Source organism: Streptomyces sp. NPDC048639, assembly GCF_043199075.1.
Taxonomy (GTDB): domain Bacteria; phylum Actinomycetota; class Actinomycetes; order Streptomycetales; family Streptomycetaceae; genus Streptomyces.
In genome coordinates this window covers 571433-682473 of record NZ_JBICVP010000001.1, presented here as the reverse complement: position 1 = coordinate 682473, position 111041 = coordinate 571433, and the positions used below count along the sequence as shown (strand labels likewise).

The following is a 111041-nucleotide window of genomic DNA, read 5'->3' as shown; positions in this document are numbered from 1 at the left end:
TTCACGCTCCGGGTCTTCGCCGAGAAGGAGGGCCTGGACTACCCCCTGCTGTCGGACTTCTGGCCGCACGGCGACGCCTCGCGGGCGTACGGCGTGTTCGACGAGGAGAAGGGCTGCGCCGTGCGCGGCACCTTCATCATCGACAAGGAGGGTGTCGTGCGCTGGACGATCGTGAACGGTCTGCCCGACGCCCGCGACCTGAACGAGTACATCAAGGCCCTGGACAACCTGTAACCAGGGAAGGAAGAGCTGCCCCGCCCCGCGGCCGCGACCCGCAGAACCACCTCAAGCCGGTCGAAAGGCTGTGGTCAGGGGAACCGCTCACTAGGATCAGTTCGTTGATCCGATGCCAACGCACGACGGGGGCACGCAGTGCTCCTCGATCTCAATGGGAGGACTCGTGGGAGTCAGCCTCAGCAAGGGCGGCAACGTCTCGCTGACCAAGGAAGCCCCCAACCTGACCGCGGTGATCGTCGGTCTGGGCTGGGATGCCCGTACCACCACCGGCACCGATTTCGACCTCGACGCCAGCGCCCTGCTGGCGAACGCCGAGGGCAAGGTCGGGAACGACCAGAACTTCATCTTCTTCAACAACCTCAAGAGCCCCGACGGCTCCGTCGAGCACACCGGCGACAACATCACCGGTGAGGGCGAGGGCGATGACGAGCAGATCAAGGTGAATCTGTCCGCCGTCCCGGCGGACATCGAGAAGATCGTGTTCCCGGTGTCGATCTACGACGCCGAGACCCGACAGCAGAGCTTCGGCCAGGTCCGCAACGCGTTCATCCGCGTGGTGAACCAGGCCGACAGCAAGGAGCTGGCCCGCTACGACCTGAGCGAGGACGCCTCGACCGAGACCGCCATGGTCTTCGGTGAGCTGTACCGGCACGGCGCGGAGTGGAAGTTCCGCGCGATCGGCCAGGGCTATGCCTCGGGCCTGCGCGGCATCGCGCAGGACTTCGGCGTCAACGTCTGATCTGCAGCAGGGCACAGGCCCGGCCGCCGTACCCCCGCAGGCGCGAGGGTGCGGCGGCCGGGCATCAGAGCACTCAGGGGAGGATGCGGAATCATGGGCGTCACGCTCGCCAAGGGGGGCAATGTCTCCCTGTCCAAGGCGGCGCCGAACCTCACGCAGGTGATGGTCGGCCTCGGCTGGGATGCACGCTCGACCACGGGCGCACCGTTCGACCTCGACGCCAGCGCACTGCTGTGCCAGTCGGGGCATGTGCTCGGTGACGAGTACTTCGTCTTCTACAACAACCTCAAGAGCCCGGACGGCTCGGTCGAGCACACCGGCGACAATCTCACCGGTGAGGGCGAGGGCGACGACGAGTCGATTCTGCTCGACCTCTCCAAGGTGCCCGCCCAGGTCGACAAGATCGTCTTTCCGGTGTCGATCCACGACGCGGATGCCCGCGGACAGACCTTCGGCCAGGTCAGCAACGCCTTCATTCGCGTGGTGAACCAGGCCGACGGCGAGGAGCTGGCGCGCTACGACCTCAGTGAGGACGCGTCCGGCGAGACGGCGATGATCTTCGGCGAGGTGTACCGGTACAGCGGCGAATGGAAGTTCCGGGCGGTGGGCCAGGGGTACGCGTCAGGGCTGCGCGGCATCGCTCTAGACTTCGGGGTCAACGTTTCGTAAAGTCCGCGCACTGCGCGCGGGGGACCCCGCTAACACGATTGGGTAGCCAGTGCTTCTGAAAACCTTTGGCTGGTCGTTCGCCATCACGGCGATCGGTCTTGCCGCGGCCGCGTGGGGCTGGGGGTGGGAGGCGTTCGGGATCGTCCTGATCCTCTCCATCCTCGAGATCTCGCTGTCCTTCGACAACGCGGTCGTCAACGCCGGCGTGCTGAAGAAGCTGAACGCCTTCTGGCAGAGGATCTTCCTCACCATCGGCATCCTCATCGCCGTCTTCGGTATGCGCCTGGTCTTCCCGATCGTGATCGTCGCGATCAGTGCCAAGGTCGGCCCCATCGAAGCCGTCAATCTGGCGATCGACAAGCCGGAAACCTACGAGGCGCTGGTCACCGACGCTCACCCGGCCATTGCCGCCTTCGGCGGCATGTTCCTGCTGATGATCTTCCTCGACTTCATCTTCGAGGACCGGGACATCAAGTGGCTGACCTGGATCGAGAAGCCGCTCGCGCGGCTCGGCCAGGTCCCCATGCTGTCGGTCTGCATCGCCCTGATCGCGCTGCTGCTCTCGGCGATGTACTTCGCCCCCGAGGCCCACGTGAGCACCGGCCACGCCGACAAGGCGGCCACGGTCCTGCTCTCCGGCGTCGCGGGTCTGATCACCTACCTCCTCGTGGGCGGACTCTCCGGCCACTTCGAGAACCGGCTCGAGGAACAGGAGGAGGCCGAGGAAGCGGCCGAGGAGGAAGCCAAGAAGACGGGCAAGGAGCCCACCCTGGTCGGCCTCGCGGGCCGGGCAGCGTTCTTCATGTTCCTCTACCTCGAGGTGCTGGACGCGTCGTTCTCCTTCGACGGCGTCATCGGCGCCTTCGCGATCACCAACCACATCTTCTGGATGGCGCTTGGCCTCGGCATCGGCGCCATGTACGTCCGGTCGCTCACGGTCTACCTGGTCCGGCAGGGCACCCTCGACGACTACGTCTACCTGGAGCACGGCGCTCACTACGCCATCGGCGCGCTCGCCGTCCTCCTCCTCGTCACGATCAAGTTCCAGGTCAACGAGATCGTCACCGGTCTCATCGGTGTGGCACTGATCGCCTGGTCCTTCTGGGACTCGGTGCGCCGCAACCGCGCCCTCGCGGACGAGGGCGGCCCGTCCGAGGAGAAGTCCGAGGTCTCCTCGGGAGTCTGACCGCAGCGGGAGTGTGACCGCGGCGGGAATGAGGAACGCTCTCTGATGCGGGGCGGCTACGAGGCACTGGGCCTGGTGGCCGCCCCGATCGGTTGGGAGGCCGGCCCGGCACGACGTCGCCCGGGCGGGCCGGTCGAGGGGGCGGACGGACGGGCGCGTGCCGTCCGGGATCGTCGATGAGTGGGGGTAGGAAGTGTCGTTCTGGAGCAACTGGCGGTTCGGCGGCGGGAACGGCTTCGACAGCGGCAGCGCGTCCTCGTACGCGATCGAGCTGACGAAGCGACGACAGGTCGTCTCGCTGACCAAGCAGGGCGCGGCCACCGGCAATCTGCGGGTCAATCTGTCGTGGCGGATGCGGACATCGGACATCGGCGGATCGAGGCGGGGCGGCAGTCTGCTGCGCCATCCGCTCAAGCTCTTCAAGCCCGAGATCGTGCAGGCACAGGGGCCCGCCGTGGTGCAGATCGACCTGGACCTCGCCTGCCTCTACGAGCTCAAGGACGGCACGAAGGGCGTCGTCCAGCCGCTCGGCAGCTTCTTCGGCGACATCAATTCACCGCCGTATGTGAAGCTCAGCGGCGACGACCGGTTCGGGTCGGGGTCCGGCGAGACGATCTACATCAACATGGACCACAGGGACGACATCAAGCGTCTGCTGGTCTTCGTGTACATCTACGACGGCACGCCCGCCTTCGACCGCACGCACGCCGTCGTCACGCTCTACCCCAGCAACGGCCCGCGGATCGAGATCGGGCTCGACGAGCGCGCGCCGCAGGCTCGCTCCTGCGCCGTCGTGCTGATCGAGAACAACAAGGGCGAACTGACCGTGCGGCGCGAGGTGAAGTACGTCTACGGCTTCCAGGCCGAGCTGGACCGGCTCTACGGCTGGGGGCTCCAGTGGGGCCGCGGCTACAAGAGCAAGGTCTGAGCCGGCCGGGGGAGCCCGAACCGGTTGCGGAGCCCGAACCGGTTGCTGAGCCCGAGCCGCAGCCCCGCTCCGCCCCGCCCCGAGCTGCCCGGAGCCGGAGCCGCCGCCCGCGTCGAGGGCCGGGGGCCTCAGCGGTACTGCTGGAACTGCGGCCCCTGAGGCGGCAGTGTGAAGGCCGGCGCCGGATGCTGCGGGTATCCGTACGCGGGCTGCTGCGGATAGCCGTAGGCGGGCTGCGGCTGCCGCGGGGCCGGTGGCGGCAGCGGGTATCCGTAGCCGGGCTGAACGGGTTCCGTGACGGGCGCCGGTTCCGGCTCTCCCTGCGGCTGGGGTTGCGGCTGTGCCTGGGGTGCGTCGTGCGACTGCGGTTGCGCCTGGGGCGGCTGTTCATGGTCCGCGGAGGCCGAGGCAGGGTCGTTCTCGTCCACGGAGATGCCGAACTCCGTGGCGAGGCCGACGAGTCCCGTCTCGTAGCCCTGCCCCAGTGCGCGGAACTTCCAGGCGTCCCCGCGCCGGTACAACTCACCGCAGATCAGCGCCGACTCATCGCCCGTCTCCGGCCGTACGTCGAACGTCGCGATCGGTTCCGTGCCGGCTGCGGCCGCCGCGTCGTACAGCAGCACCCGCAGGTCCCGCACCCGTCCGAAGGGGCCGCCGTCCGCCGAGGCGGCGAGTACCACGCGGTGCACCGAGGGCTCCAGCCGGGAGAGATCGGCCTCGACGGTGTCCGTCAGACCCTCCGCCAGCTGCTTCTTGGCGAGGTGCCGGACGAGGCCCGAGGGGTGCTGCGGCTGGTTGTAGAAGACGAAGTCCGCGTCGGAGCGCACACGGCCGTGGGATCCCAGCAGCAGGGCGGAGGCGTCCACATCGGGCACGTCCCGGCCCGGTGTCCAGCGCAGCACGGCTCGTACGGCCGTCGCCTCGAGCGGGATGTTGGACCCCTTCAGCATCGCGTGCGTCATGGCCGCAATCCTGCCCTCCCGGTGGTGGTCACGACAACGTGGGGTGACGGCTCCGGGAGGTGTGCGGTGGAGCGGTGGGATGACGGGGCGGACTCAAGGCGCACACAGGGTGCCCCTTGGGCAGGGCAACTCCCGCGATGCATGCGGGTAACGTGTTTTTCACGAGCTTGGGGAACTTTTGACCCCTCGCTGCACGTACGATAACCGGCCGGATCACGTCATGGTCGGTCTGCTGTACGGGGAGATGTATGCGTCATTTCGGGCACGTTCCGCCCGAGGTCCGCGAGGGCCTGTTCCATCGGCAACCGGTGGAATTCACCGCGGACTCGCCTTCCCGCACCCTCGCCGTCGCCCTCGGTGCGACGCTCTACAGCCCCGCCACACGGCCCCGGCTCTGCGACGACGTGCTCAAGCAGGCGTCCCGCGGTGTGGTGTCGATGGTGCTGTGCTTGGAGGACTCCATCGACGACACCGAGGTGACGGAGGCAGAGGAGAACCTCGTCCGTCAGTTCGTCGACCTCGACGCTCATGGCCGGGATCTGCCCCTGCTGTTCATACGGGTCCGTGAGCCGGAGCAGATCTCCGACCTCGCGGCCCGCCTCGGCCCCGCCGTCCGGCACCTGTCCGGATTCGTGCTCCCGAAGTTCACCGAGGAGCGCGGCGTGCCCTTCCTCGAAGCACTGGCCGCTGCCGAATCCGCCTGCGGGCACCGTCTCTACGCGATGCCCGTCCTCGAATCGCCCGAGCTGCTGCACCTGGAGAGCCGCGTCGAGACGCTCGGCGGCATCCGGCGGACCGTCGACAAGTACCGCGACCGCGTCCTCGCGCTCCGGCTCGGCGTCACCGACTTCTGCTCGGCGTACGGGCTCCGCCGCGCCCCGGACATGACCGCGTACGACGTCCGTATCGTCGCCTCCGTCATCGCCGATGTCGTCAACACCCTGGGGCGCGCCGACGGCACCGGCTTCACCGTGACCGGCCCGGTGTGGGAGTACTTCCGCGTCCAGGAGCGGATGTTCAAGCCCCAGTTGCGGCGCAGCCCCTTCACCGGCCGCGCCGAGGAACTGCGCACCGCGCTCATCGAGCACGACATGGACGGGCTGCTGCGCGAGGTCGAGCTCGACCGGGCCAACGGACTGCAGGGCAAGACCTGCATCCACCCCTCGCACGTCACGCCCGTGCATGTGCTGTCGGTGGTCAGCCACGAGGAGTTCACGGACGCGGTGGACATCCTCAGGCCGGAGCGGGACGGTGGCGGAGTGATGCGTTCCGCGTACACCAACAAGATGAACGAGGTGAAGCCGCACCGCGCGTGGGCCGAGCGCACCATGCTGCGTGCGGAGGTCTTCGGTGTGGCTCGCGAGGACGTGAGCTTCGTCGAACTGCTGGCCGCCGGACTGACGTGAGCACGAACCAAGAGCAGGACGATGTGACCGGAACGGGAGATGGGCGCGGTATGGAGTGGTCGGGGCAGTGGGTCGCGGACCGGTTGGGCGTCGGGCTGGAGGGCGACGCGGAACTGACCGGGCTGCTCGGGCTGGCACTTCGGCGCAACACCAAGCGCGCCCACCTGCTCGTCTCGAACGTCCTCGGCAAGCACGTACCGCAGCGGCCGGAGACGGTGTACGGCGCCGGGCTCCGGCTCGGCGAGCGCGTGCGCGAGCTGCTCGGCGACACCGAGGCGGCACGCGCGGTGGTCGTCGGTTACGCGGAGACAGCCACGGGCCTCGGCCACAGCGTCGCCGACGGGCTGGCCCTCGCCCCGTATCTGCACTCCACCCGGCGGCCCGTGCACGGCGTCGAACCCGCGGGCGGATTCGAGGAGTCCCACAGTCACGCCACATCGCATCTGCTGCTGCCCGAGGACCCGGCGCTCCTGACGGGCGACGGGCCGCTGGTGCTGGTCGACGACGAGTTCTCCACCGGCAACACCGTCCTGAACACCATCGCCGCGCTGCACGCCCGCTACCCGCGCGAGCGGTACGTGATCGTGGCGCTCGTCGACATGCGCGCGGCCGCCGACCGGGACCGCCTGGAGGCTTTGGCGGCCCAACTCGGCGCGCGCGTCGACCTGGTGGCGCTGGCCGCGGGCACGGTGCGGCTCCCGGACGACGTGCTGGCCCGCGGGCAGGCGCTCGTCGAGGAGCACGAACGGGACGCCGGGCGCGCCGCGCCCCTACGCACCCACGCCGAACGCGTCGACCTCGCCTGGCCCGCAGGGGTGCCGGACGGCGGACGGCACGGCTTCACGCCGGAGCACCGCGCCCGTCTGGAGGCGGCCCTGCCCGGGATGGCCGCGCGTATCCGGGCCGCACTGCGGGTCGCGGGACTCCCGGAAGGCGCCGAGGGCACGGAGGGTGTGGAGGGCGTGGAGGGCGCTGACGGGCTGGGCCCCGACTCGCCGACGCCTCGCGTACTCGTCCTCGGCTGCGAGGAGTTGATGTACGCGCCACTGCGCCTCGCCGCCGCGCTGGAGGGCACCGTGGGCGCGGAGGTGCGGTTCTCGACCACCACGCGGTCGCCGGTCCTGGCCGTCGACGACCCCGGATACGCCATCCGCACCCGACTGTCGTTCCCCGCGCACGACGACCCGGCGGACGGCCCGGGCGACCGCTTCGCGTACAACGTCGCGGGCGCGGGCTTCGACGCGGTCGTCGCCGTCGTCGACTCAGCCGCCGACACCCCCGAACTGCACGCAACGGGCGGGTTGTTGGAGCGCCTGGCTGCGCACACCGACTGCCTGCTGCTCGCGGTCGTCCCCAGCTACGCACCCGAGGCTGCGGCAGTACCGCGGAGTGCCGCCGCTGCGCGGGACACCGCCGCACAGCGGGATATCGCAGCGCTGCCGAGTACCGCCGCGGCGCGGGATGCCGCCGCGACGCCCGGGGCATCCGCCCGGCCGGGACCGTCCGCCCGGCCCGAACCGCTCCGCGGCCCGGCCTTCTCCTCCTACGCCCCCGGCGACGTGGGCTGGCTGCTGCAGGACTTCTCCGCCGTACGGCTCGAAGCGCCGACCGAGGAGCGCGAGGAGGCCATTCAGCGCGGCGGGGCGCACTACGCGGAGTCGCTGCCGGTCGAGTATCAGCCCAGCGCCGAGTACCAGGACCTGTTCCGCGCCGCGCTCGACGCGTCCGCGACCCGGATCGCCCGCGCCGTCGGCACGGTCACCGACACGGTGCTGGCCGAAGTCCCGCTCCGGAGCGGCCGGAGCGGCTCCGGCTCGACCCCCGTCCTGGTGTCGCTGGCCCGCGCCGGGACGCCCGTCGGCGTCCTGATGCGGCGCTGGGCCCGGCACGCGCACGGCCTGGACCTCCCGCACTACGCCGTCTCGATCGTCCGCGGGCGCGGCATCGACACCGCCGCGCTGCGCTGGCTGGCCGACCACCACGATCCGGCCGATGTCGTCTTCGTCGACGGCTGGACCGGCAAGGGCGCCATCACCCGCGAACTCGCCGACGCCCTGGCCGGCTTCCCCGGCTTCCACCCGGAGATCGCCGTCCTGGCCGACCCCGGCGGTTGCGTGCGCACGTACGGCACACGCGAGGACTTCCTCATCCCCTCCGCATGCCTCAACTCCACGGTCTCCGGGCTGATTTCACGTACGGTGCTGCGCTCCGACCTCGTCGGGCCCGGCCAGTTCCACGGCGCGAAGTTCTACCGCGAGCTGGCCGGCTCCGACGTCTCGAGCCTCTTCGTCGACACCGTCGCAGCGCGCTTCGACGAGGTCGCCGACGAGGTCGCGGTGGACGTCAAGGCCCTGCTGGCGGCGGACCGTTCGCCCACCTGGGAGGGGTGGGAGGCCGTCGAGCGGATCAGCGAGGAGTACGGCATCCACGACGTCAACCTCGTCAAGCCCGGCGTCGGCGAGACGACACGCGTCCTGTTGCGCCGGGTGCCCTGGCGGATTCTCGCGCGGCGCGGAGCGGGAGCGGACCTCGACCACATCACCCTGCTCGCCGAGCAGCGCGGCGTACCCGTCGAGGAGGTCGACGACCTGCCCTACACCTGCGTCGGCCTCATCCATCCGCGCTACACCCGCGGTGCAACCGGCGCCGACGGCAAGGCGGTGACGACCTGATGAGCCCCCTCACCGCCCCCGCGGGCAGCGGCAGCGGCCGGTCCACCGGCCCCGTCCTCGTCGCCAGCGACCTCGACCGCACCCTGATCTACTCGGCCGCCGCCCTGGCCCTGGACATGCCGGACGCGCAGGCGCCGCGGCTGCTGTGCGTGGAGGTCTACGAGCGCAAGCCGCTGTCGTACATGACCGAGACCGCTGCGGTGCTCCTCGACCGGCTCGCGCGCGAGACCGTGTTCGTCCCCACCACGACCCGCACCCGCGAGCAGTACGGCCGCATCAACCTCCCCGGCCCCGCCGCGCGCTACGCGATCTGCGCGAACGGCGGCCACATCCTCGTCGACGGCGTGGCCGACCCCGACTGGCACGCGCAGGTCCTGGCCTCGCTGGAGGCGGGCTGCGCGCCGCTCGCCGAGGTCCGCGAGCACCTGGTGCGTACGGCGGACCCCGCCTGGCTGCTGAAGGAGCGCGTCGCCGAGGACCTCTTCGCGTACCTCGTCGTGGACCGGGCCCTCCTCCCCAACAGCTGGGTCAAGGACCTCGCGGCCTGGGCGGAGGAGCGCGGCTGGACGGTCTCGCTCCAGGGCCGCAAGATCTACGCGGTTCCGGGGCCGCTCACCAAGAGCGCTGCGGTCGCCGAGGTCGCCCGCCGCTCCGGCGCCCGGGAGATCCTCACGGCCGGCGACTCGCTGCTCGACGCGGACCTGCTGCTGGCGGGCGACCGCGGATGGCGGCCGGGCCACGGAGAATTGGCCGAAACCGGCTGGACAGCGCCGCGTATCACGGCAGTTGACCGGCGCGGAGTCGCGGCGGGAGAGGAGATTCTGCGAGCTGTGCTGCTTGCGGCCGTCGGTTGAGCAAGGATGGCGGTATGCCTACTCCTTCCTCCGATCACCGGACCGACGGCTCGCAGAACATCAAGGGTGTCCCGGTCACGCCCGACCTCTACGCGTACGTCCTGGCGCACAACCCGCCGCTCGACCCGGTGCAGCGGGAACTCATCGAGACCACGCAGACGAAGCTCGGCGACGCCGCGATCATGCAAGTCGCCCAGGAGCAGGCGCCGTTGCTGGCGTTCCTCGTCCGGCTGACGCGAGCACGGCACGTCGTCGAGGTCGGCACCTTCACCGGCCTGTCCGCACTGGCCATGGCGCAGGCCCTGCCGGAGGACGGCACGCTGGTCGCCTGCGACAAGTCGGAGGAGTGGACGGTGTACGGGCGCGAGGCCTGGGCCAAGGCGGGCGTCGCGGACCGGGTCGACCTGCGCATCGGCGACGCGCTGGAGACGCTGAACGCCATGCCGGAGGAGCCGCACATCGACGTGGCATTCCTGGACGCCGACAAGGAGAGCTATGTCGCGTACTGGGAGGCGCTGGTGCCGCGCATGCGCGAGGGCGGGGTGATCGCGGTGGACAACGTCTTCCTGCAGGGGCGTGTGCAGGACCCGTCGGCGTCCGGGCAGGCGGCGGCGATGCGGGCGTTCAATGACCATGTGTCGGCGGACAAGCGCATGGAAGCGGTGATGCTGACGGTGGCGGACGGCCTGACTTTGGCGCGCAAGCGCTGAGGCCGGTGCGGTGGCGGGGCCGCGAAGCGCGCGGCCCGGCCTCCGACGGCGTGGCTGCGCGGCAGGCAAACGCCGGGTCGCCCGAGCCTCCCGGGACCACAGGCCTCCGGTTGGTGCGGCGCCCGGCCTCCGGGGAGCCCGGCCTTTCGGGCGGCACGGCGCCAGGCCCTCCGGTATGGCTCAGCCGCAGCAGCCGCCCCCGCAGCACCCGCCGCCTCCGCCTCCGCCCCCGCCATTGCTGGGCGCGGAGGCGGCCGCACTGCCGCCGACGGCGACGGTGGACAGCAGCTTGACGGTGTCGTCGTGGCCGTCCGGGCACGACGCGGGCGCCGAGGACTCGGCCATCGGGCGGCTCAGCTCGAAGGTGGTCCCACAGGACCGGCAGCGGTACTCGTAACGGGGCATGGCGACAGATTAACCGTGCGCAGCCGCCGGTGGCGTCGCACCGTCCTCCGACCGTCTCCCCCCCCGCCCCGGCGTCAGGATTCGGTCTTCCCGCCCCTGCCCCCGGCACCCGGCCCCACCGTGTCAGGGATGTCCGCCGGCTGGTGCTCCGGCGGAGGGTGCTGCGCCTGGATGGCCAGCCGCCGCCCCCGCGCGCGCAGCGCCGCCTGCTCCTCGTACGCGAGCAGGCCGGGGTGGCGGGCGCGCCAGTACGGGTTGTCGTGCGGCAGATGACCGCTCACCCGCCCGTACATCCCGAAGGTCATCAGGAGCAGCCCGAAGACAAAGCTGAACAGGACGTTCTGGATCCGGAACGCCAGGACGTTGACGTCGGTCTCCAGCAGCGCGAGATTGACGAATCCGCTCAGCAGGAAGGCCGCGCCCAGCCACATGTTGAGCGACGACGCGACGTTGCCGCCGATGAGCATCCCGCCGAACAGCACGAACCCGACGACGATCGAGAGCACGCTCAGGGCGCCGTTGGTGTTCAGCCCGGCCACCGTGTCGCCGCCGGTGTCGAAGAACCCGATCCGGTCGATCAGCCCGAGGATCCCGAAGGCGACGAGAACGAGACCCATGAGCCCCGCCCCGATGCGGTAGACGGTGCTGAGCCGGTGATCGACGGGCAGATGCTCATCGAGCCGGGCGCGCCGGGCGAGCCGCTCGGGAAACCGGCCACCGGGACCACGGCCCGTCCCGCCCTGGCGACCGCCCGTCGAACGGCCGCCGCCAGGGAGCGCCCTTCCGGTGTGGCTGGAGGCCATGAACCCAGGATCTGCCGGGACGCCGAAGGGCGCCAGAGGGAACCGGAGCCGTCTACGTACCGGTCCGTCGCGTACGCCCCTGAGTGAGCCCGGTCACGCACCTCACCTGGGACTGGCACATGGCAGAAGCGCGATGGAAGCATCCCTCGTCATGATCGAGAAGACGGCAGGAGCGTCACCGGATATGGCCTCGTACGTACGGTTCCAGAGCCCGGTCCGTCACCCACGGGGACACTTCCCCGGCGTGTTCGCCCTCGTCAACAACCTCGCGCGGGACGGCAAGCTGACCCCCGAACAGGAGCACTTCCGGCGAACCAACAACGACTGGTACAACGCTGCTTACACGAACCCCTCGACCGTGGACCCGACGGTCTACGACCACGACCGGAACCCCGGAGCTGTGTCGTGGTTCAAGTCCTCGTCCCGTGCCCTGATCCGCAGGGTGGACGGCTATCTGGAGATCCTTGCCACGCACGGTGTCGACTTCCGGCGGGTTGAGTCGTCCGACCCCGGGCGGATCGTCTACGAGGGCGCCGACCAGGTGGTCGTCGTACCTCACGACGGCGATCAGTGGCCGGAGAGGTGACACGGCAACTGCCCGACCCTGGAAGCACGCGACCATTCGCCGCCTGAACCACGCCTCGGACGGCCGTCGGCTGCGCACCTGACGTACGCACCCGGTCACCGTTGGCCGGATGCGCAACGGCAGACGAGCCGCAGGTCAGGCGCTGCCCGCGCCCCGCTCCTCGCGGATCTCGCCGACGACCTTGGCGACCGTCTGCCGGACGCCTTCCGTCTCGGTCAGGAAGTGCCAGTAGTCGGGGTGGCGCCCCTCCAGACCGGCGACGGCCCGGTTGAGCCGCAGCACGGCCTCGTCCAGAGGCCTCGCGTGCCGGGGGTCCGGCGTGCTGCGCCCGGCCATCGCGAGGCGCTGGGCGTCGCGGATCGCGAACCGGGTCCGCTCGATCTCCTTCGACGGGTCGAAGGAGACCTCGTCGAGCCGGCGCAGCCGCTCACCGGCGGCGGAGACGGCCTCGTCGGTCGCGTTCAGCAGCGCCCGGACCGTACTCAGCAGCGCGGTCGCGTCGGGCCAGCGCTGCTCATCGCGCGCCTTCTGCGCCTCCTTGAGCTTCTGCTCGCCCTCGGCAACGGACTGGGCGGTCTGCTCCGGCACATGCTGGAGGTCCTGCCAGCAGGCCACGGCGTACCGGCGGCGCAGCTCGCTGAGGATGGGCTCGACGCCGTCCGCCCGTGTGGTGAGGGCCTGGGCGCGGGTGCGGAGGGAGACGAGCCGGCGGTCGATCTCGGTGGCGCGCTCGGGCAGGCGCTCGGCCTCGCTGCGAACGGTCTCGGCCTCGCGCAGCACCTGGTCGGCGCGGCGGAGGGTCTCCTGCACACCGTGCCGGCCGGCGCCCTGGTTGAGCATGGTCAGCTCGGGGGAGAGGGCGGCGAGGCGGGCGGCGAGGTCGTCGGCGCGCAGGCCCTTGCCCCGTACGGCATCCAGCGCGTTCGTCGCCGCGAGCAGCGCCTGCCGGGCCCGCTCGACGGCGGGTGCGAGCCGCGCGAGCTGGGTTTCGGCCTGGTCGAGCAGCGGGCCGAGGCTCTCGCCGAAGCGGTCGAGGTCGCGCTTGACCCGCTCCAGCTCGTCCTTGGCCCGGGTCAGGTCGCTCCGTGCCCGTGCCGCGGCGGAGGCCTCGAGGTCGTCACGGTCCAGGTCGTGGGCGTCGACGGCGCTGATGTAGTCGTGACTGGCCTGGTCGATGCGCTGCCCGAGAGCCTGGAAGTCCTCGGCGGTCTTGCGGGCCCTGGGCGAATTGTCGACAGCCGTGATCGTCTCGATGGAGATCCGCAGATCGCGCTGTGCGGTGTCGAGCTCGTAGAACGCCGCGGCGGCCGCGTCCTTGGCGGCCTGCGCGTCCGCCCGGTGGTTCTCCCCGCGGCCCCACCAGCGGCGGGTGCCCCCGCCGGCGAACGATGCGGGCACGGCGACCCCGAGCAGCACCAGCGGCAGGCCCATGAGCACGAGAAGATCCCGCCCACCGCCCCGGCCCCCGGGCCCGGCCCCCGGACCGGTCCGTCGACGGCGGCGTGCCGACCGCGTATACGGCTCCGCGTCTTTCGCCGTCACATCCCTCTCCCGTGCCCTGTTCGCCATGTCCGCATCCGCCCGGAACACCCGGTGTCATTCTCCCACCAGGTAGTGACGAACACACGGGCCGGTCAGTTGCCGGTTCCCCGTACCTGTACGACACGAATGCGTTTGCGGCCGGGGTGCGCGTGCCATGTAGTCTGTCAGCTCATCCCCGGGCGCATAGCTCAGCGGTAGAGCGCTGCTCTTACAAAGCAGATGTCGGCGGTTCAAATCCGTCTGTGCCCACCCATCCCATGGTGTGACGAAGGCCCAGGTCATCCGGTGCGTGTCCGGACGCCTGGGCCTTTGCGGTTTCCGTGCTGGAGAAGCCGTCGCCGGGGGTGTCGTGCCTTCACATGCCAGAAGGCCTGCGCTCGACTGCGCGCACCGAGCATGGTCACGCCGGTGTGGTCGTGGACGACCCCGATCAGGCGGCCAACTGCCGGGGGACTAGCTGCTGATGGGCCATGAGACGTGTCCGGTCTCGGTCGGCATCGGCTGGGGCTCCAGCGACGGCTGCTGATCTACCCGGCCTGGGGTCGCACGGTCGAGCAGCCGGTGCTCGCTGAAGTCACCGCGGGCCGCGAACGGTTGTGAGCGAGGGCCACCCGAGCCGACTCATCCTGGGCACAGCCCGACAGGAATCACGCCCGCTCCACGGTGTGTGCGTCGATGGCAGACGGAGTGGCAGCCAGGGCAGTACGTGGTTGCTGCTGGATGCCCGCCCGCGTGCCAACTGGTGGAGAGACTTGCGGGCGCCGTGCTTGCAAGGATCCCGGGAGGGTCGGGTCACGACGTCCGTGCCGGTCCGGGCCGCCTTCCGTGGACCGGCACACGCGGGTCGATCGATCTGTCAGTGGCCGTGGCCGTGGTCGCCGCTGCCGCTGCCGTGGCCACCGCCGTGGCCACCGCCGTGGCCGCCGTCGCCGTGATCGCCGTGGCCGTGGTCGTCGGGGGCGACGATCGTCCACGGGCGCATCAGGTCGTCGTCTTCGTGTTCGAGAATGTGGCAGTGGTGGACGTACGTCGCCGGGAACTCGGTGCCGCTGCCCGGAATCGATGCGATCATGCCCGTCGGCGGGCTGAATTCCTTGCTGATGATTCTGGTCACCGTCTCCGGATAGGACTTGAACGTGTCCTTGCCGGATCGCGCTTCGTCCGGGTCCGGCGGAATCGGCGGGCCGGTGAGAGGACGCACCACTTCCGGAAGATCCGAATGCCCGCGTGGTCTCATACCCCTCGTCGGCAATCTCCGCCTGAAGGAGGATCCTGGAATCCTCCCCAGAGGACATACTGCACGCTGTATGGCACGGATGTGGAAAGCGGCCGTCGACCTCCTGGCCGGCGGTTTCTTACCTGTTCTTTCAGCGATCAACCGGGGGAGAGGCCATGCGGGGGCGAGGGGTATCCGCTGGGGGCGAGGTTGTTGTGCCCGACCGGGCGGGTTTGGCGACGGTTTCCGCCTATGGCGTCGCGTGTTTGGTGCATCTTCTGATGGCGGGGCTGTTGACCGGTGGTTTGCTCCTGGTCGTTCTCGGCCTGAAGACGGTCGTGCAGCCACTGATCGGACTGTTGATGCTCGGATTCGCCGTCCCCATGCGCCCCCGTTTCGGCAAGCTCGACCCTGATCTGCCCACGCTGCGACGGATGGATGCGCCGGCCCTCTACGCGCTGTTGGATGACATAGCGGCCACGGCCGGCGTGCGGCGCCTCGATGCGGTGCAGGTCAGCGCGGACTTTGCCGTACGGGTCTCCACCTATGGCATCCGGCGCAGGCGGCGGATGGAGCTCGGCCTCCCCCTCTGGCTGACCTTGGCACCGCAGCAGCGGGTCGCCGCTGTTGCGCATGAATTCGGGCATTTCGTATCTCGCGATATCCGACGCGGGGCGCTGGTCGGTATCGCGCTCGGTTCACTGGCTGGTGGAGCGAAACTGATGGAACAGCGGCCCGACACGTCGGAGTCGGCTGTCCCTGCCCCCCTGCTCTTGCGGCACGCGGACCAGATGGCAGAATATTTGTATCGCTTCAACGCCCGTGGGAAGTTGGCGAATTGGGCGCTGGGGATTCCAGGACTGGTGGTGAGGGGCGCGGCCCGGCTGCTGGTTCGGCTCACGCTGCCGGGGGCGCGGCGCGCGGAGTTCCAGGCGGATGCCGTGGCCGCCCGAATAGCTTCCACCCAGGCCGCTGTCTCCGCCCTGCGTGACCGGCACCTAGCCGATGTCGTCAACGTCGAGGTGAACCGAATGGCGATTGCTGCGCATACGTTCAGCCGGACTCGCGCCGGGCAGAGCACGTACCCGGACTTCTGGGCAAAGGTTGCCGCACACGTGGCAGCATTGCCCGACAGCGAGCGGGAGAGGCTCCACGGTGTCGACCTCAGCAATGTGACGACGACAGACTCCGACCCCTTGGGCAGCCCGGCCAAGGATTCCGGCCTCCCATCCAGCAGCCTGCGTGTGGCCCGTCTGTCCCTCGGGGCGGCACAGCCTGCTGCTGTCACGCTCGACGCGGCCGGGGCGGATGCCATCGAGTACGAACTCCGCGAATCGAAGAGCCGGCTGGCCCGCCAGGTCGTTCAAGACTGCGTCCGCACCTGAACCCGGAATCCTGGAATTCCGTGGAACCACGACCGCGACACGATCTACCAGTGAGCCTTCCGGCAGCGGCGCGGGACTCCCACCTCCGACACCAAGAGCGGGCGACCCCGACGGCAACGGATGACATCCGATTCCACAGCTGAGCCAGACGCTTGCGGCCCCATCTTCCGAGCGGAGGTGGGGGTTCGTCCGTTGACATCACTGGTCGGCATCAACGCCGCGTCGAGTCCCTCAGCGAGTATCACCGCTCGGACGAATCGAGGAGTTCCCCATGCCTGCGCAACCATGAGGTTTTGGAATGCGTCCTCGTGATGGGGAGAAGCTTCACGAGGGAGGATCGAGAATGGACGGGACATTTCTGCAGATGGCGCTGCTTGCATGCGTGGCTGTGACGTTGGGCACCGCGACGTGGAAAGCGGTGAAGGGTATGTCCCATCGGTCGGCTTGGCGTGTGAGCGCTGCGCTGCTGTGGGCGGGGGCGCTCAGTTTTGTCGTCAACATCGCCTCGGGATCAAGCGTGGACGACAATGGTGTTCTCCATGAGCAGTTCGCGCTCGTGCCTGTCGGATGGGCTCTTCTTCTCGTCGGCACCGTGAGTGCACTCATTACGGGCTGGAGGGGCCTCCCTCATCGTTCGTAGATGGTGAGGCTGTTTCCGTGTGGATCAACCGGCTGATGCGTTACGCATTCAGACCGAAAGGCTCCGTGCACTGTGTGGTGTTGCGCGCACGGGGACATGGAGCGACGGTGGCGGTGTTCTCGCTGTCGTCCTCGAGCTGTCACGGCTGTGCGTGAGGGGATTGCTCTGCGAACAATCCCCCCGATGATCCTTGTGCCGCTTGCCGTGGAGGCGGTGCCGGGAGCGCGAGAGTCGGCGGTGGAGAACCGGCTACGCAACGCCCACGCTCCACCGGCCGCGATCGCCTCCGGGAGCCCGGTGAGCCTTCGCGGTCGTGGTGCTGCTCGTCCGACGGCCGCCTGCCGCCGCCCGGCGGCAGGCGGCAGCGGAGACGGCAGCGGAGACGCAGGCGCTGAGAGCGCCGCGGTGTGTGCCGCACGGCCCGTATCACCTCTTCTCTTCCACGAGGATCTCTCCTGGGTGCTTGCCGGGGAGGATGCGCAACACGGCAAGGAACGGATGGGAAGCTTTGGATCGTGGAGGAAACGACCCGTTATCGATGCTCAAGTGCACACTGCCTCAAGCGAATTGATGAGGCATCGCCGTGACGCAGTGGTGGGGTCGTATGGGTGTTGTGCATGCGCGAGTTCCCTGAGTTGCCCAGTGTCGTTCCCAGTGACTTGCGGGACACTTCTCCTCGGGGGCTTGGTGTCGGCTTGCTCCGGCGCGCGCTGACGCGCCCCCGAGCGCGCCCTGTCCGGCCCGCGAAAGGGAGTTCACTCTCACTGGCATGGGGGCGAATACGAACCGTGGTCGTGGTGGGCTCGCATGTCAGCGCTGTGGTTGCCGAAACGGGACCGTGGGCGAGCGTGGGCGTATCAAGCTCATTGCCCTTCTCTGCGAGCGTTGTTGGAACATCACATCCAATGAACTCGCCCTCCAGGAAGGCGCTACGGATTCGCCCGGCTACGACGCGGAGGGAAACGCACTCGTTGCGGGTGAGCCCCCGCGATGTCCCGCGTGCAGGACGCCGATTGTGCCCTGCCCGACGAATTACGACCGGTGGGTCCATCTGGCCACGAAAGATCTGCCGGCGGAGAGGGTTCCGCGCCGCTTTCGGTGGCGGCTGGTGGACGTACAGGGACATGGCCGTGTCGCCGTGCGGATCCGTGGAGTCGAGCCGTTCCCCACTGCTTTCGTGCGGCCTGCTCATCGGGCGGTCTGCCTCGGCCCCGACGCCGAGCCGGACGTCGCGCGGGAGAGCCGTCTCGATCAGATGTAGGCGGCCTCGGAGCCGGTGGGTCCCGGTACGCGCGGTGGTCCGGAGCGCTGCCACGCAGACGTGGTGCCGTTCTCCGTCCCCAGCAGCGGTGCAGAACCGCCCATCTGACATGGGGTCGGTGCGTCGAGGCGGAACCGCGACGCCGCGGTTGCACCCACAGCGGCTCCCCGCGGAGGGCGGCGTACGAAGCGGACTCCGGCCGCCGGCGCGCATGGAGCGGTCGCCGTCCCGTGCCGCCGAGGCATGACCACGGCCAACTGCCCGGGAATCCGGTCGAGTTGATGCCGTGAGAGATTTCACTGTTTCGGAACATGGGCAGGAGATTTTTCGGCTGAGCTGTACACAAAGCGCGGAATATTTCGCTCCACGAGGCGGCTCCTCATTCGCCCGCACAAGATCGACGCCGTTGAACATTTCACCTCTCTGCGGAGATTGTCTTGTTCATGCTCAAACACCTCTCTTGCGTTCTGGCGATCCGTGGGGCGCTGCCAGCATGTGGCTGCAGGTGATCGCCTCATGACCAGACGTGATCACCCCGTGAGCGGATGAAGAGCCGCCCCCTTCCGCGGGGCCCTCCGCGGAAGCCGATGAACCCAATGAGAGGGGTCGAACCATGTCTCGTCCCGACCGCCGTCAGTTCTTGCGCGGAGGCGCACTCGCCCTGGTGGGAGCCGCGCTGGCCGCGCCCGCCGCCGTTGCCGCGTCCCGTGCCACCGGTTCCCGCGCATCGCACGCCGCGCACAACGCCCACACCGCCCACGAAGGCAAGGCGGCGGCTGAGGTGCCCGAGCCGTTCGACGAGGTCTACCTCGGCCGCCACATAGAGGGCTGGCCGTCCGCGGAAGGACCGGGCGGCGGCGGGGACCACGGAGGCCATGGAGGCCACGGCGGACACGAGGGCATGGCCTTCGCTGTCCGCGTCGACAACGACGACCTCCACGTGATGCAGAACGCCGACAGCACCTGGATAAGCGTCGTCAACCACTACGAGACGCACGCCTCGCCCCGATCCGTCGCCCGCGCGGCCGTACGGGAGCTGAACGGCTCGGACCTCGTCGTGATGGTCGGCACCGGCTGACCTCTTCCGACGCCGCACCCGTCCCCGTCCCCGTCACATCCCCGATCACGACCGAGCTCGCAGAGGAACCCTCCACATGGCAGACCGGAAGAACCAGGCGGATCTCACCGCCACCGAGAAGCGGAACTTCGTCGACGCGATACTCGAACTCAAGCGTGCAGGCCGCTATGACGAGTTCATCACCACGCACAACGCCTTCATCACCGGTGACACCGACAACGGCGAGCGGACCGGCCACCGTTCGCCCTCGTTCCTCCCCTGGCACCGCCGCTTCCTCCTGCAGTTCGAGGAGGCGCTGCAGTCCGTCGACTCGTCCGTCATGCTGCCCTACTGGGACTGGACGACCGACCGCTCGCCGAGCAGCTCGCTCTGGGCGGACTCCTTCCTCGGCGGTGACGGCCGGAGCGGCGACGGGCGCGTCACCTCCGGCCCGTTCGCCTTCGGCGGCGGCAACTGGCCGATGAACATACGCGTCGACGGCCGGACCTACCTGCGCCGTGCGCTCGGCGTGGGCGTACGCGATCTGCCCACCCGCGCGCAGGTGGACGCCGTTCTGGCCATGCCCGTCTACGACGCCGCCCCCTGGAACAGCGGATCCGACAGTTTCCGCAACTCCGTCGAGGGCTGGCGCGGCCCGAACCTGCACAACCGTGTGCACGTCTGGGTCGGCGGCCAGATGACGTCCGGGGCTTCGCCCAACGACCCGGTCTTCTGGCTCCACCACTGCTTCATCGACAAGCTGTGGGCCGACTGGCAGAGCCTTCACCCCGACTCCGGCTATGTGCCGACCAGTCCCGTCCGCAACGTCGTCAGCCTGCGCGACACCATGAAGCCGTGGAACGACGTGACGCCCGAGGACATGCTCGACCACACGCGGTTCTACACCTACGGCTGAGCCGCACCGGCATCGACGGCTGAGCCCTCTGCCGCCAGCCCGGGGCCGCGCGGTTCTCGACCGGCCGCGCCGCCCCGGGCCCGCGCTCCGTCCGTCCCCGCCTACCGTTCCCCGTCCTTGCCCTCGCCCCGACGCCGCCCGGGCCTGCCGGGCTCCCCGGGCGTGAGGCGTACCACAACCTCCGCGAGCTGGACGCACACCGCCTCGATCCGCTCCCGCGTCTCGTTCCGCTCGGTGACCATGGCCGAGAGCACCAGCGCGGTCAGCGCCGCCGAGCCGTTGAGCGCCTGCAGCGTGAACATCTGGGCGAAGAGGTCGTGGCCGTCGAAAGGGCCCGAGCCCGAGCCGGCCGCGAAGATCGCGAGCACCGAGACGATCAGCACGCACGGCGCGGCCCCGGGGAGCTGGAAGCGGTAGGCGGCCCAGATCAGGAACGGGAAGATGACGAACAGCATGTTGAGGGTGCTGTTCAGCGACCCGAGCGCGACCAGCGCCGTGCAGGCCAGCAGCGCCACCGCCTCCGCCCATCGCCACGCGGGAACCGCCAGCACTCGCCGGAGCGGCCAGGCCGTGCGCAGGACGAGCAGCATGGGGACGACGACGAGGACGCCCATCGCGTCGCCCGTCCACCACACCGACCACGCGGGCCAGAACTCGCCAGCGTCCAGGGCCCCGGAGAGCACGAGCGCACCGGTGCCGATGGTCGAACTGACCAGCATCGCCAGCAGCGCGCCGAGGAACACCAGCGCCAGCGCGTCCCGCAGCCGGTCCAGCTCGGTACGGAAGTCCGCGCGGCGCAGCAGGGCGTAAGCGATCAGCGGCGCGACGGTGTTGCCCAGCACGATCGCGAAGACCCAGCCGGACGGGCCGAGCGGCACGTTGACCAGGAAGGCGCCGAGTGCGATCCCCGGCCATACGCGCAGACCGAAGAGGAGAAGGCAGGCGACGGCGATGCCGGTGGGCGGCCAGAGCGGGGTGATCTGCCCGCGGACGAGCTCCTGTTCCAGCCCGAGCTTGCCCGACACGTAGTACGCGCCTGTGACGGCGAGGTTCAGCAGTACGCCGTTCACATGTCGCCGGAGTCGCGGGTCGCGTGCCGCAGGCAGTGCCACGGCAATATCAGAACCCTCCGTGCCGTCCGAGGCGGGCAGGACACACGGGTGCGTGCCCGCGCGGATCGTTCGGCCCGCTGCGAGCCCCTCGTACGAGAGGCGTTTCCGAGGAGGCTCCGCCCCTCAGCCCAGTGCGCGGTCCAGGTTGAACGCCGCGCTGATCAGCGAGAGATGCGTGAAGGCCTGCGGGAAGTTGCCGTGCTGCTCGCCCGTACGGCCGATCTCCTCCGCGTACAGGCCGAGGTGGTTGGCGTACGTCAGCATCTTCTCGAACGCGAGACGTGCCTCGGCGGTGCGCCCGGCGCGGGTCAGGGCCTCGACGTACCAGAAGGAGCAGATCGAGAACGTGCCCTCCTCGCCGCGGAGGCCGTCCGGGCTGGCCTGCGGGTCGTAGCGGTAGACCAGGGAGTCCGAGACCAGGTCCTCGCCGAGGGCGTCCAGGGTGGACAGCCACTTGGGGTCGGTGGGGGAGATGAACTTCGCCAGCGGCATCATCAGCACGGAGGCGTCCAGCACGTCGTCGTCCTCGTGCTGCACGAATGCCTGCCGCTTCTCCGACCATCCCGCGCTCATGATCCGGCGGTAGATCGTGTCGCGTGTGCGGGACCAGCGCTGCAGATCGGCGGGCAGGCCGCGGTGGTTGGCCATCCGGATCGCCCGCTCGATGGCGACCCAGCACATCAGTCGTGAGTAGAGGAAGTTCTTCCGGCCGCCGCGGGTCTCCCAGACGCCCTCGTCGGGCTGGTCCCAGTGCGCGCAGACCCACTCGACCAGATCGCAGACGGTGTCCCAGTGGTCGCTGGAGAGCGGCTGGCCCCACTTGTCGTAGAGGTAGAGGGAGTCGATGAGGGCGCCGTAGATGTCGAGCTGGAGCTGGTCGACGGCGTTGTTGCCGACGCGTACGGGGGCGGAGTGCAGATAGCCCTCCAGGTGCGGCAGTTCGCGCTCGGGCAGGTCGTGGCGTCCGTCGATGCCGTACATGATCTGCAGCGGTCCGTCGGAGGGGTTGTTGCGCAGGCCGACCCGGTCGGACAGGAAGCGCATGAAGGACTTGGCCTCGTCGGTGAATCCGAGCCGCAGCAGCGCGTAGACGCAGAAGGCGGCGTCGCGGATCCAGACGTAGCGGTAGTCCCAGTTGCGCTCGCCGCCTATCTGTTCGGGCAGGCTGGTGGTCGGGGCGGCGACGATGGCGCCAGTGGGGGCGTAGGTGAGCAGCTTCAGGGTGAGCGCGGAGCGGTGGACCATCTCGCGCCAGCGCCCGCGGTACTTCGACGCCGCCAGCCAGCCGCGCCAGTACCGTACGGTCGCGTCGAAGAGCCGCTCCGCCTCGCGCTCGGGGCAGGTGCGCAGATCGGCCTCCCCGCCCACGTGGTCCAGGGCGAACACCGCGACCTCGCCCTCGCGCAGCTTGAACGGCGACCACACGTCCGTGCCGTCGATCTCCAGCGGTGCGGTGGATGTCAGCGCGAGGGAGAGCCCGTCCGACTCGAAGACGGCGACGCCCTGTTCGGTGATGCGGACGGTGTGGGGCTGCTCGCCGTAGTGGAAGCGCGGCGCCACCCGGGCGCGGAAGGGCAGGGAGCCGCGGACGCAGAGCACACGCCGGATGAGCCGGTGCCGGTCGGTCTCGCGGGAGTCCTCGGCGTCGACGATCGGCATGAAGTCCTGGATCTCGCCGACCCCGTCCTCGGCGAAGAAGCGGGTGATCAGCACATTGGTGTCGGGGAAGTAGAACTGCTTCGTCCGGGCCGGTACGTCCGCGGCCAGCTCGAAGGAGCCGCCGCGGTCGGCGTCCAGGATCGACGCGAAGATGCTGGGTGCGTCGAACCGGGGGCAGCAGTACCAGTCGATCGTCCCGTTCGTGCCGACCAGCGCCGCCGTGCGCAGGTCTCCGATCAGCCCGTGCTCGGCGATGGGCAGGTAGCGGGGGCTGCCCGTGCGGTACGCCTCGTTGGACACGGTGGTCACATCGGCCTCCCTGCGTCGGCGCGCGCCGCCCGGGCGGGACGGCGCCACAAAGCCGTCATTTCAGCGTAAGGCGGGTCGGCCGGGCGCCGCCCGGGGAGGCCGGAGCGGGGCCGCCGGCGGCGAGGAGGCGCCGTCAGTACCGGGTGATCGCGGGGGGGCCCGAGCGCGTGCCGATGGCGATGTGCGGCCGGTCCGCGGGGTCGGCCCAGGTCAGGATCGCCTCCATCGCCCGCGCGGGCACGGACACGCAGCCGGCCGTGGCGCCCCGGCCGTGCACGTGCAGAAAGATCCCCGCGCCCCGGCCCTTGACCGGGCGGGCGTAGTTGAAGCCGATGACGAGCGCCCGGGCGTACTGGACGCCGTACGAGGCCAGGTGCTCGGCCTCCTTCGCGGCGCAGTCGGGCGGCAGCGGCTCCACCCACCGGTTGTACGCGGTGGAGCGGGTGTCCTGGCACCACCAGGACCGGTCGGTGATCACCCGGTACGGGACGGAGGTGCCGGCCGGGGCCGTGCGCGTACCGAAGGCGAACGGCAGGTCGTAGAGCCCGGTGGGGGTGGTCGACGTGCCCTGTTCGCGGGTCCTGCCCTCGGTCAGGCCACCAGCCCCGAACCGTGCGGGGGCGGACCCTGCCCGCCGCCACGCCCCGTCCCGCTTCTCCCACCAGGTCAGGGTGCCGGTGGTGGAGGACGGGGCGGGGGCCTCGGCCGTGATGAGCTGCGTGCCGCCGCCGGTGTCCGCCAGGCGTTCGGGCAGCGGTGCGTCGCCGTCGGCCGCGAGGAGCAGGGGCAGGGCGGCGGCCGCGGCCAGCAGCCGGAGGAGTCGGGAAGTGCGTGCCATGCCCGATGCGGTGCCCCGGTCGGCGGGCGCGCCAAAAGCGCGTGGGGGACGGTTCATTCCTGCGGGGCAGGGCCGCTACTCCGGGCCGCGCAGCCTGAGGACGGTGATGATCGGCGTACGGGTCTCCGTCCAGAGGATCTCGACGGTGAGATCGGGCGGTACGGGGGTGTAGAGCGTGGTGCCGTCGGGTGTGCTCCGCCGCCCGCCCGGCGCCTCGTCGGTGGGCGGGCCGAGCCTGCCGAGCGCCGGTGCGAGGGCGGCCTGGAGGTTCGGCGGCAGGCGCCCGGAGAGCACGGGGGAGTCGTCGCCGGGCAGGACCAGGACCAGGTTCCTGGGGCGGGTGCGGGGTCCGGTGTAGCCGACGACGACGGCGTCACGCGTCTCGTTGTGCCGCAGCTTCAGCCAGTCGCGGCGGCCGCCGCGGTAGGGGTGGTCGAGCCGCTTCATCACCAGGCCCTCGACCCCGACCTCGCGCAGCGACTCGTACCAGGCGGTGGCCGTCTCCGGGTCGGTGGTCACGGGGACGGGCTGGAGCGGCGGCCCCAGCGGGGCAAGCAGCTCGACGAGGGCTTCGCGGCGCTCCTCGTACGGGTGCCCGCGCAGGTCCGCGGAGCCGGAACCGAGCAGGTCGAACGCCGCGTAGGAGGCGGGGAGTTCACGGGCGAGGGCGGCGGCGCGGGTACGTCCGGCCATGGCGCGCGTCTGGACGGCGGCGAAGTCGGTCCGCCCGCCCGTCCAGATGACGACCTCGCCGTCGAGGACCGTGCCGGGCGGCAGGGCCCGCGCGGCCCGCGCGAGGTCGGGGAAGGAGTCGGTGACGATGCGGCCGGAGCGGGCCTGGAGCTGCACGCCCCGCTCGGTGCGGAAGACGACGAGGCGGTGACCGTCGAACTTCGGCTCGTACGCGTACCGGCCGCGGGCCAGCACATCGACCGAGCGGGCCAGGGCGACCCGCAGCGGAGGCCGGGGCGAGGGGCTCACCCGGCCGCACCGGGCAGGGGGTGGGCGTGCCCGGGCTCGACGAGCGGCGCGAAGAGGTCACCGTGCTCCTCCAGGCGCGGCAGGATGTCCCCGGCCTCGAACACCAGGTCCTCGGGCCGGGCGCACGCCTCGACCTCGTCCCAGGTCACCGGGGCGGAGACCGTGGGGGTCGGGCGGGCCCGCAGCGTGTAGGGGGCGGCGGTCGTCTTGGCGGCCGTGTTCTGGCTCCAGTCGACGAAGACCTTGCCGGGGCGCAGATGGCGGGCCATGCGGTGGATGGCGAGGTTCCGCAGCTCGCGCTCCGCTTCCAGGGCGAGCGCCTTCGCATAGGCGGTGACCTGCTCGGACGGTACGGGCTCCAGCGCGGCCAGGATGTGCAGTCCCTTGGCGCCGCTGGACTTGGCGAAGACCTCCAGCCCGTCCGCGGCCAGCCGGTCGCGCAGCCAGCCGGCGACCGTGCAGCACTCCACGATCGTCGCGGGCGCCCCGGGGTCGAGGTCGAAGACGAGCCGGTCGGCCGTGCCGGGTGTGTCCGCCGTCCACTGCGGGGTGTGGAACTCGGTGACCAGATTCGCCGCCCACACCAGCGTCGGCAGGTCCTGGACCAGGACGTGCCGGCCGGTCTCACCGGCCCCCGAGCGCGGTACGACGGCCGTCCTCACCCAGTCGGGGGTCCCGAGGGGGAGGTTTTTCGCGAAGAAGTGCTGGCCCTCCGAGCCGTCCGGATAGCGCAGGAAGGACAGCGGGCGATCGCGGAGGTGAGGGAGGAAGGCGCCGGCGACGGTGGCGTAGTAGTGCAGGACCTCGGCCTTGGTGAAGCCGTTGGGATAGAGCACCTTGTCGAGATTGCTCAGGGCCAGTCGCCGCCCCTCCACCTCCGTCATCTGCGACATACCATGAGAATCCCACGAAAGGGATGAATCGTGCGATCGATCTGGAAAGGGTCCATCTCCTTCGGCCTGGTCAACATCCCGATCAAGGTGTTCGGGGCCACGGAGAGCCACTCGGTCTCCTTCCGGCAGGTGCACGCGGCCGACGGCGGGCGCATCCGCTACCGGAAGGTGTGCGAGCTGGAAGACGTCGAGGTGTCGAACGAGGACATCACGAAGGCGTTCGAGGCACCCGACGGCACCACCGTGCCGCTCAGCGACCAGGACCTCGACTCGCTGCCGCTGCCGACGGCCAAGACCATCGACATCCTGGCGTTCGTCCCGGCCGACACGATCGACCCGCTCCAGCTCGACCGCTCCTACTACCTCGCGCCCGACGGCGCCGGGGCGGCCAAGCCGTACGTCCTGCTGCGCGAGGCGCTGAACCGCAGCGAGAAGGTGGCCGTCGCCAAGCTCGCGCTCCGCGGGCGCGAGACCCTCGGCATGGTGCGGGTCGTGGGCGAAACCCTTGCCATGCACACCATGCTGTGGCCCGACGAGATCCGGCAGCCCGAGGGCATCGCGCCCGACGCGAAGGTGACGGTCCGGGACGCCGAACTCGACCTCGCCGACACTCTGATGGACACCCTGGGGGAGATCGACCTCGACGAGCTGCACGACGAGTACCGGGAGGCCGTGGAGGCCCTGGTCGCGGCGAAGCTGGAGGGCACCGAGCCCGCGCCGGTCGGTGAGGAGCGCGAACGCGGCGGCAAGGTGATCGACCTGATGGCCGCCCTGGAGAGCAGCGTCAAGGCTGCCCAGGAGGGGCGGGGCGAGGGTGAGAAGGCGCCCGCGAAGAAGGCCGCGTCGAAGAAGACCGCTGCGAGAAAGAGCACCGCGCAGTCCGGAGCGAAGAAGACAGCGGCCAAGAAGACCGCGGCGAAGAAGACTTCCGCGCAGTCCTCCGCCAAGGAGCCTTCGGGCAAGAAGAGCACGTCGACGGCGAAGAAGACCACCGCGAAGACCGCCGCGAAGAAGACCGCGGCGAAGAAGACGGCGGCGAAGAAGCGCGCCTCGGCCTGAGGCGCAACGGACGGCCGGCAGTCGGGCGGTCCGGGCGCTGAGTGCCGGGCGGATCCCCGAGCCGGAGGGAGCGGTTGTGGCCGCTGTGCACGCCACGCACGAACTGCGCGCCGAACACCGCGCGGCCGCCCCCGGCCAGTCCGGTCGGCTCGGCGGCCTCGGCCCGGTGAAGACCTGGCACATGGTCCGCGGCTCCGGGACGACGGCCATGTGCGGGCGCGCCCTCGATCCGGTGGCCGCGTCCCGTCCGGAAGAGGACTGGGGCAGGACGCGCGAGATCTGCTGTCACACCTGCGGCGCGCTCTATCTGCGCGAAGTGCCCTGACGCAGCGGCCCGTACGCGGCCGCGCAGCCGCGTACACGACCGTGCCTCGTACCGGCCCGCCGGCCCGCCGGAGCAGCAGCGGCGTCAGGCGCCGGGCTGCTCCCTCGCCACCGGCCGCCGCAGCGCGTACGCCGCGCCCGCGCCCGCCGCGAAGAGGGCGAGCACCGATACCGCCGTACCGAGCCAGGTCGCGCCGAGCCACTGTCCGCCGAAGTAGCCGAGGCCGACGCTGTATCCGGCCCAGGCGAGACCCGCCAGCGCGGACCACGGCAGGAACTCGGCGGCCCTGCGGTGCATCGCGCCCGCACCGAGGCTGACCACGGAACGTCCGGCAGGGGCGAAGCGGGCGATGAGGACGAGCATGCCGCCGCCGCGCATGAGGGCCGCGCCGAGCCGGGCCTGAGCGCGCGTCAGCCTGCGCGAGCGGGCGATGGCGCGGTCGAGCCGGTCGCCGCCGCGCCAGGCAAGCCGGTACGCGACGAGGTCACCGAGGCAGGAGGCCGTCGCGGCGCACAGCACCAGGGCCAGGATGTCGGGGACTTCGGCGTTCGTACCGACGGCGTCCGCGGCGCGGGTCCCGGCGGCTGCGGTCGCCGCGGCGATGACCAGGACACCGCTCGGCAGGACGGGAAGGAACACGTCCAGCAGGACGGAGCCGGCGACGACGACGTAGATCCAGGGGGTGACGGCAAGAGCCCCCAGGTTGTCGAACTCCAGACTCTCCAGCACCCGTTTCTCCCTGTCCCGTTCCCCCGCCGCGACGTCGCAGGGAAGCGGCAGGGGCGGCACCAACTGCCATACAGCGTACGCCTGTGTGAGCCGGGAAAATTTGGTGGGGTCCGTGATGTTGTTCGCATCACTCTCCCGCTCACGCATTCGCGGCAGTGCGGGGAGGGCGAGCGGGGTTCAGGATGCGGTTGCCCCGCCTCCGTTGGCGGGGGCGGAAATCGCGAGCGGCTCCGGGCGGCAGGCGCCTTCGTCCGCACGGGGAGGCCCGCTCTCCGGCGACGGTACGGGCCGGGGCGGCGTGCCGTGGGCGAGGGGAGCCGCCGTCGCACGCAGCGCGGCCCGCGCCACCGCGTCCGCGTCCGTCAGCGTCACCGAGTTGACGCCCGGCCGCGCGCCCGCCGCCGTCACCCAGTGCACGCCCTCGGTCGGTACCCCGACCGCGAACCGCCGCGGGTGGGCCCGCCCTTCGGCGTCGATGAGCCGGTACGGGCTGCGCGTCACGTCCAGCCCGCCCGTCTCGTAGCCGCCGGCGAGATGGGGGCGGCAGCCTCCGGTGCCGAGCAGCCGGGTCAGCAGCGGATCGGTGGTGCGGCGCAGGTCGGGCTCGGGCAGCCGGGCCTCGATCAGCGTCGTCACGCTCACCTCGGACCCGGGGACGGCAGGGGAGTGGGCGGTGAACCCGTGGCCGCCGCCGGGCGTACCGGGGCGGACATCGAGCCGGGGCCCGAGCACGTCGAGGACGCCGGCCTCGATCAGCGCGGCCATCTCCTCGATGCGGCGGCGCGGCGGGCCGATGGAGAGGAAGGCGTTGAGCGGGGTGTACCAGCGGTCGAGGTGGTCCCGGCGCGAGGTGCCGGAGAGCCCCGAGTGGTCGACGATCTGGCGCAGTTCGTTGCGCAGGTCGCGGAGGACGTCCAGGGCGGCCTTGACCGGCCCGGCGATGTTCCCGAGCCGGGCGTGCTCGGCGTCCTGCCGCAGATGTGCGACGAGCCACCGGCGGAAGTCCCCGGGGCCTGCGAAGTCCCGGTCGCCGTACGGCCGCGCGATCTCCACCCACGACCAGCGCTCGCCGGGGGCGACGGAGAATGCGTCCAGCACCGCGGCCTCTTCGGCGCTTCCGTGGCGGGTCGCGAGGAAGCGCTCACGAAAGCCGGTCTCCGTCATGGGCGTGGCGAGGCGGCGCGTGGCGAGCAGTGCCTCGTAGTGGACCGTCTCGACCTCCTTCGCGACGAGTGGCCACACCTCGGTGAGGAAGTCGGGGAAGTCCCCCGCGTCCGCGCGGGCGCGGAAGCCGGCGATGACCGCCGGGGTCAGCAGCAGGGGGACGTGGCGGCCCAGCGCGCCCTTCTCGTTGTCGCCGCGCGCGTGGTACGGGACGCCGCGGCGCGATCCGGCGTACAGCCGCGGCTCCCGGCCCGAGGCGCGGTAGTGCAGCAGGCCGTCCGGGCCGCCGGTGAACCGGCCGCCGCGGCCCGTCGTCAACAGGGCGAGATGGTCGAAGAAGTTGAGGCCGAGACCGCGCAGCAGCACCGGCTCCCCGGGGGCGATACGGGCCAGGTCGAGGTCCGCGGGGTTCGCGGGCGGGCAGTGCCGCAGGCCGTGCGCGGCGGCGTACGCGGAGAAGCGTTCCTCCTCCGCATTCGGCAGGACCGGCAGATGCCCCTGGGCGAGGACGACCGCCGCGAGCCCGGCCAGTTCGGTGCCGTCGTCCAGGGCCAGGAGCTGCTCTCCCACGGCGGTCTCCGTCAGCCGTACGGCGCGTGCCGTGTGGACCCGCACCCTCACCTGCTCGGGAGCGGCGCGCACCACGCGCCCGAAGACCCACTCCAGATAGCGGCCGTAGAAGGCGCGGGTCGGGTAGTCGTCCGGGCCCGGGCAGTCCGCGATGCGTAGCGCGGTCGCCCACTCGTACAGGCTGGGCCCCGGTCGTACGGGGCCCTCGCACGCCACGCTGGCGTCGGTGAAGAGGGTCACTTGCGAGGCGACCGTGTTCATCAGCAGTTCGCGGGACTGCCCGGTGTGCCACACGCGGCCCGCGCCGGGCGGGGCGGGGTCGACCACGTGGACGGTCAGCCGGGCGCCGTCGGGCAGGAGTTCAGGGGCCGAGGCGCAGACGCGCTCCAGCACGCTCGTGCCCCGGGGGCCGGCGCCGACGATGGCTATGGCGTGGTGCTCTCCGGCCAAGGCGGCTTCTCCCGGGGGCAGTGGTGCACGAGCGACGCACCATCATGCCGTTCGCTGCACCGGAGTCGAACCCCGGACCGGAACCATCCGCTCCGTTGTGCTGGGGATCACGTCCCGTCGGTCCGGTGTGCGGCTTACGCCCCCTCGGGCGGCGTCTCCGCGGCACCCCCCGCCACGGGGTGGGTGATGTCGCTGTCGTACGCCGTCTCCAGACGTGCCGCGCCCTCATCGCCCCGCTCGGCCCGGTCCAGGCGCAGCCGGGCCGTGCGCCCGTGCAGGGTCAGCGTCATCAGGTGGTTGCCGAACCACGGCCCGCCGGCCTTCCCCCAGCTGATCCGCGGAGGCTGCACCCGGCCCCCGCGCCCTATACGCGCATGCCGCGCCAGCCAGGAGCCCAGGCGGCGCCCCGCCCGGCTCCAGCCGAAGCGGAAGCCGACCTTGATGGAGGCGGGGACGCTGTTGTGCACGGGCGAGCAGGTGAGTTGGAGCACCCGCGACCCGGGCCGCTCGGCACCCTCCGGCCAGAACGGCTCGGCGACGTAGGCGTGGTGCACATCACCGGACAGCACGCACACGGTCGCCGGCGGCCGCGGTCCCGTACCCGCCTCCGTGACCAGGTCCGTCAGGGCCTCGAAGGACTGCGGGAAGGCCGCCCAGTGCTCCAAGTCGCCCATGCGCCGCATGCGTTCGCCGATCCGCGCCCAGCGCGGCCCGCGCTCGCCGCCGCACAGCGCCGCGTTCCAGCGCTCCGCGTCGTCGATGGCGGGCGGCAGCAGCCACGGCAGCGAGGTGCCGATCAACAGGTGGTCGTACGCGCCGGGGCCGCCGTCCGGCACCTGCTCGCGCAGCCATTCCCACCAGCGTTCGTGGACCATCGACCGCCGGTCCTCCGGCAGCACACGGGCGGCCCGGGAGTCGACCATGAGCAGCCGTACGCGGCCCACGTCGCGGCGGTAGGACCAGCGGGTGAAGGCGGGGTCGGCGTCGGCCCGCGTCGCGAACTCCCGCAGCAGTTCGGTCCCGTCGCCCGCCTTCCGCACCTGAGCGAAGAGCGGGTCGGTCATCAGCTCGGCGGGGGAGAGGTTCCCCAGGTGCTGGTACACCCAGTACGACATCAGTCCCGCGGTCACCCGCTCCTGCCACCACTCCGTGGCCCGCATGTCCTCCCGCCAGGCCTCGCTGGTGTTCCAGTCGTCGATGACGTCGTGGTCGTCGAAGATCATGCAACTGGGGACGTTGGAGAGCAGCCAGCGGACATCGGGGTCGAGCCAGGACTCGTAGTAGAGCCGGGTGTATTCCTCGTAGTCCGCGACCTGGTCGCCGGGCGGGGTGCGCAGATCGCGGCGCGAGGCGAGCCAGCGGCGCATCGCGTCCGAGGTCTCGTCCGCGTACACCTGGTCGCCCAGCAGCAGCAGGATGTCCGGCCGCTCGCCGCCCGGGTCGGCGGCGAGGCGGGTGGCGAGGGTGTCGAGAGCGTCCGGGCCGACGGGGTCGTGGGCGGGGGTGCCGCCGTGGAAGCGGGAGGAGCCGTGGGGCGGTGCGGCCCAGCGGCAGGAGCCGAAGGCGACCCTCAGGGTTTCCGCGTCCGGCGCGTGCTCCCCGCGGTGGTCGGGGAGGGTGCGGATCGCGCTGGGCGGATACCGGTCCTCGCGCGGGGGCCAGACCTGCTTGCCGTCGAGGAGCACGCTGTACGGCACCGTGCTGCCGGTCGGCAGCCCGACGAGGGTGACGAGCGCGTAGTGGTGCCCGGCGATCTGCCACGTGTGTGCGGTGCCGCGGCCCCCGGTGCCGTCGCAGACGACCTCGACCACGCAGGGCCGGCCCGTCTCGACCCATACGGTCGCGCTGTCCTCGTCCACATAGCGAACGAGCGGTCCCAGGACCAGTCCGGCCATCGGTCTCCGCCCTCCCTCCGTCGTCCCGTACGGTACGGAACGCCGGAGGGTCACGGCGAGTTTCCGCCGCAGGTTCTTGAGGCGTTCACCGCGTACGCCGTGGATTTCCGGGGGTTTCCGCGCATCTCCGCAGTGCCGGCGCTTTCCCCGGCACTGCGGAGGGTCACGGCGGTACGACCGGACGTGGCCGTTGGCGGCTCCGCGCGGTCAGCAGCCGTTCAGGATGGAGCTGAGCGCCGACTTCTCCGCGGAGTCGAGGGTGAGGTCGTAGTGGTGCTTCACCTGGACCCACATGCGGGCGTACATGCAGCGGTAGCCGGTCTCCGAGGGCAGCCACTCGGCCGGATCCTGGTCGCCCTTGGACTGGTTGACGTTGTCGGTGACGGCGATGAGCTGGGCTCGGGTGAGGTCGTTGGCGAAGCCCTGGCGCTGGGCGGTCGTCCAGCCGCTGGCGCCGGAGCGCCAGGCCTCGGCCAGCGGGACGACGTGGTCGATGTCGACGTCGGCGGCGGCGCTCCAGGTGGCCCCGTCGTACGGCGAGAACCAGCTGCCGCTGACGGCGGCGCAGCTGGAGTCCTGCTCGACGCCGGAACCGTCGCGCTTGAGGACGACCTCGCGGGTGTTGCAGGCGCCGCTCTGCGTGATCCAGTGCGGGAACTTGTCGCGGCTGTATCCGTCGGAGGAGCCTTCGGCGCTGACGGTCAACTCGCTCAGGTAGGTGCGGGCGGTAGCCGCACTGGGCGGGGTGGGGGGTGCGGCCTGAGCGGTGGGGCCGCTCAGGAAGGCGGTACAGGCCAGGGCGGTGAGGCCGGCGAGTACGCCTATTCGACGCGCGTAGACACGGATCATGGGAACGAACTCCCTCTGGGTGAAGGGGTGCTGGCCGCTGGGGGCGCGGCCATCGTTGCGGCGCCGGGTTGCGGTGGGGTGGGCGCCAGGTAACAGCGTGACGACATGCACACGTCATATACAAGACTCCGGTCGCGAGATGTACCCGGCCGGAGCAGCGCAACGGGTGTGCCCCGGCCTGTTCTGACGGGTCGTCGGCTCCGGGGGCGGCGCGCCGTATCGTGAGCCCGTGCACGCTGCCGCCCACGCCGTGACCGCCCCGCAGATCGCCGCCGCCACCCTGCTGCCGGTCGGCGCCACGCTCTGGGCCCTGCTCGCCGTCCTGCTCGTCGCAGCGGCCGGAGTCGCCGCCCTCGCGCACCTCGCCGACCGCGAAGGCGGGCGCTACCCGCGGGCGATCGCCGTCGCCGGGCTCCGGGCGGCCGTCCAACTGGCCGCCGTCTCCTACCTCATCGGCTGGGTCGTGCGCGCAGTCCCGCTGCTGCTGGGTTTCCTCGCCCTGATGTTCGCCGTGGCGGTACGCACGTCCGGCCGGCGCATCACGGCCGACCGCACGTGGTGGTGGACCGCGGTCCCCATCGGCGCCGGCGTGCTGCCGGTCGTGGCCGCGCTGCTGCTGACCGGTCTCGTGCCGCTCAAGGGCATCGCGCTCGTCCCCGTCACCGGCATCCTCATCGGCGGCGCCCTGACGGCGACCGTGCTCGCGGGCCGGCGGTCGCTGGACGAGCTGCGCCTGCGGCACGGGGAGGTCGAGGCCGCCCTCGCCCTCGGGCTGCCCGACCGCGACGCCCGTCTGGAGATCGCCCGGCCCGCCGCCTCCGAGGCACTGATCCCCGGTCTCGACCAGACCAGGACGGTGGGCCTGGTCACACTGCCCGGGGCGTTCGTCGGGATGCTGCTCGGCGGGGCGTCGCCGGTCCAGGCGGGCGCGGTGCAGCTCTTCGTGCTGGTCGCGCTGATGGCCGTACAGGCGGTGGCGACGGCGCTCACCCTGGAGCTGGTGGCCCGGGAGAGGCTGCACCGTGACGGCGCGGGCCGGGGCGCGGAGGCGGGCGCGGGCTGACGGCGGAGGGCGCGCGCCGGCCCTGGTGGGCGGAGCCGGGGAGGGCGTGCAGGGGGCGTGCCGGTGAGCGGGCGGGAGCGGGCCCGTGACAGGGGCCGGGGGCGACCCCGTACGCTGGGCCGAGCAGAAGGGGAGTAGCTCTTCGCCGGACCGTCGACATACTGCTCGGCCTCATGGGCCGGGCCGGCGCCCGGAGCGGACGGATCACCGTCCGCCAGCGAGACCTTCGGCCGCAGTGTCCGTGACGCTGCCGTGCCGAAGCGACTCCGGATCCGCTGCTTCCAGGTCTCTCGGTACGGCCGGCCCCTACCGATCGAGGAAACCCCGCGTGATCAGTCTCAGCATTACCGCCCTCGTCTTCGGCGTCGTCCTCCTCGCCGAACTCCCCGACAAGACCGCCCTCGCCGGGCTGATGCTCGGCACCCGCTACCGCGCCTCGTACGTCTTCGCGGGCGTCGCGGCCGCATTCGCCGTGCACGTCACGCTCGCCGTCGCCGCGGGAAGTGTGCTCACCCTGCTGCCGCACCGGCTGGTGCAGGCGGTGGTGGGCGTGCTGTTCCTGGCGGGCGCGGCGATCCTCCTGTTCAGGAAGGAGGAGGACGAGGAGAGTGTCCGGGCGCCCGAGGACCAGAGCTTCTGGAAGGTCTCGGGCGCCGGTTTCATGCTGATCCTGGTGGCCGAGTTCGGCGATCTGACCCAGATCATGACCGCCAACCTCGCCGCCCGCTACGACGATCCGCTCTCGGTCGCGATCGGCGCCGTGCTGGCGCTGTGGGCGGTGGCCGGTCTCGGCATCCTGGGCGGCCGCACCCTGATGAAGCATGTGCCGCTGCGTCTGATCACCAGGATCGCGGCGGCGGTGATGGTGGTGCTGGCGGGCTTCAGCCTGTACGAGGCCGTGGCGCCCTGACCACCGGCCGGGCGGCCCGGACCTTACGGGTGTCCGGGCCTTATGAGGGCCCGGGCCCTACGGGTGTCCGGGCCTTCGGCCTGCGCCGGTGTCCGACGTCAGCGGCCCTGACCCTGCGGGGCCGCGGTCCCGATGCGTAGCCGCAGGGTGCCGTCCTCCAGCGCCTCGACCCGTACGGATTCCAATGTCCCTACGTGCACGTCCGGGCCCAGCGAGGCCGCCCGCGGGCCCACGCCCACGACCCGCATCCCGGCCGCCCGGCCCGCCTCGATGCCCGCGCGGGAGTCCTCGAAGACCACGCAGTCGCCCGGTTCGTGGCCCAGTTCGGCGGCGCCCTTGAGGAAGCCCTCGGGGTCGGGCTTGCTCGCGCCCACCTGCTCCGCCGTCACCCGTACCGCGGGCAGTGGCAGCCCGGCGGCGCTCATACGGGCCAGGGCGAGGGCTTCGTCGGCCGAGGTGACCAGGGCGTGCGGGCGTCCGGCGAGGGCGGCCATCAGGGCGGGGGCGCCCGGGATCGGCACGATGCCGTCGGTATCGGCGGTCTCCTCCGCGAGCATCCGCCGGTTGTCGGCGAGGTTCAGTGCCGCCGGGCGGTCCGGGAGGAGCAGCGCCATGGTGGCGTGCGCCTGGCGGCCGTGGACATGGGGGAGCACCTGCTCCGCGTCGAGTCCCTGCTCCGCGGACCAGCGCCGCCAGCAGCGCTCCACGACGGCGTCGGAGTTGAGGAGCGTGCCGTCCATGTCGAGCAGGACGGCGCGGGTGGTGAGGGTGCAGGTGGCCGTCATCGGCGGGGGCTCCTGGGCTCCTGGCTGGGGGGACGCGGAGGCCAAGGCGGCCCCGCCCGCAGGTCAGGGAATACGGGCGGAGCCACTTTGTTTCTCAAACATACAAAACCGTGGCCGCTCTGCCAACCCCCTGTCCACCGCCTATTCCGGCACGCACCCCCCTACGGCCGTCGACGAGCTCCCGTCCTCGGTCGTCGATCCCGGTTCGCCCCATCGGTCGGCAACCCGCGCTCGCCGCCCCACAGACCGTCGTCGGCGCCCGTTCGCCGGCCGTCGCAAGCGCCCTCACAACCGGCCGTCGCCGAGCCCGCCCCACCCGCCGCCGACCCGGGCCCCGCCCCGCTCGGCAGGCCGCCCGCGCCGAAACGCCCCAGGATGGAAGCTGCGCACCGCACCCAGCCCGTACCGCTGTGCCACGCCCGCCGACGGGGACCGCCCCCACGACGGGCTTCGACGCACCGCCGTGCGCAGCCGCCCGAGGAGGTGCTCATGGCCCAGGACGCGAACGCACCCACCGGCACCGGCCCCGGAGCCCCGCTCCCCGCCCCCGGCGAAGGCCAGTCCAGGCGCACCGTTCTCGTCGCGATCGGTGCGCTGCTGCTGGGACTGCTGCTCGCGGCCCTCGACCAGACCATCGTCTCCACCGCCCTGCCGACGATCGTCAGCGACCTCGGTGGGCTCAACCACATCTCGTGGGTGGTCACGGCCTATCTGCTCGCCTCCACCGCCGGAACGCCCCTGTGGGGCAAGCTCGGCGACCAGTACGGCCGCAAGCGGCTCTACCAGGGCGCCATCGTGATCTTCCTCGTCGGCTCCGCCCTCTGCGGTCTCGCGCAGAGCATGGCCGAACTGATCGCCTTCCGCGCCCTCCAGGGGCTCGGCGGCGGCGGGCTCATCGTGCTGTCGATGGCCATCGTGGGGGACATCGTGCCGCCGCGGGAACGCGGCCGCTACCAGGGCCTGTTCGGTACGGTCTTCGGGACGAGCAGTGTCCTCGGCCCGCTGCTGGGCGGTCTGTTCACCCAGCATCTGAGCTGGCGCTGGGTCTTCTACATCAACGTGCCCATCGGCATCGTCGCCCTGCTCGTCATCGCCTCCGTCCTGCACATCCCGGTCCGCCGCACCCGGCACACCATCGACTACGCCGGCACCTTCCTCGTCGCCTCCGCGGCCACCTGCCTGGTCCTGATGGCCTCACTCGGCGGCTCCACCTGGGCGTGGGGATCCTGGCAGATCATCGGCCTCGGGGCGCTCGGCGTCGTCCTGATCGCCGCTCTGGTCGCGGTCGAGCGCCGGGCCGTCGAACCCGTCCTCCCGCTCGGCCTGTTCCGTATCCGGACCTTCACGCTGTGCGCGGTGATCAGCTTCGTCATCGGCTTCGCGATGTTCGGGGCGCTGACGTATCTGCCGACGTTCCTCCAGGTCGTCCGGGGTGTGTCGCCAACACTCTCCGGCATCCACATGCTGCCGCTGGTCGCCGGTCTGCTGGTCGCCTCCACCGGTTCCGGCCAGCTCGTCAGCCGGACCGGCCGCTGGAAGATCTTCCCCGTCGTGGGCACCGCCGTCACCACCGTCGGCCTGCTGCTCCTCCACCAGCTCGACATGTCGAGCAGCACCGCCCTGACAAGCCTGTACTTCGCGGTGTTCGGCTTCGGCCTGGGCCTGGTGATGCAGGTCCTCATCCTGGCCGCGCAGAACTCCGTCCGCTACGAGGACCTGGGCGTCGCCACCGCCGGAGCCACCTTCTTCCGCTCCATCGGCGCCGCCTTCGGCGTCGCCATCTTCGGCACGATCTTCACCGGCCGGCTCGGCGAGAAACTCACCTCCGGGCTCGCGGGGCGGCCGCTCCCGTCCGGCCTGAGCCTGCACGACCTCGAGACCGACGCGCGTACCCTCCTCCGGCTGCCCGCCGCCCTCCGCGCCGACGCGCTTGCCGCCTACGCGTCGGCCATCACCGATGTCTTCCTCTACGCGGCGCCGGTCGTCGCCGTGGCCTTCGTCCTGGCCTGCTTCTTCAAGGAGGACCGGCTGCGGGGATCGGTCACCTCGCCCGAGGCCAGCGAGACCCTCGCCAGCAACCCCGTCGAGCGCTCCTCGCGCGACGAGGTGTGCCGCGCCCTGTCCGCCCTCGGCAGCCGCGAGGGCCGTCGCGAGGTCTACGTCAGGATCGGCCGCCGCGCCGGATGCGAGGAGCTGACCCCCGCCGCGAGCTGGCTGATGCTGCGCATCAGACGGGACGGCTCCGCCGACCCCGCCCTGCTCGCCGACCGTACGACCGTCCCGTTCGATGTCATCTCCGCCGCCGCCCGTCAGATCGAGGAACGCGGCCTGGCGGTACGGGACGGGCTGCCGCTGGTTCTCACCGACGACGGCCGGGGCGTCGCGGGCCGGCTCGCGCAGGCCCGCGAGGACTCTCTCGCCGAACTGCTCGGCGACTGGTGGGGACCGGACCGCCCCCGCGATCTCATCGACCTGGTCCACGAGTTGAACGCGGAGCTGTGCGGCTCGGACGAGGAGCGCCCGCACGAGCCCGACCCGCGGCGCCGCTCCGGCCCGTACCGCCCGGACCACTACTGAACGTCACCGCTTCGCTCCGGGTCCGCCCCACAGGTCGGAGAGAAGGTGCGTTTGCGGCCCGAAGACGGGGCAACGCGCTGTGAGGACAGCCTCGGCACGAGGGAACCTCTGCGGAAGGGACACCATGTCCACAGGCGTCCTCATCACCTTGGCCATCCTGGCCGTGACGGCGGTCGCCATCGTGGCGCTCGTACTCGCCCCGCCGGTGCTGCAGAGCAGCGGTTCAGGGCTGCGGCGCCGGTTCGGTCCCGAGTACGACCGGGCCGTTGAACAGCGCGACGGCGACACGAAGGCGGCTCACAAGGAGCTCAGCGAGCGAGTGCGGAGGTACGGCACCCTGTCGATGCGACCGCTCCCCGAAGACGAGCGCGTGCAGTACGTGGCCCAGTGGGCCGGCGTCCAGGAGCAGTTCGTGGACTCGCCCGCGGCCGCCGTGGCCGAGGCCGACCGGCTGCTCGGCCGGCTCGTCCGTGACCGCGGCTTCCCCGCCGACGCCTACGACGAGCAGGTCGACGCGCTGTCCGTGCACCATGCCGAACACCTCGGCGGCTACCGCCGCCTGCACGCGGTCGCGAGCCGCACCGGCGACGGGAAGGCGGACACCGAGGAGATGCGCGAGGCCCTCGTCGGCGCCCGCGATCTCTTCGAGGCGCTGATCATCGCCCACCCGAAGGAGGGGCACGAACGGCTGCGCACGCGCCGTGCACGGCGGATGCAGCGCCGGCGCGACGGTGGCGGGACGGCCGTTCCCGGGCCGCGTGAGAAGGATGAGCCGAAGTCCGGCCGTCGCTTCCACCTGCCCTGGACGGGACCGACCAGGAGTGCGTGATGAAACAGTTCAACGAACGCAAGATGCGGCTCACAGAGCGCGCGGCACCGCCGGCCCGGGGCCTCTCCGCCGGAGCCGGATCCCCCAGCGGAGGATCCCGCGGCGGCGCATCCCCCCGTGGCGGGTCCCGCAACGGCGGTTCGCCTGACCGCGGTTCCGTGAAGGGCGCAGCCGCCGAGGCGGGCGGCGGCGCCGTCGCCAAGGAGCCGGTCGCGCGTACGGGTCCGGCTGCGCGTACGGGTACGGCTGCGCGTACGGGTCCGGCCGCGGCGCCCGCGAAGCCGTCCGCCGTGCCGCCGCCCCCTCCGCCGCCCGTGCCGCCCAGCGCGGGTGCCATGCCGGAGGCTCCGGTGGTCGGGCGGCGTAAGGCCGACGGGTCGCCGCGGACCGACGACCGCCACCGGTCCTCCGCGTCCTCGATGCACAGCCTGACCAACGGATCCGGTATGTGCATCGGTTCGGGCACGTCACCCGGGCCCGGGCGCGTGACCGGTCGCGGCGGTGCGGGCGTACGGCCGGTCCTGCCGCGCGCCGAGAGCGACGACCTGTCCCTGCGGCTGCAGCACGCGGTCATCGGATTCGTGGACGACCCGCGGGTCTCCGTGGAGGAGGCCGACGCCATCCTGGAGGAGGCCGCGGCCCAGTTCGCCGCGGCGCTCGCCGAACGCCGCCGAATATTGCGTAACGCCTGGCACGGCCCGGCCGATCCCTCGGCGGCACAGAGCGGGATGCCCGCGGAGGCGGGCACGTCCGGCAGCAACGGCACAACCCCGTCGAACGACAACAGCGACGGCAACGCCTCCGGGCACATCGGTACCGAGGAGCTGCGCACCGCGCTCCGCGACTACCGCGACCTGGTCCAGCGGCTGCTGAAGGTCTGACAGTCCCCGCGAGTCTGACAGTCCCCGCGAGGAGGACGCCTCTCGTACCGAAGTACTGCCCCCGTACAGGGAGGTGCCCCCGGACCGCCGGCCCGGGGGCACCTCCCTGTACGCGTGCGGACCGCCGCCGTTGACGTGCGGCCGACCGTTCAGCTCTGCTTCGGCGCCGCCTGCTGCACGACCTCGAACGACCACAGCGTGGAGCCCGACGCCGCGGGCTTGCGCTGCTCGCCGCCCTCGCCGCTTCCGCCGCCGCCCTGGTGAGCCGCCTTCATCGGGCCCTCCATCCACGCCTGGAAGTCCTCCTCGCTCCGCCAGCGCGTGTAGACGAGGTAGGAGTCCGTGCCCTCGACCGGGCGCAGCAGCTCGAACCACTCGAAGCCGTCCGAGTTCTCCACCGCCCCGGCGCGCGCCGCGAAGCGCTTCTCCAGCACCTCGCGCTGCTCTGCCGGCACCTGCAGGACATTGATCTTGACGATGCTCATGGGGCCATCCTGCCCCATCCTTTTGCGCGGTTTCTCGCCGCCCGGCACCACCGGTCAAGGCGCGGATCTCCGTCCCTCAGCCTTTATGTTCGAGCCGATACCCGGCGGCGGTCATGTGACGGGAGGGCGTCCTGAGTCTGTAATGAAGGTTCGTCAGGAGGCCACCGGGAAGCGGAGGGGAACAGCAGGGCGTGGCGAACGCACAGAGGCGCGGGTTGTCGGCGGCAGAGGTACCGGGGTCGCCCCCCTCGCGTATGCGCATGGCACTGGGTGTGCTCTGGCTCGTCGCGGGGCTGCTCGCGGTGCGCCAGACGGCGGCCGTACTCCGGCTCCCACCGGAGGAGCGGCTCACCGACCTGGAGACCTGGATAGGGCCCGAGGGCGTCCTGCGCGTGCCCGGACCGCTGTACGAGAACGGCGCGTTCACCGGTACGCCCTTCGCCGGACTCGTCCTCAAGCCACTCACCCGGTCGGCTGAACAATCCCTCGGCGTCTTCTGGACGTTCGGCACGCTGCTTCTCGTCGTGGCGCTCGGCTTCGTCGCGGCCCGCATCCTGCCCCGGCCGGTCTCGCGGCGTACGGCACTGTCCGCCGCGCCCGTCGCGATCAGCCTCATGGTGGTCTCGCTGCCGGTCCGCAACACCTTCACCCTCGGCCAGACCAGCATCCTGCCCGTCCTGCTCGTCCTCCTGGCCCTCCTCCCGCGGGCGTCCGAGCACAGTTCCGGGATCCTCGCCGGAGTGGCCGCGGCGCTGGAGCCGACGGTGCTGCTGTTCGCCCCGCTGCTGTGGATGACCGGGCGGCGCAGGGCCGCGGGTACGGCTGTGGGCACCTTCGCCGTGTCCTCCGCGCTCGCGTGGGCGGTCCTGCCCGGCGACTCCGCCACCTACTGGGTGAACCATGTCGCCGGTGCGGGTCTCGGCCGCCCCGCCGACAGCCTCCACAACCAGTCCCTGCACGGCCTGCTGCTGCGCCTCGGCCTCAACGGCGTGCCCGAACTCGTCCTCTTCGCCGTGCTCGCGGGCGTCGTCGGCGTCATCGGCCTGCGCCGCGCCGCCCACTACGCCCACGACGGCCAACTGCTGCTGGCCGCCGCCATGACGGGCTGCGTCGCCGTCGCGGTGGCGCCCACGGCGTGGATGCACCAGCAGCTGTGGATCCTGCTCGCCGTCGTCGGCCGCGTGGGCCGCCGCCAGGCCGACCGGATCGTGTGGCCCGTCCTGGTCGTCATGGTGATGACGCTGACCGCGGCGGCCGTCGTCCCCACCACCAAGGGCATCCATCTCATCGGCCAGAACGCGCCGTTGCTCGTCGCGATCGCCGCGGCCTGCGCCGTACCGTTCCTGGACCGCGGCTCGCCGTACTGGCGCCGCCCCGTGCCCACCGAGTACGCGGAGCCGGAGGCCGGCCGGTGGCGCTGGACCCCGGTCCTGCGCTTTCTGCGCCGACCGCTCGACCGCCCGAACCTGCTGCTCGAACTGCTGCTGATCCGGGCCGGCTACTGGTGCTACTCCTACATCCGCGGCTCCGCCCCCGAAACCCGCGATGTGGCCGAACACCACGCCCACCAGATCATCGACCTCGAGACCGCGCTGCACATCGACATCGAGCTGCGGTTCAACCGCCTGGTCGCGGGCTCGTGGATCGAGGGCGGCATGAACTACTACTACACAACGTTCCACTTCCTGGTGCCGCTGAGCCTGCTGGGCTGGATGTACTTGCGCCGCCCCGTCGCGTACCGGCGGGCCAGAAGCGCCCTGGCCATCGCCACCGTCATCGCGCTGTTCGGCTTCTGGCTCTATCCGCTCGCCCCGCCGCGCCTGATGCCCGCCCTCGGCTACATCGACACGGCCAACGGTCCCCAGGACCTCGCCAAACCCGAGTTCGGCCCGCTCACCGAGTTGGCGAACCAGTACGCGGCCATACCGTCCCTGCACATCGGATGGTCGCTGTGGTGCGCCGTGGTGATCGTGCTGCTCGCCCCGAAGCTGTGGATGAAGCTCCTGGGCGCGATGTACCCGGTCCTCACCACGACGGTGATCGTCGGCACCGCGAACCATTATCTGCTCGATGCGGTGGGCGGCGCGGTGGTCCTGACCTGCGGCTTCGGCCTGCAGTACGTGTTGGTGGGCCGTTCGAGGGAGCCGGAGGGGGCGTCGGCGAAGGCGCGGGAACCGGCCGCCGCGGCCGGTGAACTCTCCACGGTCGCGGGTGCCGTCCGCGGACACGGGACAGCGGAGATCAGTCGGGACTGAACTCCGCCGCCCCGTCGGATCGCCGCGGCTTTCAGCATCCGCCGTATCGCGCCGGGCCGCCACCGGAGCAGGTCATGTACCGGTCGGGGTCCCGGCCTCTGCCTCTGCCCCGGCCCCGGTCCGGCACTCGAACCACACGGTCTTCCCGCCGTCGCCCGCCGGGTCCACGCCCCAGTCGTCCACGACCGCGGCGAGCAGCGCGAGCCCCCGGCCGCCCTCGTCCAGGGCCGCCGCGTCCCTGACGCACGGCTTCTCCGGCGACCCGTCCGACACCTCCACGCGGACGCCGCGGGGACACCGCAGCACGACCACGCCGCAGCGCCGGTCCGGCACATGCCGTACGACATTGGCGAGCAACTCGGTCACGGCCAGCTCGGCCGCGTCCCGCAGCTCCTCCATCTCCCAGAGGTGGAGGTAGGTGCGAACGATGCGGCGTACGTGGCGGGCGGAGTGCTCACCGACGGTGAAGCGCATGCAGTACTGCCGGTGCGGATCGGTGTCCGGCAGGAGGAGGTCGGTTGTCCATTTCACGCCACCAGCGTGGACGGCGGCGACTACGCTCGGCTACTGGCTGAACACAACCGGCCGAGTTGGCGAGTTGGCGAGTTGAGCGCGTCGCGCATGCGCACCGAGCGTGGAGGCACGGGACCGTGGTGAACATCCGAGACCTGGACCCGGGCGCGTCCCCGCTGGATTACTTCGGTGCCGAGCTGCGGCGCCTCCGCGAGTCGGCCGGTCTCAGCCAGCAGCAGCTCGGCGAGATCGTCTTCTGTACGGGGTCGCTGATCGGCCAGATCGAGACAGCGCGCAAGATCCCGACACCCGAGTTCACGCAGCGGGTCGACGCCGCGCTGAACACGGACGGTGCGCTGTCGCGGCTGCTGAAGCTGGTGCTGCGGAGCCAACTGCCGTCGTGGTTCCAGCCGTATGCGGAGCTGGAGGCGAAAGCTACCCACATCTACACGTTCCAGGCGCAGTTGGTCCACGGCCTGTTGCAGACCGAGGACTACGCACGAGCGGTGCTTGGTGTCCTGGATCAGGACCGCCTTGACGAGCGGGTGGCAGCCCGGCTGGCACGGCAGCGGATCCTGGACCGGGACAACCCGCCCCTGTTCTGGGTGGTCCTGAGCGAGGCCGTGCTGTACCAGGAAATCGGTGGCAGCGAGGTCATGCGAAACCAACTGGCGCGCCTGTTGGCGTTCCGTGAGCGTGAGTGGGTCCAGATTCAGGTGCTGCCGTTCGCGGCTGGAACCCATGCCGGGCTGCTCGGTTCGTTTACGCTCCTCCGCTTCGACGACGACCCTGACGTCGTGTACGACGAGGACTACGGGACCGGTCAGATGGCAGCGGATTCGCACGAAGTCAGACACCGTGCGCTCCGTTACGATCACCTGCAGGCCGCCGCCATGTCCGTAGACGAGTCGGCGGAGTTGATCGCCCGTGTGATGGAGGAGCGTTATGGGGAGCAACCCTGACCTGACCAGAGCGCAGTGGCGTAAGTCCAGCTACAGCGGTGACACCGGGGGCGAGTGCGTTGAGTGCGCCACCCTCGGAGGCACCTGGTGGCGCAAGTCCAGCTACAGCGGTCATGATGGCGGAGAATGCGTCGAGGTGGCCGCCGTTCCCCACGCCGTAGCGATCCGCGATTCTAAGGACCCCGACGGGCCCGCCCTCACCTTCACCCCCGCTGCCTTCGCCGCGTTCGTCGACGCGGCCGCGAACGGCCGCTTCTCAGCGGCTGGTTGAACGATTCCGCGCTCGGTGGGCGACGGGTGCGAGGCGTCTGCGGCGGCGAGGCGCGCCTCCGCCGCCCGGAGCGCGGGGGGTGGCTAGCCGGAGCGGCCGACACCGTCAGCTGTAGGTGACTCGTGCTCGCCAACGAGGCCGACGTCGCCTACAACCAGGACTACGACCTCGGCCATGTGACGGCCAACGCACAGTCGCTTAGGGACCGTTCGCTCCGCTACGCTCGGTTGCAAGCCGCCGCACTCTCCGTTGAGGATTCGGCGGATCTGATCGCCCGTGTGATGGAGGACCGCTATGGGGAGCAACCCTGACCTGACCGGTGCGCAATGGCGCAAGTCCAGCTACAGCGAAGAAGTCGGCGACTGCGTCGAGATCGCCGCCCTTCCCCGCGCCGTAGCGATCCGCGATTCTAAGGACCCCGACGGGCCCGCCCTCACGTTCACCCCTGCTGCCTTCACCGCGTTCGTCGGCGCGGCCGCCAACGACCGCTTCTCAGCGGCAGGTTGAACGATTCCGCGCTCGGCGGGCGACGGGGGCGAGGCGTTGGGGCGCGAGGCGCCCCCGCCGCCCGGAGCGCGGGGGGTGGCTTGTCGGACCGGCCGACACCGGTCAGTTGTAGGTGACTCGTAGTTCCTTGATGCCGTTCAGCCACGCGGACCGCAGGCGCCGCGGGTCGCCGGTCAGCCGGATGTCCGGCAGGGTGTCCGCGATCGCGTTGAAGATGAGGTTGATCTCCAGCGTGGCCAGGCTCTTGCCGAGGCAGAAGTGCGGGCCGCCGCCGCCGAAGCCGAGGTGCGGGTTGGGGTCGCGGGTGATGTCGAAGACCTCGGGCCGGTCGAAGACGTCGGGGTCGTTGTTGGCCGAGGCGTAGAAGATGCCGACCCGGTCGCCCGCCTTGATCCGCGCGCCGCCCAGTTCGGTGTCCTCGGTGGCGGTGCGCTGGAAGGAGACGACGGGCGTGGCCCAGCGGACGATCTCCTCGGCGGCGGTCGCGGGGCGTTCGCGCTTGAACAGCTCCCACTGATCGGGGTGGGTGAGGAACGCGTGCATGCCGTGGCTGATGGCGTTGCGCGTGGTCTCGTTGCCCGCGACGGCGAGGAGCAGCACGAAGAAGCCGAACTCGTCGGACCCCAGGTTGCCTTGGTCCTCGGCCGCGACGAGCGCGCTGACGATGTCCTGCGCGGGGCACTCCTTGCGGGCGGCGGCGAGGTTCATCGCGTACGAGATCAGCTCCATGGCCGACTCGGCGCCGATCTCCTCGGTGATGGCCAGTTCCGGGTCGTCGTAGGCCACCATCTTGTTGGTCCAGTCGAAGATCTTGGTGCGGTCCTCCTGCGGCACCCCGATGAGCTCCGCGATGGCTTGGAGCGGGAGTTCGCAGGCGATGTCGGTGACGAAGTCGCCGGTGCCCTCGGATCTGGCGGTGTCGACGATCCGGGTCGCGCGGTCGCGCAGGGCGATCTCCAGGGCCCGTATCGAGCGCGGGGTGAAGCCGCGCTGCACGATCTGGCGGACCCGGGTGTGCTCGGGCGGGTCCATGTTGAGCATGATCAGTTTCTGGACATCGATCTGCTCGCGCTGGATGTGCTCGTTGAAGCGGATGATCGCGGTGTTGGTGCGGGAGGAGAAGATCTCGGGGTTGGTGGATACGGTCTTGACGTCCGCGTGGCGCGTCACGACCCAGTAGCCGTCGTCCTCGAAGCCGGCCACGTTGTGCGGCTGGGCGTTCCACCACACGGGCGCTGTCCGGCGCAGTTCGGCGAGTTCCGGGAGCGGAAGTCGCTGCTGGTAGACGTCGGGGTCGGTGAAGTCGAAGCCTTCGGGGAGCGCTGGACAGGAGGACATTCGGCGACTCCAGGATCCGGTACGTCAAGTTCTGACGACCCATCAGAATGTGTCCGCAAGGTAATAACGAGTTCTACAACTGGCAAGAGACGGTGCGTCATTCGTTGCCCTTGATGCACCACGTGTGGCGTGCACACCCCTTGCGTACCCGGGGTAGCACTCATAAGACTGCTGGCAACTAGAACGCGTACTAGTTGTGTCTGCCTGCCCGCAGGCGCCGGGACGCCCTGCGGACGCGAGGAGAGGACGAGTCATGGCCGCGGAACCCGTCATCGTCGAAGCGGTACGCACCCCCATCGGCAAGCGCGGAGGCGCGCTCGCCAATCTCCATCCGGCCTATCTGCTGGGGGAGACGTACAGGGAACTCCTCGCGCGCACCGGCATCAAGCCGGACTGCGTCGAGCAGATCGTCGGCGGCACCGTCACCCACGCCGGTGAGCAGTCCATGAACCCCGCGCGCAACGCCTGGCTCGCGTGCGGCCTCCCGTACGAGACGCCCGCGACGACCGTCGACTGCCAGTGCGGCTCCTCGCAGCAGGCCAACCACATGGTGGCCAACATGATCGCGTCCGGTGTCATCGACGTCGGCATCGGCTGCGGGGTGGAGGCGATGACGCGCGTGCCGCTCGGCAGCGGCTCCAAGCACGGGCCGGGGAAGCCCTTCCCGGACGAGTGGAACGTCGACCTGCCCAACCAGTTCGAGGCGGCCGAGCGGATCGCACGCCACCGCGGCCTGTCCCGCGAACGCGTCGACTCCCTCGGACTCCTCTCCCAGGAACGGGCCGCCCGCGCCTGGGCCGAGGAGCGCTTCAAACGCGAGACGTACGCCGTGCAGGTACCCACGACCGAGGCGGAGCAGGCGGCCGGGCAGGGCATGTGGCGCCTCGTCCACCAGGACGAGGGACTGCGCGACACCAGCATGGAGGCGCTGGGACGGCTGAAGCCGATCATGCCGACGGCGGTCCACACCGCGGGCAACTCCTCGCAGATCTCTGACGGGGCCGCGGCCGTGATGTGGGCGTCCAAACGGATGGCGCGAGCGCTGAAGCTCAAGCCGCGCGCCCGTATCGTCGCGCAAGCGCTCGTCGGCGCCGACCCGCACTTCCATCTCGACGGGCCCATCGACGCGACACGGGCCGTGCTCGGCAAGGCGGGGATGACACTCGCGGACATCGATCTCGTCGAGATCAACGAGGCGTTCGCGTCGGTCGTGCTGTCCTGGGCGCAGGTCTTCGACCAGGACCTGGAGAAGGTCAATGTGAACGGCGGCGCCATCGCGCTCGGCCACCCCGTGGGCGCGACCGGCGCCCGGCTCATCACCTCGGCGCTGCACGAACTGGAGCGGGCGGACAAGGAGTTCGCGCTCATCACCATGTGCGCGGGCGGTGCGCTGGCGACGGGGACGATCATTCAGCGGCTCGGCTAGAACCACTCCGCGGTCCAGGCGGTCGGGGAGCGGTGTCCGGCGCGTGCAGATCTCCGTGGGGGACGACTCGCGGCTCCAGAACGCCGGCACCCAGCATTGCGTGCCAGGCGGCGGAAGCGTCTACCCGGCTTACGGGAGTTGCAGCGCGAGCGATGCCTACGTGTGGACGTTCCGCTCCACAGGGGACGACACGTTCAAGCCGGTCAACCGGGCCAGTGAGAAGTGCCTGGCCGCGTCCTACAACAACGACTACGCGGCCGGGCTCGAACCCTGCAGCGGAATCGACGGGACCGGCTATGTGCACTGGCGCGTCGGAAAGACCACGGCGGCAGGCGAGACCCTGAAGAACACCGAGACCGGGCACTGCCTGCTGCTGGACACCCCTGCCTACGGCGGAAGCGAGCAGGTGATGGTGACCACCTGCGACAGCGATCAGCCTCGGCAACTGTGGAAAGGCAGTGGGAGTTCCTAGGGCGACTCGGGTGTTGCGGCCGGGCGAGGTTCGGGCGTCCCGGCCGGGGACGTCCCGGGTGTTGCGGACGGATGCGGTGGTGCCGCGAACGCCACCGGCGCGTCGAACGCGGCCCGCCGGGTCGCGCGCCGCAGCGCCTTGAGCACCGCGGACCCCAGGGCGAGCGTGGCGACCGCAGTCAGCACGGCACGCCCCAGATCCCAGCCGAGCGAGGTCGCCACGCAGTAGGCGGCGAAGCGGACGAGATTCTCCTGCACCGGGTCGCCGGGGACGAAGGAGATGCCCGAGGACATGCCGCTGATGTACGGCCAGCCCTGGAGGTTCATGACGGTGCCGTACAGAAAGGAGACGGCAGCCCCGTACGCCGCCAGCAGGACGAGTTCACCGCGCCCGCGCAGCCACCGGGCTCCGGCGCCCTTCGCCCGGGTGCCCCCGGTCCCGGGGAGCAGCCCGGCCCCCATCGCCACCCAGCCCATCGCGAGCATCTGGAAGGGCATCCACGGCCCGACCCCGCCGGTCAGCAGGGCCGAGGCGAACATGGTCACCGCTCCGAGCGCGAACCCGAAGCCGGGGCCGAGGACCCGCCCGCTGAGCACCATGAGGAAGAACATCGGCTCCAGGCCCGCGGTTCCCGCTCCCAGCGGGCGCAACGCCGCCCCGGCCGCGGCCAGTACGCCCAGCATGGCGACGGCCTTGGAATCGAGACCGCCGCCGTTCTCCGTGTCGCCGAGCGTCGCGACGACCACGGCGACGAGCAGCGGGAGCAGCGCCGCGAACAGCCAGGGCGCGTCCTGCGCATGGGCGAGCCCGGAGGAGGAGTCGGCGAGCAACGGCCAGCCGAACGCGACGACACCGACCGCCGAGACGAGGCACAGGGCGGCAGCGGCCCGCGGTCCGAGAGCGACCGGACGGGCGGCCTTCGCGGTGGTACGAGAGCCGGTGCGGCGGCCGTCGCCATGCGGGGGCCCGAAACCGCGCACCGTCATGACGCGGCCTCCAGGGCCGCCCGTACCTCGCCGACCGTCAACCAGCGCTGCGGGCTGAGGATCTTCGTCACCTGCGGGGCGAACGCGGGGGAGGAGAGCACGACATCGGCCGTCGGGCCGTCGGCGACCACGTCCCCGTCGGCCAGGATCACCACGCGGTGGGCGAGTTCGGCCGCCAGCTCCACGTCGTGCGTCGCCAGAACGATCGCGTGGCCGTCCGCGGCGAGCCCGCGCAGGATCTCCACCAGCCGGGCCTTCGCCGCGTAGTCCAGCCCGCGCGTGGGCTCGTCGAGAAGGATCAGGGGCGGGCGGGCGGTGAGCACGATCGCCAGGGCGAGAGCCAGGCGCTGCCCCTCGGACAGGTCGCGCGGGTGCGTCGAGTCCGGTACGCCGGGAAGGAGTTCGGCCACCAGCGCGCGGCAGGTGCCGGGTTCGGCCCTCGCGTCGTGGTCGGCCGTCGCGCACTCGGCGGCGACCGTGTCCGCGTAGAGGAGGTCCCGCGGCTCCTGCGGCACCAGGGCGACGCGGCGGATGAGATCGCTCGGGCTGCTGCGGTACGGCGACAGCCCTCCGACGCGTACGGAACCGGCCGCCGGGGCGTGCAGACCGGCCAGCGCGCCGAGCAGTGTCGACTTGCCCGCTCCGTTGCGGCCCATGAGCGCCACCGTCTCGCCGCTCCGCACCGTGAGGTCGGCCCGGCGCAACGCCTCGATCCTGCCCCGCCGTACGGACAGCCCGGAGGCTTCGGCGGCGGGCTCGCCCCGGTCCTCACGCCTCGTGCCGGTGTCCGTGGTGGTGTCGCTCAACCGCCCGGCGGCGGGAGGGGTCCGGTCGGCCAGCCGCTCGCGCAGCGCCGTCGCCTTGCGCCGCGCGTCGCGCACCGACAGCGGCAGCGGCGACCAGCCCGCGAGGCGGCCGAGAGACACGACCGGTGGATGGACGGGGGAGACGGCCATGACATCGGCCGGTGTGCCGGAGACCGGCGGTTCGCCGGGCGCGGGCAGCAGCACGACCTGGTCCGCGTACTGCACGACGCGCTCCAGCCGGTGCTCGGCCAGCAGCACGGTCGTGCCGAGATCGTGCACGAGGCGCTGGAGCACGGCGAGGACCTCCTCGGCGGCGCCCGGGTCGAGCGCGGAAGTCGGCTCGTCCAGGACGAGGACCCGCGGGTGCGGGGTGAGGACGGAGCCGATCGCCACCCGCTGCTGCTGGCCGCCGGAGAGCGAGGCGATGGGGCGGTCCCGCAGATCGGCCAGGCCCAGCAGGTCGAGCGTCTCCTCGACACGGCGGCGCATCACGTCGGGGGCCAGCCCCAAGGACTCCATGCCGTAGGCGAGTTCGTCCTCGACGGTGTCGGTGACGAAGTGCGCGAGCGGGTCCTGCCCCACCATGCCCACGACATCGGCGAGTTCGCGCGGCTTGTGCGTACGGGTGTCCCGGCCGGCGACGGTGACGCGGCCGTGCAGCGTGCCACCGGTGAAGTGCGGGACGAGGCCGTTGACGGTGTTCAGCAGAGTCGACTTGCCGACTCCGGACGGGCCGACGAGCAGGCACAGTTCCCCTTCGGGGACGGTGAGGTCGACGCCGTGGACCGCAGGGCCGGGCGCGCCGTCGTGAACGACGGACACCTGCTCGAACCGGATCATGAGGTCTCGCCTTCCTCCGTGCGGCCCTGGTCCGCCGTACGGCCTTGAGGTGCTGTGCGGCCCTGAGGCGCGGTGGTGCGGGCCTGAGGTGCTGTGCGGCCCTGAGGCGCGGTGGTGCGGGCCTGAGGTGCTGTGCGGCCCTGAGGCGCGGTGGTACGCGCCTGAGGTGCTGTGCGGCGCTGATTTCCCGGGCCGCTCCGGGGCGTCGTCCCCTCCCGGTGCCCGTCGCGCGCACGCTCCGGTCGCGGAGGCGCCGGGGCGGCGAACGCCGGGAGCAGCCCCAGAAGGATTCCCGCCGCGGGCCACAGCGGCAGGACGGGGGCCGCGAGCGGGACGACGGACGGGTGGAGGGCGGCCGGGTCCGCGGAGCCGTACCGGATCAGCACGGCCGCAACGGCCGCTCCCGACGCGGACACCAGCCATGCGCGTACGTCCCAGCGGTCCGGCCGGTAGCGGGTGCGGACCGCGCGGCGGCCGCCGAGATGCAGCCCGGCCAGGGCCGCGGCGAGTCCGGCCAGCAGCACGGGCAGGCCGAAGACGGCCCCCTGCGCGGCCAGCAGACCGTAGGTTCCGGCGCACACCCCGAGCAGACCGCCCAGCGTGAGCACGGTCGTGGTGTGGCGGACCGCGGGCGGGACGCGGGCCGTTCGGCCGTAGCCGCGGGCGTCCATCGTGGCGGCCAGCGCGACCGACCGCTCCAATGCGCCCTCCAGCACCGGCAGTCCGATCTGCAGCAGCGCCTTGATCCCCTTGTCGGGACGGCCGCGCAGACGGCGGGCGGCGCGCAGCCGTACGACGTCGGAGACGAGGTTCGGGGCGAAGGTCATGGCGACGACGACGGCCACCCCCGCCTCGTACAGCGCGCCCGGAAGGGACTTGAGGAGGCGGGCCGGATTGGCGAGGGCGTTCGCGGCGCCGAGGCAGGCCAGCAGAGTGGCGAGCTTCAGGCCGTCGTACAGAGCGAAGACGACGCCCTCGATGGTGACCCGGCCGCCGATCCGCACCCCCTGCGCCCAGTCGGGGAGCGGAACTTCGGGGAGCGTGAAGAGCGTGGTGGTGCCGGGAATCGGCGAGCCGAGGAACACGGAGAACGCGATGCGGATCGCGATCACCAGCAGACCGAGCTTGAGGAACGCGGAGTAACTGCGCGCCCAGGGAGCGTCGGTGCGCCGGACGGAGACGACGTACCCGGCGACGGCGAGGAGCAGGCCGAGCAGCAGCGGGTTGGTGGTCCGCGACGCCGCAGTCGCCATCCCCAGCGCCCACAGCCACCACGCCCCCGCGTGCAGCGCGTTGCCGCGCGAGGCGACAGCGGGCGTGCGCGTACGCGGGGGTGGCTGCGGACGCGAGGGCCTGCGCACGCGCAGGGGCCGGGCGGGGACGGGCCGGGCGCTCATCGGCGGCGGCGCGCCTGCCACAGGGCCGCGGCGCCCAGGACGACGACGGCCGCGATGCCGGCGATCAGACCCATGGACGGCCCACTGTCCTTGTCGGCCCGGTCGTTGGCGGTGGTCTGCCGCCCCTCGGCATCGTCCGGGTTCCCGTCGCCGTCCGCCGGCCCTCCGCCGTTGCCGGAGACCTGCTCGGCGCAGCCCTTCTCCGGGTAGCCCGATATCGCGCAGAGGATGGCCGCCGAGTCGTACCGCAGCGGCTTCGCCACGGCGGCGAGCGCCTCCGCGGCCGAGGCGTCATCGGCGACGCGTGCACACTCCGTACGGCGCCGGGGCGGGGTCTCGCCGCTGGGCGCGTGGGTCGCCGCACCGAAGTCGAGGACGAACGCGACCCGCTTGGCGCCGGACTCGGCGGGCGTGTCCGAACAGATCGCCTCGAACTCGGCCCGGCCGCGCGGCTTCTCGCCGTCCCCGGAGTTCTCGCTCACGGAGAAGCGGAAGCCGAGGACGTCGCCGTCGTCCGGCCGCAGGGTGGCCGGGCCCTGCGTGGCGTACGTCCACCGCACACCGTCCCGCTCCCAGAACGACCAGTAGCGGTAGCCGGCCCCCGCCTCCGCGGTCCCGGCCCCGAGCGTGACGAGCGCCATCGAGGCCACGGCCGTGATGGCTGCGGTGACGAGGCGGACCGCCGCGCGCCGTGCGGCGCGCGGCGGCCGTGCGGCCTCCCCGGTCCTCGTGGTCACGTCTTCTTGCGGTTGCTGAAGAGGAAGCCGATGCCGATGCCTGCGACCAGACCGACGCCGACGATCCACCAGACGTTGAAGCCGCCTTCGTCGGATTCGCTCGCCTGCTCCCCGGACGCGCCCTTCGCCGGCTGGGTGCCCTCCGGCTTCGGGCCGGTCGCGTTGAGCTGCTGGACCAGGTCCTTGCCGCCGAAATCGCGCGGGTCGGCGCCCGTCGCGTGCGCGGCGAGGACGAGCGAGCCCAGGGCCGCCGGGCTGTCCTTGGCCCAGGCCGCGGAGTTCTTCTCCAGCCACCGCAGCGGGACCTCGGCCGCGTCCTTGTGGCCGCCGGCGGCCAGCGCGAGGGCGGCATCGGCCGTGTTGGCGTAGTCGGGCGCGGGCTTGTCGGCACCCGGGGCGAGCGCGGACAGGTGGCCGTCCTTCTTCAGAGCGGACGCGAGATACGCGCCCGCGCCGCCCGCCGCCTCGTCCGGCTCCCGCGCGTCCTTGGAGTCCGTCTCGGCACAGTCCAGGGCCGTGACGTCCTCGTTGTCGTCCTTGCCGAGCGGCTCCAGGGCCAGGCCCTTGCCGAGTCCGGCCAGGGCGGCGGCGGCCGAGGCATCGGCGTTGGCGGCCAGCCTGCCCTTCTTGTCCGGCTGGTAGGCGAACGCCCCGCTCTCGGCGCCCTTGGTGTCGCAGCCGAGCTGGAAGGCCAGCAGCGCGTCGTACGCCGACTTCCCCTTCCCGGACTTCACGCCCTCCGGCTTCTCGCCGGTGGCGACGAGCGCGCCGATCACGACGGAGGTGGAGTTGGCATCGCTCGGGCCGCCGGGGGCGTAGCCCCAGCCGCCGTCCTCGTTCTGCTTCGACTTCAGCCAGTCCACGGCCTTGCCGACCTCGGCACTGCGGCCGCCGAGCGCGGCCAGGGCCTGCACGGCGACGGCGGTGGCGTTGCTGTCGACAGGCGTCTTCGCGTCGCACTTCGCGGCCGCGTCCGCCCGGTACGGGGCGAAACCGCCCGAGGAGCACTGCTGACCGGCCAGCCAGTCGACGGCCTTACGTGCCGGGGTGACACCGACGGTGTCCTGTGCGAGAAGGGCGACGGACTGCCGCCACACCCCGTCGTACGCCGGGTCCTTGGTGCCGTACAGAGCGGACGGCAGCTTCGCCTGCGGCGAGGGCTTCGCCGACGGGTCGTCGGCGAGCGCGGCCGGTGCCGCCGCCAGGCAGAGCGCGGCGGAGGCGGCGGCGACGGCCACGCCCCTGTGGGCGGCTCCCGGCATGCCCCGGCGGGCGGTGCTGCGGGCTCTGGTGGGCCGGGCGGCCGGGCTGCGGCGTATCTTCACGGGCGGTGCCTTTCGGTGGGCGGGCGCGGGCAGCGGATCCGCTGCGCACCGCGGGGCGTGCGAGAAGTCGCACGCGGCGGGGCACCGGGCTCCGGCTCCGTATTCCTCGACAGTGCCGGTCACCGGCCGTCTCGCGGAATGCGGAACGTACGGCGACGTGAGCCGTTCACATCCGGCAGGGCGTTCCGACTCACCGCCGTCACGGGCGGCTCACGGTTGCGGGTCAGTGCCGGATTTGCGCCGGCTTTCCCCTGTGGGATGCGATATCGACGCCCATACTCTACCGGCCGTCCGCAACCCCCTCGCGGGCGGTCACCCGAGGTCAGGGGACCGTTCCGCCCGAATCCGCCCGTATCGCTCGTGCACCGGACGGCCGCGGTCCGGTGCTGCGCCCGCCCGCGCCACCCGGCGTCACACCGCCTGGTAGGTCACCGGATCGCTGCCGGGCACGGGCTCCGCGTGGCCCTCCTTCACCAGGCGGCGGAGATGCGCCGCCGCCTCGGAGACGGCGATGTTGCGGGACCCGAAGGGGATCTGCTCCCAGGGGCGGTTCCACTCCATCCGCTCGGTGATCTCCCACAGGGTGAGCGCCCGTTCGGTGAGCAGGGCGCGAAGGTGGGTGAGCCGGCTCTCGTGGTGCGCCAGCAACTCCCGTACGCGGGCGGACGCGTCGGTGAACGCGTGCTGGTGGGCGGGCAGCACCTCGGCCGGGGCGAGGCGGCCGATGCGCATCAGGGAGTCGAGGTAGTCGCCCAGGGGGTCGCCCCGGTCGGCGACGGGGAGCGGGCTGGTGCCGGAGTCGTCGTCCGGGTCCTCGTAGAGACCGATGTGCGGGGTGATCTCGGGCAGCAGGTGATCACCCGAGAACAGACGGCCGTTGCCGGACCGGTCGGCCGCAGGATGGGCCTCCTCCAGATGCAGGCACACATGACCCGGGGTGTGACCGGGCGTCCAGATGGCGCGCAGCCGGCGGCCCGGCAGATCGAGCAACTCGCCCGGGACGATGTCCCGGTCGGGCACTGCGGCCCGGTTGCTCGGCAGCGCCCGCGCCTTCCCGGAGGCGCGCGCCTTGCGCAGCGGCGCCAGATGCTCCTCGGGCGCACCGGCGGAGGCGAGCCGGGCGGTCATGTAGTCCAGCCAGGCGGCGGGCTCGGCGGCGCGTGTGCTCCGTACGACCTCGATGTCCGCGGCGTGCATGGCGATCCACGCACCGGACGCCTCGCGCACCTTCGCCGACAGCCCGTGGTGGTCGGGGTGGTGGTGCGTGACGAGTACGCCGTGCAGCTCCTCGACCGCCGTGCCGCACGCGGCGAGGCCCGCGACGAGCGTGTCCCAGGAGTCCGGGTCGTCCCAGCCGGTGTCGATCAGGACGGGGCCGCGATCGGTGTCGAGGAGATGGACGAGGGTGTGGCCCAGGGGGTTGTCCGGAATGGGAACCGCGATGCTCCGTACTCCGCCGCCGTGGTCCGTGACTCCGGGTGTCGCCTGCGCCATGAAGGCCCCTCTCGCACCGCACGGCGCGGCCCGCACGTGCGGGGATCACTATAACTAGAACTGGTTCCAAGTCTGGTGCCCGGGATGAACCTCCGGGGAAACCGCTTTGAGCTGGGTCGGAGGGGACTTGGGCGGGTCGTTGTTGGTTGTCGTCGGTCGTCTCTGGCCGCTGCCGGACGGCCTGCAGGCGGCCCCGGTGCCGCCGAAGCCGAGCGCGAAGCCGCCCCCTCGCCGTGACCGCCTGGTTGTCGTTGCGAGGCGGGATCGTGATTTCGATCGGTCCCCGGAACACCCGCCCTGCATCCGGTCAATCGCCTCGGCTCGCAGTTGTTCGGTACGACAACGGAGACCCGCACGGCTGGTCATCGTCCAGGCGCGAGAACACGGCCACGTCGTGCAGCCCGTCATCCTCCGGCGCCGCCCGGCGGAGTGTGCCTTCCCGCAGGAAACCGGCCTTCTCCGCCACTCTCACCGACCCTGTGTTGTCGGTGTTCGCGGTGAGTTGGATCCGCTGCATCCCGCCTCCGGACAGCGCCCACCCCGTCAGTGCCGCCAACGCCTCGGTCGCATACCCCTTGGAGCGATAGCCGCTGCTCACGCCATACCCGACCTCGGCGGAACGGGCCTCCCAATCGGCCCGGAACAAACCGATCGCGCCGACCGGAACCCCCAACACCTTGTCCTGCATCATCAGGTGAATCCCGTTGCCGCTCTGCCGGAACTCGTCCAGCCCTTCACCCAGCCACCTCGGCAGGTCCTCCGTGTCCGCGGGCGATCCCGGCGGCAGCGCCGTCCGTTCCTCGTTCTCCAGCAGCGCGCGCACATGCACGATGTCATCCGCCCCGAAGGCCCGGAGGATCAGGCGATCAGCCGATATCTCGACCAGGGGAAAGCCACTCATGGCCGAGGAGCCTATTCCAGGGTGTAGGCGGCTTGGTCCGGTCCTCGCAAGGGGTAAGCGGCCGACAACGGCCAGCGGTACGCCTTGGCCCCGCCTGGCTTGGTCAACTCGCGAGACGTCGGCGAACCCGCTTCCGCGCGGCCCGCCTCGGGCTAGAGTCGCGCCATGTCGGCGACCGATTGGCTGGGTGGCATAGGCGGCGTCCTAGGAGCCCTCGGCGGCCCGGCGGGGCTCTACGTCTACCGGTTGGAGCGCAGGGAGAGATCCCAGCGGGAGCTCAAGGACGAACTGCTCAAACTCCGTGACCACGCACTGAAGTTGCGCCGCATCGGCAGCGAGGCCGCCGACGAGTACCGCGACTCGGCCTGGTGGACGGCCTCCGGCGGACAGGAGGCCCGGAACGGCATCAAGGAGCTGCGGCCTTACGTCGCCCTCAAGTGCCCCCAGCTCGAAGCGCCGCTCATCGATGTGTACTCCGGCTACGACCAGGCGTCGGCCGCCCTCTTCGCGCCGGAGGCCTCCGAGGGGGAGCGCCGGACGGTGATGGCCCGGCAGGCGCGCAGGGCCGACCAGTTGGGCGAGTCGGCGAATGACCTGTACGTCAGGATCCATGACCTGACCAACTGACGGGGGTCACCGCTGATCGGCCGGCGCGCCCTCCTGTACGCGACGAACCACCGGGTGGTGTTGTGCGTCCCGCTCGCGGACCCGCGCCTGCGCGGACAGCCCGTCCGGGGCGCCGTGTTGGGGACGACGCCAAGCCCCACGAGTTGCACCATGACCGCGCTGCGCAACGCCAACGCCGCCTGCGGACGCCCGCAGCGAGAAGGGCATCCGTCGGGTGGCGACGCCCGCACCCGTCGGTGTTCGATCAGGCGGAACGGCCGGGCTGGTCGGCGGCGGTGTGGATCTCCTTCGGGCCGTAGCAGGCGGCGGCCTCCTCGGCGATCAAGGCCCAGTAGCGGTCGCCGAAAGACCAATGCCACCACTCCGTGGGGTGGTTCACGAAGCCCGCAGCCGTAAGTGCAGCACCCAGCAGCTTCCGGTTGGCGCGGGACCCCTCGCTGATGTTGGTGGCGTGGGTGTAGCAGGCGCCCTCGCTCTCCTCCGGGTCCGCGTTCATCCGCGTGCCCAGGTCCAGCTCGCGCCCTCCGGCGTCGGCCAGGGTGAGGTCGACGGCCGCACCGGCGCTGTGCGGAGCGATCTCGGGCGGTGAGACGTACCGGCTTGCGGCCGAGTGGATCTGCTCATCGGACCATTCGGTGTGGCCGGCTCGCAGTCGGCTCGCGTACTCCTCGAAGTACTCCCGCTGCAGTGACGGCGGCCGATACCCCTCGACGAAGAGCAGTCGCAGGCCCTCCGGAAGCATGGCCTGGGCCTTGAGCAGCCGCTCCAGCACACCCTGCCGCAGGTGCGCGAAGGCATCCGCCCGGTCCGCTTGCGCGTATCCACCAGCAGTGAGCGGGTGCGGCGGACGTCCGCGAGGGGTTCTCCGCACTCCGCGACGGGTATGGCCGCGACCTTGGGGTCCGACATCAGAACGATCTCGCTCATGAGGCGATCCTTCCGCAGAGTCCGACCCGAGTGGACCTCCCCGGTCGGAGCGCTGGAGAAGCGGTCCGCGCCGGCCCGACCGCGCCGGGCGGTACGGCGCGGGTGTGGGACGCGAGGGGAATCCGCTGGTCGGCAACTGCTCCGTTTCCGCCGTGGACTCCCGTAACTAGAACTGGTTCCACTGGTCGCCGGGGGCGACCGCCGACCGTACGGCCGATGCGCTCGGCCGCGGCGCGGCCGTCGTGACCTTCCGTCAATTGATGGGGAGAAAACCCTAGGAAGTGGTCATTGAAGACGAAAGGTGCGTAGCGCATAATCCCCACGTGTCAGGGGCTGGTTCGGCCTCCGGCATCGTGACCCGGCTTCGGAGACCGTGCACCGTGCAACCGCCCGGCCCAACGCCTTGACCAGGAAGAGGAGCTGACGAGGTGCTGAGCAGTGGTAGGTGCAAGGCCAGGGTGAGGGCTTCTGTCGCGGGGGCGCTGGTCGTTGCCGGTTTCGCCGTCGCCGCGTGCGGCAGTGACGGGAATCAGGCCGGTGCGAACGGCAAGGTCACGGTCGACTACGAGGACAACACGATCAAGCCGGAGGACCGGCAGGCCGTATCGGCGGTCCGGGAGTCCGGTGTGCTCGAGCAGGTCGCCGACTGGGTGAACGAGTCGGTCGCCCTACCGCACGACTTGACCGTGAAGGTGACCAGCAAGGTCCCGCCGGGTGTCACGGATGCGGTCACTGAGCCCGACGGCAGGACGATCTTCGTGCCCCCGGCGTTCCTGACCCAGATCCAAGGTGTTTTCGGCAAGGTGGTCAAGACCGTCAAGCGTCCCGCCGTGTTCCCCGAGGACAAGTACAACACCAACGATCTGACTGCTCTGTCCTTCCAGTTCGTCTTCGGTCATGAGATGGGCCATGCGCTGCAACGTCAGCTGCTGCTGGCGAACCTCGGGCTCGAGGAGGACGCCGCCGACGGATTCGCGTCGTTCTACACCGTCAACGAGGTCGGGCCGGAGCCGTCGCTGGCCGCGGCGATCCTCTTCGACGAGTTCGCCCGCGAGGAGGGCAAGCTGACGCTGGAGGGGTTCTCCAGCGATCATCCCGTCACTCAGCAGCGGGTCTTCAACTTCCTCTGCTACCTCGACGGGAGCGACCCGAAGAAGTATGAGAGCTCCCTGGTCGGAACGGGCTATCTGCCGAAGACCCGCGCACCGCTCTGCCCGCAGGCGTGGGCGATGCTTGACTACGGCTGGTGGACCCAGCTCCAGTCGCACTTCACCGAGGGTTTCAAGGACGAGGGCGACGAGGCGCAGAAGAACTCCCGTGACCACCTGAACGCGGAGACGAAGAAGTTCGAGAAGAAAATCGCAGAGCTCCGCACGGCGCAGTGAGCGTTCCACGCTGATGTCACGGCGGCACCCGTGCCGCCGTGACATCGGCGTGCGAATCTCCACTTGACGATGGGAGCTCCGGACCGGACCGGACCTGCCGCTGCTCTTGCAGCCGACCGCGGTGAGCCTGTCCGCGGTGTAAATCCCTGCTCGGGGCCGTTTCCGTTCCCGCCGTGGACTCCTGGAACTAGAACTGGTATCAGTTCTGAAACGGCGTCAGGAAGCCCCGATCCGCAGGAGGCATGGGCGATGACCGACCTCATCGAGCACGGACAGCTCCACATCGGCGGGGAGTTGGTCGATCCGCTGGGCACGGACACCATCGAGGTGGTCTCCCCGCACACCGAGCAGGTCATCGGGCGCGTGCCGCACGCCTCCGCCGCCGATGTGAACCGGGCCGTCGAGGCCGCCCGTGCGGCGTTCGACCACGGGCCCTGGCCGCGGGCGAGCCTGGAGGAGCGGATCGAGGTCGTCACCCGCATCAAGGACGCCATCGCCGTACGCCACGAGGAGATCGCCCGCGTCATCAGTACGCAGAACGGCTCCCCCTACTCCTGGAGCGTCCTGGCCCAGGCACTCGGCGCGATGATGGTGTGGGACGCGGCCATCGCCGTGGCCCGGGGCGTCGCCTTCGAGGAGCCGCGGCAGGGCGTCCTCGGGCCGATCCTCGTACGGCGCGAGCCGGTCGGTGTCGTCGCCGCCGTCGTGCCCTGGAACGTGCCGCAGTTCGTGGCCGCCGCCAAGCTCGGGCCCGCCCTGCTCGCCGGCTGCTCGGTGATCCTCAAGCCGTCGCCCGAGACCCCGCTCGACGCCTATCTGCTCGCCGAGATCGCCGCTGAAGCGGGCCTGCCCCAGGGCGTGTTGAGCGTTCTTCCGGCCGACCGTGAGGTCAGCGAGTACCTGGTCGGTCACCCCGGCGTCGACAAGGTGTCCTTCACCGGATCCGTCGCCGCCGGCAAGCGCGTCATGGAGGTCGCCTCCCGCAACCTGACCCGGGTGACCCTCGAACTCGGCGGCAAGTCCGCCGCCGTCATCCTCCCCGACGCCGACCTGGATGCCGCGGTCGCCGGGATCGTCCCCAACGCCTGGATGAACAACGGCCAGGCGTGCGTCGCCCAGACCCGTATCCTCGCGCCGCGCAGCCACTACGACGAGATCGCCGAGCGGTTCGCGGCGGCGGCCGGCGCGCTGACGGTCGGGGATCCCCTCGACGTGGCGACGCAGGTCGGGCCGCTCGTGGCGCAGCGCCAGCAGCAGCGGTCGCTCGACTACATCCGGCTCGGACAGGAGGAGGGCGCCAAGGTGCTGTCGGGCGGCGGCCGTCCGGCGGGGCTGGAGCGCGGCTGGTACGTCGAGCCGACGCTGTTCGGCGGCGTCTCCAACTCCATGCGCATCGCCCGCGAGGAGATCTTCGGTCCCGTCATCTGCCTGCTGCCGTACGAGGACGAGGCAGAGGCCGTACGGATAGCCGACGACTCCGACTACGGCCTCTCCGGCAGTGTCTGGACCTCCGACGTGGAGCACGGCATCGACATCGCGCGGCAGGTGCGCACGGGCACGTACTCCGTCAACACCTTCAGCCTGGACATGCTGGGCCCCTTCGGCGGCTACAAGAACTCCGGTCTGGGGCGGGAGTTCGGCCCGGAGGGCTTCGCCGAGTACCTGGAGCACAAGATGATCCATCTGCCGGCCGGTCATGGAGAGGCGGGCTGATGGGGGACCGCTGGCACGTCGAAGTGGACCGCTCGGTCTGCATCGGCTCGGGGCTGTGTGTCAGCAGCGCGCCCGGCGGCTTCCGGCTCGACACCGCCCGCCAGTCGCACCCGGCGCGGGCGGACACGGACGCGTCGGAGTCGCTGCTCGCGGCGGCCGAGGGCTGTCCGGTCGAGGCGATCGCTCTCCGTCTCGCGGACTCGGGGGAGCCGGTCTTCCCGCCGGACGAGGGCTGACGCGACGCCCTGACGGGAGCCGGTGGACGAGGCGCCGGTGGACGAGGCGCCGGCTCGGTACGAACGCGGCTCCCGCCGGTGGCGGGAGCCGCGCGGCGTCAGGTCTCTGTCCTGCGCCTGTTCGTACACCCGGCTTCGCTGCGGCCGATGCCCTGGTGCATCACGGCGAGGACCATGTCGAGGTCGTCGCCCTGGTGCGGGTCGTCGGCCATGCGGTTGCGGCCGCGGGCTCCGCAGCCCGTGCACCGGTGGACGATCATGTAGCCCTTGGCGGAGTGGTGCTCCACGGCGACCGGGCGCATCAGCGCGCGGCAGCCGTTGGCACGGTCTCCGGGCGAGGTGTCCACGTGCAGTGAGTGCAGACAGTGCGGGCAGTGGTTGCGGTAGCTCCCATTGACCAGGGCCGCGACTGCCCTGCCGCAGTTCTCGCAGGTGAAGCCGGTGTTTTCGGTTGTCCTGCTGATGGTGCTGCTCCTCGGCGAGTCGAAGGGGTCTTCAACTCGGAGGCGCAGGGTTCCGTTCGTTCTCCCCCTGCCGCGGGGGCAGGGTTCGCAGGCTCGGCCGGGGAGTGACGCGGTTCACCGCCGCTCTTCGGAGCAAGCGATTACTTCCGGCTCCAGCTTCACCAGGAGGCGCTGTGGTCCCCCTGGATCCGGACCTCGACCGGGTTTGTCGTGTTGTCCCGGCCACTGTCACGCGGGGCATCGCCACGTGCCGCCGGTAGGTGTCGGTCCGGCCTCACTGCCGTGGGCGTCGTCCCCCGTCAGGCAGCACCAGCAGCGGCATGCTTGATCGTGATCACGCCACCTCCTGATTCTTCCGTCGCTCGGCGTTCTTCGGTCGCTCGGCGGCTCCTCGGAACGGGCCGCTGAGAGCGATTTCCACCCTAGGTGCGGCGCGGGGAGAATCCGACCGGTTTTTGGGCGTCCGCGCGCCCCCGGGCGGATGTGCATTCCTCACGGTTCCGACGTGACAGACGTGACTGTTCCCCTCCCCGGCCGCATGGAAATCTCATGCCGTCACCGGCCGAGGGGAGTGGGATGAACCAGGGGTACGCCGTCTTCTGCGACGCCGACCGCACCTTCTACGACGCCCCTCACCGGCTGCAGTCCGCCACCGGCGGCACCGGCCGCGGGGCGCCCTACGAGGTGGCGCAGCGAGAGGCTCCCCGGGGATGGCAGCGGCACCGCTCCGGTGACTGGCTGGCCTTCCGGCCGCAGAGGAGCGAACTCCCCGCGCAGGGCTGGAAGATCCACGTCTCGGCCTGCCTGGACAACGCCGAGAAGGTGCTCGCCGCCGTATGGGACTACTGCGTACCGCGGTCGATCGCCTTCAAGTTCATGCCGAGCCGCTATCTGCTCCACACCCGCAACGCCAAGTACGCGGACCGCGCCGCCAGCGGGAAGTTCATCACCGTCTACCCGAGCGACGACACGCAGTGCCGCGTCATCGCCGAGGAGCTGGACGCGCTGCTGGCCGGTGAGCCCGGCCCGTACATCCTCAGCGATCTGCGCTGGAACGACGGTCCGGTGTACCTGCGGTACGGCAGCTTCACCGAGCGGAACGCCTACGAGAACGGCGAGTTGAAGCCGGCCGTCGAGAACGCCGAAGGCGTCCTCGTGCCCGACCGCCGCGAACCGGTCTTCCACATCCCGGAGTGGGTCACCCCGCCGGACTTCCTGGCCCCGCACCTCGCTGCCCGCGCCGCCACCACGACGAGTGGCATCCCGTACGCGATCGAGCGGGCGCTGCACTTCTCCAACGGCGGTGGCGTCTACGAGGGGCGCGACACCAGGACCGGCGAGAAGGTCGTCCTCAAGGAGGGCCGCCCGCACGCCGGACTGGCCGCGGACGGCGCCGACGCCGTGACCCGGCTGGAGCGCGAGAAGACCGCCCTCGAACAGCTCTCGGGGCTCGGCTGCACGCCCGAGGTGCGCGACTGGTTCACTCTCGGCGACCACAGCTTCCTGGTGCTGGAGCACATCGAGGGCCGGCCCCTCAACAGCTTCTTCGCCCGGCGCCATCCGCTGATCGAGTCGGACCCGGGGCCGGACCGGCTCGCCGAGTACACCGACTGGGCGCTGCGCATCCACCGGCTCGTCGAGGAGGCCGTCGAAGCGATCCACGGCCGCGGTGTGGTCTTCAACGACCTGCATCTGTTCAACATCATGGTCTCCGAGGACGAATCCTCCGTCGTCCTGCTGGACTTCGAGGCCGCGGCGCAGGCCGCGGAGGGCCGGCGCCAGGTCATCGCCAACCCCGGCTTCGTGGCCCCGGCCGACCGCCGCGGGTTCGATGTCGACCGGTACGCGCTCGCCTGTCTGCGCATCGCCCTCTTTCTGCCGCTCACCAGCCTGTTCGCCGTCGACCGTACGAAGGCGGCGCATCTGGCCGACATCGCGGCCGAGCAGTTCCCGGTGCCGCGCGCGTTCCTCGACGCGGCGGTCGCGGAGATCATCCGCGAGGTCTCGCCACCGAAGACTCCGGTGGAGGGGGCCGAAGAGGCGGGCGCCGTACGGGCTTTACAGGGGGAGGCCGTACGGGCGGGGGCCCCGCGGGCGGATGCCGCACGGGCGGAGGACGGGCCGAGGGAAGGCCAGGCGGAAGGCCAGGGGGAAGAAGGACGGGCGGGGGGCGGACGCTATCTGCCCGTACACCCCGCCGACTGGCCGCGCAGCCGCGACTCCATGGTCGAGGCGATCCTCGCCTCCGCGACCCCGGAGCGGGAGGACCGGTTCTTCCCCGGCGACATCGCCCAGTTCGCCACACCCGGCGGCGGCGCCTCCTTCGGCTACGGAACCGCGGGCATCCTCCACGCCCTCGCCGAGACCGGGGGGACGACCTGCCCCGAGGCCGAGGAATGGCTGCTCCGCGCGACCAAGGACCCCGCTTCCGGCACTCCGCTGGGCTTCTACGACGGCCTCTCCGGCATCGCCTGGACGCTGGACCGGCTCGGCCACACCCAGCGGGCCCACGAACTCGCCACGGCCGTCGCCTCCCAGGACTGGGACGGCATGGCCACCGACCTGCACAGCGGCCTGTCAGGCATCGCGCTGGCTCTCGACGCCCTGGCCGAATCCACGGGGGACGAGGCCCTGCGCGTACGGGCACGGGAGTGCGCCCGGCTCGTCGCCGGGAAAGCAGCCGGGAAGGCACAGGGAGACGGCGTGACGGCGCCCGGCGGTGGCAGCACACGCCCCCGCGCCGGGCTGCTCCACGGCGCGAGCGGCGAAGCGCTCCTCCACCTCCGCCTGTTCGAGCGCACCGGGGACGAGGAACTGCTCGACCTCGCCGCCGACGCCCTCCGCCGCGACCTGGCCCGCTGCGTGCAGAGCGCGGGCGGCACCCTCCAGGTCGACGAGGGGTGGCGCACCATGCCGTACCTGGGCGCGGGCAGCGTCGGCATCGGGATGGTGCTCGACGACTACCTGGCCCACCGTGCGGACGCGGACTTCGAGACCGCGCGGCACGAGATCGTACGGGCCGCTCAAGCCACCTTCTACGCGCAGCCCGGCCTGTTCCGGGGTGCCGCGGGCATGGTCCTGCACCTGAGCCGTACGACCACGGGCGGCCCCGGCACGCAGCCCGGTGACGTCCGGCGCCAGATCGACTGCCTCTCCTGGGGCGCCGTCCCCTACCGAGGCCGACTCGCCTTCCCCGGCGAGCAGATGATGCGGCTGTCGATGGATCTCAGCACCGGCACGGCCGGCTGCCTGCTCGCTCTGGGCAGCGCACTGCACGACCGGGCCGTGGCGCTGCCGTTCCTCCCGCCGCCCACCACCGCCGCTCCGGCGGTCCCATAAGCCGGTCCCCTCCCGGGGGCCGAATCAAGCACCACCTTCGTATCGACGAAAGGACACGAATATGTCGCTCCTCGACCTTCAGACCCTGGAGACCCCCGAGCTCGACGGTGACGTTGCCACGGGCGGCGGTCACGGCGGTGGCGGCAGCCGCGCGAGCCTGCTGCTCTGCGGTGACAGCAGCCTGAGCATCACCACCTGTAACTGACCCGGGCGTGCGCGGGGCGGGCTGCGCCCGCGCACGTCAACCGGTCGTGCGGTCCCGGGCGGTGCCTTCGCCCGGGACCGCAGTCGCTCCTGCGCCCGCTCGTACGAACGGCGCGCCGGGAGCGGCTCGTTACGGCTCCCGCCCCCCGGCTCACCGGACCTCGGCTCACCGGCCCCGGACGTGAGGACTGCACCGCGTATGCCGCGCATGGCGCGAACGACACCGCCGGCCCGGCAGCACCAGAGGCCGGGAACGGCGACGGACCCGGCGCCGGGCACGGACACCGACCCGGCACCGGGTACGGACACCGACCCGGCACCGGACAAGGGCGCCGACGCCGACGCCGCACCGACCAGGGGCGCCCACCCGGCACCGGGCACCGCATCAGGCCCGGCGCCGTCCGGCGATGCCGTCCGGCTTCCCGTCCGGCTGATCCGCCACAACCTGGCCCACGCCGTGGCCATCTGCCTGCTCACCACCGCCTCGGCCGCGGCCACCGTGGCGCTTCCCGCGACGCTCGGGCACACCCTCGACCTCGTCCTCGGCGGCCGGGAGGCAGGTTTCTGGATCGCTCTGTGCGCGGCCCTGATCGCGGCCGACGTGGTGTGCGACGCGTTCACCGCGCTGCTCACCGGAACCACCAACGCCCGCGCCGCCGCGTGGCTGCGCGGCCGTGCACTCTCCCACCTGCTGGCCGTCGGGCCGGGCGGAGCCGCCCGGTTCACGCCCGGTGATCTGGTCACGCGGATGACCGGAAACGCCACGGAGGCCGGTACGGGCCCCGCGACGGCCGCTGCCGGGCTGGCGGCCCTGCTGGCGCCCCTGGGCGGTCTGGTCGCACTCGCTCTGACCGATGTACGGCTGGCCGCGGTGTTCCTCGCGGGAGTCCCCGTCCTGGTCGTCCTGCTACGGGCGTTCGCGCGCAGCTCCTCCGACAGTGTCGGCCACTACCAGCGGGTGCAGGGCGACATCGCCGCCCGTCTCGTGGAGGCCCTGGGCGGCGCCCGCACCATCGCCGCCGCCGGAACCGAGCGGCGGGAGCGGGACCGTATCCTCGCGCCGCTGCCCGAACTGGGCGTCCAGGGGCGGAGGATGTGGCAGGTCTACGGCCGCGCGGTCGTCCAGGGGGCGATTCTCGTGCCGCTGCTGCAGACCGCGGTCTTCGCCGGGGGCGGCATCCTGCTCGCCGGCGGGGACATCACGGTCGGAGGGCTGCTGGCGGCCACCCGTTACGCCGGACTGGCCGCCGGGCTCGGCGGCGTCACAGGACCGCTCAACGCCCTGGTCCGCAGTCGCGCCGCGGCCCGCCGTACGGCCGAACTCCTGGCCGTACCCGCCGTGTCCCACGGCCACCGCCCCCTGCCCCCCGAGGGCACGGGACGGCTCGAACTGCGCGGCGTCACGGTCCTGAAGGGCGGAACGGCCGTGCTCCGCGGGGTCGACCTGGTCGTGCCCGGCGGCTCGACGACAGCGGTCGTCGGCCGCTCCGGGGCGGGCAAGTCCGTCCTGGCCGCGCTCGCCGGACGGCTGGCCGACCCCGACGAGGGCGAGGTGCTGCTCGACGGGGTGCCGCTCCCCGACGCGGACCCGGACACCCTGCGCAGGGAAGTCGGCTACGCCTTCGAACGCCCCGCCCTCTTCGGCCGTACGGTCGCCGACACCCTCGCCTACGGACCGTACGAGCCCACGCCCGCGGAGATCCGCGCCGCGGCACGCGCCGCCGGTGCCGACGCCTTCATCCGCCGCCTTCCGGACGGCTACGCCACGCCTCTGGAGCGGGCCCCGCTGTCCGGGGGAGAGCTCCAACGCCTCGGTCTGGCCCGGGCGTTCGCGCACGCCGGGCGCCTCCTCGTCCTGGACGACGCGACATCGAGCCTCGACAGCGTCACGGAGCTGGAGGTGGGACGGGCCCTGGCCCGTGAGGTGCGCCCCGGCACCCGGCTCGTCGTCGCGCATCGCGCGTCCTCGGCGGCCCGCGCCGATCTCGTCGCCTGGCTGGAGGAGGGGCGTATCCGGGCCGTCGCGCCCCACGAGACGCTGTGGGAACTGGCCGACTACCGGCGGGTGTTCGCCGCCGATGACACCGGCCCCGGGGCGGCGGCCGACGAGCCGGCGCGCGGGGAGGGAGCGTGACAGCCATGGTTGCGGACGGCGAACCCGGGCGCGCACGGGGCCCGTTGAGGCGGAACACCCCGCGCGCGCGGCGCTTCCTCGCGCGGCGCAAGCACGTACTGGCGCGGCTGGCCGCCTGGTCGCTGCTGGAGTCGGCGTCGGCGTTCCTCGGCGGGTACAGCGCCGCGAAGGCGCTCGACGACGGATTCCTCGCGGGCCGTACGGGGGCGGGGCTGGGGTGGCTCGCCCTGGGCGCGGTGGTGATCGTGGCGGGCGGGGCCGCGACCCGAGGGGTGTTCGGCGGGCTGGCCGACCTGGTGGAGCCCCTGCGCGACGGGCTTGTCCGCGGGGTCGTCTCGGGCGCTCTGCAGACCGCGGTCGCGGGCCCGGCCAGGAGCGGCGACAGTGCGTCCGTCTCCCGCCTCACCCACCAGACGGAGACCGTACGGGACAGCTTCGCCGGACTGGTCCTGGTGGCCCGGTCGTTCGTCTTCACCGCCGCCGGTGCGCTGCTCGGCCTGGCCACCCTGGCATCCGGGCTGCTGCTCGTCGTCGTGCCGCCGCTGCTGCTGGGACTCGCGCTCTTCACCGCCACGCTGGTGCCGATGGCGGCGCGCCAGCGGGACTTCCTGCGCGCCGACGAGGCCCTCGCCGAACGCTTCGGCACGGTGGCCGGCGGCCTGCGGGACGTGGTGGCGTGCGGCGCGGGGGAGCGTACGGCGAGCGAGGCCGGCGCGCTGATCGCCGCCCAGACACAAGCCGCCCGGTCCCTCGCCCGATGGGCGGCCGCTCGTTCCCTGGCGCTGGGGATCGCGGGCCAACTCCCCGTCGTCCTGCTGCTGATCGCCACACCGTGGCTCCTCCGGGAGGGGCTCACGGCAGGGGCGCTGCTCGGCGCCCTCACGTATCTGACCCAGGCGCTCCTGCCCGCCCTGCACTCCCTGATGCAGGCGCTCGGTGCCGCGGGTACCCGGCTGCTGGTGGTCCTGGACCACCTCACGTCGGGGTTCGGCGAGCGGGAGGGGGAGCGGCTACGGGAGAGAGGTCTTGCCGATGCCGATGCCGACGGCGACGGCGACGGCGACGCCGGTGCCCGTGCCGGTGCCGGTGCCGACGTGGCGACTCTCGGCCGGCCGGTCCCGGTCGGCCGCCCCCGGGCCGGACTCCGCCCCGAAGCGTCCGATACCCACGCCGAATTGACCGACCGGGCCCCCGAACCGACCGGTGTGCGCGTCGAATTGACCGGAGTCACCTTCGCCTACGGGCCGGGCGCACGCCCCGTCCTGGAGGACCTCGACCTCGTGGCCGCGCCCGGCGAACACCTCGTCGTCGTCGGCCCCAGCGGTATCGGCAAGTCCACCCTCACCGCCCTCGTCGCCGGACTGCTCACCCCGGACCGGGGCGAGATACGGGTGAACGGCGAGCGCGTGGACGGCGCAGGCGACCCCGCCCTGCGGCGGGTGCTGATCCCGCAGCAGGCCTACGTCTTCACCGGCACCCTCCGCGACAACCTCCTCTACCTGTGTCCGGGCCCGCCTCCGCCCGCGGTCGTAGAGGCCTCGGTGGAGGCGGTCGGCCTCGGCCCCCTGGCCGCCCGGCTGGGCGGTCTCGGAGCCGAGGTGGACCCCGGGGCCCTGTCGCAGGGGGAGCGGCAGCTGGTCGCGCTGGCCCGCGCCCATCTCTCGCCCGCGCCGCTGGTGATGCTGGACGAGGCGACCTGCCACCTCGACCCGGAGGCCGAGGCGCGGGCCGAACTCGCCTTCGCCGCACGGCCGGGCACGCTCCTCGTGGTCGCCCACCGGATCAGCTCGGCCCGGCGCGCGGACCGGGTGCTGGTGCTCGACGGCACCCGGGCGGCCCTGGGCACCCACGACCAACTCCTGGAATCCTCCCCCCTCTACGGCGACCTGGTGGGCCGCTGGGAGGCCCGCGTCCCGTAAGAGGCGGCGTCGTACGCCGGTTGCGGGTGTGGCAGGTGGCTCGCGCTTCGACGGGCCGCGGTGGCCCGCCCGGCGGGGCCGGCGGGCCACCGCCCGGGCCATCCCTAGAGCCAGCCCGCGGAGCGGGAGATCCGTATCGCGTCCACCCGGTTGCGGGCGCCGGTCTTACGCGTGATGGCGGACATGTAGTTGCGCACGGTCCCCTGCGACAGATGCAGCCCGCGCGCGATCTCGCCGACCGTCGCCCCCTCGGCTGCCAGTTCCAGAACCTTCAACTCCCTTGGAGTCAGCGGCATTTCGACGGCCCGCAGGAAGCCGAAGGCCAGCGACTCGTCCACGAAGCGCCGCCCCCCGGCGACCTCCCGGATGCCCTGGAGTAATCGCTGCGGCCCGGCGTCCTTGTTGACGTAGCCCAGTGCCCGGGCGTCGAACGCCCGCCGCAGCAGTCCCGGCCTGGCCGGGGAGGCCAGGACCAGCAGTGCGGTCCCCCTGTGTGCCACCGTGTGCGCGAACTCCCTTGCGTTCGCCAGCGTCGTCGAGCCTGGGCAGTCGACGTCCACCACACAGACGTCCGGCTGCAGCGACCGCGCCTGACGCGGTGCCGTGTCCCAGGAGGCCTGCACCACTTCGAGGTCGGGCTCTCTGCCCAGCAATGCCCCCAGCGCGGATCTCAGCAGGCTCGTGTCGTGCACAAGTAGTACCCGGATCACGTTCGGTTCCCCTCCCACCCCAAACAGCGCCGCGCGCACAACCCGCGCGTACGCCGTCAATTCATACGAGCGTGCCCATATGTCGGACAAGGGAATCCGTTGAAAGGTGGACATGGGGGCGCACGCTGACCGGGCGTGCGACCGGCGTGTGCGCTCGGGTTCGCGCCCCCAATGCGCGGTTGTGCATCCGAGCGCCCCCATCGGAACGCGTCGATATGAGGGCTGCCTGCTCAGCGGGTACGCCGACCGAGTGCCGTGCCCCGCGGGCCCGTTGGTGGACGGCGGCCCCCCTTGCCCGGCCGGGACGTTCCGCGGACCTGGGTGAACCGCAGTCCCGGCCTCGCTACCGTGGTGCCGTGGCCGCCGTGAGGTCGATCAGCCGGCAGACCGTCTCGATGTCGATCTTGACCTGCGCGATGGAGGCCCGCCCGGAGAGCCAGGTGATGAGCGCCGAGTGCCAGGTGTGCTCGATGACCCGGACCGCGGAGAGCTGTTCGGGCGTCGGCTGCCCCTCCAGCCCCATCGCGTCCAGGATGATCGCCGTGGTCAGCCGGGAGACCGTGTCCACCTCGGGGCTCACCGAGCGGTCGGCGAACGTCAGCGCGCGGACCATCGCGTCCGCGAGGTGCGGTTCGCGCTGCATCGCGCGGAAGGCGCGCATCAGCGTCTGGGCCACCCGCGCCGAGGGCTCCGCTTCCGTCGGCGGGCGCTTGCGCAGCGTCTCGTGCAGGTGCCCGAGCTGGTCCTGCATCGTGGCCACCAGCAGATGCACCTTGGAGGGGAAGTAGCGGTAGAGCGTGCCGAGGGCGACGCTGGAGAGCTCGGCGACCTCGCGCATCTGCACGGCGTCGAAACCGCCGCGGCTGGCGAGCTGCGCACTGGCGTGCAGGATCCGACGGCGGCGGGCCTCCTGGCGTTCTGTCAGGGGCGGGGAGGACGGCTTGGGTTCCGTGGTCATTTGTCCCATTCCGTGACTTCCGTATGGTTCGTCGTCGGTTGCGGTCGGCGGGTTCCGGGCGCACAGCATGGCAGGGGGTGCGCCGTGGCGCGAATCACCTGCTCCGGCCCTTCCGGGGCTGCTACCTGCGGGTAGATTCGAAGCTCCTCGGGCGATCAAGTCTGAAACTTGTTCTACATTAACGCGAGCGGTTACGCTCCGGCGGAACTGGCAGTGAGAAGGGGGCCGAGAGTGACCGCTGAGGCCGTACGGGACAGCGCGCCTCGCTCCCCGGCCGGGGTGGAGCCGGGTCCGGCCGACCGCCCGCTGCGCATCGCCCTGCTGACGTACAAGGGGAACCCGTTCTGCGGCGGGCAGGGCGTCTACGTCCGCCACCTCTCCCGTGAACTCGCCCGGCTCGGCCACTCGGTGCAGGTCGTAGGAGCGCAGCCCTACCCGGTCCTGGACGGCGGCGTCGGCCTCACCGAGCTTCCCAGCCTCGACCTCTACCGCCAGCCCGATCCCTTCCGCACGCCGAGGCCCGGCGAGTACCGCGACTGGATCGACGCCCTCGAGGTGGCCACGATGTGGACGGGCGGCTTCCCCGAGCCACTGACCTTCAGCCTCCGCGCCCGCCGCCATCTGGCCGCCCACCGCGACCGGTTCGACGTCGTCCACGACAACCAGACCCTCGGCTACGGGCTGCTGGGCCTGGAGCGGCTCGGGTTCCCCCTGGTCACCACCATCCACCACCCCATCACCGTAGACCGGCAGTTGGACCTCGACGCGGCGCCCGGCTGGAGGCGCCGCGCCTCCGTACGCCGCTGGTACGGCTTCACGCGGATGCAGAAGCGCGTGGCCCGCCGCCTGCCGTCGGTGCTCACCGTCTCCGGCTCCTCCCGCCAGGAGATCGTCGAGCACCTGGGAGTGCGCCAGGACCGGGTCCACGTGGTCCATATCGGCGCCGACACCGATCTGTTCTCGCCGGATCCGTCCGTCGCCCGGATCCCCGGCCGCATCGTCACCACCTCCTCCGCGGACGTGCCGCTGAAGGGCCTGATCCATCTCATCGAAGCGCTGGCCAAGGTGCGGACGGAGAACCCGGAAGCCCACCTCGTCGTCGTCGGCAAGCGCGCCGACGGCGGACCCGTCGCCGCCGCGATCGAGCGCTACGGCCTCGCCGGCGCCGTCGAGTTCGTCAAGGGCATCAGCGACGCGGAACTGGTCGACCTGGTGCGCAGCGCCGAGATCGCCTGCGTCCCCTCGCTCTACGAAGGCTTCTCGCTGCCCGCTGCCGAGTCCATGGCCACCGGCACCCCGCTGGTCGCCACCACCGGCGGTGCCATCCCCGAAGTCGCGGGCCCGGACGGCGAGAGCTGTCTGGCCGTACCGCCCGGGGACGCCGGAGCGCTGGCGGCCGCGCTGGGCCGGCTGCTGAACGACGAGCCGCTGCGGCGGCGGCTCGGAGCCGCGGGCCGGGAACGCGTCCTCGCCCGCTTCACCTGGCGGCAGGCCGCCATCGGGACGGCCGAGCGCTACCGCGAAGCCATCGCGGCGCGAGCCGCCCGCACCCCCGTCCCGTAGCCACCGCACGCCCTCTCCCATCAGCCGCCAGAGAAAGCAGAAGGCATTGCTGACCGTAGACTTCACCCGCTTCCCGCTCGCCGCGGGCGACCGAGTGCTCGATCTGGGGTGCGGCGCGGGCCGTCACGCCTTCGAGTGCTACCGGCGCGGAGCACGGGTCGTCGCGCTCGACCGCAACGCCGAGGAGATCCGCGAGGTCGCGAAATGGTTCGCGGCGATGGAGGAGGCCGGTGAGGCCCCGGCCGGTGCAACGGCCACGGCCATGGAGGGCGACGCGCTGGCCCTGCCCTTCCCGGACGACAGCTTCGACGTCGTGATCATCTCCGAAGTCATGGAGCACATACACGACGACAAGGGCGTGCTCGCGGAGATGGTGCGCGTCCTCAAGCCCGGCGGACGGATCGCGGTGACCGTGCCGCGCTACGGGCCGGAGAAGGTCTGCTGGGCGCTCTCGGACGCCTACCACGAGGTCGAGGGCGGCCACATCCGCATCTACCGCGCCGACGAACTGCTGCGGAAGATGCGCGAGTCGGGCCTGCGCCCGTACGGCACGCACCACGCCCACGCCCTGCACTCGCCGTACTGGTGGCTCAAGTGCGCCTTCGGCGTGGACAACGACCAGGCGCTGCCGGTGAAGGCGTACCACCAGCTCCTGGTCTGGGACATCATGAAGAAGCCGCTCGCCACCCGGCTCGCCGAGCGCGCGCTCAACCCGCTGATCGGCAAGAGCTTCGTGGCCTACGCGACCAAGCCGCACGCCCCCTCGCTCGGCGAGGAGTTCACCGAGGCCGCGGCGGCCGCCCAGTGACCTCACCGGGGCGCACGGAGCGGCTGGTCCTGCCCGGGGTACTCACCGCGCAGCAGGCGGCCCAGACGGTCGCGGGCATCCGCGCGGGGCAGCGCGAGGACGGCGCCATACCGTGGTTCCGCGGGCACCACCTCGACCCGTGGGACCACATCGAGGCGGCGATGGCGCTGGACGCGGCCGGGGAGCACGGGCGCGCCGAGGCCGCCTACCGGTGGCTGGCCCGCCACCAGAACCCGGACGGCTCCTGGTACGCCGCCTACGCCGACGGGGCCGCCGACCGGCCCACCGACCGCGGCCGGGAGACCAACTTCGTCGCCTACATCGCCGTCGGCGTCTGGCACCACTACCTCTCCACCGGCGACGACGCCTTCCTCGACAGCATCTGGCCCACCGTCCGCGCCGCCGTGGAGTTCGTACTCGAACTGCAGCAGCCCGGCGGGCAGATCGGCTGGAAGCGCGAGGACGACGGCACGCCCGTCACCGACGCGCTGCTCACCGGCTGCTCCTCCGTCCACCAGGCGCTGCGCTGCGCTCTGGCCGTCGCCGAGCACCTCGAGGAGCCCCAGCCCGACTGGGAGCTGGCGGCCGGCTGGCTGGGTCATGCGATACGCCGCCACCCCGAGCGGTTCCTCGACAAGGACCGCTACTCGATGGACTGGTACTACCCGGTGCTCGGCGGAGCCGTCACGGGCGCGCAGGCCAAGGAGCGCATCGAGGCCCACTGGGACCGCTTCGTCGTCCCCGGCCTCGGCGTGCGCTGCGTCTCCGACCGGCCCTGGGTGACGGGCGGCGAAAGCGCCGAACTCGCCCTCGCGCTCTGGGCGATGGGCGAGTCGGACCATGCGGTGGACATCCTCCGCTGGATCCAGCACCTGCGCGCCGAGAACGGCATGTACTGGACCGGCTACGTCTTCGAGGACGACGCCGTGTGGCCGGAGGAGCTCACCACCTGGACGGCGGGGTCGCTGCTCCTGGCGGTGGCCGCACTCGGTGGGGACGAGGCGACCACGGCGGTGTTCGGTGCCGAGCTGCTGCCGTCGGGACTGGACCCGGACTGCTGCTGAGCGGGGCACACTGCTTTGGCGACGTTCTTCGAGCGGTGCTGAGAGATCGTCGTCGGGCGGGCCGACTGTGCCCGACGGCGGGAATGGGCACGGGGACGGGAACGGGGACTGGGCGCGCGGGCCGGCGCCGGCGGCCGGCAGGCGTCCGTACGCGGCGGGCGGTCGCCTGCGCCGTCAGACGCGGCGGAAGCGACCGGCCAGCGCGTGACCGATGAGCAGGTACACCACGGCGGGCAGACCGTAGTTGAGCACGGTCCGCACCCAGTCGGTGTCCATGGTGAACAGGTCGTGCGACCAGCCGGCCAGCCAGCCGGCGGTATCCGCCACGAAGCTCACCAGGTCGTTGGACCGGTTGGCGTCGAGCAGGGACATGAGGATCCACAGGCCGAGTATCACGGCGGCTACATCCGCGACGACCACGACGATCCTGGCAGCGGTATTTCCTGAAGTGCGTCTGGACATACTCCCCGCCTTGCCGCAACCGGAGCCCGGAAACCCGCTTGCCTTTCGATCACGCGTGCATAAGGTGCCGTCATGACACTTTTGGGACATGACCGCTATGGTGCGGAAGTCACCGTTCAGACGGGCCTGTTGAGGGATGCCATCCGCGGCGCCGACCTGTCGGCGACCGTCCCGACCTGCCCCGACTGGACGCTCGGCGACCTGGCGCGCCATGTCGGAGGCGCCCACCGCTGGGCGGGGACGATCGTACGGACGCGGGCGGCGGAGGACATTCCGGAGGAGCAGGTTCCGGGCTATGCGGGGCCGGACAGCGACGATCCGTCCGCACTGGACGCCTGGCTCGCCGAAGGCGCCGACCTGCTGGCCTCCGCGCTGAGGGAGGCCGGGCCGGACACCGCCGTGTGGACCTGGGCGCCGGAGCGTACGGCGGGCTTCTGGGCGCGGCGCATGACGCACGAGACGGTCGTCCACCGGGCGGACGCGGAGCTGACGGTGGGCCGCCCGTTCAGCGTGGCGCCGGACGTCGCGGCCGACACCATCGACGAGTGGCTGGAGATCCTGAGCAGCCTCCGCGCGACAGGCGAGGACCCCACGCTCGCCGAACTCCGCGGTGCCGGCCGCAGCATCCACCTGCATGCCACGGACGCCCCACCCGAGCTGAACGCCGAGTGGCTCATCGAGTTCGGCGCCGAGGACTTCACCTGGCGGCGCGCGCACGCCAAGGCGACGGTTGCGCTCCGCGGGCCACTCGCCGACGTACTGCAGGTGTTCTACCGGCGGCTGCCCGCGGACAGTGACCGCGTCGAGGTGCTCGGGGAAGCGGAGTTGCTGCGTTTCTGGCTGGAGCGGGCGAACTGGGACTGACGAATGCCGCGACGCATTCCTGAAGCTCCGTATGCGTGAGTTCCTGTATTCGTGAGCCGCTGCACTTCGTAGCTCCCGCATTCGCTGCGTCTGTTCGACTACGGCAAGCCCTTTGTGGCGAAGGCTCCGTCGGCGAGCGAGTCGATCGATGTGTCGAAGGTGGAAGGCCCGTACGCGAACTGAGAGCAGAAGGCTCGCGAGCCGGGCACGCGCCCCTGGTCCCTACGAATCCGCACTGCTGAATGGGGTTGTTTCCAGGGGGCGCTGCATCACGTGGTCGGTTCGACCGGGCCGCGAGGAGTTTTGCGCAGACGCTCGGCCGGGGTACCCGGTCGAGCGTCTGCGTGGGCGCTCCGCCCCTCCGTCGTACAGGCCCTCTTGGAGGGGGTGCCCCCTTGGCCGGTCGGTCAGCCATCGAGCGAGATCGCGTTCTTGGCTCGTTCAATCGACTCTTCGGACGCCATACCGCCAGGGTTCTCTGTGGCAAGCGCTTGGTTGAGTTCGACGAACGGGCGCAGACGTTCCTCGTATCGCGGAAGCGCGGCTCGGTGGTCGCCTTCCGCCCTGTCGAGTTCATCGGCCAGCACGTAGGCACCCACCAGGGCCAGGCTGGTGCCCTGCCCGGACAGCGGTGATGGGCAGTAGCCCGCGTCACCGATCAGCACTGCCCTGCCATGCGACCAGCGATCCATGTGGATCTGAGCCATCGCGTCGAAGTAGAAGTCGGAAGCCGTCCACATGGCCTTCAGCAGTCTCGGGGTGTCCCCGCCCAGATGCGACATCCGCTCGGTAAGGAGCGACTTCTGCCGCTCGGTGTCGCGATGGTCGTAGTCGATAGGTTCCGACGTGAAGCCGAGCATGGCCCTGATCTCGGTGTTGTCGCGCGCTGGGTAGATGCAGTAGCTGGCGGTGTCGTCCTGGAGCCACACCTGCCAGTTGTCGAGGCCCAAGAAGTTGTGCGTGCTGAAGACGGCCAGGTGAGGGCCGAGATGGCGGATGAATTGACGCTCCGTGCTGAAGGCCAGTTGCCGCACCGTCGAGTGGAGGCCGTCCGCCCCGACCACGAGGTCGAAAGTCCGGCGCCGACCACGCTCGAAGCTGACGCTGATGCCGTGCGGGTCCTGATCGAGGGTGGTCAGTGAGTCATTGAAGAGGTATTCGACGTCTTCCCGCGTTTGCCGGTACAGCAGTTGCGTGAGGTCCTCCCGCAACAGCTCGATGTCTTCACTGTCGAGTCGGCCGCTGCTGAACGTCATCTCGGTGGAGCGCCAGAGCTCGTTGCCGTCGCCGTCGTGCATCGACATTCCGCGCAGTTGCGTGCGTGCGCGCTGCGCCTCGGTCAAGAGGCCCATCCGTTCCAGGACGTCGAGTGCCGCGCCGCGGACGTCGATCGCGTGGCCGCCCGGACGTATGCCGGGAGCGCGTTCGACGACGGTCGGCTCGTAGCCTCGACGCCGCAGCCAGTAGGCGGCGGTAAGTCCGGCGACGCTCGCACCGGAAATGAGCACGGTCTTCACGAAATTCCCTTCGTACGGTGTACGCGCTTGAATGTACGCCGTACGCCCAGGTGTGCCAAGTGCCCATTCATTGCCCCTGTGCTAGGGCAGATGAGCGCTTCCCTGACGTCTTCCCTGCTAGTGTCTGTACTAGTACAGGAAGAAGGAGGAGACGGGTGGCCGCAGATCTCATCCCGCCCTACTTGCGGGTCGCCGCCGATATCCGGCGACGCATCACCGGCGGCGAACTCGCTCCCGGCGACCGGGTTCCCTCGACACGTCGGATCGCGAGGGAATGGAATGTCGCACTGGCCACCGCCACGAAAGCGCTCACCGTTCTGAGCCAGGAGGGGCTGGTGCAGGCAAAACCGCGCATGGGAACTGTCGTGGCAACTCCTCGGCGCCGCCCCACTCCGGCTCACTCCCGCACCGCCCCTGCTCCGGAGCGTGAGCTGACTCGTGAACGCATCGTGCATACCGCCGTGGAGATCGCCGATGCTGAAGGACTGACCGCTGTATCCATGCGAAGCGTCGCGGCACGGCTGAAGGCCGCCACCATGTCGCCCTACCGCCATGTGAACAGCAAGGACGACCTCGTGATCCTCATGGCTGACGCTGTTCTCGGTGAGCTCTGCCTTCCCGCTGATGCACCTGCCCACTGGAGGACCCGGCTGGAGTTGGGCGCCCGCTCACTCTGGGAACTGCACCGCGCACATCCTTGGCTGGCGCAGATCGGCCCGCTCACCCGCCCGTTGATACTGCCCAACCTGATGACCTACTCCGAATGGACACTGAAGGCCCTTGATGGTCACGGCCTCGACCCGACGACCATGCTCAATCTGAATGTGCTCCTCTACAGCCACGTGCAGGGCATTGCGGTCCAGCTGGAACGAGAAGCCCAAGCCGCAAGCATCACGGGCCTGTCGGAAGAGCAGTGGCTGGATGCCCAGGCTCCCGCCCTTGCGGCGATCACCGTGTCCGGCGACTACCCGACCTTCACCCATGTCATCGAGGCCCTCGCAGAGTCCGGCTACGACCTGGACCTCAATGAGCTGTTCGAGATCGGCCTCGGCTCAATGCTCGACAGCGTGGCCGCGCTCATCGAGGGACGCCCGGACGGCCGCGTCCGGACCTAGTCGTTCAGCTCCGCCAGTGTCCGCAGCGTCAGCGGGTCGGGGGCCGTCACCAGCAGATCCGTGACGGGGCCACTGCGCCACAACTCCAGTCGCTCCGCGATGCGTTCCCGCGGACCGACGAGGGAGATCTCGTCCGCGAACGCGTCCGGCACCGCCTCGATCGCCTCCGCTCGCCGGCCCTCCAGGAAGAGCTCCTGAATGCGGCGGGCCTCCTCCTCGAACCCCATACGCGCCATCAGGTCCGCGTGGAAGTTGCGGGCGGCATGGCCCATGCCGCCGATGTAGAAGCCCAGCATCGCCTTGACGGGCAGCAGGCCTTCGGCCACGTCGTCGCACACCTGCGCCCGGGCCATCGGTGCGACCACGAACCCCTCGCGCGCCTCTGTCAGGGACGCCTCGTACACATCCGTCCGCATCGGGGACCAGTACAGCGGAAGCCAGCCGTCGGCGATGCGGGCGGTCTGGGCGATGTTCTTCGGGCCCTCCGCGCCGAGCAGGACCGGCAGGCCGGACCGGAGCGGATGGGTGATGGGCTTGAGCGGTTTGCCCAGGCCTGTGGCGTCGGGGCCGGCGTACGGGTGGGAGTGGAAGCGGCCGTCCAGCTCCACCGGGCCCTCACGGCGCAGGACTTGCCGGATCACCTCGACGTACTCGCGGGTCGCGGTCAGCGGGCTCTTCGGGAACGGCCGTCCGTACCAGCCCTCGACCACCTGCGGCCCGGACAGGCCGAGGCCCAGCATCATCCGTCCGCCGGAGAGGTGGTCGAGTGTCAGCGCGTGCATGGCCGTGGCGGTCGGGGTGCGGGCGGCCATCTGCGCCACCGCGGTGCCCAGCCGGATACGGGAGGTGCGGGCGGCGATCCACGTCAGGGGGGTGAACGCGTCCGACCCCCAGGCCTCGGCCGTCCAGACCGAGGCGTAGCCGAGCCGCTCGGCCTCGACGGCGAGTTCGACGTGGGTGGGGTCGGGGCCGCGTCCCCAGTAGCCGAGCGCGAGGCCGAGTCGCATGCCGTACCTCCCGGAGCCGGGTTCGCCGTCACGTTATTGACGACTCGTCAGAAAGCGTGGGTCCACCGGGACTGTACGGGGCGGGCCGGGGCAAGGCAACGGCCCCCCGCCACGAGGGCGGGGGGCCGGTGTGCGTGCCGGTTGACAGGCCGGTCAGCCGCGCTGGATTCCCGTGGTGTCCTGCAGGACACCACGACGACCGTCCTGGGTCTGGGCGACGAGCGCCTGCCCACGCTGGTCGACCGCCAGGTACCAGGTGCCGGGCGCCAGTTCGGCGATCGCCGTCGGCGAGCCGTCCTCCGCGTAGAGCGGGCGGGTCACGGGCACGGCGAACCAGAACGGTGCGAACTCACCGCCGGGCTGGGGCGCCCCGGGACCCGGCTGCTGCACGGCCTGCTGCGGCCCGCCGTACGGCTGCTGGCCGCCCGGCTGACCCGGCTGACCGGGCTGGCCCGGCTGCGCGCCGTACGGGGACGGGGCGCCGTGCTGGGCCGGGTAGCCGTACCCCGGGGCCTGGCCCGCACCGTACGGGGAGGGGGCCTGCGGGCCGGGCGTTCCCATCAGCGGGGCCTTGAGCGCCGGAAGCGTCTGGCTGAGCACGGCACCCGCCGCGAGCGCGAGCGCGGCGATGAAGCCGAGGATCTGGCCGATGCCCTTGTCGAGGTCGAGTCCCCCGATGAGCGTCCACAGTGCCGACCAGGCCGCGAACACGGCCAGCGCCGTGCCCCACTGGTCCAGGCCCAGACCGGCCAACTTCCGCCCCGCGGGCTGGAATCGCGAGGCCACGATGAGTCCCGCCGCGATCAGACCGGCCAGGAAGATCGAGGGCAGCACGGGAAAGAGCTTGTCGTCCCAGCCGTTGGGAACATCCCCGCAGTAATCGCCTTCACAGGAGTAGAAATCGAGGAACGAGGCGATGAAGAGCAACACCGCTGCTCCGATCACCACGCCGTCGCCTCGAGTGAGGGAGCGGATATTCACGTCATGTCCTTATTCGGTCTCGTCACGAGCTGTCGCTTCGCCGGACGCGCGGGGCGTGGCGCGGGGGTGGCCCCCATCGTACGGATGAATCTAGCGCCCGGTTCCCGGGGGTGTCCTGCCGGTTACCGTGCTGCCGGGTCGTCCCGAGTCATGACGGGAGATCACCACTGATCATGAGAGATCATGGTTTGAGATGGTCCCCGATGCCATCGGCTATGCCCTGCGCCGCATGCCGGCGCCATGTCGCGCTCGTCAGCCGGTCGGCATCCCGCGCGTCGCGCATGTTGCCGCACTCGATGAACACCTTGGGGACCTTCGAGAGGTTGAGCCCGCCCAGGTCGGAGCGCACGTCCAGGCCCTTGTCGCCGATGTAGTTGGACGGGGCGCTGCCCGTCCTTCGTGTGAACGCGCCGGCGATCCGCTCGCCCAGGTCGCGCGAGGGCCCGACGATCGCCCGGGTGTCCGCGTCCCCGTCCTTCACCTTCGCGGGAAGAATGACGTGGAAGCCGCGGTTCCCGGTCGCGGAGCCGTCGGCGTGGATCGAGACGGCGGCGTCCGCCTCGGCCTCGTTCCCGATCCGGGCGCGCTCGTCGACACAGGGGCCGAACGCCCGGGAGCCGTCCTGCGTGAGCTTCACCGTCGCGCCCTGCGCTTCAAGGACCTTGACGATCCGGCGTGCGACGTCGAGCGTGAAGGACGCCTCGGAGTAGCCGTCGTTGGTGGCGGTGCCGGTGGTGTCGCACTCCTTGCGGCCCGTACCGATGTCCACGCTCTTGTTGATCTCGCGGGCGTGCTTGCGGTTGCCCGGGTTGTGGCCCGGGTCGATCACGACGACCTTCCCCGCGAGCGGCCCGCGGCCGTCGCGGCCGGAGGACGGCGATCCGCCCCCGGCGTCGCCGTCCGGCCCGCTGCCCGCCGAGGACCCGGACTCCGCGGGCGACGGCTTGGCGTCGTTCTCCGGCGGTCCGGACGCCCCCGAGCCGCAGGAGAGGGCGAGCGAAGCCAGAGCGAGGAGCGCGGCGCCGCCGAGGGCACCGCGCCGGGCGGGGAGTGAGCCGTTCGACACGTTCGCGATGCTAGTGGCCCCGCTCAGATGCCCGGAGCCGTACGCCGCAGGACGTGCAGCGAACGGGTCGACGAGACCTCGGTGAACGCGCCGGACTCCAGGGCGCGGCGGTAGATCCGGTACGGCGCCTGGCCGCCGTCTGCGGGGTCCGCGAAGACGTCGTGAATGACGAGGAGACCCTCGTCAGCGACATGCGGGGCCCAGCCCTCGTAGTCGGCGGTGGCGTGCTCGTCGGTATGGCCCCCGTCGATGAAGACCAGGCCGAGCGGCGTGCCCCAGAGCGCGGCGGCCCGCGGGGAGCGGCCGACGACGGCGACCACATGCTCCTCGAGGCCCGCCTTGTGGAGCGTGCGGCGGAAGACGGGGAGGGTGTCCATGCGGCCCACCTCGGCGTCGACGACGGTCGGGTCGTGGTACTCCCAGCCGGGCTGCTGCTCCTCGGAGCCGCGGTGATGGTCGACGGTGACGGCGACGATCCCGGCCTCGCGAGCGGCGTCGGCGAGAAGGATGGTGGAACGGCCGCAGTACGTACCGACCTCGAGGAGCGGGAGCCCGAGGCGGGCTGCGTCGGTCGCGGCGGTGTAGAGGGCGAGACCCTCGTCGACCGGCATGAAGCCCTTGGCCGACGCGAAGGCGGCCATCGTCTCCGGCTTGGGGCCCGGTGCCATGCGCTCTCTCCCGTTTCCGTTCCGGCGATGTCCCGGCGGTCTACCGGTGGTGTTCCGTTGCGCGGCGCGCAGCCCCCGACGCCCCGCAGCCGCCCATGCTGCCTCATGGGGGCGGGCGCGGGGTTCTCGGGGGTGCGGATCTTGGCGGGTGGCGGGTGGCGGGTGGCAGGTGGCTGGTGACGGGTCGGGCTCGCTGCGGGCCGGCGGGCCGGCGGGCCGGCGGAGCGGCGGGGTGTGGGGCGGCTTGCTGCCTGCAGTGGACCGCCGGGCGAGGGCCGGTCGTACGGCGGACGGGCCGGGTGGGAGTGGTCGCGTGGCGGACGCGGCCGGGCGGGAGCCGGTCGTACGGCAGACGCACCGAGCCGGTGTCGGTCGTACGGCGGACCGGCTCCGGCTCCGTCACCGAGCCGCCGTCGATGGCGGACCGCCTCTTCAGAGCCAGTCGTTGCGGCGGGCGGCCCGGGCCGCCTCCCCATGGTCGCGGGTGCCCGTCTTGCCGGTCGCGGAGGAGAGGTGGCGGCGGACGGTGTCCTCGGAGAGGTGCAGCGTTGCCGCGATGCCGGCGGCGCTCGCGCCGTCCGACGCGGCGGCGAGAACCTCGCGCTCGCGCGCCGTCAGCGGGTTCGCGCCCGCGCCGAGCGCGGCCGCCGCCAGGACCGGGTCGATGACCGATTCGCCCGCCAGCACACGGCGGATGGCCTCGGCCAGCTCCTCGACGGGGCCGTCCTTCAGCAGGAAGCCCGCGGCTCCGGCCTCTTCCGCGCGCTGCAGATAGCCGGGGCGGGCGAACGTCGTGAGGATGAGGACGCGGCAGCCGGGTACCTCGTCGCGCAGATCGGCGGCCGCCTCCAGACCGTTGCGGCCGGGGAGTCCGATGTCCAGCAGTGCGACATCGGGGCTGGTGGTCAGCGCGGCGGACACGATCTCGTCACCGCGTCCCACCTGGGCCACGACCTCGATGTCCCGTTCCATGCCCAGCAGATGGGCCAGCGCGCCGCGCGTCATGCCCGGGTCCTCGGCCAGCAGGACTCTGATCATGGTGCGCTCCCTGGCGTCTCCGGCCGGTCCCGGGTCTGTTCCGTCCGTTGCCCTACGGATCCGCCGGTTTGTCCGATCCTACGCCGAGGTGGCCGCTCGTGATCATCCGTGTCACCCGTCCGCCGCACGGGTCACCCGGGCACGCCAGGACCTGTCGAGTCCGTCGGGGTCCGCAGGTCCGCACTTAGGGGCCCGTGCGGGTGGTGCGGGTAGGGGGGTGTGCGTCGGGGGATGTGTCACGGCCGTGCGCCCCTCATGCAGATCTGACGTACCGTCAGCACCCTTCCCTCGGGGCGAGGCGTGCGTTATACATGGGAGCCATCGGCTAGAACGCGTTCTACGTCGAGAGCGTGGGAGTGTTTCCCGCCGACCGGATACGACCCCGGTGCGACCGACGGTGCGGACGGCTGCGCCGGGGTCTCCCGTTCCGCAGCGGGCCCGCTCACCGTCGTCCGCGCCCCACCACCGGCTTCACCGTCCCGACCGGCCACACCGTCTCCAGCGGCTCCATCGGACCTCCGCGGGCCGCGTACCCCTCCCGATACCACCGTGGCGAAGGAGCAGCACCGAGCATGCCCATCGACGTCGGAAAAGCCCTCTCGGCCGAGCCCCGCAGAACTGAGCTCGCCTGGAACCACAAGGACGTTCTGCTCTACCACCTCGGCATCGGAGCGGGCTCGTCCCCGGACCGGGTCACCCCGGCGACCGACCCCGACGAGCTGCGCTACACCCTGGAGAGCCGGCTACAGGTGCTGCCCAGCTTCGCCACCGTCGCCGGCGGCGCCCTCGCCGCTGCCGGCGGGCTCTCCTCACCCGGCATCGACGTCGACCTGGCCGCCGTTCTCCACGGCGGCCAGCACATCGAACTGCACCGGCCCCTCCCGGTGACGGGCAAGGCCGTCCAGTTCTCCCGGATCGCGGCCGTGTACGACAAGGGGAAGGCCGCCGTCCTCGTGCTCCGCTCCGAGGCCGAGGACGACGACGGGCCTCTGTGGACCAGCGACACTCGCATCTTCGTACGGGGCGAGGGCGGCTTCGGCGGTGAGCGCGGCCCCTCCGAACGCCTCGAAGTCCCCGCGCGTGAACCGGACTTCATCGTCGAGCGCCCCCTCCGCGAGGACCAGGCCCTGCTCTACCGGCTCTCCGGCGACTGGAATCCGCTGCACGCCGACCCCGACTTCGCCAAGCGCGCGGGCTTCGACCGGCCGATCCTGCACGGGCTGTGCAGCTACGGCATCACGCTCAAGGCCGTCGTCGACACAGCGCTCGGCGGTGATGTCACGCGCGTCCGCTCGTACGCCACGCGCTTCGCAGGAGTCGTCTTCCCGGGCGAGACCCTGCGGATCCGGATGTGGCGGGGGGAGGGGAGCGTCCAGGTCGAGGTCACCGCGACCGAGCGGGAGGACGCGCCGGTCCTCGGCGACACCGTCGTCCATCACGCCTGACGCTCCCCTCCTCACGCCTGGTGCCTGACGCCTGACGCTCACGCCTCACGCCGTTCGCCCGGTACGTCCGACGCCGATGCGGCCGCCCAACCCGCCCGCGGCGCCGCGCGGTTCGCGAGAGCGCACCCCTCCGTAGCCGCGCCGCCTGTGAACCGGTCAAAGCCGACCCGAGAACCGCCTGCCGGAACCGAAGCAGGCACCCGACCGACCGCAACCCGCACACACCTCAGCACCGACCGCCGGAACCGAACAGCCCGGAAGGGAGCACCCCCATGCGCGCAGCCGTGCTGCACGAGACAGGGCAGGACAAGCTCGATGTCCTCGACGACGTCGAGGCCGTCGGCTTCGGCCCGGGAAAGGTGAAGCTGCGGATCCGGGCCACCGGCCTGTGCCACTCCGACATCTCCGCGATGAACGGTGTGCTGCCGCAGCCCGCCCCCTTCGTCCCCGGCCACGAAGGCGCGGGCGATGTGATCGACGTCGGTGACGGAGTCACCGGCATCAGCCCGGGGGACCGCGTGCTGGTGTGCTGGCTGCCGGCCTGCGGAAGCTGCCCGTCCTGCAAGCGTGGTCAGAGCCATTTGTGCCTCACCGGGTTCCTGGGCGCCGGAACCCCCAACTTCAAGCGGCCGGGCGGCGATGTCTTCGGCTTCGCCGGGACCGGCACCTTCGCGGAGGAGGTCGTGATCGGGGCGGTGTCCGCCGTACCGATCCCGGACGACGTGCCGTACGACATCGCCGCCCTCATCGGCTGCGGTGTCACCACCGGGCTCGGCGCGGTCCTCAACACGGCGAAGGTGGAGGCCGGTTCGTCGGTCGCTGTCATCGGCTGCGGCGGCGTGGGCATCAGCGCCATCCAGGGCGCACGGGCGTCGGGCGCCGCGCAGATCGTCGCCGTCGACCCGGTCGAGGGACGGCGGGAGGCAGCGGTCCGCTTCGGCGCGTCCGAGGCCGTGGCGCCGGAAGCCCTCGAGGACGCCAAGGCGCGGATCACCTCGGGCGAGGGCTTCGACTACGTCTTCGAGGTCGTCGGCAAGTCGGCCACGGCCCGCACGGCGTACGAGACGACCCGGCGCGGCGGCACGCTGTGCGTCGTCGGCGCCGGTGCCATGGACGACTTCCTCCAATTCAACATGTTCGAGCTGTTCTTCGACGAGAAGCGGGTGCTGCCCTCGCTCTACGGCGGCGGTGACGTCCTCAGGTCGTACGAGCGGGCCATCGCTCTCTGGCGGGCGGGCCGCATCGACCTCGAAGGGCTCATCACGCATCGCGTCCGGCTGGCCGAGATCAACGACGCGCTCGACCAGATGCGGACGGGCGAAGCGCTGCGTACCTGCATCGAGATCTGACGGGAGCTGCGATGAGTCTGGACGGGAAGACCGCCGTCGTCACCGGCGCCGGGCGCGGGCTCGGCCGGGCCGAGGCGCTCGAACTCGCCCGCCTCGGTGCCCGGGTGGTGGTCAACGACTTCGGGCAGCCGGGCCGGGACGGCTCGGGCGAGGCGTCGACCGGCCCGGCCGAGCGGGTCGTCGAGGAGATCAGGGCCCTGGGCGGGCAGGCCGTCGCCCACACCGGTGATGTGGCCGACTTCGACCAGGCGCGGGGTCTGATCGATCTCGCGATCGGCACGTACGGCTCGCTCGACGTCCTCGTCAACAACGCGGGCATCCTGCGGGACCGCATGATCTTCTCGATGACCGAGGTCGAGTGGGACTCGGTCATCCGGGTGCACCTCAAGGGGCACTTCAACACCACGCACTTCGCGGCCGTCCACTGGCGCGAGCGGTCGAAGGCGGCGGGCGGGCCGGTCTACGGGCGGATCGTGAACACCTCGTCCGAGGCATTCCTCGCCGGATCGCCGGGGCAGCCCAACTACGCGGCTGCCAAGGGCGGGATCGTCGGCCTGACGACGTCGACGGCGCTCGCGCTCGCCAAGTACGGGGTGACGGCCAACGCCATCTGCCCGCGCGCCAGGACCCGTATGACGGAGGACGTCTTCGCGGGCGTACCGGCGGCACCGGCGGCGGCATCCCCGGGCGTGGCCGTGGACGGGACGCGGGACGGGGCCGGGGACGGCGGGCCCGAGGGAATCGACCCGCTCGCGCCCGAGCACGTCTCACCGCTCGTCGGCTATCTCGCCTCACTCGCGGCCGCGCCGGTCAACGGGCAGGTGTTCGTCGTCCACGGCGGCATGGTGGCGCTGCTCGAACGGCCCAGAGTGGCCGCCCGGTTCGACACGGCCAAGGATGTCTTCAGCCATGACGAACTCGACGAGCTGCTCACCCCGTACTTCGCCGGGCGTCCGCGGAGCGAGACCTTCGCGGCCGCGGAGGTGCTGGGGCTGAGGAAGGGCCGCTGAAGCAGGGCAACGCGAGGACCGCTCACGCCGGTTGGAGAACGGAGCCTGGGCGCCGGGCCGGAGCGCGGGAGGCCTCACCTCCCGCGCCCATGGACGGGAGGTGACTCCTCCCGCGCCTTCGGAAAACGGGGGGTGTCAGCTCCCGCGCCTTCGGACGGGGGGTGTCAGCTCCCGCGCCTTCGGACGGGGGGTGTCAGCTCCCCGCGCCCTCGGAGGACGGGCGGCGGTGCCGGCCGTGCGCCGGGGACTGGTTCTCCTCGGACGCGGCCTGGCCCCGGTGCTTTCCGTGTCCGGCAGAGACCTGAGCGGCGGCGGCCTCGTGCGGATGTGGCTGATTCATGTCGGTCCGTGTTTCGGACATAGAGGAGAGTCACCCCGTGGGATCGCGTCGTGCCGAGCGCTCGGGGCCGTCCGCAGCGAGCGTCGTCAAGACGGCCAAACGGCCCTCCGCACACGACTGATGAGCAGGCGTCAGTTATCTCGCCGGATACCGACGCGCCCACGGGAGAGCTGCGCGGCCCCCGCCCGAGTTTAACCAGTCGGATGATCGTGAAGCTACCGGGTTCTGGCCATGGGGGCCTGCTGGAGGGGAACGGGGCGCAGCGCCGCGGCCGCTCGCGGCTCGGGCTCCGAGGGCGCCCGCCCGGCGAGATCCGCTTCACCCGCCGGGCCGGCCGTCAGCGCCGCTCTGGCCGGGCCCGCCCCATCGGCCGGTGCCATGGTCCGCGCCACCCCGCACGGCATCTGCGGCGTGGAGCAGGGCAGCCGCAGCTCGCCCCGCACCGTCCACAGCCCCACGCCCGCCAGCCACCCCATGGGCGCCGGGAGTTGGTGCAGCCGCCTGCCCGCCGGCCGCCAGATGCCCACCCGGCTGCCCGCAGGCCCGTCGATGCGCAGCGCCACCGCGCAGTTCTCCGGCATCAGCACCTGTCCCGGCTGTACGGCGAAAGGGGTCACCGCCGCGTCCGCGAGCCGCAGCACCTCGGGGAAGCGCAGCGGATGGCGGCTCCCCAGCACGCCCCAGCCCAGCCGGTCGTGCCCGGCCGCGTCGGACCGCACGAGCAGCAGCCCGCTGTCCGGATCCGCCAGCAGCACACGGTCGTTGCTGTCCTCGGTGATCTGCAGCAGTGGGCTGGTCTCCCCGCCCCGCGCCAGATCCACGGCGACGGCCTTCACCGGTCCGCCCTCGGCCAACTCCTGGTCCAGTGCCAGCAGTCGGCCCGCGCGGTCCAGCCAGGCGCCGCCCGAGCAGCGGCCCGGCAGCTCGGCGACCCGCTCGGGACCGGCCGGGCCGCCGTGCACGCGCCACACGGCCGTGGACCGCTCGCCGGGCGCGAGGGCGTAGACGTCCGCGCCGCCGGGCGGGGGCGGAAGCAGGGTGAGTTGGTCGCACATGACGCTGCCGAGCGGCAGCTCGCCCGTGCTGGGGCCCGACGGGTAGAGCAGCGCCATGTCGTGGCGGTCGGCGACCCGGCGGCGGATCAGCACCCGCCCGTCGGCCAGCGGCAGCAGCTCGCTCTCCACCTCCTCGGGCTGGTCGAGCGGCAGCGGCACCGCGTACGGCTCCGGGCCGCCCAGGGTCCAGCGCTCCGGGTACCAGCTCCCCGGCTGCACGCCGCTCACCAGCCGTGCCGCGTAACCGCCGTCCGCGGCGATCGCCATCGGCGCCGGCCGCAGGCGTACGGCCCCGCTGTCCGTGATGCTCTCCAGGACACAAGCAGTCATCGCTTGGTCACCTCCAGCGATGACGGTAGTTTTCGTACGCGCTACCGACCGGTGCAAGTTGTCCAGGCTTCACACATACGGGTGTTGCCGGACAGGTTCGGCCCGGCAGCGCACGGGAGTTGTGCTGCGGCGGCCCGCGCCCGCCCCGCGGCGGGGGTCCGGCCTGCTCCCTGCGCCGTTCGCTCGGCGGCAGGTGCGAGGTAACCTCTCACCCGTGCCCGCACTGTCTGAAGTCATCGCCGCGCTCGACGCCCTCTGGCCTCCCGAGCGGGCGGAGGAGTGGGACGCCGTCGGCACCGTCTGCGGTGATCCGGACGCCGCCGTGCAGCGCGTGCTTTTCGCCGTCGACCCCGTGCAGGAGATCGCCGACGAGGCCGTGAAACTCGGTGCGGACCTGCTCATCACCCACCATCCGCTCTATCTGCGCGGTACGACGACGGTCGCGGCCTCCACCTTCAAGGGCCGCGTGGTGCACACCCTCATCAAGAACGATGTCGCGCTGCACGTCGCCCACACCAACGCCGACCGCGCCGACCCCGGCGTCTCCGACGCCCTCGCCGGCGCCCTCGGCCTGCGGATCACCGGCCCCCTCGTGCCGGACCCGTCCGACCCGGCAGGCCGCCGGGGCCTCGGCCGGGTCTGCGAACTCGACGAGCCCATGACGCTGCGGGACTTCGCCGGGCTGGCCGCGGCCCGGCTCCCCGCCACCGCGCAGGGCATCCGCGCCGCCGGGGACCCCGGCGTCACGGTCTCCCGGGTCGCGGTGTGCGGCGGCTCCGGGGACAGCCTCTTCGACCAGGTCCGGGCCGCCGGCGTCGACGCGTACGTCACCGCCGACCTGCGCCACCACCCCGTGTCCGAGGCCCGGCAGCAGAGCCCGCTGGGCCTTGTGGACGCCGCGCACTGGGCCACCGAGTGGCCCTGGGTCGAGCAGGCGGCCGCACAGCTCGACGAGATCTCCGACCGGCACGGCTGGAATCTGCGCACGCACATCTCCCGTACGGTCACCGACCCCTGGAGCGCCCACGCGGCGTCCCACCCCACCGCCACCCCAGGAGCCCCGAACTGAACGCCGCGCCCGCCGACCAGATCCGCCTGCTCGATGTCCAGGCGCTCGACCTCCGTCTGTCGCAGCTCGCGCACAAGCGCGTGAGCCTGCCGGAGCACGCCGAGATCGACACCCTGAACGCCGACCTCGCCCAGCTGCGCGACCTGCTGGTCGCCGCCCAGACCGAGGAGAGCGACACCGCCCGCGAGCAGACCAAGGCGGAACAGGACGTGGAGCAGGTGCGCCAGCGCGCCGCCCGCGACCAGCAGCGGCTGGACTCCGGGGCCGTCAGCTCCCCGAAGGACCTGGAGAACCTCCAGCACGAGATCGCCTCGCTCGCCAAGCGCCAGGGCGACCTGGAGGACGTCGTCCTGGAGGTCATGGAGCGCCGCGAGTCCGCCCAGGAGCGCGTCACCGAGCTGACCGGACGCGTCGGGTCCTTCGAGGCCAAGTCCGCCGACGCCAAGGCCCGGCGGGACGCCGCCCAGGAGGAGTTCGACGCCGAGACCGCGTCGGTGGCCAAGGAGCGCGAGGTCACCGCCGGGGCCGTCCCCGCCGACCTGCTGAAGCTCTACGAGAAGCTGCGCCAGCAGCAGGGCGGTGTCGGCGCCGCGCGGCTGTTCCAGCGCCGCTGCGAGGGCTGTCGCCAGGAGCTGGCCATCACCGAGCTGAACGACATGCGGGCCGCTGCCCCGGACACGGTCGTGCGCTGCGAGAACTGCCGCCGCATCCTGGTCCGTACGCCGGAATCCGGTCTGTAGTCCCGATGAGTGCGGGGAGCAGGCGGGACCGGCGCTTCATCGTCGAGGCGGACGGCGGATCCCGGGGCAACCCGGGGCCCGCCGGCTACGGGGCGGTCGTCCTCGACGCCGCATCGGGCGAACCGATCGCCGAGGCCGCCGAGTACATCGGCACCGCGACCAACAACGTCGCCGAGTACCGAGGGCTGATCGCGGGGCTGCGCGCCGCCCACGCCCTCGACCCGGAGGCCGAGATCCAGGTCCGGATGGACTCCAAGCTCGTCGTCGAGCAGATGTCGGGCCGCTGGAAGATCAAGCACCCGGACATGCGCCCGCTGGCCGCCGAGGCGAAGACGGTCCACCCGGCCGAGCGGGTCTCGTACGAGTGGATCCCGCGGGCGAAGAACAAGCACGCCGACCGGCTGGCCAACGAGGCCATGGACGCGGGCAAGCGCGGCGAGCAGTGGGAGCCCTCGCGCTCCACCGCCGCGCTCGACGCGGGTGCGGGCGGCACCGCCGCGGCGGCGCGCGCGGACGCCGCCGACCAGGAGGACGACCCACTCGCCGAGCCTCCGCAGGCCTCGCCGGTCGGCTGGGCCGCGCCCGCCGACCTGGGCAGGCCCACGACGTTCGTCCTGCTCCGGCACGGCGAGACCGCCCTCACCCCCCAGAAGCGCTTCTCCGGCAGCGGCGGCACGGACCCCGAGCTGTCGGACGCGGGCCGGCGCCAGGCCGAACAGGCCGCCGCCGTCCTCGCCGCGCGCGGCACGATCGAGGCGGTCGTCAGCTCTCCGCTGCGCCGCTGCCGTGAGACGGCGGAGGTGGTCGCCCGCAGACTCGGTCTGGACGTCCGTACCGACGACGGGCTGCGGGAGACGGACTTCGGGGACTGGGAGGGGCTGACCTTCGCGGAGGTCCAGGAGCGTCACCCGCGCGATCTCGACGCCTGGCTCGCCTCCGCCAAGGCCGCGCCCACGGGCGGCGGCGAGAGCTTCGCGCAGGTCTCCCGCCGCGTCGCGCTCTCCCGCGACAAACTGCTCGCGCGCTACGCGGGCCGTACGGTCCTGCTCGTCACGCATGTCACGCCGGTGAAGACGCTCGTACGGCTCGCGCTCGGCGCACCTCCGGAGTCGCTGTTCCGGATGGAGCTGTCGGCGGCGTCGCTGTCGGCGGTGGCGTACTACGGGGACGGCAACGCGTCGGTGCGGCTGCTCAACGACACGAGCCATCTGCGCTGACCGACCGGTCCGCGCCGCCTGCGTCCGTCCGCGGTGACGCAGGCGGTCCGGCACCCGCCGCGTGAACGGCCCAGGGGCCGGAGGACGGGGGCGTTCGGGCGGTCCCGGTGCGCCCACCGGCAGTTGCCTCGCACCGGCGGACCGCTGCTTCGGGGCTCGTCGCCTGTACGCGCTGCTTCGGGGCTCGTCGCCTGTACGTTGCCGGCACGCCCGGCTCAGCGCGCGGGCGTTTCGGCCGGTGCTGCCGGTGCTGCCGGTGATGCCGGTGCCGCAGCCGGGCCGCGCAGGGCCGCGGCGGCGCGGGACAGTTCCTCGACGCGTGCCCAGTCCCGGTCCCGCAGGGCGTCCGGAGGTACCATCCAACTCCCGCCGACGCAGCCGACGTTCGGCAGTGCCAGATACGAAGCCGCCGTATCCGCGCCGATTCCGCCCGTCGGGCAGAACCGGGCCCGGGGGAGTGGCGAGGCCAGCGACTTCAGGTACGCGGTCCCTCCGGCTGCCTCGGCGGGGAAGAACTTCATCTCGCTCACCCCGCGTTCGAGCAGGGCCACGACCTCCGAGGCGGTCGAGACGCCGGGCAGAAAGGGCAGCCCCGACTCCCGCGTCGCGCCGAGGAGTCGGTCCGTCCAGCCGGGGCTGACCAGGAAGCGGGCCCCGGCGGAGGCGGCTGCCGCCACGTCCTCAGGCGAGAGCACGGTGCCCGCGCCGACCACCGCGTCCGGCACACCGTCGGCGATGGCCCGGATCGCATCGTGCGCGGCGGGGGTCCGCAGGGTGACCTCGATCGCGGGCAGGCCCCCGGCCACGAGCGCGCGGGCGAGCGGCACCGCGTCGGCCGCGTCGTCCAGGACCACGACGGGGATGACGGGGGCGAGGCCGAGCACGGAAGTCATGCGCGCCATCCTGCCCTGCGCTCAACGCGCCGTGCAACGAGCATTGCGCAGGGTGCAACGGGCGAGGGTGTGGGTCTGCGAAGGTGCCACGGTGGGTGCAGGCCCGACGCCTGGGCCCGCGCTGCCTGTACTCGTGACGGTGGCCCCCGTACTCGTGACAGTCGCCCGCACTCGTGACCGTGGCCGTCGCTCACGCCCCGGAAGGCGGCAGGTCCGGCGTACGGAACACGCGGCGATAGGCGGTGGGTGAAACGCCGAGTGCGGATCTCATGTGTTTTCGCAGAGAACTACTGGTGCCGAAACCGGCCGCGTCGGCGACGTCATCGATGGAAAGGCCGCTGGTTTCCAAGAGGTGCCGGGCGCGCTCGATGCGCTGGTGAAGCAGCCATTCCGTCGGACTGACCCCTGTCTCTGCGCGGAAGCGGCGGGTGAACGTGCGTACGCTCATGGATGCTTGCTGAGCCAGTTCCCGCAATGTCAGTGGCTGATCGAGGTGATGCAGGGCCCATGCGCGAGCGGGCAGCGTGGACGTGAGTTGAGGCTCCGGTACGGGGCGCTTGATGAATTGCGCCTGGCCGCCGTCCCGGTGAGGAGGTACGACCGCCCCGCGCGCAACCGCATTCGCGATCGATGCTCCGTGATCTCTGCGCAGGAGGTGAAGGCAGAGGTCTATGCCGGCCGCTTTGCCCGCAGAAGTCAGAACGTCCCCGTCGTCCGTATAGAGGACGTCCGGTTGGACGTCCACCTTGGGGAAGAGCTGTTGGAAGTGGTCGATTTGGCTCCAGTGGGTCGTGGCCGGCCGGCCGTCGAGCAGCCCGGCGGCCGCCAGCAGATAGGCCCCCGTGCAGATGGAGACCATGCGCGTCCTTTTGTCGACGTGCTCGAACGCGGCGGCCAGGGGCGGAGTGAGTCTCCCCTCCGTGTACGCCGATCCCAGTTCCTCCGTGGCGGGCACGATGACGGTGTCTGCGGTCGCCAGTGCTTGTGGTCCGTGCTGGACGAGGATCGGGTGGTCCGAGTCCGTCCGTACCGCGCCCGGTTCCACGGTGCACGTGATGACCTCGTAGAGCGGCTCCCGGTCGGAGTCGCGAGCAGCCCCCAGAAGGCAGTTGGGGATGGCGAGCTCGAAGAGGATCACTCCCGGCAGCGCCAGTACGGCGACTCGGTGCTTGTCCTTCCCCTGTGAGGGCTCCGGTGGGCCGCTCCGAAGGTTCGTCGTCTGCGACATGGCCCGATCTTCCCACATAGTGTCTCCCGGGCCACTATGCAGCGATTTCTGCGGCTGTGAGGCTTCGTCCATGCCTCAACTCTCAGCCGCAGTCAATGAGATGGAGCGAGTCGCGCTTCCTGAGCCATTGGCGCAACCGCGACTCTTTCTGAAGAGTCCCGGAATGAGGCCCTACAATCGCCTGGCCGTACTCGTGATCGCCGTGAATGCCGCGATGGGGATTGCGTTCTGGGGTGACATGCGGGGCTCTCCGTCGGCGCTGTCGCTCGCTGCGACGATCAACTTCACACTTGCTGTCCTGATGCGGCAGCAGCACGTCGTGAATTTTGCATTCCGGCTCGCTGTGCGCATCCCTCACGGGTGGCCCATAAGAATAAGATGGGCGCTGGCCAAGGTCTATCAGATCGGGGGCCTGCACGTCGGGGCAGCGGTCTCCGGGGCGTGTTGGCATTTTCTGCTGACGGCATGCCTCACCGATCGAGCCATGCACGGAAATGTCGACACTCCGCTGTTGTCGGTGGCCTACTCGCTGACCGTCCTCCTGTTTTCGATCATCGCCACCGCCGCACCTCGCTTCCGCAAGAGATTTCATGACGCCTTCGAAGGGTTTCACCGATTCGGAGGCTGGGGGGCGGCAGTACTTTTCTGGCTTCAGGGGTTGATTCCTGCATACCGCTCATCGGGCCGGCACGGCACGTATCTCTCACTGCTGGACCACCCCTCGCTCTGGCTCCTTGCTCTCACTACCGTGAGCAGCTCGCTGCCGTGGCTACGACTTCGCAAGGTGGCCGTCGAAATCGTAAGGCCATCTCCCCATGCGGCACTGGTTCGTTTCGACTACGGGGTCACTCCCTTATGCGGCTCGGGCTTATCCATAAGCCGCAATCCGGTGATGGGATGGCATGCCTTCGCCAGCATTCCGACACCCGGGAGGACCGGCTATCGCATGGTCATCTCCAGGGCTGGGGACTGGACGGCTTCATTCATTGATGAAGCCCCCGCACAGGTATGGGTGAAGGGAGTTCCCACATGCGGAGTCGGCCATATCGCGAAAATGTTCAACAGGGTTGTATTCGTCGCCACCGGAAGCGGCATGGCTCCCATACTTGCGCATCTGCTTGCCGATTACGTTCCGTCGCATCTTGTGTGGGTGACGCGAAACCCAAGAGAGACCTACGGCGATGAGCTCGTGGAAGAAATTCTCGCCATGCAGCCGGGGGCGCGTATGTGGGACACCGACAAGGATGGCCGCCCCGATCTTCTGTCGATGACCTACGCCGCCTATGAGTCATTCGACGCGGAAGCGGTCATCTGCATTTCCAATGAGAAATTGACATGGCGGGTGGTTCACGGTCTCGAAGCTCGAAACATCCCGGCATTCGGTGCCATATGGGACTCCTGACATCGCGGTACGCACGGTTCGGCCGCATGAGCGGTCGGATGGGCGCGTATACGCGCATCCCCGCATGGAGGTGTTCCAGCGAATGGATTTCTGTCACTACGACTGTGTGCGGTACTCGGATATGCGGCGCAGGGAAAAGATCGCCGAAGCCACCCGGCGGGCCATCGCGCTGGAAGCGGCCGGGCAGCAGCGGCGAGCCCCCCGGAAGTGGCGCCGCCTATGGTTCTCGTGGCCGGCACGTGCCCGCCGGTGAAAGCACCACCTCAAGTGGACGCCGGCAAACAGCGGATGACGGTGCAGGCGACGCTTGCGCGGGCGAGGAAGTGCCTTGCCTTGCGTTCGTGGCGGAGACGAAGTCGGCGGCGGCCGGCGGCCGGCGAACAGCGCCATCGCGCGTCGCGCCCGGCCGGTGGTGAACCCGGTCAGTGGGCCTCCGTCAATGGATCTCGGTCACGACGACGTCCAACTGCCAAGGGGCGCCCCGCTTCGAGGGCGCCTCCGCCTCCACCACGTACCCGAGATCGCGCAGCGCCTCGACGAGACGGGCCGGGTCCTTGGGCGCGGCACCCGCCGTCAGCAGATCCCGTACGAGCCGTCCCTTGGTCGCCTTGTTGAAGTGGCTGACCACGGACCGCTTTTCGACGCCGTCCACCAGCTGCGCGTGCAGCACCCGCACCGCCGCCGTACGCCCGGCGATCTCGCCCTTCGGCTTCCACGCGGCGGCGTACGCGGCGGACCGCAGGTCCAGGACGAGCCCGCCGCCCGCCGCCTCCGGCATCACCTCGTCCATGGGCTTGCGCCAGTACGCGCCCAGGGCGCCGAGGCCCGGCAGCCTGACCCCCATCGAGCACCGGTACGACGGAATACGGTCGTTGATCCGCACCGCGCCCCACAGCCCGGAGAAGACCAGCAGCGACCGCGTGGCACGCCGGCGGGCCGCCGTGTCGAGCGTGGAGAGGCCGAGGGCGTCGTAGAGAACGCCGGTGTAGGTCTCGCCGGCGGGGCGGGCGGGCGCGGTGCGCAGCGCGGCGTTCCTGGCCACCTCGCCGCGCAGCCCCTCGCTCAACCCGAGCACCTCGCGCGCCTTCTCCTCGTCGCCGGTGCAGAGCGAGACCAACTCCTCCAGCACCGTCTCCCGCGCCGGGCCGAGCCCCTGGAGGGACAGCCGCTCGGCCTTGAGCGGGGCTCCGGACCCGCCGACGGCCTTACCTTCGGACGGCGGCAACAGCACGAGCACGGTGGATCTCCTTCACACGGTCGGTCGGGGGCGCGGGCGCGGTCGGCATACGGCCGCGGGGGACACGGCCGGTGAGCCGTGACGGCCTCCGGCGTCGCAGCCTAACCGGCATGGGCCCGGAGGCTCTCCGGTGGCGGGCGGGTCCGCCCCGGCAACGGACCGACGGGCTCTCCGGCGCGGGTACCATGGTCAACACGGCAGACGAGCCGAGCGGGCGGTCGCGTCGGGACTTTCGGGTCCCGCCGAGGAACGTCCGGGCTCCGAAGGGCAGGGTGGTGGGTAACGCCCACCCGGGGTGACCCGCGGGACAGTGCCACAGAAAGCAGACCGCCGGGGACCTCGGTCCCCGGTAAGGGTGAAACGGTGGTGTAAGAGACCACCAGCGTCCGAGGTGACTCGGACGGCTCGGTAAACCCCACCCGGAGCAAGGTCAAGAGGGGCCGGCAACGGCCCTGCGCGGACGATCGAGGGCTGCCCGCCCGAGTCCGCGGGTAGACCGCACGAGACCGGCGGCAACGCCGGTCCTAGATGGATGACCGCCTCCTGCCGGGCCGCGAGGCCCGGTGGAGACAGAACCCGGCGTACAGCTCGACTCGTCTGCCGCTACCTGCAGTTTCGCCTGGGAAAGGGCCTCCGACCTGCAACGGAGGCCCTTTCCGGCTTTCATGGGCTTGCCGCCTCAGTCGGCGGAAGTCCCTCGGAAGTCCCTCGGAAGTCCCTCGGAAGTTCTCGGACAGGGCTGAAGTCCCTGAAAAGTCCCTAGGGGACAGGGGTTGCTTGCGCCTCTGCGCTCTTCGGGGCGAGGGGGCGTGCTCCTGTTGCCCCACAAGTACGGCTCGAAAATCCACCTGATGACGGAACGGTCGGGCCTGCCCCTATCCGTCGGAATCCCGGCGGCGAACCTGCACGACAGCCAGGCACTCGCAGGCTCTCATCCCTCTCGTGCAAGGCACACCGCCGATCCGCTCGCGTCGTGGCGCAGACGGCGCAAGCCGGGAGAGCTCCACGCCGACAAGGGCTGTGACTACGCCCATCCGCGGAGATGATTACGCCGATGCGGCATCACCCCATAAGGGAACGAGGCATCACCCGGTAAGGGAACCGAGACCTCGCAGCGACTTCGCCGCCATCGCTGGACCGTCGACGGCACCATGGCCTGGCTTGCCGGCTGCCGACGTCTCCACCGACGCTACGAACGCACAGCCGAGAGCCTCCTCGCCTTCACCGGCATCGCCTGCAGAATGAGTATGGAGACAGCCAACCCCATTGCGCGAAGCGGCATTTCATGACCTGTTCCAGGGGCCGTTACGGTCCGATTCATGGACTGGAATTTTCTGACGGCCGAAAAACTTGCGGCTGCCCTGCATGCCGGTGAAGTGACCTCGGCGGAACTGACCGACGAGGCGATCGCCCGTATCGAGCGGGACGACAAGGCGATCAACGCGATCTGTGTGCCGGACTTCGAGCGTGCACGGGCCGCCGCACGCGGTGCCGACGAGGCGCGCGCCCGCGGTGAGGACAGGCCGCTGCTCGGCATTCCGGTGACGGTCAAAGAGTCCTTCAACATCGCCGGGGTGCCCACGGCCTGGGGCATGCCGCTGCACCGGAACCACATGCCGACCGAGGACGCGGTGCAGGTGTCGCGGCTCAAGGCCGTCGGCGCGGTGGTGCTCGGTAAGACCAATGTGCCCTTGGGACTACAAGACATCCAGAGCTTCAACGACCTCTACGGCACCACCAACAACCCGTGGGATCACGGTCGCACCTCGGGCGGATCCTCCGGTGGATCGGCGGCGGCCCTGGCGTCCGGGTTCGGGGCGCTGTCCATCGGCTCCGACCTCGCCGGTTCGCTGCGCACCCCCGCGCATTTCTGCGGCGTCTACGCGCACAAGCCGACACTCGGGCTGGCCGCGAACCGCGGTATGGTCCCGCCGTCCGAGCCGGCATTGCCGGTCGACCTCGACCTCGCCGTCGTCGGTCCGATGGCGCGCGCCGCCCGCGACCTCACGCTCCTGCTCGACGTCATGGCCGGACCGGACCCACTGACGTTCGGGGTGGCGCACCACGTGACGCTGCCGCCCGCGCGCCACGAGCGGCTCCACGACTTCCGGGTCCTGGTCCTCGACGAGCATCCGCTCATTCCGACCGGGTCCGCTGTGCGCGCGGGCGTGAACCGGGTGGCCGACGCGCTGGTCGACGGCGGCGCCCGCGTCGAACGGCAGAGTCCGCTGCTGCCCGATCCGACCGAAGCCGCGACGCTCTACACGCAGTTGCTGTTTTCGAGTTCCGTTGCGCGTTTTCCCGTCGAACCGTACGAAGAGCTGCGGACCCGCGCCGCCGGACTGAGCGCACACGACCGGAGTCTCGACGCGGCGCGGCTGCGCGGCATGGTGTCCAGCCACCGCGACTGGATGGAGGCGAACAGCCGTCGCGAGCTCCACCGCCACGGCTGGCGGCAGCTCTTCGCCGAGTTCGACGCCGTGGTGTGTCCCATCACGCCCACTCCCGCGTTCCCGCACGACCACAACCCCGATCCGAGGGAACGTCGGCTCGACATCGACGGCGTCGAGTACCCGTACTTCGACCAGCTCGTCTGGGCCGGTCTGGCCACCATGCCCGGCCTACCCGCCACCGCCGTACCGGCGGACCGGTCCCCCGAGGGTCTGCCGGTGGGAGTGCAGCTCATCGGTCCGATGTTCGAGGACCGCACCCCGCTGCGGCTGGCCGAGCTGCTCGAGCAGAGGATCGGCGGCTTCCAGGCACCGAAGTAGCACGTACTACCGGCGGGGACGCGGTCACACCAGCCTCCCCCTGCGCCCCCGCCCCTGTTCGACCAGCTCTTTGTGGCTTCGGGCCCCCCGAGGTGCGTTGTCACACCACCCTCCCCGCAGAGCGCCGGTACGTCCGCCGGAGACGCGTCAGGCGGCGGGCCGCGGCCAGTGGTCGATGTCGCCGCCGCGCCACTCGACGAGCGTCGGGTCGCCCAGCGAGACTTCGACCGGATCGAGCCCCGCCTCGCGCAGGAACTCGGCCACGTCGCCACGGCCGTGGGCCAGCCCCACGATCTGCCCGCGCACGGTGACTCGCCGTCCACCGGAGGGGGACGGCGGGTGCACGATCACGGGCGGGTGGTGGACAGCCATACGTACAGCGTGATGCGCGAGCCGCCGCGTCGCATCCCGGTCGGGGGAGGGAACGGGGAACGGGTGGCGAGCGGGGAGGGGAAACCGGCGGGACGAGGCGCGAGGGACCCGGCGGGGGGCCCTGCCGGAGGGAACCCGCGGGAGCCTGTTGACCTTCCCCTTCGGGGAAGCCCCAGCATCGCGGTGACCGGGCGGCGCGCCCGGCATGAGGAGGGGAGTGGCCATGGGGCTGCTGACGATCGGCGTCTTCGCGCGGGCGGCGCGCCTCTCGCCGAAGGCGCTGCGCCTCTACGACGAGCTCGGGCTGCTCACGCCCGCCCGCGTCGACCCGTCGTCCGGCTACCGGCTCTACGACCCGGCCCAGCTCGAGCGGGCCCGGCTGGTGGCCTGGCTCCGCCGGCTGGGCATGCCCCTGGTGCGGATCCGGGCGGTGTGCGACGCCGGGCCCGGGGCCGGGGCCGCGGAGGTCCGCGCGTACTGGGCGCGGGTCGAGAGCGACACCGCCGCACGGCGCGATCTCGCCGCCTTCCTCATCGGCCACCTGTCAGGGAAGGACACCACCATGACCTCGGCAACCACCACCGGGCCCCGCCCCGCGTTCGCCATCCGCTACGCCGCAGCCTCCGACACCGGAACCGTGCGCGAGCGGAACGAGGACACGGCGTACGCCGGACCGCGTCTGCTCGCCGTCGCCGACGGCTTCGGCGGCGCGAGCGGACCGAGCGGCCTGAGCGGACCGAGCGGCCTGAGCGGACCGAGCGGCCCCAGCGGCACGGACACCTCCGCACCGCGGGCCGCGGACACGCCCGGTGCACCGGCCAGCGCGGTCGCCGTCGAGGCGCTCAAGGCGCTCGAGACCGTCGAAGCCCCGCTCGGCGATCTGCTCAACTCCCTTGAGGAGGCGGCCCGCCGGGCCCACGACAGCGTGAACGAACTCGCCTCCTCCGACCCGGCGCTGCACGGTGTGGGGACGACCCTCACCGCCCTGTTGTGGTCCGGTTCCCGGCTGGCGCTCGTCCACATCGGCGACTCGCGTGCGTATCTCCTGCGCGGCGACCGGTTCTTCCAGATCACGCACGACCACACGCTCGTACGGGCAATGGTCGACGAGGGGCGCATCACGGCCGAGGAGGCCTCATCGCACCCCCAGCGTGCTCTGCTGCTGCGCGCCCTGGGCGGCGGCGGGGAGTTCGCCCCCGACCTCGGTGTGCGCGAGGTGCGGGCCGGGGACCGCTACCTGCTGTGTTCGGACGGGCTGTCCGCGGTCGTCGGCGCCGAGGACATCCGCGAGGTCGTGGCTGCGGCACCCGCTCCGGGCGACGCCGTACGCGAGCTGATCGACCTCGCCGTACGGGCGGGCGGCCCGGACAACGTGAGCTGTGTCGTCGCCGACGTGGTGGCGTCGCGGGAGCCGTAGGCTGCCCGCATGGCTGCCCCCGCGATCGAGGCCGTGGCGTTCGACGTCGGAGAGACCCTGGTGCGCGACGACCGCTACTGGGCGTCGTGGGCGGACTGGCTCGGCGTGCCTCGGCACGCGCTGTCCGCGCTCGTGGGTGCGGTCGTCGCCCAGGGGCGGGACAGCGCGGACGCCATCAGGCTCGCCAGGCCCGGCGCCGATGTCGACGCCGAGTACCGCGCGCGGGAAGCCGCGGGGCGCGGAGAGCATCTCGAGGAGAGCGACCTCTACCCCGACGTCCGGCCCGTGCTGGCACAGCTGCGCAGGCACGGGCTGCGGGTCGTGATCGCCGGCAACCAGAGTGCGCGGGCCGCCGAACTGCTCCGCGCGCTCGACCTCCCGGCCGACGCGATCGCCACCTCGGGGGAGTGGGGCACGGCCAAGCCGGACCGCGGGTTCTTCGAGCGCGTGGCCGGCCTCGCCCGGACCGGTCCCGAGCACCTCGTGTACGTGGGGGACCACCCGGCGAACGACGTCGGCCCCGCTAAGGCCGCCGGGCTGCGGGTGGCGCACATCCGCCGCGGGCCGTGGGGCCACCTGTGGGCCCAGGGCCCCGGGGCCGACGCCGCGGACTGGCACATCGGCTCGCTCACCGAACTCCCCGCGCTCATCGGGGCGTAGAGGCGGGGCCGGTGGGCGGTGCGGGGCGGGCGGACGCCGAAGGCATCCCGTACGGACGCTGTGCGGAACCCGTACGGGCACCGGCCCCGGGCGGGCTGTGGGGTATCGGGCGGGGGCGGGCTCGGCGCCTCGGCGGAGGACTGGCCCGGCACCGCGGCGGGCGACGGTACGGGGGATGCAGGAGGGGAACGGGCGCCCGGGGACGAAGATGCCGCCGGAGTAATTCGTGCGCGGACTCTCGGCAGTGAGCGGATTGCGCGGTTCACTCGACGCAGGGCCGTTTCTCCCCGCTCCGCGGCCCACCCCGCCCCCGTCGCATCCCTCCCTCCCAGCGACGAGGGCGGGGGTCCTCCGCGCCGCGGACCCGTCCGGTGCCGTCCGTGGCACCGGACGGGGCCGGCGCCGTCCGGAGTGCCGACGGTCCCCGCCCGGAGTGCCGACGGTCCCCGTCCGGAGCGCCGACCGCGCCCGTCCGGGAAAAGGACTCGATCCGTCCCCGGGTGATTCGTAAGGTCATGGTCATGAGTGCTCAACTGGCCGCCGTCGCACCGGCTTTCACCGAGATGGCCAACGACATGGTGTACGCCACGCTGGCCACCGTGGACCGCCGGGGCCGACCGCGTTCCCGGATGGTGCACGCGCTCTGGGAGTGGGACGGTACGTCGCTGACCGGCTGGGTCGGCAGCGTCGTCACGCCGGTGAAGCGCGCGCACCTCGCCGGGAACCCTTATGTGTCCTGCAACTACTGGGACGGCGTCGAGCGGTACGACACCTGTGTGGCCGAGTGCCGGGCCGAGTTGCTGCTGGACGAGAGGAGCCGGCGTGAGGGATGGGAGCGTTTCGCGTCGGCACCCCCGCCCCTGGGCTACGACCCGGCCACGATCCCGATGTGGGAGGACGGACCGGACTCCCCGGCCTGGGGCGTGTTGCGGCTCGAACCGTGGCGTCTGCGCGTCTTCCCGGGGGCGTACGCGAGGTCGGGCGGGAAGGCCGGCGAGATCCTGACGTGGCAGGCACCCGAGGACTGAGCGACCGGCTCCCGCGTCGTGCCGGAGCGGCCTCACGCCCTCCGTCTCGCAGGAGTTCGGGTCCCCGCCGTACCGCACTCACCCCACTGTGCCGCCCTCAGCCCGCTGCGAGACGGGCCGCCGCGCCGCCGACCCGGACCCGCGGGTCGCCCGCGCGCAGTTCCACGTCGAGGATGCCGGGGCGTCCGAGGTCGTCCCCCTGGTGCAGGGTGAGCCGGGCGTCGTCCGGGACGAGGCCGAGCTCCCGGGCGTACGCGCCGAAGGCCGCTGCCGCGGCGCCGGTTGCGGGGTCCTCGACGACGCCCCCGACGGGGAACGGGTCCCGTACGTGGAAGACGGAGCCGGACTCCCGCCACACCAACTGCAGTGTGGTGAGGTCGAGTCGGCGCATGAACGCGGCGAGTGGCTCGAAGGCGTAGTCCAGTGCGGCCAGGCGCGCCCGCGTCGCGGCGGCGAGGACGAGATGGCGCGCGCCCGCGAACGCGATGCGGGGCGGCAGGGCCGGGTCGAGGTCGGCGGGGTCCCAGCCGAGGGACGCGAGGGCCTCGGTCACGTCCTCGCCGGAGACCGGCTCGATGCGCGGTTCGACGCTGGTGAGCGTGGCGCGCAGTGTGCCGGAGGCGTCGGTGGTGACGGTCACCGGGACGGTCCCCGCTGGTGTTGCGAAGACCAGGTCGCCCGGGCCGATCCGCTCGGCGAGCGCGACGGCGGCGGCCACGGTCGCGTGCCCGCAGAACGGGACCTCGGCCAGCGGGCTGAAGTAGCGGGCGGTGAACGCCCGGCCCGGTTCCCCGCCCAGGCCCTCGGGCGGTGAGGTGAGGAAGGCCGTCTCGCTGTAGCCGACCTCGGCGGCGATCGCGAGCAGGGCCGTGTCGTCGAGACCGGCGGCGTCGAGGACGACTCCGGCGGGATTGCCGCCGGAAGGGTGCGACGAGAAGGCCGTATAGCGCAGGACCTCGGCCCCGGTGAACGTCTCCATGACTGCGCAACCGCGGCCCTGTCCTCCGGCATTCCCGTGCGGTGCCCGAGGTGCGCGGCCTCGGGGCCCGCACCCTCGGCGATGGCCGGACGCTCCCTCCGGCCCCGTGGGCCGGGCCGGTGACGGACGCTCTCCGGGCGTTCTGTGGGCCGTCGGTGGCAATCGCGACCGCGTTCGCTCGTGCCTGTCGCCCGGCTCTTGCGCCGGGCTGAACAATCGCCCTGGTCACGGCATACGGACGCGTCCGGGCGGACTGAGGGGTGCCTCTGATGGACCGAGCGGGACATACGGATCGCAGAGCTCTGCTGGCCGGCGGGCTCATCGTCGTCACGGCCGGGCTCTCCGGGTGCTCATCCGACGGCAACGCCTCGTCGGACACGAATGCTTCTCCCGCGCCGCCGCCGACCACGCCCGCTGCGGCCTTCGCGAGACTCATGGACGGCAATGAGCGCTGGGTGAGCGGAGACCTTCACCACCCCGACCGGGATCCGGACCGGCGCGAGTTCGTCGCCCAGAAGCAAAAGCCCTACGGGTCGGTCCTCGCCTGCATCGACTCCCGTGTGCCGCCGGAACTGATCTTCGACACCGGGCTGGGCGACCTCTACGTGATGCGCACGGGCGGTGAGGCGATCGGCCCGGTGGTCACGGGTTCCGTCGAGTACGGGCCCATGACGAGCGGCACTCCGCTCATCATGGTCCTCGGGCATCAGCGCTGCGGTGCCGTCGAGGCCGCGTACAAGTCCATCCGCGACGGCAAGCCGCTGCCCGGCAATCTGGAGGCGATCGCCAGGGCTCTGCGGCCGGCGTACGACCAGGCGGCGCGGGAAGACGACGGCGACCCGGTCGAGACCATGGCCCGCGCGCAGGTGAAGCTGACCGCGGACGGCCTGCGTGCCAACAAGGACTTGGCCCCCCTCGTGGCCAAGGGCGACCTTGCCGTGGTCGGTGCCTACTACTCGCTCGACACCGGCAAGATCGAGGTCCTGACCGGCGCGCCTTCCTGACCGGCGCGCTTTCCCGACCGGTGCGCCTTCCTGACCGGGGCGCGCTCCTGACGGCCGGACGCGACGGATGTGCGCGGGACACCACGACGTGCAGTGGCGTACCGCCGGCGAACCCTCGTGCTTCGGTTTCGCCACTCGGCCCGGGGTCGGCGTCCCTGACGCACTCCAGGACGCATCAGGGCCCAAACCCTAGGAAAATCGAGCCGGTTGGGGGATGGCTCCAGCCGCTACCGGCCCCGTCGGCGCTCGTCCCAGCCCGTGCCGGACGGGGCCTCGCCTCCGCCTCCCGTCGACGGGCCCGTGGGCGGTGCCGTCTGGTCGGGCGGCGGGGTGGAGGCGCTCGACGTCGGGTCGCCGCTGGGCAGTTCGTTGCCGGAGGACGGTGTGGGCGTCGGGTCCTGGGCCGGGGACGAGGGCGAGGACCCGCCACCGGGGAGGTGCGGGACGTCGCCCCCCTTCCCGTCCGTGGGCGGAGAGGCCGTCGCGTCCGCGGCGGCATCCGACGTCTCGGACGCGGAGGGCGAGGCGGATGCCGAGGCATCGTCCTCCGACTCCTTCGCGTCGGACGAGGCGGCCGGGCCGCTGCGCCCTCCGATGCCGTCCCCGAACCACGCCGGCTGGTCCCCGCCGCCGATGGGCGCGCTGGTGGGGACGCCGGGCAGCGGCAGCAGGGTCCGCGGGGCGATGGGCGTGGCGCCGGTCAGACTCAACACGAGGCCGGTGGCGTAGAGGGCGCACGCCGACCCCACCACCCAGGCGGCCCGGCGGCCGTACGAGGCCCGCGCAGCGGGCGGTTCGGCGGCGGCCCTCCCGGACGCTGCCGCACCGTTCCGAACGTCCGCCGCGATCTGCGCGCCGGCCGCCTCCGCCGCCGCCGGCGGGGCTGCTGCCTGGGCCCACGCTGGTACGGACGCCTGTCCCGGCTCCCGTTCCCGTGCCTGCCCGGCCGCCCGCTTCTGAATGCGCGACCCGCCGGGCCACTGGGCCGGTTCCTGGGGGCGGGCGTGCGCCGTCCGCCCCGCGAGCCCCGGAGCGCTCGCCCGTTCCTGCGGGCGCACCGCCGCCCGCGGCCGCTCCCGTACCTCCGCGCGCTGCTGCTCCTGTCCGTCCGCCGACGGCCACTCGGGCAGGTCCGCCCGGGGCCGTTCCCGTACCTCCGCGGGAGCCTGCGCGTTGGCCGCCTTCGTCGGCAGGGATGCGGCGGCGGACACGAGGAAGGGGGCGGACGCGGACACCTGGAACGCCCGCCCTCGGGGTGAGGGGCGGCCTTCGGAGCCATGGGCTGCGTGGAGAACTCCGGTGTCCTGCTCGGCCTGCGGGTTGGCGGGCGCGGGTGCCGGCCACGCGACGGCGTCGCTCGTGACGGCGTCACCGTACGGCTCGCTGCGGGGGGTGTGCGGTGCGGCCGGGCGGCCTTCCGGGGAGGGCTCCGACGAGTTCTGCCTGGAGAGCATGCCGCAACATAACGCGGCGCCCCCACCCAAGGAGGGAGATACTCCCGCTCAGTCGAATTTTGTATCGAATCGGTCAAATTCCACCATGGTGGATGGCTCTCGCCCGCGTGGAGTCGTGTCTCAGCCCCGGCCGATGTACGGCATCGCCGTCGCCATCACCGTCGCGAACTGCACGTTCGCCTCCAGCGGCAGCGACGCCATGTGCAGCACCGTCCGTGCCACGTCCGCGGCATCCATCGAGGGTTCGATCGCCACCGTTCCGTTCGCCTGCCGGATGCCGGTCCGCATCCGCTCGGTCATCTCCGTGGCCGCGTTGCCGATGTCGATCTGACCGCAGGCGATCCCGTACGCCCGCCCGTCCAGGGAGAGCGACTTGGTGAGGCCCGTCATCGCGTGCTTCGTGGCGGTGTACGCGACGCTGTCCGGCCGCGGCACATGGGCCGAGATCGAACCATTGTTGATGATGCGCCCGCCCTGCGGGTCCTGCTCCTTCATCAGCCGGTAGGCGCCCTGCGCGCACAGGAACGCGCCGGTGAGGTTGGTGTCGACCACCGACCGCCAGTCGTCGTACCCCAGTTCCTCCAGCGGTACGGCCGGGCCGAAGCTCCCGGCGTTGTTGAAGAGCAGGTCCAGCCGCCCGAACTGCTCGACGATCACGCGGAAGAGCGAGTCGACGTCCTCCGGGCGCGTGACGTCGGTCCGCACCGCCAGGGTCCGGCCGCCCTCCCGCCCCAGCCGCGCCGTCTCCTCCAAAGGGGGCGGACGGCGGCCGGCCAGGGCCACCGACCATCCGGCGCGGGCCAGTTCGAGGGCCACGGCCCGGCCGATCCCGGACCCGGCGCCCGTGACCACTGCCACCCCGGGCGTTCCTGACGTGCCGTCGATCTCCGTCATGGGCGGCAGCGTACGCGGAGCCGGGACCGGGGCGGCGTACGCGCGCTCCGAGCGCCATGGCAAGCAGCGGAAGCGTCCTCTCCTCGCCAACGGATTGCCCCGGAACGTCCCAACCGGGTGTGAAGCTCATCGACTCGACATGTGGGTGTCGGGCGGGCGCCGGCGCCCCGCCGTTCTCCGTCGGTGCACTTCCCATGACAACACCCGTATGGGGAGGGCCAGATGACCCGCACGTCGTTCCAGCAGGAGTACCACCGGGAGCTCCGCGCCGCCGCCGCGCACCTCGGGCGGCGCCGCTTCCTCACCGCCACGGGGGCCGCCGCCGCGCTCGCCTTCGCCACCAACCTGCCGGGCAGCGCCCAGGCCGCCGAAGCCGACGCCCGGAAGGCCGTCACCGCCGACCCGTTCACGCTCGGCGTCGCCTCGGGCGACCCGCTGCCGGGCTCCGTCGTCCTGTGGACCCGGCTCGCCCCCAGCCCGTACGAGCCCGGCAACGGTCTGCCGAACGCCCGCATCGCCGTGGACTGGGAAGTGGCCCACGACAGTCGCTTCACTCGCGTCGTCCGGCGCGGAACGGCCACCGCCCACCCGGAGTTCAACCACACGCTGCACATCGAGGTCGCGGGCCTGGACGCCGACCGCGTGTACTACTACCGCTTCCGCGCCGGTACGTGGACCAGCCCGGCCGGGCGGACCCGGACCGCCCCCGCGCGCGGCGCCCGGACGACCGACGTCAGGCTCGCCGCCGTCTCCTGCCAGGCGTACCACGACGGGTACTTCACCGCGTACCGGCATCTCGCGGGCGAGGACCTCGATGTGGTCCTCCACCTCGGCGACTACCTCTACGAGTACGCGGTCGACGCCGCCGGAGGCGCCCGCGCCTACACCGACCGCACCCTGCCGGCGATCTTCAACCGCGAGACGGTGACCCTGGAGGACTACCGGCTGCGCTACGCCCTCTACAAGAGCGACCCCGACCTGCGGGCCGCCCACGCCGCGCACCCGTTCGTCGTCACCTGGGACGACCACGAGACCGAGAACAATTATGCGGACGACGTCCCCGAGGGCGGCGGCTCTCCGGCGGACTTCCTCATCCGCCGCGCCGCCGCCTACCGCGCGTACTGGGAGAACCAGCCGCTGCGCCGCCCGCAGCAGCCGCAGGCGGCGGACATGCAGCTCTACCGGCGGCTGCACTTCGGGCAACTCGCGCAGTTCGACATCCTCGACACCCGCCAGTACCGCTCCGACCAGGCGTACGGCGACGGTGCGCACGTCCCCGGGCCCGCTTCGGAGGACCCGTCGCGCACCATGACCGGCGCCACCCAGGAGCGCTGGCTGATCGACGGATGGCGCGCCTCGGACGCCCTGTGGAACGTCGTGCCGCAGCAGGTCACCTTCTCCCGGCGTCGGCTGGACCTGAACCCGGTCGCGAAGGTGAGCATGGACGCCTGGGACGGATACCCGGCGTCACGCGACCGGGTGCTGGCGGGAGCGCAGGCCGCGGGCGTGGAGAACCTCGTCGTGCTGACCGGCGATGTGCATGTGAGCTACGCGCTCGACATCAAGCGGGACTTCGACGACCCCAAGGCACCCGTCGTGGGGACGGAATTCGTCACCACGTCCGTCTCCAGCGGCAGGGACGGTGCGGACAAGCCTGCCAACTGGCAGACGTACACGCAGGCCAACCCGCACATGAAGTGGTACAACGGCCGCCGCGGCTACACGGTGATCACGCTCGGCCGGGACGCCGCTCGCGCCGACTACAGGACCGTGTCCGCGGTGACGGCCCCCGGTGCACCGCTCACCACGGCCGCGTCGTTCGTGACGGAGGCGGGGGACCCGGGGCTGAAGCCGGCGTAGCGCCGCTGCGGCGGGCCACGTCGGGAAGGCTGGGAAACCACTTCCTGATGTGGCCCCTTGCGGGGGCTTGGGTGATACTCGGCCGTCCCCACCCCAAGTGCCTCGGTGCGCGGAGTTCCTTGTGGTGATCGCTACTCTGCCGTGCCAGGCACCGGCGCGGGCTCGCGGGTGGCGCGCAACATGGCGGTGAGGACGGGCCCATCCGCCGAGGGTTGCTGCATGCTGATCTCCCGATAGCCCCAACGCTGGTACAGGGCCTTGACCTTGCCGTTCCCATTCAGCGGGTTCACGAGGAGAGAGACCTGTTCCTCCGGCCGGTGAGCCAGCAGTTCGTCATGGATGCGCCGGGCCACGCCGACACCGCGCCACGGCACTCGCAGCATGATCTCCTTGAGCGCGATGGTGGATCGCTCGGTCGTGCCCTCCGGCAGCGGAGTCGTCATCCGGCGCCACCAACGGTCATCGAAGGGAATGGTGTTGACGTAGGCGTAGCCCACGGGCTCGTCCCCGTCGTACCCGATGACGGTCTCCCATCCGGGTTCTGCGGCGTGGCGTGCCAGCCGTTCCCCGTACCGCTCGACTGAGTAGTGCGGCTGGTGAATCTGGTCGGCGCGTACCTCGGCGTAGACCTCAATCAGCGTCCCGAGGAAACCGGGCTGGCTGATATTCGCGACATGATCGCCGCCGATCACGTTCCTATCCCCGTCAACGATCAGGCCAAGGGCCGCATCATCGACCGCCGCGACCTCGCCGGAGCAGCATGATCAACGCAGCCGAGGTCATCCAGAGCGGCACCAGCATCCTGTTCATCACCCTCGACTCACTCCGTTACGACGTCGCACGCGCGGCCCTGCACGCCGGGCAGACACCGAACCTCGCCAAGCTCCTCCCCGGCGGCCAGTGGGAGGAACGCAGGACCCCCGGAACATTCACCCTCCCCGCTCACACGGCGTTCTTCTCCGGCTTCCTGCCGAAGCTCCCTCAGCCCGTACAGCCCCCGCGGCTGTGGGAGTGCCGCCCGCCAGCGTTCAAGACGGTCGACCCCGGAACCTTCGTCTTCGACGCCCCGAACCTCCTGGCCGGCCTGGAACAGCACGGCTACCGCACCATCTGCATCGGAGGCGTGACGTACTTCTCGCGGGAGACCCCCCTCGGGTCGGTACTGCCCGACATGTTCCAAGAGGACCATTGGCGGCCGGAATTCTGTTCCCCGGAACCGGAGTCCACCCGCCACCAGGCCGACCACGCCCTATCCGTTGCCGACCAGTACGGCGACCGGCCGCTGTTCCTGTTCGTCAATGTCTCCGCAACCCATGTCCCCCACGGCCACTATCTGGGCAAGAGCCACGACTCGTGGAACTCGCAAGCCGCAGCTCTCGGCTACGCCGACGCATACCTCGGACAGCTCATCCACGGCTTGACCAGCGGCCGACGGTGGCTCGTCATGATGTGCGCCGACCACGGCGACGCCTTCGGCGAGGACGGCTACCACGGACGCGGAATCGCTCACCCCACCGTGCTGAACGTTCCGTTCGCCGCCATGCTGCTCTGAACGGAAACTACGCTCGCTCGGCATGACCCAGAACGACAGCAGTGGGCCGACGAGCGACGCCTCCGTGATCGTCGCCCGTGACGCAGACGACAAGGTCGCTGTGATGACCACACTGTTCCCCGATCATGGAGGTGAGTACCTGTTCCTCCCCGGAGGGCGCCAGGAACCCGGCGAGACACCGGAGGACTGTGCGCGACGT

103 protein-coding genes, 1 tRNA gene, 1 other RNA gene, 2 pseudogenes and 1 riboswitch (2 of these 108 running past the window's edge) are annotated in these 111041 nt (G+C 71.5%); of the genes and pseudogenes, 61 read left to right on the top strand and 46 right to left on the bottom strand.

Annotated elements, in window-relative coordinates; all coding sequences use genetic code 11:
- The 5 genes from ACGFNH_RS02950 to ACGFNH_RS02930 form a co-directional block, all read left to right on the top strand.
- On the top strand, positions 1-234 hold the 3' portion of the coding sequence (locus ACGFNH_RS02950) for a peroxiredoxin (protein ID WP_393651195.1). The gene continues 225 nt to the left of window position 1, outside the view; only the last 234 of its 459 coding nucleotides appear in the window; the start codon falls outside the window, past its left edge; its stop codon occupies positions 232-234.
- Between the two features lie 166 nt (positions 235-400).
- Positions 401-976: a TerD family protein gene (locus ACGFNH_RS02945; RefSeq protein WP_393651194.1), complete on the top strand. Its 576-nt coding sequence runs from the start codon at positions 401-403 to the stop codon at positions 974-976.
- Positions 977-1069: 93 nt separating this feature from the next.
- Complete coding sequence (locus ACGFNH_RS02940; RefSeq protein WP_393651193.1) at positions 1070-1645, top strand: TerD family protein; 576 nt, start codon at positions 1070-1072, stop codon at positions 1643-1645.
- A gap of 49 nt (positions 1646-1694) precedes the next feature.
- A complete protein-coding gene (locus ACGFNH_RS02935; protein ID WP_393651192.1) occupies positions 1695-2831 on the top strand; it encodes a DUF475 domain-containing protein in 1137 nt (378 codons plus the stop codon).
- 193 nt (positions 2832-3024) lie between these two features.
- Complete coding sequence (locus tag ACGFNH_RS02930) at positions 3025-3759, top strand: Tellurium resistance (RefSeq protein ID WP_393651191.1); 735 nt, start codon at positions 3025-3027, stop codon at positions 3757-3759.
- 128 nt (positions 3760-3887) lie between these two features.
- On the opposite strand, the gene ACGFNH_RS02925 is transcribed toward ACGFNH_RS02930, so the two are convergent.
- Positions 3888-4721, bottom strand: coding sequence for a TerD family protein (locus tag ACGFNH_RS02925; protein WP_393651190.1), 834 nt, complete (start codon positions 4719-4721; stop codon positions 3888-3890).
- A gap of 248 nt (positions 4722-4969) precedes the next feature.
- Between ACGFNH_RS02925 and ACGFNH_RS02920 the strand changes: the two genes are divergently transcribed.
- From ACGFNH_RS02920 to ACGFNH_RS02905, 4 genes are read left to right on the top strand one after another with little or no spacing between them, the layout of a single operon-like run.
- Positions 4970-6127 (top strand): HpcH/HpaI aldolase/citrate lyase family protein, encoded by a 1158-nt coding sequence (locus ACGFNH_RS02920; RefSeq protein ID WP_393651189.1) that lies wholly within the window; start codon positions 4970-4972, stop codon positions 6125-6127.
- 50 nt (positions 6128-6177) lie between these two features.
- Complete coding sequence (locus tag ACGFNH_RS02915; RefSeq protein WP_393651485.1) at positions 6178-8799, top strand: phosphoribosyltransferase; 2622 nt, start codon at positions 6178-6180, stop codon at positions 8797-8799.
- On the top strand, positions 8799-9653 hold the full coding sequence (locus tag ACGFNH_RS02910) for an HAD family hydrolase (RefSeq protein ID WP_393651188.1): 855 nt from the start codon (positions 8799-8801) through the stop codon (positions 9651-9653). Before ACGFNH_RS02915 ends, ACGFNH_RS02910 begins: the two co-directional genes overlap by 1 nt.
- A 14-nt stretch (positions 9654-9667) precedes the next feature.
- On the top strand, positions 9668-10363 hold the full coding sequence (locus ACGFNH_RS02905; RefSeq protein WP_393651187.1) for an O-methyltransferase: 696 nt from the start codon (positions 9668-9670) through the stop codon (positions 10361-10363).
- A gap of 180 nt (positions 10364-10543) precedes the next feature.
- On the opposite strand, the gene ACGFNH_RS02900 is transcribed toward ACGFNH_RS02905, so the two are convergent.
- Together ACGFNH_RS02900 and ACGFNH_RS02895 are read right to left on the bottom strand one after the other, a co-directional pair.
- Entirely contained in the window at positions 10544-10768 is a 225-nt protein-coding gene (locus tag ACGFNH_RS02900; protein WP_393651186.1) for a zinc ribbon domain-containing protein, read from the bottom strand.
- Positions 10769-10842: 74 nt separating this feature from the next.
- Positions 10843-11571, bottom strand: coding sequence for a DUF4383 domain-containing protein (locus ACGFNH_RS02895; RefSeq protein ID WP_393651185.1), 729 nt, complete (start codon positions 11569-11571; stop codon positions 10843-10845).
- A 133-nt stretch (positions 11572-11704) separates the two neighbouring features.
- On the opposite strand from ACGFNH_RS02895, the gene ACGFNH_RS02890 reads away from it, so the two are divergent.
- Positions 11705-12157, top strand: coding sequence for a hypothetical protein (locus ACGFNH_RS02890; RefSeq protein WP_393651184.1), 453 nt, complete (start codon positions 11705-11707; stop codon positions 12155-12157).
- A 135-nt stretch (positions 12158-12292) separates the two neighbouring features.
- Here ACGFNH_RS02890 and ACGFNH_RS02885 read toward each other — a convergent pair whose 3' ends face one another.
- Positions 12293-13699 (bottom strand): hypothetical protein, encoded by a 1407-nt coding sequence (locus ACGFNH_RS02885; RefSeq protein WP_393651183.1) that lies wholly within the window; start codon positions 13697-13699, stop codon positions 12293-12295.
- 177 nt (positions 13700-13876) lie between these two features.
- On the opposite strand from ACGFNH_RS02885, the gene ACGFNH_RS02880 reads away from it, so the two are divergent.
- Together ACGFNH_RS02880 and ACGFNH_RS02875 are read left to right on the top strand one after the other, a co-directional pair.
- A tRNA-Val gene (locus ACGFNH_RS02880) sits at positions 13877-13948 on the top strand.
- 228 nt (positions 13949-14176) lie between these two features.
- The gene (locus ACGFNH_RS02875; protein WP_393651182.1) at positions 14177-14299 is read left to right on the top strand and encodes a hypothetical protein; all 123 of its coding nucleotides are present in this window, start codon (positions 14177-14179) and stop codon (positions 14297-14299) included.
- 256 nt (positions 14300-14555) lie between these two features.
- Here ACGFNH_RS02875 and ACGFNH_RS02870 read toward each other — a convergent pair whose 3' ends face one another.
- Positions 14556-14813: a hypothetical protein gene (locus ACGFNH_RS02870; protein ID WP_393651181.1), complete on the bottom strand. Its 258-nt coding sequence runs from the start codon at positions 14811-14813 to the stop codon at positions 14556-14558.
- Between the two features lie 317 nt (positions 14814-15130).
- Here ACGFNH_RS02870 and ACGFNH_RS02865 point away from each other — a divergent pair, with 317 nt between their 5' ends.
- The 5 genes from ACGFNH_RS02865 to ACGFNH_RS02845 all read left to right on the top strand — a co-directional run bounded on the left by ACGFNH_RS02865 (position 15131) and on the right by ACGFNH_RS02845 (position 20174).
- Complete coding sequence (locus ACGFNH_RS02865) at positions 15131-16300, top strand: M48 family metallopeptidase (protein WP_393651180.1); 1170 nt, start codon at positions 15131-15133, stop codon at positions 16298-16300.
- A gap of 298 nt (positions 16301-16598) precedes the next feature.
- On the top strand, positions 16599-16940 hold the full coding sequence (locus ACGFNH_RS02860; RefSeq protein WP_393651179.1) for a DUF3955 domain-containing protein: 342 nt from the start codon (positions 16599-16601) through the stop codon (positions 16938-16940).
- Between the two features lie 769 nt (positions 16941-17709).
- On the top strand, positions 17710-18201 hold the full coding sequence (locus ACGFNH_RS02855; RefSeq protein ID WP_393651178.1) for a DUF6083 domain-containing protein: 492 nt from the start codon (positions 17710-17712) through the stop codon (positions 18199-18201).
- 613 nt (positions 18202-18814) lie between these two features.
- Complete coding sequence (locus ACGFNH_RS02850) at positions 18815-19279, top strand: tyrosinase family oxidase copper chaperone (RefSeq protein WP_393651177.1); 465 nt, start codon at positions 18815-18817, stop codon at positions 19277-19279.
- Positions 19280-19355: 76 nt separating this feature from the next.
- A complete protein-coding gene (locus tag ACGFNH_RS02845) occupies positions 19356-20174 on the top strand; it encodes a tyrosinase family protein (protein WP_393651176.1) in 819 nt (272 codons plus the stop codon).
- Between the two features lie 101 nt (positions 20175-20275).
- Here the strand turns inward: ACGFNH_RS02845 and ACGFNH_RS02840 are convergent, their stop codons facing one another.
- The 5 genes from ACGFNH_RS02840 to ligD form a co-directional block, all read right to left on the bottom strand.
- Complete coding sequence (locus ACGFNH_RS02840; RefSeq protein WP_393651484.1) at positions 20276-21280, bottom strand: MASE1 domain-containing protein; 1005 nt, start codon at positions 21278-21280, stop codon at positions 20276-20278.
- 129 nt (positions 21281-21409) lie between these two features.
- Positions 21410-23254, bottom strand: coding sequence for a glycoside hydrolase family 15 protein (locus tag ACGFNH_RS02835; protein WP_393651175.1), 1845 nt, complete (start codon positions 23252-23254; stop codon positions 21410-21412).
- A 133-nt stretch (positions 23255-23387) separates the two neighbouring features.
- The gene (locus ACGFNH_RS02830) at positions 23388-24092 is read right to left on the bottom strand and encodes a L,D-transpeptidase (RefSeq protein ID WP_393651174.1); all 705 of its coding nucleotides are present in this window, start codon (positions 24090-24092) and stop codon (positions 23388-23390) included.
- A gap of 75 nt (positions 24093-24167) precedes the next feature.
- The gene (locus ACGFNH_RS02825; protein ID WP_393651173.1) at positions 24168-25073 is read right to left on the bottom strand and encodes an ATP-dependent DNA ligase; all 906 of its coding nucleotides are present in this window, start codon (positions 25071-25073) and stop codon (positions 24168-24170) included.
- A complete protein-coding gene (ligD, locus tag ACGFNH_RS02820; RefSeq protein WP_393651172.1) occupies positions 25070-25966 on the bottom strand; it encodes a non-homologous end-joining DNA ligase in 897 nt (298 codons plus the stop codon). Before ligD ends, ACGFNH_RS02825 begins: the two co-directional genes overlap by 4 nt.
- Positions 25967-25996: 30 nt before the next feature.
- On the opposite strand from ligD, the gene ACGFNH_RS02815 reads away from it, so the two are divergent.
- A complete protein-coding gene (locus ACGFNH_RS02815) occupies positions 25997-27025 on the top strand; it encodes a Ku protein (protein ID WP_393651171.1) in 1029 nt (342 codons plus the stop codon).
- Positions 27026-27101: 76 nt separating this feature from the next.
- The gene (locus ACGFNH_RS02810) at positions 27102-27350 is read left to right on the top strand and encodes a hypothetical protein (protein WP_393651170.1); all 249 of its coding nucleotides are present in this window, start codon (positions 27102-27104) and stop codon (positions 27348-27350) included.
- Positions 27351-27434: 84 nt separating this feature from the next.
- Here the strand turns inward: ACGFNH_RS02810 and ACGFNH_RS02805 are convergent, their stop codons facing one another.
- From ACGFNH_RS02805 to ACGFNH_RS02790, 4 genes are all read right to left on the bottom strand, one after another.
- Positions 27435-28226: a DedA family protein gene (locus ACGFNH_RS02805; protein WP_393651169.1), complete on the bottom strand. Its 792-nt coding sequence runs from the start codon at positions 28224-28226 to the stop codon at positions 27435-27437.
- A 30-nt stretch (positions 28227-28256) separates the two neighbouring features.
- On the bottom strand, positions 28257-30263 hold the full coding sequence (locus ACGFNH_RS02800) for an FAD/NAD(P)-binding protein (protein ID WP_393651168.1): 2007 nt from the start codon (positions 30261-30263) through the stop codon (positions 28257-28259).
- A 134-nt stretch (positions 30264-30397) separates the two neighbouring features.
- Positions 30398-32158, bottom strand: a complete 1761-nt coding sequence (locus ACGFNH_RS02795; RefSeq protein ID WP_393651167.1) for an alkaline phosphatase D family protein — start codon at positions 32156-32158, stop codon at positions 30398-30400.
- Positions 32159-32365: 207 nt separating this feature from the next.
- A complete protein-coding gene (locus tag ACGFNH_RS02790; protein WP_393651166.1) occupies positions 32366-33007 on the bottom strand; it encodes an HNH endonuclease family protein in 642 nt (213 codons plus the stop codon).
- A 229-nt stretch (positions 33008-33236) separates the two neighbouring features.
- Between ACGFNH_RS02790 and ACGFNH_RS02785 the strand changes: the two genes are divergently transcribed.
- Together ACGFNH_RS02785 and ACGFNH_RS02780 are read left to right on the top strand one after the other, a co-directional pair.
- Complete coding sequence (locus ACGFNH_RS02785) at positions 33237-34070, top strand: ABC transporter permease (RefSeq protein ID WP_393651165.1); 834 nt, start codon at positions 33237-33239, stop codon at positions 34068-34070.
- Between the two features lie 328 nt (positions 34071-34398).
- Positions 34399-34980 (top strand): TMEM165/GDT1 family protein, encoded by a 582-nt coding sequence (locus ACGFNH_RS02780; protein WP_393651164.1) that lies wholly within the window; start codon positions 34399-34401, stop codon positions 34978-34980.
- Between the two features lie 98 nt (positions 34981-35078).
- Here ACGFNH_RS02780 and ACGFNH_RS02775 read toward each other — a convergent pair whose 3' ends face one another.
- Complete coding sequence (locus ACGFNH_RS02775) at positions 35079-35765, bottom strand: HAD-IA family hydrolase (protein WP_393651163.1); 687 nt, start codon at positions 35763-35765, stop codon at positions 35079-35081.
- 489 nt (positions 35766-36254) lie between these two features.
- On the opposite strand from ACGFNH_RS02775, the gene ACGFNH_RS02770 reads away from it, so the two are divergent.
- From ACGFNH_RS02770 to ACGFNH_RS02760, 3 genes are all read left to right on the top strand, one after another.
- On the top strand, positions 36255-38342 hold the full coding sequence (locus ACGFNH_RS02770) for a DHA2 family efflux MFS transporter permease subunit (protein ID WP_393651162.1): 2088 nt from the start codon (positions 36255-36257) through the stop codon (positions 38340-38342).
- A gap of 124 nt (positions 38343-38466) precedes the next feature.
- The gene (locus ACGFNH_RS02765; protein WP_393651161.1) at positions 38467-39171 is read left to right on the top strand and encodes a hypothetical protein; all 705 of its coding nucleotides are present in this window, start codon (positions 38467-38469) and stop codon (positions 39169-39171) included.
- Between the two features lie 158 nt (positions 39172-39329).
- A complete protein-coding gene (locus ACGFNH_RS02760) occupies positions 39330-40052 on the top strand; it encodes a hypothetical protein (protein ID WP_393651160.1) in 723 nt (240 codons plus the stop codon).
- A 149-nt stretch (positions 40053-40201) separates the two neighbouring features.
- Here the strand turns inward: ACGFNH_RS02760 and ACGFNH_RS02755 are convergent, their stop codons facing one another.
- Positions 40202-40537, bottom strand: coding sequence for an antibiotic biosynthesis monooxygenase family protein (locus ACGFNH_RS02755; protein WP_393651159.1), 336 nt, complete (start codon positions 40535-40537; stop codon positions 40202-40204).
- 260 nt (positions 40538-40797) lie between these two features.
- Here ACGFNH_RS02755 and ACGFNH_RS02750 point away from each other — a divergent pair, with 260 nt between their 5' ends.
- Complete coding sequence (locus tag ACGFNH_RS02750; protein WP_393651158.1) at positions 40798-42792, top strand: bifunctional glycosyltransferase 87/phosphatase PAP2 family protein; 1995 nt, start codon at positions 40798-40800, stop codon at positions 42790-42792.
- A gap of 72 nt (positions 42793-42864) precedes the next feature.
- Here the strand turns inward: ACGFNH_RS02750 and ACGFNH_RS02745 are convergent, their stop codons facing one another.
- Positions 42865-43266, bottom strand: a complete 402-nt coding sequence (locus tag ACGFNH_RS02745; RefSeq protein WP_393651483.1) for an ATP-binding protein — start codon at positions 43264-43266, stop codon at positions 42865-42867.
- A 176-nt stretch (positions 43267-43442) separates the two neighbouring features.
- On the opposite strand from ACGFNH_RS02745, the gene ACGFNH_RS02740 reads away from it, so the two are divergent.
- From ACGFNH_RS02740 to ACGFNH_RS02725, 4 genes are all read left to right on the top strand, one after another.
- Positions 43443-44267 (top strand): helix-turn-helix domain-containing protein, encoded by an 825-nt coding sequence (locus tag ACGFNH_RS02740; protein WP_393651157.1) that lies wholly within the window; start codon positions 43443-43445, stop codon positions 44265-44267.
- On the top strand, positions 44251-44538 hold the full coding sequence (locus ACGFNH_RS02735) for a DUF397 domain-containing protein (protein WP_393651156.1): 288 nt from the start codon (positions 44251-44253) through the stop codon (positions 44536-44538). The genes ACGFNH_RS02740 and ACGFNH_RS02735 overlap by 17 nt, the downstream gene beginning before the upstream one ends.
- 122 nt (positions 44539-44660) lie before the next feature.
- Complete coding sequence (locus ACGFNH_RS02730; protein WP_393651155.1) at positions 44661-44849, top strand: hypothetical protein; 189 nt, start codon at positions 44661-44663, stop codon at positions 44847-44849.
- Positions 44833-45045 carry a DUF397 domain-containing protein gene (locus ACGFNH_RS02725; RefSeq protein WP_393651154.1) on the top strand — a complete coding sequence of 71 codons (213 nt, stop codon included), beginning with the start codon at positions 44833-44835 and terminating at the stop codon, positions 45043-45045. The genes ACGFNH_RS02730 and ACGFNH_RS02725 overlap by 17 nt, the downstream gene beginning before the upstream one ends.
- A gap of 102 nt (positions 45046-45147) precedes the next feature.
- Here ACGFNH_RS02725 and ACGFNH_RS02720 read toward each other — a convergent pair whose 3' ends face one another.
- Positions 45148-46383, bottom strand: a complete 1236-nt coding sequence (locus ACGFNH_RS02720) for a cytochrome P450 (protein ID WP_393651153.1) — start codon at positions 46381-46383, stop codon at positions 45148-45150.
- 253 nt (positions 46384-46636) lie between these two features.
- On the opposite strand from ACGFNH_RS02720, the gene ACGFNH_RS02715 reads away from it, so the two are divergent.
- Together ACGFNH_RS02715 and ACGFNH_RS02710 are read left to right on the top strand one after the other, a co-directional pair.
- Entirely contained in the window at positions 46637-47809 is a 1173-nt protein-coding gene (locus ACGFNH_RS02715; protein ID WP_393651152.1) for a steroid 3-ketoacyl-CoA thiolase, read from the top strand.
- 43 nt (positions 47810-47852) lie between these two features.
- Positions 47853-48281 carry a ricin-type beta-trefoil lectin domain protein gene (locus ACGFNH_RS02710; RefSeq protein WP_393651151.1) on the top strand — a complete coding sequence of 143 codons (429 nt, stop codon included), beginning with the start codon at positions 47853-47855 and terminating at the stop codon, positions 48279-48281.
- Here the strand turns inward: ACGFNH_RS02710 and ACGFNH_RS02705 are convergent.
- From ACGFNH_RS02705 to ACGFNH_RS02675, 7 genes are all read right to left on the bottom strand, one after another.
- On the bottom strand, positions 48278-49267 hold the full coding sequence (locus ACGFNH_RS02705) for an ECF transporter S component (RefSeq protein ID WP_393651150.1): 990 nt from the start codon (positions 49265-49267) through the stop codon (positions 48278-48280). The genes ACGFNH_RS02710 and ACGFNH_RS02705 overlap by 4 nt on opposite strands.
- Entirely contained in the window at positions 49264-50913 is a 1650-nt protein-coding gene (locus tag ACGFNH_RS02700) for an ABC transporter ATP-binding protein (protein WP_393651149.1), read from the bottom strand. Before ACGFNH_RS02700 ends, ACGFNH_RS02705 begins: the two co-directional genes overlap by 4 nt.
- Positions 50910-52310 (bottom strand): CbiQ family ECF transporter T component, encoded by a 1401-nt coding sequence (locus ACGFNH_RS02695; protein ID WP_393651148.1) that lies wholly within the window; start codon positions 52308-52310, stop codon positions 50910-50912. The genes ACGFNH_RS02700 and ACGFNH_RS02695 overlap by 4 nt, the downstream gene beginning before the upstream one ends.
- Positions 52307-52951 (bottom strand): SCO2322 family protein, encoded by a 645-nt coding sequence (locus ACGFNH_RS02690; RefSeq protein WP_393651482.1) that lies wholly within the window; start codon positions 52949-52951, stop codon positions 52307-52309. Before ACGFNH_RS02690 ends, ACGFNH_RS02695 begins: the two co-directional genes overlap by 4 nt.
- Positions 52952-53043: 92 nt before the next feature.
- Positions 53044-54309 carry a prenyltransferase/squalene oxidase repeat-containing protein gene (locus ACGFNH_RS02685; protein WP_393651481.1) on the bottom strand — a complete coding sequence of 422 codons (1266 nt, stop codon included), beginning with the start codon at positions 54307-54309 and terminating at the stop codon, positions 53044-53046.
- A 219-nt stretch (positions 54310-54528) separates the two neighbouring features.
- Positions 54529-54675, bottom strand: a riboswitch (cobalamin riboswitch).
- Between the two features lie 108 nt (positions 54676-54783).
- Positions 54784-55866 carry an MBL fold metallo-hydrolase gene (locus tag ACGFNH_RS02680; protein WP_393651147.1) on the bottom strand — a complete coding sequence of 361 codons (1083 nt, stop codon included), beginning with the start codon at positions 55864-55866 and terminating at the stop codon, positions 54784-54786.
- Positions 55867-56173: 307 nt separating this feature from the next.
- Positions 56174-56767, bottom strand: a complete 594-nt coding sequence (locus ACGFNH_RS02675) for a GNAT family N-acetyltransferase (RefSeq protein ID WP_393651146.1) — start codon at positions 56765-56767, stop codon at positions 56174-56176.
- Positions 56768-56932: 165 nt separating this feature from the next.
- Here ACGFNH_RS02675 and ACGFNH_RS02670 point away from each other — a divergent pair, with 165 nt between their 5' ends.
- Positions 56933-57394, top strand: a complete 462-nt coding sequence (locus ACGFNH_RS02670) for a hypothetical protein (protein WP_393651145.1) — start codon at positions 56933-56935, stop codon at positions 57392-57394.
- Between the two features lie 244 nt (positions 57395-57638).
- On the opposite strand, the pseudogene ACGFNH_RS02665 reads toward ACGFNH_RS02670, so the two are convergent.
- Positions 57639-58321 (bottom strand): annotated as a pseudogene (locus ACGFNH_RS02665) (M15 family metallopeptidase).
- 458 nt (positions 58322-58779) lie between these two features.
- Here ACGFNH_RS02665 and ACGFNH_RS02660 point away from each other — a divergent pair.
- From ACGFNH_RS02660 to ACGFNH_RS02650, 3 genes are all read left to right on the top strand, one after another.
- The gene (locus tag ACGFNH_RS02660; RefSeq protein ID WP_393651144.1) at positions 58780-59706 is read left to right on the top strand and encodes a DUF4344 domain-containing metallopeptidase; all 927 of its coding nucleotides are present in this window, start codon (positions 58780-58782) and stop codon (positions 59704-59706) included.
- A gap of 249 nt (positions 59707-59955) precedes the next feature.
- Complete coding sequence (locus tag ACGFNH_RS02655) at positions 59956-61419, top strand: aldehyde dehydrogenase (protein WP_393651143.1); 1464 nt, start codon at positions 59956-59958, stop codon at positions 61417-61419.
- Positions 61419-61655: a ferredoxin gene (locus tag ACGFNH_RS02650; RefSeq protein ID WP_393651142.1), complete on the top strand. Its 237-nt coding sequence runs from the start codon at positions 61419-61421 to the stop codon at positions 61653-61655. The genes ACGFNH_RS02655 and ACGFNH_RS02650 overlap by 1 nt, the downstream gene beginning before the upstream one ends.
- Before the next feature lie 98 nt (positions 61656-61753).
- Here the strand turns inward: ACGFNH_RS02650 and ACGFNH_RS02645 are convergent, their stop codons facing one another.
- Positions 61754-62119 (bottom strand): RNHCP domain-containing protein, encoded by a 366-nt coding sequence (locus ACGFNH_RS02645; protein WP_393651480.1) that lies wholly within the window; start codon positions 62117-62119, stop codon positions 61754-61756.
- Between the two features lie 576 nt (positions 62120-62695).
- On the opposite strand from ACGFNH_RS02645, the gene lanKC reads away from it, so the two are divergent.
- The 4 genes from lanKC (at position 62696) to ACGFNH_RS02625 (ending at position 69715) form a co-directional block, all read left to right on the top strand.
- A complete protein-coding gene (lanKC, locus tag ACGFNH_RS02640) occupies positions 62696-65458 on the top strand; it encodes a class III lanthionine synthetase LanKC (protein WP_393651141.1) in 2763 nt (920 codons plus the stop codon).
- Positions 65459-65519: 61 nt separating this feature from the next.
- Positions 65520-65663, top strand: a complete 144-nt coding sequence (locus ACGFNH_RS02635; RefSeq protein WP_393651140.1) for a SapB/AmfS family lanthipeptide — start codon at positions 65520-65522, stop codon at positions 65661-65663.
- A gap of 207 nt (positions 65664-65870) precedes the next feature.
- Positions 65871-67796: an ATP-binding cassette domain-containing protein gene (locus ACGFNH_RS02630; protein WP_393651139.1), complete on the top strand. Its 1926-nt coding sequence runs from the start codon at positions 65871-65873 to the stop codon at positions 67794-67796.
- Positions 67797-67801: 5 nt separating this feature from the next.
- Complete coding sequence (locus ACGFNH_RS02625; protein ID WP_393651479.1) at positions 67802-69715, top strand: ATP-binding cassette domain-containing protein; 1914 nt, start codon at positions 67802-67804, stop codon at positions 69713-69715.
- Between the two features lie 104 nt (positions 69716-69819).
- On the opposite strand, the gene ACGFNH_RS02620 is transcribed toward ACGFNH_RS02625, so the two are convergent.
- Together ACGFNH_RS02620 and ACGFNH_RS02615 are read right to left on the bottom strand one after the other, a co-directional pair.
- Positions 69820-70407: a LuxR C-terminal-related transcriptional regulator gene (locus ACGFNH_RS02620; protein WP_393651138.1), complete on the bottom strand. Its 588-nt coding sequence runs from the start codon at positions 70405-70407 to the stop codon at positions 69820-69822.
- A gap of 361 nt (positions 70408-70768) precedes the next feature.
- Positions 70769-71383 (bottom strand): TetR family transcriptional regulator, encoded by a 615-nt coding sequence (locus ACGFNH_RS02615; RefSeq protein ID WP_393651137.1) that lies wholly within the window; start codon positions 71381-71383, stop codon positions 70769-70771.
- A gap of 231 nt (positions 71384-71614) precedes the next feature.
- On the opposite strand from ACGFNH_RS02615, the gene ACGFNH_RS02610 reads away from it, so the two are divergent.
- From ACGFNH_RS02610 to ACGFNH_RS02600, 3 genes are read left to right on the top strand one after another with little or no spacing between them, the layout of a single operon-like run.
- Positions 71615-72946 carry a glycosyltransferase family 4 protein gene (locus ACGFNH_RS02610; protein WP_393651136.1) on the top strand — a complete coding sequence of 444 codons (1332 nt, stop codon included), beginning with the start codon at positions 71615-71617 and terminating at the stop codon, positions 72944-72946.
- A 46-nt stretch (positions 72947-72992) separates the two neighbouring features.
- Positions 72993-73754, top strand: coding sequence for a methyltransferase domain-containing protein (locus ACGFNH_RS02605; RefSeq protein ID WP_393651135.1), 762 nt, complete (start codon positions 72993-72995; stop codon positions 73752-73754).
- The gene (locus ACGFNH_RS02600; protein WP_393651134.1) at positions 73751-74818 is read left to right on the top strand and encodes a prenyltransferase; all 1068 of its coding nucleotides are present in this window, start codon (positions 73751-73753) and stop codon (positions 74816-74818) included. The genes ACGFNH_RS02605 and ACGFNH_RS02600 overlap by 4 nt, the downstream gene beginning before the upstream one ends.
- A 174-nt stretch (positions 74819-74992) precedes the next feature.
- Here the strand turns inward: ACGFNH_RS02600 and ACGFNH_RS02595 are convergent, their stop codons facing one another.
- Positions 74993-75280, bottom strand: a complete 288-nt coding sequence (locus ACGFNH_RS02595; RefSeq protein ID WP_393651133.1) for a hypothetical protein — start codon at positions 75278-75280, stop codon at positions 74993-74995.
- 72 nt (positions 75281-75352) lie between these two features.
- On the opposite strand from ACGFNH_RS02595, the gene ACGFNH_RS02590 reads away from it, so the two are divergent.
- Entirely contained in the window at positions 75353-76144 is a 792-nt protein-coding gene (locus ACGFNH_RS02590; protein WP_393651132.1) for a maleylpyruvate isomerase family mycothiol-dependent enzyme, read from the top strand.
- Positions 76145-76551: 407 nt separating this feature from the next.
- On the opposite strand, the gene ACGFNH_RS02585 is transcribed toward ACGFNH_RS02590, so the two are convergent.
- Positions 76552-77661, bottom strand: coding sequence for an FAD-dependent monooxygenase (locus ACGFNH_RS02585; RefSeq protein ID WP_393651131.1), 1110 nt, complete (start codon positions 77659-77661; stop codon positions 76552-76554).
- 155 nt (positions 77662-77816) lie between these two features.
- Between ACGFNH_RS02585 and ACGFNH_RS02580 the strand changes: the two genes are divergently transcribed.
- On the top strand, positions 77817-78776 hold the full coding sequence (locus ACGFNH_RS02580) for a GntR family transcriptional regulator (protein ID WP_393651130.1): 960 nt from the start codon (positions 77817-77819) through the stop codon (positions 78774-78776).
- Here the strand turns inward: ACGFNH_RS02580 and ACGFNH_RS02575 are convergent.
- From ACGFNH_RS02575 to ACGFNH_RS02555, 5 genes are all read right to left on the bottom strand, one after another.
- On the bottom strand, positions 78773-79783 hold the full coding sequence (locus ACGFNH_RS02575) for an LLM class F420-dependent oxidoreductase (RefSeq protein ID WP_393651129.1): 1011 nt from the start codon (positions 79781-79783) through the stop codon (positions 78773-78775). The two genes, ACGFNH_RS02580 and ACGFNH_RS02575, sit on opposite strands and share 4 nt — an antisense overlap.
- Positions 79784-79936: 153 nt before the next feature.
- Positions 79937-80764 carry a hypothetical protein gene (locus ACGFNH_RS02570; protein ID WP_393651128.1) on the bottom strand — a complete coding sequence of 276 codons (828 nt, stop codon included), beginning with the start codon at positions 80762-80764 and terminating at the stop codon, positions 79937-79939.
- Positions 80765-80945: 181 nt separating this feature from the next.
- Positions 80946-81830, bottom strand: coding sequence for an N-acetylmuramoyl-L-alanine amidase (locus ACGFNH_RS02565; RefSeq protein ID WP_393651127.1), 885 nt, complete (start codon positions 81828-81830; stop codon positions 80946-80948).
- 23 nt (positions 81831-81853) lie between these two features.
- On the bottom strand, positions 81854-82498 hold the full coding sequence (locus tag ACGFNH_RS02560; RefSeq protein WP_393651126.1) for a class I SAM-dependent methyltransferase: 645 nt from the start codon (positions 82496-82498) through the stop codon (positions 81854-81856).
- A gap of 432 nt (positions 82499-82930) precedes the next feature.
- Positions 82931-83536 (bottom strand): response regulator transcription factor, encoded by a 606-nt coding sequence (locus ACGFNH_RS02555; protein WP_393651125.1) that lies wholly within the window; start codon positions 83534-83536, stop codon positions 82931-82933.
- Positions 83537-84108: 572 nt separating this feature from the next.
- Between ACGFNH_RS02555 and ACGFNH_RS02550 the strand changes: the two genes are divergently transcribed.
- The 3 genes from ACGFNH_RS02550 to ACGFNH_RS02540 all read left to right on the top strand — a co-directional run bounded on the left by ACGFNH_RS02550 (position 84109) and on the right by ACGFNH_RS02540 (position 87340).
- On the top strand, positions 84109-84981 hold the full coding sequence (locus tag ACGFNH_RS02550) for a MaoC/PaaZ C-terminal domain-containing protein (RefSeq protein ID WP_393651124.1): 873 nt from the start codon (positions 84109-84111) through the stop codon (positions 84979-84981).
- A gap of 272 nt (positions 84982-85253) precedes the next feature.
- On the top strand, positions 85254-86330 hold the full coding sequence (locus tag ACGFNH_RS02545) for a Zn-dependent alcohol dehydrogenase (RefSeq protein ID WP_393651123.1): 1077 nt from the start codon (positions 85254-85256) through the stop codon (positions 86328-86330).
- An 11-nt stretch (positions 86331-86341) separates the two neighbouring features.
- Positions 86342-87340 (top strand): 3-oxoacyl-ACP reductase, encoded by a 999-nt coding sequence (locus ACGFNH_RS02540; RefSeq protein WP_393651122.1) that lies wholly within the window; start codon positions 86342-86344, stop codon positions 87338-87340.
- 193 nt (positions 87341-87533) lie between these two features.
- Here ACGFNH_RS02540 and ACGFNH_RS02535 read toward each other — a convergent pair whose 3' ends face one another.
- Together ACGFNH_RS02535 and ACGFNH_RS02530 are read right to left on the bottom strand one after the other, a co-directional pair.
- The gene (locus ACGFNH_RS02535; protein ID WP_393651121.1) at positions 87534-87680 is read right to left on the bottom strand and encodes a hypothetical protein; all 147 of its coding nucleotides are present in this window, start codon (positions 87678-87680) and stop codon (positions 87534-87536) included.
- Positions 87681-87895: 215 nt separating this feature from the next.
- Complete coding sequence (locus ACGFNH_RS02530) at positions 87896-89065, bottom strand: hypothetical protein (protein ID WP_393651120.1); 1170 nt, start codon at positions 89063-89065, stop codon at positions 87896-87898.
- A 214-nt stretch (positions 89066-89279) separates the two neighbouring features.
- On the opposite strand from ACGFNH_RS02530, the gene ACGFNH_RS02525 reads away from it, so the two are divergent.
- Genes ACGFNH_RS02525 through ACGFNH_RS02515 form a run of 3 tightly spaced genes read left to right on the top strand, consistent with a single transcriptional unit; the run spans position 89280 to position 92091 of the window.
- The gene (locus ACGFNH_RS02525; protein ID WP_393651119.1) at positions 89280-90134 is read left to right on the top strand and encodes a Nif3-like dinuclear metal center hexameric protein; all 855 of its coding nucleotides are present in this window, start codon (positions 89280-89282) and stop codon (positions 90132-90134) included.
- Entirely contained in the window at positions 90131-90874 is a 744-nt protein-coding gene (locus ACGFNH_RS02520) for a zinc ribbon domain-containing protein (protein ID WP_393651478.1), read from the top strand. Before ACGFNH_RS02525 ends, ACGFNH_RS02520 begins: the two co-directional genes overlap by 4 nt.
- 5 nt (positions 90875-90879) lie before the next feature.
- Positions 90880-92091, top strand: a complete 1212-nt coding sequence (locus tag ACGFNH_RS02515; RefSeq protein ID WP_393651118.1) for a bifunctional RNase H/acid phosphatase — start codon at positions 90880-90882, stop codon at positions 92089-92091.
- Positions 92092-92306: 215 nt separating this feature from the next.
- Here ACGFNH_RS02515 and eda read toward each other — a convergent pair whose 3' ends face one another.
- Complete coding sequence (eda, locus tag ACGFNH_RS02510) at positions 92307-92984, bottom strand: bifunctional 4-hydroxy-2-oxoglutarate aldolase/2-dehydro-3-deoxy-phosphogluconate aldolase (RefSeq protein WP_393651117.1); 678 nt, start codon at positions 92982-92984, stop codon at positions 92307-92309.
- Between the two features lie 190 nt (positions 92985-93174).
- Positions 93175-94212 carry a GlxA family transcriptional regulator gene (locus tag ACGFNH_RS02505; RefSeq protein WP_393651116.1) on the bottom strand — a complete coding sequence of 346 codons (1038 nt, stop codon included), beginning with the start codon at positions 94210-94212 and terminating at the stop codon, positions 93175-93177.
- Between the two features lie 163 nt (positions 94213-94375).
- Between ACGFNH_RS02505 and ACGFNH_RS02500 the strand changes: the two genes are divergently transcribed.
- On the top strand, positions 94376-95614 hold the full coding sequence (locus ACGFNH_RS02500; protein WP_393651115.1) for a hypothetical protein: 1239 nt from the start codon (positions 94376-94378) through the stop codon (positions 95612-95614).
- A gap of 436 nt (positions 95615-96050) precedes the next feature.
- Here ACGFNH_RS02500 and yaaA read toward each other — a convergent pair whose 3' ends face one another.
- Positions 96051-96851 (bottom strand): peroxide stress protein YaaA, encoded by an 801-nt coding sequence (gene yaaA, locus ACGFNH_RS02495; protein WP_393651114.1) that lies wholly within the window; start codon positions 96849-96851, stop codon positions 96051-96053.
- Between the two features lie 202 nt (positions 96852-97053).
- Here yaaA and rnpB point away from each other — a divergent pair.
- From rnpB to ACGFNH_RS02480, 3 genes and pseudogenes are all read left to right on the top strand, one after another.
- Positions 97054-97451: RNase P RNA component class A (rnpB, locus tag ACGFNH_RS02490), an RNA gene on the top strand.
- Between the two features lie 227 nt (positions 97452-97678).
- Positions 97679-98140 (top strand): annotated as a pseudogene (locus ACGFNH_RS02485) (transposase); the annotation flags it as partial.
- A 30-nt stretch (positions 98141-98170) separates the two neighbouring features.
- The gene (locus tag ACGFNH_RS02480) at positions 98171-99622 is read left to right on the top strand and encodes an amidase (RefSeq protein ID WP_393651113.1); all 1452 of its coding nucleotides are present in this window, start codon (positions 98171-98173) and stop codon (positions 99620-99622) included.
- A gap of 147 nt (positions 99623-99769) precedes the next feature.
- Here ACGFNH_RS02480 and ACGFNH_RS02475 read toward each other — a convergent pair whose 3' ends face one another.
- Positions 99770-99994, bottom strand: a complete 225-nt coding sequence (locus tag ACGFNH_RS02475; protein ID WP_393651112.1) for a hypothetical protein — start codon at positions 99992-99994, stop codon at positions 99770-99772.
- 223 nt (positions 99995-100217) lie between these two features.
- On the opposite strand from ACGFNH_RS02475, the gene ACGFNH_RS02470 reads away from it, so the two are divergent.
- From ACGFNH_RS02470 to ACGFNH_RS02460, 3 genes are all read left to right on the top strand, one after another.
- Positions 100218-101411 (top strand): MerR family transcriptional regulator, encoded by a 1194-nt coding sequence (locus ACGFNH_RS02470; protein WP_393651111.1) that lies wholly within the window; start codon positions 100218-100220, stop codon positions 101409-101411.
- Between the two features lie 9 nt (positions 101412-101420).
- Complete coding sequence (locus tag ACGFNH_RS02465; protein WP_393651110.1) at positions 101421-102071, top strand: HAD family hydrolase; 651 nt, start codon at positions 101421-101423, stop codon at positions 102069-102071.
- 521 nt (positions 102072-102592) lie between these two features.
- Positions 102593-103099 (top strand): pyridoxamine 5'-phosphate oxidase family protein, encoded by a 507-nt coding sequence (locus tag ACGFNH_RS02460; protein WP_393651109.1) that lies wholly within the window; start codon positions 102593-102595, stop codon positions 103097-103099.
- A 97-nt stretch (positions 103100-103196) separates the two neighbouring features.
- Here ACGFNH_RS02460 and ACGFNH_RS02455 read toward each other — a convergent pair whose 3' ends face one another.
- The gene (locus tag ACGFNH_RS02455; protein WP_393651108.1) at positions 103197-104078 is read right to left on the bottom strand and encodes a PhzF family phenazine biosynthesis isomerase; all 882 of its coding nucleotides are present in this window, start codon (positions 104076-104078) and stop codon (positions 103197-103199) included.
- 455 nt (positions 104079-104533) lie between these two features.
- On the opposite strand from ACGFNH_RS02455, the gene ACGFNH_RS02450 reads away from it, so the two are divergent.
- Positions 104534-105082 carry a carbonic anhydrase gene (locus ACGFNH_RS02450; RefSeq protein ID WP_393651107.1) on the top strand — a complete coding sequence of 183 codons (549 nt, stop codon included), beginning with the start codon at positions 104534-104536 and terminating at the stop codon, positions 105080-105082.
- A 227-nt stretch (positions 105083-105309) separates the two neighbouring features.
- Here the strand turns inward: ACGFNH_RS02450 and ACGFNH_RS02445 are convergent, their stop codons facing one another.
- On the bottom strand, positions 105310-106536 hold the full coding sequence (locus ACGFNH_RS02445) for a hypothetical protein (RefSeq protein WP_393651106.1): 1227 nt from the start codon (positions 106534-106536) through the stop codon (positions 105310-105312).
- Positions 106537-106656: 120 nt separating this feature from the next.
- Positions 106657-107430, bottom strand: coding sequence for an SDR family oxidoreductase (locus ACGFNH_RS02440; RefSeq protein WP_393651105.1), 774 nt, complete (start codon positions 107428-107430; stop codon positions 106657-106659).
- Between the two features lie 222 nt (positions 107431-107652).
- Between ACGFNH_RS02440 and ACGFNH_RS02435 the strand changes: the two genes are divergently transcribed.
- Positions 107653-109290, top strand: a complete 1638-nt coding sequence (locus tag ACGFNH_RS02435) for an alkaline phosphatase D family protein (protein WP_393651104.1) — start codon at positions 107653-107655, stop codon at positions 109288-109290.
- A gap of 131 nt (positions 109291-109421) precedes the next feature.
- Here the strand turns inward: ACGFNH_RS02435 and ACGFNH_RS02430 are convergent, their stop codons facing one another.
- Entirely contained in the window at positions 109422-109982 is a 561-nt protein-coding gene (locus ACGFNH_RS02430) for a GNAT family N-acetyltransferase (protein WP_393651103.1), read from the bottom strand.
- 68 nt (positions 109983-110050) lie between these two features.
- Between ACGFNH_RS02430 and ACGFNH_RS02425 the strand changes: the two genes are divergently transcribed.
- Together ACGFNH_RS02425 and ACGFNH_RS02420 are read left to right on the top strand one after the other, a co-directional pair.
- Positions 110051-110842, top strand: coding sequence for an STM4013/SEN3800 family hydrolase (locus tag ACGFNH_RS02425; protein ID WP_393651102.1), 792 nt, complete (start codon positions 110051-110053; stop codon positions 110840-110842).
- Positions 110843-110864: 22 nt separating this feature from the next.
- Positions 110865-111041, top strand: the 5' portion of a protein-coding gene (locus tag ACGFNH_RS02420; protein ID WP_393651101.1) for an NUDIX hydrolase. Its footprint extends 267 nt past the window's final position; the window shows 177 of its 444 coding nt (coding positions 1-177); its start codon is at positions 110865-110867; its stop codon lies beyond the right edge, outside the window.

Excerpts from the sequence above, each read along its gene's own strand:
- ACGFNH_RS02690 (WP_393651482.1), bottom strand. The coding sequence starts at position 52,951 with ATGGCGCTCGTCACGCTCGGGGCCGGGACCGCGGAGGCGGGGGCCGGC.
- ACGFNH_RS02705 (WP_393651150.1), bottom strand. The coding sequence starts at position 49,267 with ATGACGGTGCGCGGTTTCGGGCCCCCGCATGGCGACGGCCGCCGCACC.
- ACGFNH_RS02560 (WP_393651126.1), bottom strand. The coding sequence starts at position 82,498 with ATGGCACCGGGCCCCAAGCCGGAGACGATGGCCGCCTTCGCGTCGGCC.
- ACGFNH_RS02900 (WP_393651186.1), bottom strand. The coding sequence starts at position 10,768 with ATGCCCCGTTACGAGTACCGCTGCCGGTCCTGTGGGACCACCTTCGAG.
- ACGFNH_RS02925 (WP_393651190.1), bottom strand. The coding sequence starts at position 4,721 with ATGACGCACGCGATGCTGAAGGGGTCCAACATCCCGCTCGAGGCGACG.
- ACGFNH_RS02505 (WP_393651116.1), bottom strand. The coding sequence starts at position 94,212 with ATGTCGCAGACGACGAACCTTCGGAGCGGCCCACCGGAGCCCTCACAG.
- ACGFNH_RS02680 (WP_393651147.1), bottom strand. The coding sequence starts at position 55,866 with ATGGCGCAGGCGACACCCGGAGTCACGGACCACGGCGGCGGAGTACGG.
- ACGFNH_RS02855 (WP_393651178.1), top strand. The coding sequence starts at position 17,710 with ATGGGGGCGAATACGAACCGTGGTCGTGGTGGGCTCGCATGTCAGCGC.
- ACGFNH_RS02845 (WP_393651176.1), top strand. The coding sequence starts at position 19,356 with ATGGCAGACCGGAAGAACCAGGCGGATCTCACCGCCACCGAGAAGCGG.
- ACGFNH_RS02540 (WP_393651122.1), top strand. The coding sequence starts at position 86,342 with ATGAGTCTGGACGGGAAGACCGCCGTCGTCACCGGCGCCGGGCGCGGG.
- ACGFNH_RS02575 (WP_393651129.1), bottom strand. The coding sequence starts at position 79,783 with ATGCGACTCGGCCTCGCGCTCGGCTACTGGGGACGCGGCCCCGACCCC.
- ACGFNH_RS02635 (WP_393651140.1), top strand. The coding sequence starts at position 65,520 with ATGTCGCTCCTCGACCTTCAGACCCTGGAGACCCCCGAGCTCGACGGT.
- ACGFNH_RS02535 (WP_393651121.1), bottom strand. The coding sequence starts at position 87,680 with ATGAATCAGCCACATCCGCACGAGGCCGCCGCCGCTCAGGTCTCTGCC.
- ligD (WP_393651172.1), bottom strand. The coding sequence starts at position 25,966 with ATGTCGCAGATGACGGAGGTGGAGGGGCGGCGACTGGCCCTGAGCAAT.
- ACGFNH_RS02455 (WP_393651108.1), bottom strand. The coding sequence starts at position 104,078 with ATGGAGACGTTCACCGGGGCCGAGGTCCTGCGCTATACGGCCTTCTCG.
- ACGFNH_RS02515 (WP_393651118.1), top strand. The coding sequence starts at position 90,880 with ATGAGTGCGGGGAGCAGGCGGGACCGGCGCTTCATCGTCGAGGCGGAC.
- ACGFNH_RS02770 (WP_393651162.1), top strand. The coding sequence starts at position 36,255 with ATGGCCCAGGACGCGAACGCACCCACCGGCACCGGCCCCGGAGCCCCG.
- ACGFNH_RS02720 (WP_393651153.1), bottom strand. The coding sequence starts at position 46,383 with ATGTCCTCCTGTCCAGCGCTCCCCGAAGGCTTCGACTTCACCGACCCC.
- ACGFNH_RS02590 (WP_393651132.1), top strand. The coding sequence starts at position 75,353 with ATGACACTTTTGGGACATGACCGCTATGGTGCGGAAGTCACCGTTCAG.
- ACGFNH_RS02655 (WP_393651143.1), top strand. The coding sequence starts at position 59,956 with ATGACCGACCTCATCGAGCACGGACAGCTCCACATCGGCGGGGAGTTG.
- ACGFNH_RS02435 (WP_393651104.1), top strand. The coding sequence starts at position 107,653 with ATGACCCGCACGTCGTTCCAGCAGGAGTACCACCGGGAGCTCCGCGCC.
- ACGFNH_RS02445 (WP_393651106.1), bottom strand. The coding sequence starts at position 106,536 with ATGCTCTCCAGGCAGAACTCGTCGGAGCCCTCCCCGGAAGGCCGCCCG.
- ACGFNH_RS02895 (WP_393651185.1), bottom strand. The coding sequence starts at position 11,571 with ATGGCCTCCAGCCACACCGGAAGGGCGCTCCCTGGCGGCGGCCGTTCG.
- ACGFNH_RS02470 (WP_393651111.1), top strand. The coding sequence starts at position 100,218 with ATGGGGCTGCTGACGATCGGCGTCTTCGCGCGGGCGGCGCGCCTCTCG.
- ACGFNH_RS02480 (WP_393651113.1), top strand. The coding sequence starts at position 98,171 with ATGGACTGGAATTTTCTGACGGCCGAAAAACTTGCGGCTGCCCTGCAT.
- ACGFNH_RS02650 (WP_393651142.1), top strand. The coding sequence starts at position 61,419 with ATGGGGGACCGCTGGCACGTCGAAGTGGACCGCTCGGTCTGCATCGGC.
- ACGFNH_RS02530 (WP_393651120.1), bottom strand. The coding sequence starts at position 89,065 with ATGACTGCTTGTGTCCTGGAGAGCATCACGGACAGCGGGGCCGTACGC.
- ACGFNH_RS02905 (WP_393651187.1), top strand. The coding sequence starts at position 9,668 with ATGCCTACTCCTTCCTCCGATCACCGGACCGACGGCTCGCAGAACATC.
- ACGFNH_RS02850 (WP_393651177.1), top strand. The coding sequence starts at position 18,815 with ATGTCTCGTCCCGACCGCCGTCAGTTCTTGCGCGGAGGCGCACTCGCC.
- ACGFNH_RS02920 (WP_393651189.1), top strand. The coding sequence starts at position 4,970 with ATGCGTCATTTCGGGCACGTTCCGCCCGAGGTCCGCGAGGGCCTGTTC.
- ACGFNH_RS02465 (WP_393651110.1), top strand. The coding sequence starts at position 101,421 with ATGGCTGCCCCCGCGATCGAGGCCGTGGCGTTCGACGTCGGAGAGACC.
- ACGFNH_RS02790 (WP_393651166.1), bottom strand. The coding sequence starts at position 33,007 with ATGATCCGTGTCTACGCGCGTCGAATAGGCGTACTCGCCGGCCTCACC.
- ACGFNH_RS02625 (WP_393651479.1), top strand. The coding sequence starts at position 67,802 with ATGGTTGCGGACGGCGAACCCGGGCGCGCACGGGGCCCGTTGAGGCGG.
- ACGFNH_RS02830 (WP_393651174.1), bottom strand. The coding sequence starts at position 24,092 with ATGGCACGCACTTCCCGACTCCTCCGGCTGCTGGCCGCGGCCGCCGCC.
- ACGFNH_RS02675 (WP_393651146.1), bottom strand. The coding sequence starts at position 56,767 with ATGAGTGGCTTTCCCCTGGTCGAGATATCGGCTGATCGCCTGATCCTC.
- ACGFNH_RS02670 (WP_393651145.1), top strand. The coding sequence starts at position 56,933 with ATGTCGGCGACCGATTGGCTGGGTGGCATAGGCGGCGTCCTAGGAGCC.
- ACGFNH_RS02460 (WP_393651109.1), top strand. The coding sequence starts at position 102,593 with ATGAGTGCTCAACTGGCCGCCGTCGCACCGGCTTTCACCGAGATGGCC.
- ACGFNH_RS02695 (WP_393651148.1), bottom strand. The coding sequence starts at position 52,310 with ATGAGCGCCCGGCCCGTCCCCGCCCGGCCCCTGCGCGTGCGCAGGCCC.
- ACGFNH_RS02775 (WP_393651163.1), bottom strand. The coding sequence starts at position 35,765 with ATGACGGCCACCTGCACCCTCACCACCCGCGCCGTCCTGCTCGACATG.
- lanKC (WP_393651141.1), top strand. The coding sequence starts at position 62,696 with ATGAACCAGGGGTACGCCGTCTTCTGCGACGCCGACCGCACCTTCTAC.
- ACGFNH_RS02500 (WP_393651115.1), top strand. The coding sequence starts at position 94,376 with ATGAGGCCCTACAATCGCCTGGCCGTACTCGTGATCGCCGTGAATGCC.
- ACGFNH_RS02555 (WP_393651125.1), bottom strand. The coding sequence starts at position 83,536 with ATGATCAGAGTCCTGCTGGCCGAGGACCCGGGCATGACGCGCGGCGCG.
- ACGFNH_RS02700 (WP_393651149.1), bottom strand. The coding sequence starts at position 50,913 with ATGATCCGGTTCGAGCAGGTGTCCGTCGTTCACGACGGCGCGCCCGGC.
- ACGFNH_RS02795 (WP_393651167.1), bottom strand. The coding sequence starts at position 32,158 with ATGGCCGGACTGGTCCTGGGACCGCTCGTTCGCTATGTGGACGAGGAC.
- ACGFNH_RS02755 (WP_393651159.1), bottom strand. The coding sequence starts at position 40,537 with ATGAGCATCGTCAAGATCAATGTCCTGCAGGTGCCGGCAGAGCAGCGC.
- ACGFNH_RS02940 (WP_393651193.1), top strand. The coding sequence starts at position 1,070 with ATGGGCGTCACGCTCGCCAAGGGGGGCAATGTCTCCCTGTCCAAGGCG.
- ACGFNH_RS02860 (WP_393651179.1), top strand. The coding sequence starts at position 16,599 with ATGCGTCCTCGTGATGGGGAGAAGCTTCACGAGGGAGGATCGAGAATG.
- ACGFNH_RS02715 (WP_393651152.1), top strand. The coding sequence starts at position 46,637 with ATGGCCGCGGAACCCGTCATCGTCGAAGCGGTACGCACCCCCATCGGC.
- ACGFNH_RS02545 (WP_393651123.1), top strand. The coding sequence starts at position 85,254 with ATGCGCGCAGCCGTGCTGCACGAGACAGGGCAGGACAAGCTCGATGTC.
- ACGFNH_RS02745 (WP_393651483.1), bottom strand. The coding sequence starts at position 43,266 with ATGCGCTTCACCGTCGGTGAGCACTCCGCCCGCCACGTACGCCGCATC.
- ACGFNH_RS02425 (WP_393651102.1), top strand. The coding sequence starts at position 110,051 with ATGATCAACGCAGCCGAGGTCATCCAGAGCGGCACCAGCATCCTGTTC.
- ACGFNH_RS02475 (WP_393651112.1), bottom strand. The coding sequence starts at position 99,994 with ATGGCTGTCCACCACCCGCCCGTGATCGTGCACCCGCCGTCCCCCTCC.
- ACGFNH_RS02805 (WP_393651169.1), bottom strand. The coding sequence starts at position 28,226 with ATGCGTGAGCGGGAGAGTGATGCGAACAACATCACGGACCCCACCAAA.
- ACGFNH_RS02725 (WP_393651154.1), top strand. The coding sequence starts at position 44,833 with ATGGGGAGCAACCCTGACCTGACCGGTGCGCAATGGCGCAAGTCCAGC.
- ACGFNH_RS02750 (WP_393651158.1), top strand. The coding sequence starts at position 40,798 with ATGGCACTGGGTGTGCTCTGGCTCGTCGCGGGGCTGCTCGCGGTGCGC.
- ACGFNH_RS02910 (WP_393651188.1), top strand. The coding sequence starts at position 8,799 with ATGAGCCCCCTCACCGCCCCCGCGGGCAGCGGCAGCGGCCGGTCCACC.
- ACGFNH_RS02595 (WP_393651133.1), bottom strand. The coding sequence starts at position 75,280 with ATGTCCAGACGCACTTCAGGAAATACCGCTGCCAGGATCGTCGTGGTC.
- ACGFNH_RS02890 (WP_393651184.1), top strand. The coding sequence starts at position 11,705 with ATGGAAGCATCCCTCGTCATGATCGAGAAGACGGCAGGAGCGTCACCG.
- eda (WP_393651117.1), bottom strand. The coding sequence starts at position 92,984 with ATGACTTCCGTGCTCGGCCTCGCCCCCGTCATCCCCGTCGTGGTCCTG.
- ACGFNH_RS02765 (WP_393651161.1), top strand. The coding sequence starts at position 38,467 with ATGTCCACAGGCGTCCTCATCACCTTGGCCATCCTGGCCGTGACGGCG.
- ACGFNH_RS02440 (WP_393651105.1), bottom strand. The coding sequence starts at position 107,430 with ATGACGGAGATCGACGGCACGTCAGGAACGCCCGGGGTGGCAGTGGTC.
- ACGFNH_RS02615 (WP_393651137.1), bottom strand. The coding sequence starts at position 71,383 with ATGACCACGGAACCCAAGCCGTCCTCCCCGCCCCTGACAGAACGCCAG.
- ACGFNH_RS02550 (WP_393651124.1), top strand. The coding sequence starts at position 84,109 with ATGCCCATCGACGTCGGAAAAGCCCTCTCGGCCGAGCCCCGCAGAACT.
- ACGFNH_RS02735 (WP_393651156.1), top strand. The coding sequence starts at position 44,251 with ATGGGGAGCAACCCTGACCTGACCAGAGCGCAGTGGCGTAAGTCCAGC.
- ACGFNH_RS02685 (WP_393651481.1), bottom strand. The coding sequence starts at position 54,309 with ATGCCGGGAGCCGCCCACAGGGGCGTGGCCGTCGCCGCCGCCTCCGCC.
- ACGFNH_RS02630 (WP_393651139.1), top strand. The coding sequence starts at position 65,871 with ATGGCGCGAACGACACCGCCGGCCCGGCAGCACCAGAGGCCGGGAACG.
- ACGFNH_RS02915 (WP_393651485.1), top strand. The coding sequence starts at position 6,178 with ATGGAGTGGTCGGGGCAGTGGGTCGCGGACCGGTTGGGCGTCGGGCTG.